The organism is Vibrio sp. A11, assembly GCF_013048705.1.
Taxonomy (GTDB): Bacteria; Pseudomonadota; Gammaproteobacteria; order Enterobacterales; family Vibrionaceae; genus Vibrio; species Vibrio metschnikovii.
In genome coordinates, this window is the sequence record NZ_VHSI01000013.1 from 1 (window position 1) to 99,404 (window position 99,404).

Below are 99,404 nucleotides of genomic sequence, written 5' to 3' on the forward strand. Positions count from 1 at the left end.
AGAAGGTTTCAATTAATTTGTCCATGCTCTTTCCTTGGAGGTATCTGTTCCTTTTGGTCGAATGATCAGATCGGGGAACGAGCAATTAGTTCCTCTGCCAGCTCAGTTTCTTATCCAGAGTTCAGGTAAACTAGATACCAAGACAAGTTTTATGGCAACAAAAAACCGAAGCTTTTGACTTCGGTTCTGCTTCAGATTATCCAATCGGCGCGCGAAAGTTAGATCTCTTCGAGCTCGTCGTCTTCAACGTCTAAATCGACGTTTAACGGCTCAGGTGATAAAATCACCCCTGTGTTATCGGCGTAGAGATAATCTTCAGGTAGGAAGGTTACCCCACCAAAGTTCACCGCAACATCAATTTCACCGATACCCAGTGACACCGCGCCAACAGGAATAGAAGCCAGCGCTTGAATACCCACGCTCATCTCTTCCAGTTCATCGACTTCTCGAACGCAGCCATAAACGACAATGCCTTCCCACTCGTTTTCTTCAGCAATCGCAGCGAGCTCGGCATCAATCAGCGCTCGACGTAACGAACCACCACCATCGATCAACAGCACTCGGCCGACACCGTCTTGTTCAAGAGTTTCGCGAATCAACCCATTGTCTTCAAAACATTTAATGGTCGTCACTTGACCAGCAAAGGATGCTCGGCCTCCAAAGTTACTGAACATCGGTTCTAGTACATCGACTTGCTCGAGATAGATATCGCACAGCGCAGAGGTGTTGTATTCCATAGCTTTACTCTCTTAACGAACCATTATCCCACGAGTATATAGTGTCAGTAAGTCAATGCAATGACAGAACGCAAATTAACGTAGGATTGTTTGAGCGATGACGACCGAAATAAACAATACATTGGTAACTAAAGCGCATTTAACTGCATTGGGTAACAAAGGCGCCATCTGTACCGGTTGCGAAGTTCGATACACGGCTCGCCCATGATTAATCAATACCATCAGGCTGAACAAAAAAGGAGCGCTAAGCCAAGCTGAGCGGTCTTGAATCAATAAGTAACTGGCAAAGGCACATAGGGCCCCGGCTAATAACAACAGATGATACACCTTGGCACGCTGCTGCCCTAAACGTACCACTACCGTACGTTTACCACATAAGGCATCGTTTTCAATATCTCGCATATTATTAATATTGAGCACCGATACCGCTAATAACCCACAACCAACAGAGGGCAATAACAACCGCCATTCGATCTGGCCTGTATGTAAAAAATAACTGCCAGAGACACCAAGTAAACCGAAAAAGATGAAGACGGATAAATCCCCCAACCCCACATAGCCATAGGGTTTATTGCCAACGGTATAGGCAATCGCAGCGAGAATGGCGACTACGCCCAGCGCCAAAAAGGCAGCAATACTTTGGGCACTGTCTAACGCATAAAAAACCAAGGCTAATCCAGAGACGATCGTTAATAGCACGTTAATGATCATCGCTTGTTTCATATCGGCTAATGAAACCGCGCCTGATTGAATCGCCCGCATCGGTCCAAGACGCTGTTCGTTATCCGTCCCTTTCAGCGCATCACCGTAGTCATTGGCTAAATTGGAAAGAATTTGCAATAAAGTTGCGGTCAGTAACGCTAAACCGGTGACTGGCCAAGACCACGAACCGACAGAAAACGCCAGTACACTCCCCGTAAGAATAGAGACCAAGGCAAGAGGGAGAGTTTTCGGTCGCGCCGCATCGACCCAAATACGTAAAGAGTTATTCATAATAAATAGCAATGACAAAACAGTGCGCTGAGTATACGCGCAAACGAGGGCGATAAAAAAGCCCACCAGTGCGGTGGGCTAGTAATTTATAAGATAAAGCGGCTAAGATCCTCGTCTTCCACCAATTCACTGAGACGGCCACGTACATAGTCGCCATCGATGACCATTTGACTACCCGGGCGCTCTGTCGCTTCATAAGAGATCTCATCCATCAAACGCTCCATCACCGTATGCAAACGTCGTGCACCAATATTTTCTGTGCTTTCATTGACTTGCCACGCGGCTTCGGCAATTTGTTTAATGCCATCTTCAGTAAAGCTGATATCGACCTGTTCGGTCTTCATCAACGCGATATATTGCTCAGTTAAAGACGCTTTCGGTTCGGTAAGAATACGTTTGAAATCATGACTCGATAACGCTTCTAACTCAACACGAATCGGTAAACGACCTTGCAGCTCTGGAATTAAATCCGAAGGTTTAGCCACTTGGAAGGCACCCGAAGCGATAAACAAAATATGATCGGTTCTTACCATACCGTGCTTAGTTGAAACGGTACTTCCTTCAATCAGTGGTAATAAATCACGCTGTACCCCTTCACGAGACACATCCGGACCAGAGCTTTCACCACGCTTACAAATTTTATCAATTTCATCGATAAACACGATGCCGTTGTTCTCAACGTTGTAAATAGCTTGCTCTTTCAACTCTTCTTGATTAACCAGTTTCGCCGCTTCTTCTTCAACCAAGGCTTTTAACGCTTCTTTGATTTTCAGTTTACGCTTTTTCTTGGTATCACCTGCGAGATTTTGAAACAACCCTTGCAGCTGATTGGTCATCTCTTCCATACCTGGAGGAGCCATAATCTCAACGCCCATTTGCGGTACGGCAACGTTAATTTCAATCTCTTTGTCGTCTAACTGGCCTTCACGAAGTTTTTTACGAAACACTTGGCGAGTGGTCGATGACTGCTCGGTTTTTTCTGACTCTCCCCACGCATCGCGCGCAGGAGGCAAAAGGGCGTCAAGTACCCTTTCTTCGGCCAATTCTTCAGCACGAAACTTAACCTTTTCCATCGCCTGTTGATGGGTTAATTTAACCGCCACATCGGTCAAATCACGGATAATACTTTCGACTTCTTTACCAACATAACCCACTTCGGTAAATTTCGTCGCTTCTACTTTGATAAACGGTGCATTGGCTAGCTTAGCTAAGCGGCGAGCAATTTCTGTTTTACCCACCCCTGTTGGGCCGATCATCAGAATGTTTTTCGGTGTCACTTCGACCCGTAAACTTTCTTCAAGTTGCATACGGCGCCAGCGGTTACGTAATGCAATCGCTACAGCACGTTTGGCTTTCTCTTGACCGATAATATGGCGGTTTAGTTCGTGAACAATTTCACGAGGCGTCATTTCAGACATCATCAATTCCTTACATTCAGTACAGAGTTCACACCAGATTATGCGTTCTTTTCAGGCAATAATGCGGCTGGTATTTCTAGTTCTTCAATGGTGTGATGGTGGTTGGTAAATACACAAATATTGCCAGCAATATTTAACGCTTTTTCAGCAATTTCACGCGCGTCTAATTGAGTGTTTTCCAACAACGCGAGTGCTGCGGCTTGAGCATAATTACCACCAGAACCAATCGCAATCAGATCGTGTTCTGGCTGCACCACATCGCCATTACCAGTAATGATCAACGATGTGGTTTCATCAGCAACCGCTAAAATCGCTTCCAAACGACGCAAAGCACGATCACTACGCCAATCTTTCGCAAGCTCAACCGCTGCTTTGGTCAAATGACCTTGGTGCATTTGCAACTTACTTTCAAAACGCTCGAATAGCGTGAAGGCATCTGCGGTACCACCAGCGAATCCGGCCAGAACTTTATTGTTGTATAAACGACGAACCTTGCGCGCATTACCCTTCATTACGGTATTGCCAAGCGAGACTTGGCCGTCTCCGGCAATCACAACTTTATTATCACGACGTACAGATACAATGGTAGTCACGTGAGGACCTCTTTATTATTTCACTAGGGTGTTTAAGGTATATGAGGATGCGGAAAAACGATTTCAAGGTAAGGAGAAACGGAATGCAGAAAAAAGGCCAACGCGGCCGTTTTCTCTCCTCTTACGAAGAAGAGCGAGAGAAAGTGACTCGTTAGCCATCTTGAAAGGTTGAATCGCCTAAATTCTGTTTATTGTGATTCTTTCCATATCGCACAAGGCTCAATTTTAGCGCGTTGTAAACGGTGGCGATCTCGCTCAGCATCTCGTTTTAATGGATATGGTCCTAACACCACTCGAAACCAACTGCTATTTTCAGTTTTGCGGATGTTGCTCTTCAGCCCTTGAAAAGCAATCTCGACCTTACGCGCTTCCGCTTGTTGCAAGGTTTTAAATGCCCCACACTGCATGATGTACGGGATCTCCGACAGTTGCTGCTCTTTAGCGGTGACTTCAATTTCACGCTGAGGCAGACTCTGCACATAGTCCCACTTTTCCGTCGGTGGTGGCGGGATCACTCGCGCAGGTGGCGTCGCAGGTTTAACCGGAGAAACGGTTTTGACTGGTGGTGCGGGCGGCTCAGGTTTCTGGTTTAGCCAATACAATCCATAAACAAACCCACTGAGGAGGATTAACGCGATCAATCCACTGCGCCAAGGTTTTCGGCGCGTTGTTGTTTTTGCGGTCGGCTTCTTTGGACTACGACCCCTTCTTACATAATCTTTATTAGCCACGATTCAATTCAAACGCTGACAATTGTAGCTCCATGGTAAAGGAGTTTGCCGTCGGATAACAGCGTCAATATGTAAGCAACGCTGGTTATCTTCTGCAAACCCGCTCAGTCAGGGCAATATTTACCTTGGCGGCGCGGCGCTGGATCTCACTACCAGATGAGTTTCTAACAACCGTGATCCAGCCTGAACATCTCGACCTCGCAGTAATTCAAGCATCATCAACATCGTTTGTCGGCCAATTTCATAGCGTGGCTGGCAAATCGTCGTTAACGGTGGATCGCAATACTGAGCAAACTGAATATCATCAAACCCCACAACGGATAAATCTTGCGGAACTCGTAAACCTAAGCGTTTCGCCTCTTGCATTGCCCCAATCGCCATCGCGTCATTATGACAAAAAATCGCACTTGGTGGCTCAGACAGTGCTAATAACTGTCGTACCGCTTTAGCACCGGATTCAAAAGAGAAGTCACCAACAACGGTATAGGTTGGATTTTTCACCAATCCAGCTCTACGCAGTGCTTGCTGGTAACCTTGCTGACGAAATTCACACAACACAGCACCTACTGGCCCGCTGATTTGAGCAATTTTTTTATGTCCCATCTGAGTGAGGTAGTTCACCGCCTCAAATGCTGAGGTAAGGTTATCAATATGTACCGTCGGCAGTTCTAACTCCGGGGCATATTCACAGGCCATCACCATCGGTGGCAGATTTTTCTGTTCCGCTTTACTGACATCAAACGGCAGATCAGCACCAAGCAATAACATACCGTCGGCTTGCTTGGTGAAGACTAGGTTCACAAACGAGCTTTCACGCTTCTTTTGTTGACCACTGTCACCCAGCAGCACCAAATACCCATGCTCCATCGCCACATCTTCGATACCACGAATGATCTCGGTGTAATAAGGGTCACAAATATCGGGCACGATCACCACAATGGTTTTTGATTCATTACGGCGCAGATTTCGCGCTAAAGAGTTGGGGGAGTAGCCAGCTTCAAGTACCGCTTCTTCCACTCGTTTACGAGTGGTGGTGGATACTTTCTCAGGATTCATCAACGCACGAGATACCGTCGCGGTAGAGACACCTGCCAACTGGGCAACGTCCTTCATTGTCGCCATAAATTTTTAACCCTCTCTATTTTCTCTCAATACCTAAGCCGAATAAACGTTGTCGGTAAAACGACTCCCTTCGTCGTAAAGTCATAACATGGTCGACGAAAACGATTCACTGAACGTATAGTGCCCCTAGTTTATTTCTTTCCATAGAGAAAGTTACGGCTTAAGTAACATTTTTTGCATTACAAATATGACATCGATCACAGCAAGTGATTTTAGTTGCGCAAATAAAACTCACTGCTATTTAGAACCCCTAAAAAACAGCGCTCAGTCAGCCCTACTTTCAATAAGCATCAAGCGAGTGAGGGGAGAGATTTAACTCAAATCTTGCGGCTCAATATCCAAAGACCAACGCACTTTATTGGCTAAAGGCAACAACTGAATAGCCGTTTTTGAACTGGTTAATATCGCCTGCATCGTGCTACGTGAAGGGGTTTGTAGTAACAGTTGCCAACGGTGCTTACCCGCTCGCTTAGCCAATGGTGCTGGCGTTGGCCCAAGTACCACGCAGGCTTGATCAAACAACGGATGCACTTGTAAGGTTTGCCGAACTTGCCTTAAGAAGGTTTCTACCACCGATGATTGATTCGCTTCAGCGCGAAACAGCGTTAAATAGGTGTAGGGCGGAAGTTGAGCGACGTGCCGCTCAGCCAGAGCGGTTCGAGCAAAATGATCGTATCCCTTATGCAGTAGCGCTTGTAATAAGCTGTGCTCAGGATGATGAGTTTGCAAAACCACTTCCCCAGGCTTACTTGCCCTTCCCGCGCGGCCAGCAACTTGAATGAATAACTGTGCCAAGCGCTCTGGGGCACGAAAATCACTGCTGTACAAAGAACCATCCACATCCAACAGCGCGACTAAGGTTACATTGGGAAAATGGTGCCCTTTGGCCAACATTTGCGTACCAATCAAAATTTGATACTGATTATTGTGGATAGCGGTCAACGCGGCTTCTAAACTGCCTTTACGCCTAGTGCTGTCTCGATCAATACGAATGGTGCGATAATCAGAAAATAACTGAGCAAGCTGCTGCTCAAGTTGCTCAGTCCCAACGCCAACGGTCACTAATTGATGTGAGCCACAACTTTGACAGTGCTGAATAACCGGACGTTGCGAGCCACAATGATGACAACGGACCTCGTTACTGTGTTGATGATAGGTGTAATAAGCATCACAGCGCTGACAATCGGCAATCCAACCACATTCATGGCACATCAAGGCGGGAGAAAAACCACGTCGATTAAGAAACAACAAGACTTGATTGCCTTGCTGTAAATGACGACGCATTTCGGCTATCAACGGCGCAGAGAGTCCGCTCTCTAAATACTCACCTTTAATATCCAGCACTCGATTTTTCGTGGGCACGGCGTGCCCCGCTCGCTCAGTCAGTTGCAGATGATAATATTTTCCACTCAACGCATTATGCAGCGTTTCTAAAGCCGGAGTTGCCGAGCCGAGGACAATCGCCACTTGCTCAAGATTGGCTCGCATGACCGCAACATCGCGCGCGTGATAACGCAAGCTATCTTGCTGCTTATAAGAAGTATCATGTTCTTCATCAACAATAATAATCCCGAGATCAGCAAAAGGGGTCAATAAGGCCGAACGAGTACCAATAATAATCCCCGCCGCTTTATCCCGTGCTGCTAACCAAGCATTAAGACGCTCCGTGTCATTTAATCCCGAGTGAATCACGACCACGGGCACGGTAAAACGTTGACGAAAACGTTGAATCGTTTGTGGCGTCAAGCCAATTTCTGGCACTAACACTAAGGCTTGTTTGCCTTGTTCCAAAACAGGCTTGATCAAATTTAAGTATACTTCGGTCTTACCTGACCCCGTGACGCCTTGCAACAAGTAGCATCCAAAGCCCGGCTGACTGTTCACCGTCGCAATCGCAATCGCCTGCTCTGGGTTTAATTTCGGTTTATCAACCCGAGCTTCAACATCAGAAGGCCAAGGTACGATCTGCGGAGCTTGCTCAAGCACTTCTATCCATTGCTTATCAAGCAGAGTATTTAGCGTGCTACTTGATACCGCTTCATCCAACATGGTCTGATGAGAAACGGGCCCCGCTTGCAATAACTGCATAACCTTGGCCTGCTTGATGGCACGACCAAAGCCTTGGAGTAGTTGATTGTGCCCTTGCTCAGTCAGTCGCCACTCCTTAGTCACCGCAAATTGCGCCACTTTGCCTTTACGCAACGCACTTGGCATCGCGTTAGCTAGGGTTTCTCCCAGAGGGTAATGGTAATATTGACTGCACCACTGCAATAACCCATAGAGTGTTTCTGGCCATAACGGCTGTGTATCTAATACCGCATGCAGCGATTTCAATTGATGCAAAGGAAAATCGGATTCAGACACGAGAGCAATGACAATCCCCACTAAGGTTTGGCGACCAAACGGAACCGAAACCCGTCCGCCAACCACAGGACACACACCGTCAGCAATCAAATAATCGAAGGATTTATCAAGAGGAACCGGTAAAGCAACACGAGCAATAGTGGGGCGCATAACCATCCGTTAGCAATAAAAAGGAGCAGAAAACACAGTCTACTGGATGACAACCAGAAATTCGACCAACAAAAGTGGTGAAAATAGCGCCGAAAGCAGTTGATCCCATGGCGTGGATTCATTAATATATCGCGCCTTAAAGATGCTTGGCAAATCGGTTTAGCATCTGCATATTATCATTAACATTACGTGTGGTGTCCGGCATTGATCCGGATAGCGACGCGGCCTACATTTGAGGTTATCCCATGAAAGCTGGTATCCACCCAGAATACAAAGAAGTCAGCGCAACTTGCTCTTGCGGCAATGCTTTCACATTTAAGTCAACGCTTGCTAAAGAAAGCATCTACCTTGACGTATGTGACAAATGCCACCCATTCTACACTGGTAAGCAACGTATCGTTGATACCGGTGGCCGCGTTGACCGCTTCAACAAGCGTTTCGGTGCTCTATCCAGCAAGAAGTAATCCTTACTTCACGCGAAGATTATTAAAAGAGAACGCTCCGGCGTTCTTTTTTTATGTGTTCATGTTATTGCTCTCTGCTTTGTCTTATTTGACGCTCAGCTGGTCTTATCAGTCTTCATCTTACCGATTTGATGGTTTGTGATCGCAATCCCACCTAGGCAGCTCAATCGACATCCTTTAGAATCATAGTTTCGTTGATAACATTATAAGAGAAGCCCCCCCTATGTCTGATGATCATCGCCAAGACCTCTCGCCACAAGAAGCATTTCGCCAACGCGCTCTTGATTACCATGCACTACCGACTCCAGGTAAAATTGGCATTGCCTTAACCAAGCCGGCTGATTCAGCCAGTGACCTTGCGCTTGCCTATAGCCCAGGCGTGGCAGAACCGGTACGTGAAATCGCCCAACAGCCTGATAACGTGTACAAGTACACCGCCAAAGGCAATACGGTTGCCGTCATTTCGAATGGCACCGCAATTCTTGGTTTAGGTAATCTTGGTCCGATGGCATCAAAGCCGGTAATGGAAGGTAAAGCGCTACTCTTTAAACGCTTTGCTGGTCTTGATTCGATCGACATCGAAGTCAAACATCGTACTATCGATGAGTTTGTCGATACCGTTGCCAACATCGCCGACACCTTTGGCGGGATCAATTTAGAAGATATTAAAGCGCCAGATTGCTTTGAAATTGAACGCCGCCTCATCGAGCGCTGTGATATCCCTGTCTTCCATGATGATCAACACGGCACCGCGATTGTAACGGCCGCAGGAATGCTCAACGCGATTGAGCTGCAAGGCAAACAACTCAATGAATGTATTATTGTTTGTCTGGGTGCGGGCGCCGCAGCGGTCGCTTGTATGGAACTGTTGATTAAATGCGGGGCGATGCGTGAAAAAATTTACATGCTGGATCGCCAAGGCGTCATTCATACCCGCCGTGACGATTTAAACGAATACAAACAATTGTTTGCCAACAATACCGATAAGCGCACTTTGGAAGATGTGATTGCCGGTGCCGATTTATTCCTTGGGGTTTCTGGCCCGAATTTATTACCACCAGAAGCCCTGGCATTAATGGCCGATAAACCCGTTGTTTTTGCTTGCTCCAACCCCGATCCGGAAATTAAACCTGAATTGGCTCATCAGGTGAGAAACGATTTAATCCTCGGTACTGGGCGCAGCGATTACCCTAACCAAGTGAATAATGTGCTGTGTTTCCCATTTATTTTCCGTGGTGCATTGGACGTTCGCGCCAGCGAAATTAATGATGCAATGAAACTTGCCGCTGTCGATGCAATTCGTCAATTAGCCAAAGAGCCGATCCCAAGTGAAGTACTCAAAGCGGCTGGGGTTGAAAAGCTTAGCTATGGTACTGATTATATTATTCCAAAACCAATGGACCCACGCTTACTACCACGAGTCGCCAAAGCGGTCGCTCAAGCCGCCGTCGAGTCAGGTGTTGCCCGTATCGACATGCCAGAAAATTATATGGCAGAAAATAGTCGTTAATGATGACCTTATAGCGACCCTTGATCTAAAAAAACCTAGCGTGGCTAGGTTTTTTTATGGGCATCATTCAGTCATCGTACGCTTCAAACTCAATACCCATTGCGGTCATCAAGGCTTTAGCTTCACTTGGAATATCATCCGGCCTGTCTTTACGTAAATCCTCATCGGTCGGTAACGGCTGTCCCGTATACGCATGCAGAAAAGCTTCACACAATAATTCACTGTTGGTAGCGTGACGTAAATTGTTGATTTGTCGGCGAGTTCTTTCATCAGTAAGCACTTTGAGCACCTTCAACGGAATGGATACCGTGATTTTTTTTACCTGCTCACTCTTTTTACCATGCTCCGCGTAGGGGCTAATATAATCGCCATTCCAGTCTGCCATTGCGCACCTTCGTTGTGTGAATTTGAGTCTACTAATCAAAGTCCCTAATTTTAGCGGGATTTACCGCCATAAGCAAAGACATATAGACATCTAGATGTGTTGACGTCTTCTTTTTTGATCAGTAAAGTGTGACTCTATTGACGATGAGATCCCCTCTGCCGTTAGCCCATTTATTGTAGATTCAGAAAGGAAGCCACTATGACCACTCGCCAACCCGCCACCATTGCGGTTCGCACAGGAATAGAATCGGACAGCCAATATCATGCGGTGGTACCACCGATCTATCTATCGACTAACTTTGGCTTTCCTGCCTTCGGTGAAGTGCCTACCTATGATTACACCCGCTCTGGTAACCCAAACCGTAGCTTACTTGAACAAACCCTAGCGGATCTCGAAGGGGGGCAAGCGGCGATTGTCACCAACTGTGGAACCTCGGCTATCAATCTGTGGATTTCGACCTTTTTGTCTCCTCAAGAGTGGATTGTCGCTCCTCATGACTGTTATGGCGGTACCTATCGACTGCTCAACTCACGAGCGAAAAAAGGCGATTTCAAAGTCTTGTTTATTGATCAATCGGATCCGACTGCGGTGAGTGAGGCGTTAGCGCTCAAGCCCAAACTGCTGCTGATTGAAACCCCTTCTAACCCTTTAGTACGAGTGGTCGATATTCAGCAGCTCTGCCAACAAGCCAAAGCAGCCAATACGTTAGTCGCCGTAGACAATACGTTTTTAACTCCTATTTATCAGCAACCTATCTCCTTAGGGGCGGATTTTGTCATTCACTCCACCACCAAGTACCTCAATGGGCATTCTGATGTGATTGGTGGCGTCATCATCAGCCGCATAGCCGAGCATGGCGAACTATTAGCGTGGTGGGGAAATTGCCTTGGTTCAACCGGCACACCGTTTGATAGTTATATGACCTTGCGTGGCTTACGAACTTTATCAGCCCGGATGCGCGTTCACGAAGAGAGCGCACAACAAGTACTCGCTTACCTACAAACTCAACCTCTGGTTGGGCAAATTTATCACCCTAGCTTGGTCAGCCATCCCGGCCATGAGATTGCGAAACAGCAACAAAGTGGCTTTGGTGCCATGCTCAGTTTTGAATTTGCAGGCACCTTTGAACAACTCAAACACTTTGTCGGTGCATTAGGTCTGTTTTCGCTAGCGGAATCGTTAGGTGGCGTCGAAAGCTTAATTTGCCATCCCGCCTCAATGACTCATCGGGCTATGGGGGAGATTGCCCTTGCCGAAGCTGGCGTCGGCCAACAACTGCTGCGCCTCTCTGTCGGATTGGAAGCGGCTTGCGATCTGATTGCTGACCTTGAACAAGCCTTTCATCAAGCACAGGAAAAAAATTAATGAAGCAGCAGTTACATAAATTTGGCGGTAGTAGCCTAGCCGATGGTGATTGCTACCGAAATGTGGTGGATATTTTACAGCAGTATTCGCAGCAGCACGATCTGGTGGTGGTCTCTGCCGCTGGCAAAACCACCAATCAATTGATTGATTTTGTCAGTCACATTGAAAAAGATAGTCTAACGGCACATCAACAACTGCAAGCTATCCGTCAGTATCAAACTCAACTGATTGAGGAATTACTGAACGGCGATATCGCCGACCATCTTATGAGTCAGCTCAATCAAGAGTGCTCACAACTGGCCGCACTCACCCCGCCACTAAACTACGCCCAACAATCCGCGGTGCTGGCGCATGGTGAGGTATGGTCGGCGCGCTTATTGGCAGCACTACTCAATCAGCAACAATTACCCGCTATTGCACAAGACGCACGTGCTTTCCTACGTGCCGAAACTGGGCCACAACCTGAGGTTGATCGCACTCGTTCCGCGCCTTTACTCAAAGAGATTCTTGCTCAGCACCCGCAGCAGCGCGTCATCATTACTGGCTTCATTGCACAAAATAGCGCAATGGAAACCGTTCTGCTTGGGCGTAATGGCTCCGATTATTCTGCAACCATGATTGGCGCTTTAGCGGACGTTGAACGAGTCACCATTTGGAGTGATGTCGCGGGTGTATATAGTGCGGATCCAAGAGTGGTGGATGACGCTTGTTTATTGCCACTGCTGCGCTTAGATGAAGCCAATGAACTGGCTCGATTGGCAGCTCCCGTGCTGCATAGCCGCACTTTACAGCCGGTCGTACACAGCACCATGGAACTGCATTTACGCTCCAGTCACCAGCCAGAATCGGGATCGACACGCATTGAGCGTATTCTCGCCTCTGGGCGAGGAGCAAAAATCATCACCTCTTTGGAGGATGTGCTGCTGATTGAATTGACGTTAGCCGCCGGACAAGATTTCCAACGCCTACAGCACACGGTATTAGCACACCTCAAACGGGCCCAACTGGAGCCATTGGCCTTTGAAGTGCAAGCCGATCAACATCAACTTCGTCTTGCCTATACCCGAGAGATGGCCAGTGATGTATTCAGTTATCTACAGGACTCAGCACTCGCCACAGAGAGTAAACTCAAAGAAGGTTATTCACTATTAGCCGCGGTAGGTGCAGGTGTAACACGTAACGCGCAGCACAATCACGGTTTTTACCAGCAACTGAAAACCTGCCCAGTTGAGTTTATCTGCACAGCGGAATCCGAGCTCAGCTTAGTGGCAGTGTTAAGACAAAATACGTTAACCGAAAGGGTGATTGGCTTACATAAGCAGCTGTTTCAAGCCCAAAAACGCGTGGCCTTAGCGCTCTGTGGTAAAGGTAACATTGGTAGCAGTTGGTTAAAGCTGTTTGCTGAGCAGCAAACCGAATTAGAAAAACGCTACGGCATGCAATTTTCATTAGTCGCGATTATCGATAGCCAAACCTTTTGGTTTGATGAGGCTGGCATCAATCCAAGCCAAGTTGCGGCTCGATATCAAGATGAAGCACAACCCAATGATGGTCAGCGCTGGCTGCAACAGCTCGGTGAACTGCGTAACTATGATGAGGCCATTGTCTTAGACGTAACGGCCAGCGAACATTTAGCGCAGCAATATTTAGCGATGGCGCAGCATGGTTTGCATTTGATCAGTGCCAATAAAGTCGCCGGATCGGCAGAGGGTGAGTACTATCATCAAGTCAAACACGCTTTCAGTAAAATTGGCCGTCATTGGTTATACAATGCTACGGTTGGAGCGGGCCTACCCATTAATCATACTGTACGTGATCTGCGTGAAAGTGGCGATGATATCACCGCTTTATCAGGAATTTTCTCGGGTACACTATCGTGGCTATTTCAACAATACGACGGCTCGACGCCATTTAGCGAACTAGTTGAGTTAGCTTGGCAACAAGGACTGACGGAACCGGATCCACGCCATGATCTCGATGGTTCCGATGTGATGCGTAAACTGGTTATTCTGGCAAGGGAATCTGGTCTGAACATTGAACCTCAACACGTCAAGGTCGAGTCTTTGGTGCCAGAGGCACTGCGTCACTTATCTTTGGATGATTTTCTTGATCAAAGCCATCTGCTCAATCAAAGTCTTGCTGAGCGCTTAGCTCGCGCCCAAAAAGAACATAAGGTGATCCGTTATGTCGCTCGCTTAGAGAAAAATGGCCAAGCCTCGGTTGGCGTAGAGGCCGTAGAACTCGACCACCCACTGGCTAACTTGCGCCCTTGCGATAATATTTTTGCCATTGAAAGCAAATGGTACCGAGATAACCCTCTGGTCATTCGCGGTCCAGGAGCTGGACGTGAAGTTACCGCTGGCGCCATTCAATCGGATCTGAACCGACTCGCCAGCCTGTTATGAGCGAGCATTAACACACCTTACCTCTGCTTGCCTGCTCCTCATTCAACACGTCTCTCCTTTACAACAGGGAGAGACGCTTCGGCCTCGCTCAATTTCTCTTCAGTTAAATCTGTGAATTTTACTCAGCATCAACATGAAAAACCTTCATACTAGTAATGTTGACATTAAAATCGATTCATTACATTCTGTAGACATATGGACGTCTATACGTAAGGAATGTTGTGTTTGCGTTGTGGTCGTTAGCACAGGGAGAGAAAAATGGGATACACGCACGCCACTCATATCGACGCTTTAAATCAAAGCATCGCTGAAGTTTCAGATATCAATGTCTCGTTTGAGTTTTTTCCACCGAGTACACCGCAAATGGAAGAAACCTTGTGGAACTCGGTGCATCGCTTAAAAGAACTCAAACCCAAATTCGTTTCCGTGACCTACGGAGCAAACTCTGGTGAGCGTGATAGAACCCATTCGATCATTAAAACCATCAAAGATCAAACCGGATTGATCGCGGCCCCGCATCTGACCTGTATTGATGCCAGCCGCGAAGAATTAATCACTATCGCCGATGACTACTGGCACAACGGCATTGAAAGTATTGTCGCCCTACGTGGTGATATTCCACCGGGTGGTGGCAAGCCGGAAATGTACGCCGCTGACTTAGTTGCTCTACTCAAATCTCGCCACGATTTTGATATTTCCGTGGCCGCGTTTCCCGAAGTGCATCCAGAAGCGAAAAGTGCCCAAGCCGATCTGCTCAATTTAAAACGTAAAGTCGAAGCGGGAGCCAACCGAGCCATCACTCAGTTCTTTTTTGATATTGAGAGCTATCTACGCTTTCGAGATCGCTGCGTTGCCGCCGGAATCGATGCCGAAATCATTCCCGGTATTTTACCCGTTTCAAACTTTAAACAAGCTGCACGCTTTGCCGCGCAAAACCACGTTAAAGTGCCGCAGTGGATGGCCAAGCAGTTTGCAGGATTAGATGATGATCCGGTCACTCGACAATTAGTTGGGGCGAGTCAGGCTATTGATATGATTAGAGTCCTGAGCCGCGAGGGGGTAAAAGATTTTCACTTCTACACCTTGAACCGCGCCGAAATGACCTACGCGCTTTGTCATACCCTTGGTGTACGCCCGATTGCAGTGGCTTAACCAACGTATATAACAATAACGCCGAACAAAGTTCGGCGTTATTGGCAATCAGCGTAGGTAGAGATTACTCAACCTCTTCCATCTTACCTAGCAGGCTACGGATACGCGTTTGCCATGCTGCATGCTCTTGTTCCATTTCTTGGGCTTTTTGCTCAAGCTCTGCACGGCTGGCTTTTAATTCATCCGCTTCTTGCATGAGCTGTTGTTTCTCTTCTTTCAGCTCTTCCACTTCCATTTGCAGTAAGGCGATGGTATCAACCGCAGTTTGAATTTTTGCTTCGAGTTGTTCTAGTACTTCAAAAGACATGTGACTTACCCTTGTTTATTCCGTGATATGAATTCAATTCACTCTATTTAACCATTCTACTCAGCCATGCGCAGAGAAACACTTACTATATTCGATCTTGTTCGCTATTCGGTCAAAAAAACAACGCAATTGACGCTATCTTTACTTCTCTCGCTTAAAGCGCCCTTAAAAGACAAAGTTTTGATCCACTACAAGGCTTGCAACGCTAAATAGCAAACGTTTACTTATGAATGTGCTAGAATCCGCGCAACTTTTTTATCCTCTTTAATTTGTGGTTGGAGTAAGCATGAAACGCGATTTAGCAATGGCTTTTTCTCGGGTAACCGAAGGTGCTGCACTGGCAGGTTACCAATGGCTTGGCCGAGGTGATAAAAACGCGGCTGACGGCGCAGCGGTAGAAGTAATGCGGATTTTATTGAATAAGACAGAAATCAATGGCGAAATTGTTATTGGTGAAGGAGAGATCGATCAAGCTCCGATGCTCTATATCGGGGAACAGGTCGGCTTAGGTGGTGACGATGTCGATATCGCTGTCGATCCCATTGAAGGGACACGAATGACCGCGATGGGTCAATCCAATGCATTGGCGGTATTGGCAGCGGGAGAAAAAGGCAGTTTTCTCAAAGCACCGGACATGTACATGGAAAAACTCGTCGTCGGTCCTGGAGCCAAAGGCTGCATCGATTTAAATAAGCCATTAGCCGATAACTTGCAGGCCATCGCCACCGCACTGGATAAAGCGTTACACCAACTGACGGTAGTGACTCTGGCGAAGCCGCGTCATGATGCCGTGATACGCGAGATGCAGCAACTGGGTGTACGGGTCTTTGCGGTGCCGGATGGCGATGTCGCCGCATCGATTCTTACTTGCATGCCAGATAGCGAAGTTGATGCTATGTACTGTATTGGTGGTGCTCCTGAAGGGGTGATTTCTGCCGCGGCGATTCGGGCCTTGGATGGCGATATGCAAGGTCGCTTATTAGCGCGCCATCAAGTCAAAGGCGATAGTGAGGATAATCGTATTTGGGGAGCCAAAGAGTTGGCTCGCTGTGCCCAAATGGGCGTACAAGCTAACCAAGTACTGGCACTCCATGATATGGCACGCAGTGATAATGTCATTTTCTCAGCCACGGGGATCACCAAAGGCGATTTATTGGAAGGCATTAGCCGACAAGGTAATATCGCGACGACCGAAACGCTGTTGATCCGTGGCCGCTGCCGAACCATCCGACGGATTAAATCCATCCATTACTTAGAGCGTAAAGATAGCGATGTGTTACCGATGATCCTTTAAGGCATGGTACTCGATTCAACGTTACGAAGAAAAAAGACCGCAATGCGGTCTTTTTTGATTGGTGATTATTTTCTTCACTCAGGTTGAATAACCCGCGTTCTTAAAATAACTCTTCAGCCACTTTGTACAAATCTTGGCGCACCGGACGCTTCATGGTTTCAATCGCTTCAATGATATCATGATGAACCAGTTCTTCTTTTTGGATACCAACGCAACGACCACCATGTCCTTCTAGCAACATATGCACCGCATAGTTACCCATGCGTGAAGCTAAAATACGGTCAAATGCGGTTGGTCGACCACCACGTTGAATATGCCCCAGTACTGTTGCACGAGTTTCACGACCGGTTGATTTCTCAATTTCTTTTGCCAACTGGTTGGCGTCGGTCATCAGTTCCGTTAACGCAATGATCGCGTGTTTTTTGCCTTTTTTGATCCCGTCTTGGATATTAGAAATCAGTTGCTGCATATCCAGACCCGTTTCCGGCGTAATGATGTACTCACAGCCACCAGCAATCGCTGACATCAGGGTTAAATCACCACAGTGACGGCCCATGATTTCCACAATGGAAATACGCTGATGTGAAGAAGACGTATCACGCAAACGGTCGATCGCATCGATAACGGTATTAATCGCCGATAAATAACCGATGGTGTAATCAGTACCCGCAATATCGTTATCGATCGTGCCTGGTAAACCAATGCAAGGGAAGCCCATTTCGGTGAGCTTTTTCGCACCCATGTAAGAACCATCACCACCGATCACAACTAAAGCATCAATATTGTGCTGCTTTAAATTCTCAATCGCTTTTAAACGCACTTCTTCATTACGAAACTCAGGGAAACGCGCTGAACCTAAAAAGGTACCGCCTTTGTTGATCACATCAGAGACGCTGTAGCGATCCAGTTGCTTAATGTTCCCTTCATAGAGTCCAAGATAACCATCATAGATACCATAGACACCTAAACCTTCACCTAATGCAGTACGAACAACGCCACGAATCGCTGCGTTCATGCCGGGCGCATCACCACCACTTGTCAAAACACCGATATTTTTAATCATGCTCACCCTCGATTTTTTGAGAATTCAAAACTCATTTTTAGTTGTGCTCATTCAGACAAAACAAGCAACAAAATTGTGCGTTATGTTACCTCGCCCTATAAGGAATACTACTGTTATTTGAGCGTTTTTTTGTAACTTTATTACTTATGTAGGAGTATTACAGCTTTATCCTATCGCTTCGTTGATTCATATCAGGATACTGTTTTTTAATTAAACTGACTGAAATATAGTCAAGTTGAGCGCACTTTGCCTTACCACGTCGATAATTTTTGTTTACGTTCCACATTAAACACTACGGAGTAAGGATCTTGGTGAATAATCACATCCGCACCGGGAAATAGGTGGCGTAGTTTTTCTTCAACTTGATCAGAAATGCGATGGGCTTCAATCAGCGGAATATGATCATCTAATTCGAGATGCAATTGAATGAATCTTACCGGCCCCGCCATGCGCGTTCGCAATTGATGAACCCCTAACACACCATTGACCGACAAACAGGCGACCCTAATCTGTGCTAGCTCGTCATCAGGGAGTTTTCTATCCAGCAGCGTTTGCACCGCCTGATAGGCCATGCCAATCGCACTGTATAAAATGTACAAGCCTATCCCAATAGCAAAAATCGCATCGGCTTGTTTAAAACCCAACCAACTAAAACCCAGAGCCAAAATAATCGCCGCATTCATGTATAAATCGGTTTGGTAATGTAAAGAATCAGCGGCAATTGCTTGGCTGTTGGTTTTTTTGACCACATAACGCTGAAACGAGACTAAGCCAAAGGTCACCAATAAGGCAAACACGCTGACATAAATCCCGTATTCTGGCGATTGAAGTTCGTGAGGACGGAAAAAACGCTCAACGCCATTGAGGAGTAAGAAACAGGCTGAACCGGAGATAAACATCGCTTGCGCTAAGGCTGCTAAAGATTCGGCCTTACCATGACCAAAGGTATGTTCTCGATCGGCAGGTTGCAGGGCATAACGTATGACAATTAAATTAACCACAGAGGCGGCAATGTCGAGTAAAGAATCCACTACTGAGGCAAGTAGGCTGACCGATCCGGTCACCCACCATGCGGCTATTTTAACGATTAATAGACCACTGGCGACAATGGTGGCGGTCCAGGCAGCCAGTGTTACTAAGCGAGCGTACTCTTGTTTCATTACTTTTAACCATAACGTAATAGACCCATACACAGGATATAGCGTGGTGCTGAGCGATAAAATGGCCTACCCTTGCTTCGTTATTTTGTAACACAAGGAGTGAAATTAACCACCCTACACCAGCATCTCAATTGCATCAAGTCAGTAAAGTAACACCCGCTGTTGACTTCAGTTATCCTCGGCCTTTGTCTTTACTTCCGTGTTTATGCCCACGTGGCTCACCACCCTCTCGATGATGCTTTTCCATACACTCTTGCTGTAAGGTTTGTAGCTGGGTCTTTTGCTCATCGGTTAAAATACTCATCATTTGATGACGTTTTTCGAGCATGTTTATTCGGCGTTCAACCTGTTTATCCACCATCTGTTTAGCCAGTTCGTTAGCCGCGGCGCGATCAAAATCAGCAGAGAGCACTAACGCTCGCTCTTGTTCACGCAAGGTGCTCATTTCATCACGCGAGCCACGACCACGCTGATCTTGCATGGCTTGGCGATGTTCTTCGCGCAAGGCTTTTAGCTGGCTCTGCTGTTCTGTGGTTAAGTTCAGTTGACTGACGATACCTCTTTCACCGTGTAAACCACATCGTTGCTGTTGATGCTCCGTGTGCTTACCCTTTCCATAAGCCAGTACACTGGCACTACCGATAGCCAAAGGTAAGGCGACTGCAGCGAGAATCATTGTCTTGGTCATATTCATCATTATTTCCTCTCTCAATAGTTATCGTTGATAAGCTTAGCCTTCCAAGCTTGTTACGATGGGAGAGCTGCACAAGCAGCGCTTAATCAAACAATACAAGTTGACGAGTAAAGTGGCGTGTAGAGAGCGTAAAGAATCGTAAATAGTCACTAATAGCCCATTATCCAAGCCGATTTCGCAGTAAACTATCCTCATTGACTAGGAAAGTAATATCGGTAACGAGGCACCAATGGCACATATTCTTCTGATTGACGATGACACCGAACTCACCAATCTACTTAAAGAAGTCCTCAGTTATGAGGGGTTTGATGTCTCTGAAGCCAATGATGGTCAATCGGGGTTAGCGGCGCTTAACGATGAGATTGATCTGATTCTATTGGATGTCATGATGCCAAAACTCAATGGCATGGAAACCTTGAAGAGACTACGTGAAAACTGGGCAACCCCAGTACTGATGTTAACTGCAAAAGGCGAAGAGATTGATCGCGTGATTGGTCTCGAATTAGGGGCCGATGATTACCTTCCCAAACCATTTAGTGATCGTGAATTGCTCGCCAGAATTCGAGCGATTTTACGCCGCACGCAGCATCAGCCCGTGCATAAATCCTCCGATGTGATTGAGTGTCAAGACATACAAGTTTACCCAGGAAAACAAGAGGCCTATTGTCAAGGCCAGCTACTCGACTTAACCACTACCGAGTTTGCTCTATTAGGCCATTTTGCCCAAAATCCTGGGGAAACCCTCACCAAAGAGATGCTCAGCTTGGATGTCTTAGGTAAACGACTGGCTGCTTTTGACCGAGCTATTGATATGCATGTTTCGAATTTACGCAAAAAATTACCCGAACGGGTCGATGGCAAACCTCGAATTAAAACCTTACGTGGCCGTGGCTACTTAATGGTGGCGGAAGAGTAATGCGCTTACCCAAATTCAATAGCCTGTATGGCCGTATCTTTGCCATTTTCTGGCTAACCATGCTACTGGTGGTGATTGCGGTGCTATCTTTACCACATCTCGATCCGCGAAAATCACGAGATCTTCCTTCTGAAAGCTTGCAAAGAATGCTCGACTATCAGCAACTTTTGGAAAAACGTTTCATCCAACAAAATAACCTTTCGCGGATCATCACCGAACTAGAATCAGGCAGCCACCATAGTTCGCGGCCGCGTTTTTTTGTCACCGATCAAGAGGGCAATATTCTCACCACGAAACGGCATGAAAATTTTCAATTAAAGGCATTAAAGAACTTTACCACCAGTATTGAGTCGGTTGATAAACCGCAACAACGTTTGTATGGTCGTTATATGATTTCGGGTCCAGTCTCTATTCAATTGGCTGATCAGGATCTATTACTATTCATGGGCATGCGTTGGGATCAGCCGCCGCCATTTCTACTGAGATTATTTGATAAACCGCTGCACCTACTGTTGTCTGTTATGTTGGTCAGCACCCCTTTATTGCTATGGCTCGCTTGGGCATTGAGCCAACCCGCTCAACGGCTCGCGCTCGCCGCTCAACGTGTTGCTCGAGGCGAGTTTATTGTCGATCCTGAACTGGAAAAAGGCACTACGGAATTTCGTCAAGCCGGACGTAGTTTTAATCGCATGGTACAGGCGGTTAACCAGATGATCTCCGGCCAACAGCGCTTATTATCAGACATCTCCCATGAATTACGCTCACCGCTGACTCGCCTAAGAATGGCCAATGCCTTAGCCAGCCGTAAGCAAGGAGAGAGTAAAGAATTAGAAAGAATCGATACCGAAGCGCAACGTTTAGAACGTATGATCAGTGAGCTGCTTGAGCTGTCTCGCATGCAGACCAATAGTCATTTAAGTCGAGAAATACAACCATTGTCTAGTTTATGGGAAGCGCTACTCGATGACGCACAGTTTGAGGCCGAGCAAATGCAAAAACAACTGCTCCTCGACCCGATTCCTGATCAATACATTTCTGGTAATCCACAATTATTGATGAGTGCGTTAGAAAATGTCGTCCGCAATGCAATTAACTATAGTCAAGATCGGATTCAAGTTAGCTTTCGTTGTGTGGCACAACAAATCATCGTCACCGTTGAAGACAATGGCCCAGGCGTACCCGACAATGAACTGAGTGAAATTTTTCGACCGTTTTACCGAGTATCAACCGCAAGAGACAGAGACAGCGGAGGAACGGGGCTCGGGTTAGCGATAACGGAAAGTGCCATTCGCCAGCACAGTGGTCAAGTTAGCGCAAGCCGAAGTGATCTTGGCGGCTTAAAAGTACAAATCACCTTACCGATTCAACGGGATCAATGAGCGATGACGGTAAACCCATTCGATAAGATAAACATCTAAGCTTCTGTGCAGTATACTGATGCGCTCTATTGATAAGGAACCGTTCGACCATGTTTGACATCGCCCTCTATGAACCTGAAATCGCCCCTAATACGGGGAATATTATTCGCTTATCCGCTAATTGCGGCGCGAACTTACATTTAATAGAACCTTTAGGGTTTGATTTTGAGGAGAAAAAACTGCGCAGAGCCGGTTTAGATTATCATGACCTCACCCGAGTCACTCGCCATAAAAATTATCAAGCCTTTCTCGACTACTTAACAGCTCGTGGTGAATTTCGACTCTTTGCCTGCACAACAAAAACCACCGGACATCATGTTGATGCACAGTTTCAAGTTGGGGACGTATTACTGTTTGGCCCAGAAACGCGCGGCTTACCCGCCGACCTGATTCATAGCTTACCGATGAATCAACGCATTCGTATTCCAATGATGCCCAATGCTCGCAGTCTAAACTTATCCAATGCGGTCGCTATCATTGCCTTTGAAGCTTGGCGTCAATTGGGTTTTTCGGGAGCTCAATAAGCTACCCACCGAGTATTTAAGGAGAGGCGATCAATATTAACGCGTTTTCCATGCGTAATCTGAGATGATCAATCCGCCTCAACCTTAAGTGATACTAAAGGTGAGGTATGCTCACGATTCCGACAGCCAGAAACTACAAACCGACACTTTTGCAAACAAGCGATACGAAGAGCAGAGTAGAGCAGATAGCTTTAGACATAGACTGGATCGACAATAGACATTAACGCAGGAGAGAGCAATCACGACCAAGCCATGAAAAGATCAATGACAGCCATTAAAAAAATGACAGACAGCAAAAAGGCCGCCTAGGCGACCTTTAAATATTCTGATGAGTATCAGTAAATTATAGAGTTACAACTTGAGCAGCTTGCAAACCTTTTTGGCCGTTTTCAACGACGAATGATACTTTTTGACCTTCGATAAGAGTTTTGAAACCCTCAGAAGCGATTGCGTTGAAGTGTACAAACACATCCGCGCCGCCGTTGTCTTGAGATAGGAAACCAAAACCTTTAGTTTCGTTGAACCACTTTACTGTACCAGTTGCTTTGTTAGACATAATTTGTCCCTTATATAGAATTCATTGGATTACTGCGCAAATGCGCAAGGTGCTGAAGCATGAATTATTTAATGTAGCTAATCATGTAAGGGAAATATTAGGATAACAACTTTTACGATGGGATTCTAAGAATTTACTTTTACTTTTGATTTTCATTAATAACTCTTAACTATAGAGCCAGATAACTATAAGGGTTTCCTTCTCATTAAGCAAACGTTTTATTCAAAAATAACCAAATAAAATCGAATCTCCAGACAGATCAATCAATTGAGTCGATTCGAGTCGTCCCGCGGCTGATCCTTTTGTTCTTTATACTCATACTCACCATCAAACGTCTCCCCCTCGGCGTTCGGTCGAGATTGTGATGATTGATGGGAAAACGAGTCAGGACCACTCATGGTATTCACAACCAGATAGCCCATTAAGTAATGAGCCAAACGCGCCCTTGGGATAGGCAGCAAAACGAGCATGCCTATTCCATCTGTAATAAATCCAGGCGTCAGTAATAAAACACCGGCGACAGCTAACAACATACCTTCGATGATTTGCTGTGCTGGCACTTCACCCCGTTGAAGGCGCTGCTGGACGGACAGAAACGTCAAGACACCTTGACTACGCACCACTATCGCCCCAACCAAAGCTGTAAATAGAATTAAAGCAAGCGTTGGCCATAAGCCTAACAAACCACCGAGCTGAATCAGCACCGCAATTTCAATGATTGGCAAAGCAATAAATAAACATAATAAAATAAGCAACCTAGCTTCTCCTTAACTGAGCCCGACTTTACCTGACTGCACTGCTCAGCCGTTTGTTGATGAGCCAATGGGAATCCTCGTTCACCACTGAACGTTTTTCAAATTAACGTGATGGCCACGGAACTGCAACCTTGTTAGGTCATCAGCCGGTCATTTCTCATCACCCATCAGACTATTCTAACCATCTATGATTGATGAATCATACGATTACGAGGTTCACCCAACACCACTCTCGATTAGGCCAACAAACATTCCATAAAATAATTCTTATTTTCAATATCTTAACTTTCTATTAAACCAATTCACTCAAACCGTGAGATCTTAGCTAAAGATCCTAAACCTCTCCGGAGTTATGCACCGGAAAGGTGATCCAGTTCCTATTTTTTATCTACTGGTCAAGTATGATTAGCGAAGAAGTCAGGACAGATTTTCCCAGCCAACCATTCTGGTGAACGGATTCTTAAGACAGAGATGGCTAAGTGTGACTAATCAGAACAATTATCTTAAGGATCCTGTGATGGCTACCCTATCTGAAACCCCTATTACCAACCAAGCAACCCGCATCGAAGAAGACCTGCTCGGCGAACGCCATGTTCCTGCTGATGCTTATTATGGTATCCATACCCTGCGGGCGATAGAAAACTTCAATATTTCTAATGTTACGATCTCAGATGTCCCTGAATTTGTTCGTGGCATGGTCATGACCAAAAAAGCGGCCACGCTCGCTAATAAAGAGCAAGGCGTGATCCCTAAAGATGTCGCTAACTATATTATTCAAGCGTGTGATCTGATTTTGGAAACCGGCAAGTGTATGGATCAATTCCCTTCCGACGTTTTCCAAGGTGGTGCAGGCACTTCAGTCAATATGAACACCAATGAAGTGATTGCTAACGTAGCCCTTGAACTGATGGGTAAAGAAAAAGGTCAATACCAATTTATTAACCCCAATGATCACGTTAATAAAAGTCAATCCACCAACTGTGCGTATCCAACCGGATTCCGAATCGCCGTTTACAACAGCATTCTCAAACTGATTGAATCGATTGAGTACATCAAAGGCGCTTTTGAACTTAAAGCCTTTGAGTTTAAACAGATTCTCAAAATGGGGCGTACTCAGCTCCAAGACGCCGTACCGATGACCGTTGGTCAAGAGTTCCATGCGTGGGCCGTGACGCTGAACGAAGAGATCCGTGCTCTGCAATACACCTCTAAGTTATTATTAGAAGTTAACCTTGGTGCGACGGCCATCGGCACCGGTTTAAACACCGCTCCAGGCTATCAAGCGTTAGCAATAAAATATTTAGGCGAAGTCACTGGTCTGGAAGTGGTACCTGCTGAAGACTTAATTGAAGCGACGTCCGACTGTGGCGCTTACGTAATGACTCATGGCGCGCTGAAACGTTTAGCAATGAAGCTTTCGAAAATCTGTAACGATTTACGCTTGCTCTCTTCTGGCCCTCGTGCGGGTTTTAATGAATTGAACTTGCCTGAATTACAAGCGGGTTCATCGATCATGCCGGCCAAAGTTAACCCGGTTATCCCTGAAGTGGTTAACCAAGTGTGCTTTAAAGTCTTCGGTAATGACAACACCATTACTTATGCCGCTGAAGCAGGCCAATTACAGCTTAACGTAATGGAGCCAGTGATTGCTCAAGCGATGTTTGAGTCTATCTCCTTGCTTTCTAACGCGTGCGTTAACCTGCGTGATAAGTGTGTCGATGGCATTACGGTCAACAAAGAGGTTTGTGAAGGCTATGTGTTTAACTCGATCGGTATCGTCACTTACCTTAACCCTTACATTGGCCACCATGAAGGTGACATCGTTGGTAAAATCTGTGCCGAAACGGGCAAAAGCGTCCGTGAGGTCGTACTGGAGCGTGGCTTGCTCACTGAAGAAGAGTTGGACGATATTTTCTCAGTCGACAACTTGATGTACCCTAAATACAAGGCAAAACGTTACGAGTAATTCGATTTACTCTACAAGAAGGCTCTGATTCAGAGCCTTCTTGGTTTTTGCCAGATGGAAAGTCGCCAAAACTTATTCTAAATCATGGTAATTAATTAAAAGCGTTGGCTACCTTCCATTGATACTAAAAAATAAGATAAACCTATGAATTCACAGCCTTGCGTTAGCTTAACACTGGGCGGTAAAGCGGATTTTCCCATAATCTTTTAGGAGTATAAGATGTTCATAATTGAGTTCCTTATCGTATTAGGATGTATCCTAATCGGGGCAAGGATTGGTGGTATCGGACTGGGTGTCATGGGGGGGATTGGTCTTGCCATTCTCAGTTTTGTGTTTGGTATGCGTCCAACCAGTCCACCGATTGATGTGATGCTGATGATCATGGCGGTGGTGGCAGCGGCGGCTTCCATGCAAGCCGCCGGCGGCTTAGATTACTTAATCAAAATCGCCAGTAACATCTTGCGCAAAAATCCTCGTCATATCACTTTCATCGCCCCATTAGTCACTTACTTTTTTACCATGATGGCTGGAACTGGACACGTAGCCTACTCGGTATTACCCGTGATCGCAGAAGTCAGTCGTCGTAGTGGTATTCGCCCAGAGCGTCCGCTTGGTATGGCAGTCATCGCATCACAGTTTGCGATTGTGGCTAGCCCTATCGCGGCCGCCGTCGTGGCATTAGTGGCCTTCTTAGAACCGCAAGGGATCACTTTGGGTAACGTATTGATCGTCACCATTCCAAGTACTTTCCTTGGCCTTGCCTGTGCTTGTATTTTTGTCAATAAAATCGGTAAAGAGCTGAAAGACGATCCAGAATATCAACGTCGTCTACAAGACCCTGAGTTCCGTGCAGAAATGGAACAAGAGATGAAAGTGGAAGATATTCAAATCACGCCACAGGCCAAAACATCGGTTTCTCTGTTCCTATTTGGTGCGATTATCGTGGTCTTTATGGGCGCGATTCCTAGCTTGCGTCCACACTTTGATGGCTCACCCATGGGCATGGCACATACGATTGAAATCGTTATGCTATCCATTGCCGCCCTGATCATCCTGATTTGTAAACCGGACGGCAATACCATTACTCAAGGCTCTGTATTCCATGCCGGGATGCGCGCAATCGTGGCCATTTTCGGTATCGCTTGGCTAGGTGACACCTTCATCGCGGGTCACGGCGATATGGTGAAAGAAGCGGTATCTGGCTTGGTTGAGGTTGCGCCATGGACCTTTGCTTTTGCCCTATTTGGACTATCAGTGATGGTCAATAGCCAAGGAGCCACCACAGCAGTATTGGTACCGGTTGCGATTACCTTAGGCTTACCACCTGCAATCATCATTGCGGTGTTTGTCGCAGTTAACGGATATTTCTTTATTCCGAACTACGGCCCGATCATTGCGTCGATTGACTTTGACCGTACAGGGACAACGCGGATCGGTAAGTACATCTTTAACCACAGCTTTATGCTGCCGGGTTTATTGAGCATGATCTTCAGTATCGGTTTTGGTTTAGTCTTAGCGAATATTTTCCTCTAATTTTCGTACCAATCGTCATCAAAGGGAGCTCAGGCTCCCTTATTATTTTTGATATAAATCAAACAAACCTCGATTAATTCAACTGATCATACCCACTATCAAAAGTGCATAATATTTCTTCCTGAACGTTCTAAACAATCAATCCTGTAGCGCAAGCTTACTGTTTAGGTACAACTGACCAAGATAAGTCAGGAAAGAGAATAGTCTTTAAGAATATTATTTCATTATTCATAAGCAAATACCCTAAAATAAATAATCAACATTCGCCCACCTTTTATATCTAAGAATATTCTGTGAAGCAAAGCCAAGATAATAAAGCTTACTATCTTTAAAATAAAGCCAATTAAAGCATCCGTCTAAAAACCTCACTCAACATTTTAATATCATATATTTCATTTAATTCACTGATTAATAAAAGCCATACTGTTTAATTAAAAAGTGAATATTAGCCACCAAGCACATTTAGGCCAGATTATCTAAATGTAAGGAGAACGCTATGACAAGCCAAACTTTACCAACGGACCATAAGAAAGGCTTTTTTGCTAACTTAAAGTTTCCTTCTGCCTATACCATTTTATTTTTACTGATTGCCTTTGTGGCATTACTCACGTGGATAGTCCCTGCTGGTCAATATGAACGAACCATGAATGCCGAGCTCGGTAAAGAAGTGCCGATTGCGGGTACTTATGCTCCAACTGAAGGTAATCCACAGGGTGTGATTGATGTACTTCTCGCTCCCATTGATGGTTTTTATGATCATACGACTTACGAAGCGGCGGCGATTGATGTTTCGCTATTTATCCTCATCATCGGCGGTTTTCTTGGCTTGGTGACTAAAACGGGAGCGATTGACGCGGGTATTGAACGAGTCACCTCGCGCTTACAAGGGCGAGAGGAATTAATGATCCCCATCCTGATGGCACTCTTTGCCGCGGGAGGCACCATCTACGGCATGGCAGAAGAGTCACTCCCCTTCTATACCCTATTAGTGCCAGTGATGATGGCCGCTCGTTTTGACCCAGTGGTCGCAGCGGCAACCGTATTACTAGGGGCTGGCATTGGTACCTTAGGTTCCACCATTAACCCCTTCGCTACCGTGATTGCCGCCAACGCAGCGGGGATTCCTTTTACTGATGGTATCTTTCTCCGTCTCGCCATTTTATTGGTTGGCTGGATCATCTGTGTCATGTACGTGATGCGCTATGCGAAAATGGTTCGCGCCGATCAAAGTAAGTCGATTGTTTACGATAAATATGAAGAAAACCAAGCACACTTTTTAGGTAACCGTAGCGGAGAAAGCTTAGTTTTTACTACCACTCGCAAAATTATTTTAGCCATTTTCGCCCTCTCCTTTGCCGTGATGATTTACGGTGTATCCGTTGCGGGCTGGTGGATGGCCGAAATATCGGCGATGTTCTTGGGAGCAACGATTCTGATTGGTCTTGTAGCCAGAATGAGCGAAGAAGAATTTACCACTAGCTTTATTGATGGTGCACGTGATTTGCTTGGCGTCGCGTTAATCATCGGGATTGCGCGTGGTATTGTCGTGGTGATGGACCGAGGCATGATCACCGATACGATACTGAATTCAGCTGAGCATATCGTCACGGGATTATCGTCAGTGATGTTTATTAATGTGATGTACTGGCTAGAGATTTTATTGTCGTTCTTAGTGCCATCGTCTTCTGGTTTAGCCGTGCTCACCATGCCAATCATGGCGCCACTGGCCGATTTTGCCGGCGTTAGTCGCGATCTAGTAGTGACGGCATACCAATCTGCATCTGGGATAGTTAACCTCGTCACACCAACGTCTGCAGTGGTGATGGGCGGCTTAGCCATTGCCCGCGTCCCTTATGTTCGCTGGATAAAATGGGTCGCGCCATTACTGGGAATTTTGTGTGTATTGATTATGATTATGCTCAGCATTGGTGTGTTACTTTAAAGGTTCACGTGAACGCCGCTTAATCAACGTCATCCTAGCCATAACAAAACAATAAAATCATTGCTTGATAATATTCTTACTCTTCAAAGCCGCACGCTATCTGGTGCGGCTTTTTGCTTTCCTACTATCCCCTATCGTCATGTTGCCAACAACGATCTAACTTGCGATTAATTATGCCCGTCCTATTTGAAGTTGCAGCGGTGTTGGTTACGTTCGTTCCCCTCAATCACATAGTTTGCCTATGCTCATGGGGATTCATTCACTCACTTGCCGCCTACCTTCAATTTCAAGTCGTTTGGGTATAGTTTTATTTATCAAACCATGAATTAAATTAATCCATTAATTCTAGACTCCCATAAATCACAAGCGATTTATAATTGTTCTAGATCAATATTTCCTCGCTTATTTTGTTAACATTAGGGAAAATAAAACCATAAAAACCGTTACCTAATCCCGAATAGTGAATAAATTCGCCACTCTAAGACAACCCAACGCTTTTATGGTTTGCATAATATTTCCAAATCAAATGCTATCAGACTGAAAACTGGCTGATGAACAATAATAAAAAGCATTTTATTCCATAAAAAACCATTAAAAAACCGCCGATTTAAACGTTATCAAATGAATAATATTTGTTAATAACTCATCCAAAGTGGCAAATTAATATAAAAAGTAAACTGTGAGCCATATCCAAGAAAGAACAGCCACACAAGGTAATATAAAACACAGAACAAAGAGATGAATTTAAATATAAATTTCAATCTCCCTCATACACCCTACAAAATAATTATACCTTTAGTTAATCAAGGTATACAAAATAAGAGAGATACGATTATGAGTAAGTTATACGTAGGTTCTGAAGTAGGTCAATTACGCCGCGTTTTAATTCATCGTCCACGACGTGCATTAACTCATTTAACCCCCTCTAACTGTCACGACTTATTATTTGATGATGTGTTAGATATTGAACGCGCAGGTAAAGAGCACGATATTTTTGCACAAACCCTCCGTGATCAAGGTGTTGAGGTTTTGCTGTTAACAAATTTGCTTGCCGAAACCCTCGATGTCAGTGAAGCAAAAGAATGGTTGTTACATACACAAATCTCAGATAATCGTTTTGGACCAACGTTTGCCAACGATGTTCGCTGCTTCCTTAATGATTTACCGCATATTGAATTAGCTAAAATCCTAACCGGCGGCTTGTCTTACGGCCAGTTCCCAATGCAATCATCGTCTATCTTACAATCCATGCATAAAGCCGATGATTTTATTATTAAACCACTACCTAACCATTTATTTACTCGCGATACCTCGTGCTGGGTATACGGTGGTGTTTCCATTAACCCAATGGCTAAAGTGGCTCGTCAGCGTGAAACCAACCATCTCAGAGCAATCTATCGCTGGCACCCAACCTTCGCTGGTCAAGACTTCATCAAATATTTCGGTGATGAACAACGCAATTACGATAAATCCACTATTGAAGGTGGTGACGTTTTAGTGATTGGACGCGGCGCGGTGTTAATCGGCATGTCAGAGCGCACCACGCCACAAGGGGTGGAACAACTAGCCTCGGCGCTCTTTAAACATGGTCAAGCCAAACAAGTAATAGCCCTTGAGCTGCCTCAAGAACGCTCTTGTATGCATCTCGATACCGTCATGACTCACATGCGCGAAGATACCTTCTCTGTCTATCCAAATGTGATTCCAGATGATGTGAAATGTTGGAGCTTAACTGGCGATGCTTCTGGCAAAGTTAAAGCTACTCAACAAGCCTCTTACATTCATACCATCGAGCGCGCACTGGGTGTTGATAAGTTACAAATGATCACCACCGGCGGCGATAGCTTCGAAGCAGAACGCGAGCAGTGGAACGACGCCAACAACGTACTCACGGTTCGCCCAGGCGTCGTCATTGGCTATGAACGCAATACTTATACCAATGAAAAATACGACAAAGCAGGCATCACCGTGCTCCCTATCCCAGGTGATGAACTAGGCCGTGGCCGTGGTGGTGCACGCTGCATGAGCTGCCCCATTGAACGTGATGACATCTAAGTTAGGGCGAGTGATATGGAAGGAGAGTTCTCCTTCCATAAATCAACGAGAGAAATGACCATGACAAAACAAACTGTTGTCGTCGCCTTAGGAGGCAATGCCTTACTTCGTCGCGGCGAGCCATTAGAAGCGGATATTCAACGCCACAATATTCAGATTGCCGCGCAAGCCATCGCGAAAGTGGCTGAGCACTACAATGTGGTACTGGTGCACGGTAATGGCCCACAAGTCGGATTATTAGCACTACAAGGGCTTGAATACAAAAAAGTCAATCCATACCCACTCGATGTATTGGGCAGCGAAACCCAAGGCATGATTGGTTATATGTTAATGCAAGAATTCAAAAACCTACTTCCAGAGCGCAACGTGACTTGTATGTTGACTCAAATGACCGTTGATGCCAATGACCCTGCGTTTGCCAATCCAACCAAACCCATTGGCCCTGTCTATCAAGCCGAAGAAGCGCGAGCTTTGGCAGAAAAATACCATTGGACCGTGAAACCTGATGGCCACTATTTCCGCCGTGTGGTGCCAAGTCCACTACCAACGGGGATTGTTGAACACCAAGCCATCAATACCTTGATTGCCGATGGCCATTTAGTGATTTGTACCGGCGGTGGCGGCATTCCAGTTAAGTACCAACAAGGCAAATTAGTGGGCGTTGAAGCGGTGATCGATAAAGACATGTCAGCCGCCTTTCTCGCCAAACAAATTGGTGCCGATGCATTGCTTATTTTGACCGATGCCGATGCGGTTTATCTCGACTGGGGCACGCCCACTCAACACGCTTTGCGTAGTACAACGCCTAGCGAACTGGCTAACTATCAATTTGATGAAGGTTCAATGGCACCAAAAATTCAAGCGTCTTGTGAATTTATTAAACAAGGTGGCCGTCTGGTAGGCATTGGAGCTCTGGAAGACGCGTTAGCCATTTTAGAAGGTCAAGCGGGTACCAATATCATTCGTGACCATTAAACACTAGGTTTCAGACTGGATGACAACCTCCCACCAATCTAGGTTGTCACCACGTCAATCAGCGAAATACTCAGCGCTCGCACAAATCATGCTCGCGCCCTTAACGAGGATAACATCATGGCTTTTAACTTACGTAACCGTAACTTCCTAAAATTACTCGATTTCACGCCAAGAGAGATCCAGCATCTATTAGATTTATCGATTGAGCTAAAAAAAGCCAAATACAATGGCTATGAACAACCTCGCCTGAAAGGCAAAAATATTGCCTTAATTTTCGAAAAAACCTCTACCCGCACTCGCTGCGCGTTTGAAGTCGCGGCTTTTGATCAAGGCGCTCAAGTCTCTTACCTTGGCCCTTCTGGCTCACAGATCGGCCACAAAGAATCGATGAAAGACACCGCTCGCGTATTAGGTCGTATGTATGATGGTATTGAGTACCGTGGTTTTGGCCAAGAGATTGTCGAAGAACTCGGCCAATACGCTGGCGTTCCGGTATGGAATGGACTAACCGATGAATTCCACCCAACGCAAATTCTCGCTGATTTTATGACTATGCTCGAACACGGCCGTGGTAAAGCACTGCATCAAATCAAATTTGCTTATTTAGGCGATGCGCGCAATAACATGGGTAACTCGTTAATGGTCGGCGCTGCGAAAATGGGCATGGACATTCGCCTCGTCGCGCCAAAAGCATTCTGGCCAACAGAATCACTGGTTGCCACTTGCCGCGCAATTGCTGAAGAAACGGGAGCAAAAATCACCCTAACTGAAGATGTGCAAGAAGGCGTCATGGGTTGTGATTTCCTCTACACCGATGTTTGGGTCTCGATGGGCGAAGCCAAAGAAGCGTGGGCCGAGCGCATCCAGTTAATGCTGCCTTATCAAGTCAATATGGACATGCTTAAAGCCACAGGTAATCCGCATGTCAAATTCATGCACTGTTTACCGGCATTCCACGGTGAAGATACCACCGTCGGCAAAGAGTTGGCTCAGACTTACCCAGAGCTAAAACAAGGGGTTGAAGTCACCAATGAAGTGATCGAATCTGAACATTCGATTGTGTTTGACGAAGCAGAAAACCGCATGCACACCATTAAAGCCGTGATGGTAGCCACCCTCGGTGACTGATCGATAACCCTTTATCTTCCTCTCACCACATCACGAGCCGAAGTCCGGCTCGTGATTTTCTCTACCTGATTGTTTATCCCTTTAAACAACTAACTATTCATCATAATGCAGTTTTTTATTTGGTGATCTGCCGCAATAAGCCGTAAATCAATAAGTGATATGCTCAACTCCAGAATGATATTTGCTTAATCGTTGAACGAGGGCACGACCGTGAACCGAACCATCCCTGACATTGATGCTGATGAACGCTCATTAACCGCGGCCTGCAAGAGGCTGCTACAACAGCAAAGCTTCGCCAATCAACATGAATTACGCGAGCGCTTAGTTGAACTGGGTTTTGAAGGCGTAAGCCAATCCACCGTGTCACGCTTACTTTCTCAGCTCGGCGTGGTCAAAATCCGTAATGCTTGCGGTAAAAAAGTTTATTGCATCACAGTAGAAACCGCGCCAGTGTGCGTTGAATCGTCCATTGCTTCGCAAATAGAGTTTATTACTCATAACCAATCGGTCGTGGTGGTCAAAACCCATCCGGGCAGCGCCCAATTAGTTGCTCGTCTGGTTGATATCGATCCACATAGTGAAATCATTGGTACGGTTGGCGGTAATGATACCGTGTTAGTGATCCCACGCGACGCCAATCATGTTGAAGCCTGTGAGCGAATTGTCAAAAGTCGGTTAGGGGTGGCTTAAGCCCAGCGCTGCACTGTATCTTCCAACCCGTTGTCTATATAGTAAAGCCAATCGTGTTTTGGATATTGTAGTGATGATGCGTCTATTTATTTCTCTTTTACTGCTGCTTAGTACGGCAATCAGTACGCCGGCATTGGCCACATTGACCGTTAATCCCTCATTTGAGTTAAACGGAGCATCGCGCTTTGCTCCGGTCGATCAAGCCTTTCCGCTGTCTTTTTTCCAACAAGCTGATCAACTATTTTTAGATTGGCAGATCAAGCCGGGGTACTATTTATATCAAAGTAGCCTAACCATTGAGGCTAAAAACGCCCAGTGGGCCGATTACGTGTTGCCGCAAGCACAGCCGTATCATGATGAATTTTTTGGCGATGTGATGATTTATGATACGCCACTGTCGATGAATGTATCACTGAACAATGCCCAATCCGGTGCCACATTGACTGTGCGTTACCAAGGCTGCGCCGCCGCAGGTTTTTGTTATCCACCTGAAACTCGGGTTGTTGATCTGGAACCCGTAATCGGCCAAGCATCCAGCGAACCTATCTCTAGCTCAACCGTTATACCCGCAACGTCGTCAGCAGTGCAGAACAGCACGGCGGTTAACGAAACCCATCTTCCAACTTCACAACAAGATTCTTTAGCGAATCGATTAGCCCACAGTGCTTGGACTCCGCTACTGTTTTTATTACTCGGTATTGGCTTGGCTTTTACCCCATGCGTATTACCCATGTACCCAATTTTAACCAGTATCGTACTTGGTGGCGGAGCTATCTCACAACGCCGCGCATTGCTGCTAAGTGTGGTCTATGTGCAAGGGATGGCGTTGACCTACACCTTATTGGGTTTAGTGGTAGCTTCTGCAGGTTTACAATTTCAAGCCGCTTTGCAGCACCCTTATGTCCTGATGACATTGAGTGTCTTATTTGTCGCCTTAGCGTTATCGATGTTTGGTTTATACAGTTTGCAACTGCCAAGTAGCGTGCAAACTTGGCTAAGTAGCTTAAGTCAGCGCCAACAAGGTGGACGGCTTGGCGGCGTGTTTATGATGGGCGCAATTTCGGGTTTAGTCTGCTCTCCTTGCACCACAGCTCCTTTATCGGGAGCCTTGCTCTACGTGGCACAAAGTGGTGATTTGGTCACGGGGGGCGTCGCGCTCTACGCATTGGCCTTAGGCATGGGAATTCCCTTAATCGCTGTCGCCGTATTCGGTAACCAGTTATTGCCTAAAGCAGGGGATTGGATGAATCGCATCAAGATCTTGTTTGGTTTTGTTCTGCTCGCCGCACCCATTTTCCTACTGGAGAGAATTATCCCTAGCTTATGGAGCACGGTCTTATGGTCGGCGTTAGGACTAAGCGCATTCGGTTGGCTCTATCATGCGAAAAACAGCTTACCTTTTGCAGGTTGGAAACAAAGCCTGATAGGGATCATCGCTATCCTCGGCTTATTATTCTCTGCTCAACCACTGCTGAGTTATTGGCTGAATCCTAATCATTACAACGCTCAGCAAGCTAACATTCAGTTTCAACCGATTAAAACCGTCGAGCAGCTTAATCAAGCTTTGCTCGACGCTAAAGCAGCCGGAAAACCGGTGATGCTCGATTTTTACGCTGACTGGTGTGTCGCGTGTAAAGAATTTGAGCGTTATACCTTTCACCAGCCCACCGTTGAAGCGCAGCTAAAAAACTTTGTATTACTGCAAGTGGATGTCACCCGTAGTGAGCCGGAAGATTTTGAACTCTTACAGCATCTGCAAGTACTTGGTTTGCCGACCATCGATTTTTGGGATGAACAAGGAAACCGACTACCTCAAGCGCGTATTACCGGCTTTATGGCCGAACATCCTTTTCTTGCTCACCTAGAAAAGTTTCAACGCTAATCGGCTTGGCAGATAAATCACCGTTGATTTATCTGCCATCTTTATTTCCCTAATTAAATATCTCTCCCTTTTTTGTGATACCACACGCCGTTTACGATAATCATAACCAGAGAGCAACTTTCAACAGCCAAGCATTTCCTTGGCCAATAAGACTATTGCTGTAAATTTTCTTCAGCTCATCCCCCTTGCTCATCCTGCAAAGTGTGCGCTTATCGAACGCCATTCAACCTACCAAACGTGATAATGGTTCGTAGACGGTGATTTTTATCGCTCTAAAAAATCTTTACCGCGGTAGCTCACATTTTGTAGAGGTTACTTATCCCTAGCATATCCAGTGAACTCATAACCTCACTAATTCTATGAAATTTTTAATTAATTTTTTATAGATTAGATAGAAAACTAGGGACTTAGAACGTGAACAAACCTAACTTTTCGACATTAAGTAAAGCCATACTGCCCATTTTGGCAGGCGGCTTACTGGTCGGTTGTAACTCGTCATCGGATGATAATATCGCCGCAGAAGCACAAACGGTCACCGTTTTTTATAAAGCTGACCCCACATTACGTAGTCAAACTAGCGATAACGAACTTTATCAAGGGCTCACTCTCCACGTATGGAACGATAACCATTGTCGTGCCTATGCAGGAAGCAATACCGAGTGGAACAATAGTCTCGTTCCAAATGGGATTGATGCCACCTTCGGAGCTTACTGGCACCTACCCTACACGCAAGATGCTTCACAGTGCATCAATATGATCCCTCACTTTGGTAACGATAAACCACTGGGTGAAATTGATACGAAAATTGACTTAACCCAACTAGGGGAAAATGCCAGCGTCTATACCCAACAAGGAGTAGCCGCCGTTTACCCTGAGTTAATTGCTAGAAGTGAGTTAAGACAAGATACATTACGTATTTACCTTAATAGCCAAGATGGTGACGAAAGCGATTTTAGACTGCATGTTTGGAACGATAAAGATGGTGAATGCAGCAGTTACGATGCCGGAGAAACAAGTTGGCCGGGGATCAGCCCGACTGGATTGAGTAAAACCTATGGTGCTTATTGGGACTTACCCATCAACGACGATAAGAACTGTATCAATCTCATTGCTAATAATGGCAATTATCAAACCGACAACTTGAAGTTTGAGTTTGCTCAACAAGGGGTCATTGGAGCGATTGGGATGCTATTTAAAGGTACCAATAAAGTCTTTTATCAACCATTAGCACGCTTGCCACAAGGCCAAGTGGATGTCATCGGTGCCAGTGCTATATTTGCTGACGCTAAGACTTTATTGGTCGGTAATAAAGAGGCGACCTCGGTGACACTCTATCATTCAGCGCAAGGTGAGCTTCGTTTTGATTCCGCCAGCAAATCGGTGACTGGTTTTGATAGCCAGTTTACCTCTAAGCTTAAAGCCGCCAATGATTGGACATCAGACAAACCACATCTCAAAGATGACTTTGTTGGTTTTAGTTTTGACTATAGCGAAGAGCAATTGAAACAATTACTCAAAGGCCAGCTCTGGTTAGTCGCCAGTGATAATCAAGGGGTAATTCAAGCAACAGAAGTCCAACCCGCCAGTGCCTTGGATGCTCTCTATGCCGATGAAGCTGTCAAGTTGCCATACGGCGCACTAACGAATGGTAATACAACAACTTTCCGTCTCTGGGCGCCAACCGCTCAATCCGTCAAGCTGATCCCTTATGGTGCTGATAAAAAAGTCCAAGCTCCTATAGCAATGAAATTTGATGCTAAATCAGGCAGTTGGTCAGTAGAAGGGACAGAGCTAAAACATGGCGATTTTTATCGCTATCAAGTAACGGTTTATCATCCAGCCACGGATAAAGTGGAACGCTATGAAGTCACGGACCCGTATTCACTTAGCTTGGCGATGAACTCAGAATATAGCCAAGTGGTGAATCTCTATCATCCTGACCTTAAACCTGCTGGTTGGGATGATTTAAAAGCGCCTCATTCGCAAACTAACCCTGCTCAGTTTGTGCTTTATGAAGCCCATGTGCGCGATTTCTCGGCTTTAGATGACAGCACACCGAAAGCCCACCGTGGTAAATTTACTGCTTTTGCTCAATCAGAGACAGTGCCCGTTAAGCATCTGCAAAAATTGGCAGAATCAGGTGTCACCCACCTACATCTACTGCCTGTATTTGATATTGCTACCATTAATGAAGACCCAACCAAAGTAGCCGATATTGATCAGCCATTTAGCAAACTGTGTCAATTACAGCCCGCGGTGCAAAACGACGATGATTTTGGTAGTTATTGTAGCGGTAACATGACCATTTCGGCAGTATTCCATCAGTTAAAAGGCGATGACAATAAACAAAACCCTGTGGTGCAACGCCTCAATGGCTTTGTGCGCGATGTCGATAGCTTTAACTGGGGTTATGATCCTTTCCACTTTACCGTTCCCGAAGGCTCATACTCAACCAACCCTGATGGCACAACGCGCATTAAAGAGTTCCGTCAGATGGTGATGGCGGTGAAGCAAGAGATTGGCATGAACATGGTGATCGATGTTGCCTATAACCACACCAATGAAGCTGGCGTCTCAGATAAATCGGTACTCGATAAAATTGTCCCTTGGTATTACCAACGTTTGAACGAGTTTTCTGGCCAAGTAGAAACCTCGACCTGCTGCTCGAATACCGCGCCAGAAAATCGGATGTTTGCGAAATTAATTGATGATTCGATTTATACTTGGACCAAAGCATACAAAATTGATGCCTTCCGTTGGGATCTAATGGGCCATCACCCACTTGAGCAAATTCTAGGCACTTTCAAAGTAGCGCAACAGGCCAATCCTGAGGTCTACTTCTATGGTGAAGGTTGGAACTTTGGTGAAGTGGCCAATGATCGCCAATTCAAGCAAGCGACACAGCTTAACTTAGCCGGTACGGGGATCGGTTCATTCTCGGATCGGCTACGGGATGCCGTGCGTGGCGGCGGTCCCTTTGATGGTCAAGAACTGCTACGTAGTAACCAAGGTTTTGGTAATGGCATCTATATTCTACCTAATGATCTAGCGGCAAGCGATAACCGCGCAACCGCACTAGATTTGGCTGATATTGTGCGAGTCGGTATGGCTGGAAACTTAAAAGCCTTTCCCTTTATTGACCGTAACGATAACTTGATTACGGGTCATGATCTTGATTACAACGGCCAGCCCACAGGCTATGCGCAAGATGCTTGGGAAATCCAGAACTACGTTTCCAAACATGATAATCAAACCTTATGGGACAATAACCAGTTCAAGATCGCCTATGGTGTTACAAGCGATGAGCGCGTGCGCATGCAAGCGGTGAGCTTATCGACGGCGATATTAGGTCAAGGGGTGCCGTTTATTCATATGGGCAGTGAGATTTTGCGTTCTAAATCGATGCAGCGAGACTCTTACGACTCTGGTGATTGGTATAACCGCGTCGATTTTACTATGGAAAGTCACAACTGGAATATCGGCTTACCACGTGAAGATAAAGATGGCGAGAACTGGTCAATGATTGAAGCGGTGATCAACGGAGCCGGTACTAACGCTCAGCCAGATAAAGCGCAGAAAGAAGCTATGTTGAATTACTTCCATGAGCTGATTCAATTGCGCGCTTCATCTGGTCTGTTCACTCTAGGTAAAGGGCAAACCATTATCGATAGAGTTCAATTCCACAACACAGGCAGCGAGCAAATTGCTGGTGTGATTGTCATGAGCATTGATAATAGCGGTGAGCGTTTTGATGGTGCGATTGATGCCAAGCGCCAAGGTCTGCTGGTAGTGATTAACGCCTCACCAGAACCTTTAGCAAACTTTGCCAACTTTGACGCTACTGGCTATCAGCAGCATAGCATTCAGCAAGATGCTGGCGCGAACTCGATTGGTGCAGGAGCCAATGTCAATAACGGTAAGTTATCGCTTCCGGCTTGGTCAGTCGCGGTGTTTGAGAAACCGGCCAGCTGATAAGCTAAAAATCGTTTCGTAAACGAAGCCTATTATTAAGCGTCAAGTGCTTACCCATTTGACGCTTTTTTCATTGAGCACAATAAAAAGGCGATACAGTTCAGACTTTTAGTTCATCGCCATTGTGACTATCAACAAACAAGACAATAATTTCTGTAACTAAATGTTCAAAAGTAATTAACGTCATGGATTCGACCTACACCATTATTATCGCTGATGATCACCCATTGTTTCGTAATGCGCTGTTTCAATCCGTGCATATGGCGATCAGCGGGGCTCATTTACTTGAAGCAGATTCATTAGACGCTTTATTGAGCTTATTAAGCCAGCAAGCGGATGTTGACCTACTGCTGCTCGACCTGAAAATGCCCGGAGCCAATGGCATGTCGGGCTTGATTCAATTGCGCGCGCTTTACCCTCAGTTGCCCATCGTGGTTATTTCTGCCAGTGAAGAATCAGCGATAGTCTCTCAAGTCAAACATCATGGTGCGTTTGGTTTTATTCCTAAATCGAGCGATATGCGCAGCTTGATCAGCGCCCTTAATCAGGTACTCAATGGCGAACCTTTTTTCCCCGCAGGATTAGCGGACATGCCTAATCAAGGCAATGATTTAGCCGAGAAAATCGCCACGCTCACGCCCCAACAATATAAAGTGTTGGGGATGCTCTCCGACGGCTTACTGAATAAACAAATCGCCTATGAACTCAACGTCTCAGAAGCGACCATTAAAGCACATATGACGGCAATTTTTCGCAAACTCAATGTCACCAACCGAACTCAAGCGGTGATTTTGCTCAAACAAATCGAATGGTAGTTGACTGGCAGTGTGCGTCATCACCCGCGCTCACTGCCAGTCCATTGAGTTAACTATAGGACTTATTCTGTCGACTCTTCCTCTTCGGCAGGTAAGCGTAAACCGACTTTGGTCACTTGCCAATCGATCACATCCGCTACCACCCACTGCAAGCCGTACCATTCAAAATAGTCCCCCAATACAGGGCTGTTACCTAACTGCTCAGCAACCAACTCTTTCAGCGTCATATTTGCCGATTGATCACCTAAATCTAAACCATATAACAGCGCAACATCGACCAACTTGGTATTAATGTCCAAGAAAAAATCACCAAAGAAGCGAGCCAACGAGGCTTTTTCTGGCGCTTCACTGAACAATTGGCTTAAAGCTGGAAGATCGTTCTCTTGACCTAAGACACAGAGAATATCCGCCTCTTGTAGCTGAGTGCTACCGGACGGATAAAGCAATTGTTGATCGCGAAACACCGCGACTATTCGAGTTCCTTCCGGCATAAACAAGTTGCGTAGCGGTTCACCGATACACCATTTATCTTCTTTGAGTCGATAGACAAACAGCTCCCACTGACTGGCAGGAAAAGCTTCGACACCAGTACGATAAATCGGCTCAGGTTTGGGCGGCAACTCAACTTTAGCCAAGCTCATCGCTTGAGTTAACGAGCCGCCCTGCACGATCAGCGACACCATGACCACGAAAAAGGCGAGGTTAAAATACAACTGTGCGTCAGGTAGCCCAGCCATCATCGGGAATACAGCAAGGATAATCGGCACCGCACCGCGCAAACCCACCCAAGAGACAAACCACTTTTCACGAGCGGTAAAGCTTTTAAACGGCAATAAGCTTATCCACACCGACAACGGACGCGCAAAGACAATCATCCCAAAGGCTAAAGCTAATCCTGGTAAAGCAATATCCAGTAAATTAGAAGGGGTGACTAATAACCCGAGTACCAAGAACATGCCAATTTGAGCCAACCACGTCATGCCATCCAGCACGTTTAAAATTGACTGACGACCACGAGTTGGGCGATTACCGAGCAGTAAACCGACTAAGTAAATCGACAAAATGCCGCTACCACCTAAGGTATTAGACAAGGAGAAAATGATTAAGCCGCCACTGACGGTTAAGATTGAGTAGAGCCCTTCTGGCAGTTGAGTGTGGTTAATCAACTTCCACAATAGCCAACCTCCGATCAAGCCCATCAACGCACCAACACCAAATTGCTGAACAAAACTCAGTGCTAAAAATCCAGCACTTAAATCCATCCCTTGATTACCCAAAACAGCAATCAGAGTAACCGTAAGAAATATCGCCATCGGATCGTTGGTACCCGATTCAATCTCCAGTGTCGCCCCTACCCGTTCATTTAGGCTGCGACCTTTCAGTAATGAGAATACCGCCGCCGCATCCGTCGAACCAACAATGGCACCGACTAAGATCCCTTGTAATAAGCTCAGATCAAAGAGCCACATGGCCATCAAGCCTGTCAGCGTGGTGGTAATCGCCACCCCAAAAGTGGCGAGGGAGATCGATGGCCATAAAGCGACACGGAAACTCGCCACCCGAGTGCGCATCCCGCCATCCAGCAAAATGATTGCTAACGCCAAATTACCAATCAAATAGGCCAAGGGATAATTATCAAAAACAATTCCCCCTAAGCCATCTTCTCCCGCCAGCATACCGACGGCGAGAAACACCAATAAAATCGGAATGCCTAATTTTGATGATACGGGACTGAGCAAAACGCTTAATGCGATCAGTAATGCTCCAATCAGAAAAAAACTATTAATGGTAACTGCGTCCACGTATCCTCCTATCATCGATTAATGATATCGCCCTAACCCATTGTCTCTGGTCTATATTGTGCACTACTTTATGACACAGTAACGAAAAGTTTATGTAAACAAATGACGATTTAGACAAAATAGATCCAGCAAAGACGCCTCATTGAGCGAATAGCGCTTATTATACCTTTGGCTAATCTCTTCGCTCTACTCACTAAAAAAACCGCTAAAAACAAAAATAAACCATTATAAATCAAGCAAATAAAACAGCCCCCATCACGACTAAAGTTGCACAGATCGCCAGCATAAAGCCTGCTAACCTTCAAGAGTAACAATAATTTAACATTACAGGGAAGAAGGGGACACCACTATGGCTGATCATGACAACAACGCCGCCGCTTACTGGAGCGCTAACCTGCGCTACATAACAATTAGCCTGATCGTTTGGGCCTTAGTATCTTATGGATTTGCAATCTTGCTGCGCCCGATGCTCGCTGGCATTCATATTGGCGGGACGGATCTGGGCTTCTGGTTTGCACAACAAGGTTCAATTATTACCTTTATCGCGATCATTTTTATCTATGCATGGAAAATGAACAAGTTAGATAAAAAATTTGGTGTAGAGGAGTAATTTTCATGAGTCAATTTGCCATTAACTTACTGTTTGTTGGTGCCTCTTTTGCACTCTACATCGGTATCGCTATTTGGGCCCGCGCTGGGTCAACCAAAGAATTTTACGTCGCCGGTGGTGGCGTTAATCCGATTACTAACGGTATGGCCACCGCCGCCGACTGGATGTCTGCTGCTTCATTTATCTCGATGGCGGGTTTGCTGGCTGCCGGTGGTTATGCCAACTCTTCTTTCTTAATGGGCTGGACGGGAGGGTATGTCCTTTTAGCCATGCTGTTAGCACCCTACCTACGTAAATTCGGTAAATTTACCGTGCCTGATTTTATCGGTGATCGCTTTTACAGCAAAGGCGCTCGTATCACGGCAGTTGTTTGTTTAATTATCATGTCCGTGACCTATGTTATCGGTCAAATGACCGGCGCAGGTGTCGCTTTCTCCCGCTTCCTAGAAGTCAGCTCTTCTACGGGGATCTGGATCGCTGCTGCTGTGGTATTTATTTACGCCGTATTCGGCGGTATGAAAGGCATTACTTACACCCAAGTTGCTCAATATGTAGTGTTAATTATTGCCTATACCATTCCTGCGGTTTTTATTTCATTACAGCTAACCAATAATCCGATTCCGATGTTCGGTATGTTTAGTACTCACACTGAATCAGGCCTACCACTGCTGGTGAAATTAAACGAAATTGTCAGTGAACTTGGCTTCCAAGATTACACCGCTGACGTCAGTAATAAACTGAATATGGTACTGTTTACCTTATCATTAATGATAGGTACGGCAGGCTTACCACACGTTATTATCCGTTTCTTCACGGTACCGAAAGTGGCGGATGCACGTTGGTCGGCTGGCTGGACCTTAGTGTTTATCGCCTTACTGTATTTAACTGCTCCAGCGGTTGCCTCTATGGCACGTTTAAACTTGTTAACCACCCTTTATCCTGATGGTCCTAGTGCGCCTGCGCTTAATTACGCAGAACGTCCTGACTGGATTCAAACTTGGGAGCAAACTGGCTTAATCCGCTGGGATGATAAAAACAATGATGGCCGAATCCAAATGTACAACGACACTCCTGCTTTTGCTGAAAAAGCGGCAGAGCGCGGCTGGGCTGGCAATGAGTTAACGGTAAATAATGATATCTTAGTATTAGCCAACCCTGAGATTGCCAATTTACCAAGTTGGGTTATCGGCTTAATCGCCGCCGGTGGTATTGCCGCTGCATTATCAACCGCCGCAGGCTTGTTACTAGCCATCTCATCAGCCATTAGTCATGACTTAATCAAAAATATTATTAATCCACGCATCAGTGAAAAAGGAGAAATGTTAGCCGCTCGGATCTCCATGGCCGGTGCTATCTTGCTGGCTACCTATCTAGGGCTCAATCCGCCCGGGTTTGCTGCGCAGGTGGTGGCCCTTGCCTTTGGTATCGCAGCAGCAACCTTATTCCCAGCATTGATGATGGGGATATTCTCTAAGCGTATTAACAGCGCTGGTGCCATTGCCGGTATGCTAACTGGTTTAATTGTGACTCTACTCTATATCTTTACTTATTTAGGTTGGTTCTTTATCCCGGGCACGAATATGCTGCCCAATACACCGGATAACTGGCTATTTGGCTCATTCGGTTATGGTATTTCACCGCTATCATTCGGTGCTGTGGGTGCCATGATTAACTTTGCTGTTGCCTTTGCGGTATCCGCGGTTACCGCGCCACCACCAAAAGAAATCCAGGACTTGGTAGAAAGTGTTCGTTATCCAAAAGGCGCTGGTGTTGCGATTGACCATTAATCAATCGCAACCAAGGTGACAAGATTAACATCAACTCACCACTGTACACTCGGGCTTTCAACTGAAAGCCCGAATTTTTAGCAAGACACTATGTTTGAGTAGGATGACCGTATGTTTTGGGAATTAATTGCCACCTTTTCCGCTGGTTTAGGCGCCGCAGGCATCGCCTTGTTATTGAGAGCGATCACCCTGAAAAAACTACCTAATTGGATTATTCCGGTATTTGCCGGAGCTGGCATGTTGGGTTTTCAGATTTACTCAGAATACACCTGGTTTAGCCATCAACGCAGTCTATTACCTGCTGGCGTTGAAGTGATACGCACAGCGCAAGAAAGTTCAGGCTGGCGACCTTGGAGTTATCTTTACCCACAAACACTGCGCTTTGTTGCCGCTGATATTAATAATGCCAGCGTTAATCAACGCTACTCTGCATTGGTTCTGGTTGACTTATATTTTTTTGAACGACGAATGCATGCCAGACGCGTACCTCAAGTCGTGGATTGTGAGGCCGGTGCCCGCGCAGATTTTAGCGAAGATTTACAGATCCCTGCGACAGAAGAAAACTTAACAGCCGGTTGGTACAAGCTAGCAGCCGATGATCGATTATTGCTTTTATTGTGTCAGCGAAACTAACCCAACGTTAAAAATAAGCTTAGTGATTATCAGCGTTTTGCTGTCTCGAGTAAGGCATGACTGGCTAACATTAAACGGTCCGTCGCTTTAAGTGCAATTCAGCCCAGCATTATGCTGGGCTGATTATTCATATCTTGATCGGCTTACCTGACGTTTCGGGTTTAACCAAGGTCAATTTATTAATTAAATAATTCAGTAGCACCCCATACATCGGAACAAATAGACCTAAGCTGATCAAGAGCTTCAAACCATAATCGACCAAAGCAATCTCAGTCCAATGCTCAGCCATGAACGGATCTGGACTTTGGTAAAAAGCAATTGCAAAAAAGGCTACTGTATCCAGTGCATTACCGAATAGGGTTGACGCGGTTGGCGCTACCCACCATTGTTTCATCTGTCTTAGGCGATTAAAGACATGCACATCTAAGATCTGCCCCAGCAAATAAGCCATAAAACTCGCTACCGCAATACGCGCAACAAACAAGTTAAATTCACTGAGTGGTGTGAAACCTTGGAACTGGCCTTCAAAGAAAATTACCGATAACAAATAGGAAACCGCAAGCGCAGGAAGCATCACCCAAAAGATGATTCTACGCGCTAAACCAGCACCAAAAATACGTACCGTTAAATCGGTGGCAAGGAAGATAAAAGGAAACGTAAACGCGCCCCACGTGGTGTGAAAACCGAAGAGTGTGAACGGTAGTTGAACAAGGTAATTACTTGACGCAATAATCACCAAATGAAATAACACTAAATACACCAGCGCTTTGCGCAACTGAGCAGGAGTAAACGGACTCATATTGGACCTTTTTAGTTTGGTTTGGGGGCGAGGGAACCCAAAGGAAAGCCGCAGCTTCAGTTAATAATGTTACTTAATCGAACAACAATTGCTGAATTAAGGGCGGCGATTATACGCAAACAGGATAAGCTCGCAAGGGTTACTTATTAAGCAATCGTTATCTTCAATAAGAAATTTTTCTGTACACAGATTAGCCTATCGAGATAGCCACAGCTTTTACTTGAGCCGATCCGCTGGATCATGCTACTCTTCGCGTCCATTTTTCTGACCTAAATTGCCACTTTCTAAACGGCATTACACTGGGTCAGTGCTAGTCTTAAGATAAAACTAGCGTTAATTTACAATGATAAAATAGCGTTTCTCTCATCTTCCAACTCAAACGTGGAACCGAATAAATGGGCAAAGGTACTCTGTATATTGTCTCTGCACCTAGTGGCGCAGGAAAATCTAGCCTAATTGCAGGACTATTGGAACGAAACCCAACCTATGCGATGAAGGTTTCCGTCTCACATACCACTCGTGGAATGCGGCCTGGAGAGCAAGATGGCGTGCATTATCACTTTGTGCAAAAAGAACAATTTGAAGCACTGATTGAGCAAGGTGAATTCCTTGAATACGCCGAAGTGTTCGGTAATTACTACGGAACCTCGCGAGTCTGGATCGAAGATACGCTAGAGAAAGGCATTGATGTTTTCCTAGATATCGATTGGCAAGGCGCGCAACAAATTCGCCAGCAAATGCCTCACGCAAAAAGCGTATTTATTCTACCGCCCTCCAAGGAAGAGCTGGAGCGCCGGTTGAATACACGTGGACAAGATAGCGTAGCCGTGATTGCTAAACGTATGAGCGAAGCTCGCTCTGAGATCTCTCACTATTGTGAATACGACTATGTGATCGTCAATGACGACTTCGATGTCGCTTTGATGGACTTTAAAGCCATCTTACGCGCAGAAAGATTAAAGCAAGATAAACAAGCCGCTAAATATCAATCGATGATCGCGGCTTTATTGGCGGAATAACCCCGCCTTGTCCACCAACGAAAGTCGCCATCACTAACACGGCTGACTTGCGTTGGATGACGATGTAATTTGGGCATCGCCTGTCGCTAGTATCTGTTAGCGTTAGGCTGTATACTTTACAATCAACCCTATTTTAGTTAACTATTTGGAGTTCTCATGGCACGCGTAACTGTTCAAGACGCTGTTGAAAAAGTTGGCAACCGTTTCGACTTAGTTCTGATTGCGGCTCGCCGCGCTCGTCAAATTCAAACGGGCGGTAAAGACGCTCTAGTGCCGGAAGAGAACGATAAGACCACGGTTATCGCTCTACGCGAAATCGAAGAAGGTCTGATCACGAAAGATGTACTTGATAATCGTGAGCGTCAAGAGCAACAAGAGCAAGAAGCAGCAGAGTTAGCCGCGGTAAGCAGCATCGTTCATAACCGCTAATTCTGTATCAGCAAGGATTCAACTGACGGGCCTGAAATTTGTATCTATTCGATAGCCTCAAAAGTGTTGTCCAAGAATATCTCACAGAGCCTCAAATAGAGGCTCTGCGCCAATCTTACCTAGTGGCAAGAGATGCTCATGAAGGGCAAACCCGCTCAAGCGGGGAACCGTATATTATCCACCCTGTTGCAGTGGCTCGAATCCTAGCAGAAATGCGTTTGGATTTAGAAACACTGCAAGCTGCCTTGCTGCACGATGTTATCGAAGATACCTCTGCCACTAAAGCACAACTAGAAGCCCAATTTGGTAGTGCTGTCGCCGAACTGGTCGATGGTGTATCTAAACTGGATAAACTCAAGTTTCGCGATCGTAAAGAAGCCCAAGCGGAAAATTTTCGCAAAATGGTGCTAGCGATGGTGCAAGACATTCGAGTTATCTTGATCAAACTCTCTGACCGTACGCACAACATGCGTACGCTCGGTGCGTTGCGTCCCGATAAAAAACGGCGAATTGCCCGCGAAACATTAGAGATCTACGCCCCTCTCGCTCACCGCTTAGGTATCCATAATATTAAAACTGAGCTCGAAGAGCTGGGTTTTGAAGCCTTATATCCGAATCGCTTTCGGGTCCTCAAAGAAGTGGTCAAAGCGGCTCGTGGTAATCGCAAAGAGATGATTCAACGCATCCATAGTGAAATTGAAGATCGCTTACGAGAAGTCAACCTCTCAGCGCGAGTCGTTGGCCGAGAGAAAAATCTTTATTCCATCTATAACAAGATGAAGACTAAAGAACAGCGTTTTCACACCATTATGGATATCTATGCTTTTCGAGTGATTGTCGACTCTGCCGATACCTGTTATCGCGTATTGGGCCAAGTCCATAGCCTTTACAAGCCTCGTCCAGGGCGAGTGAAAGATTACATCGCGGTCCCTAAAGCCAACGGCTATCAATCGTTACATACCTCAATGGTCGGTCCACATGGGGTCCCTGTCGAAGTGCAAATTCGCACCGAAGATATGGATCAAATGGCCGACAAAGGGGTTGCTGCTCATTGGTCTTATAAAGCCAATGGCGAACGAGGAGGCACCACCGCGCAAGTAAAAGCCCAGCGCTGGATGCAAAGTTTACTTGAGTTACAACAAAGTGCGGGTAACTCGTTTGAATTTATTGAAAACGTAAAATCGGATCTCTTCCCCGATGAAATCTACGTCTTTACTCCAAAAGGGCGCATCGTAGAACTGCCGATGGGCGCAACCGCGGTCGATTTTGCTTACGCGGTTCATACCGATGTGGGTAATACTTGCGTTGGCTCACGAGTCGATCGCAACCCTTACCCACTGAGTAAACCGCTTAAAAATGGTCAAACCGTCGAGATTATCAGTGCGCCCGGCGCAAGACCAAACGCCGCTTGGCTCAACTATGTGGTGACCTCACGGGCGCGGACTAAAATTCGTCAAGTGCTGAAAACCATGCGCCGCGAAGAGTCAATCACCTTAGGTCGACGATTGCTCAATCACGCCCTCGGTGAGCGCTCACTGGCCGATATCAGCCCAGAAAACTTTGCCCATGTATTAAGTGAACTTAAAATCGCTAACGAGCAAGATTTACTCGCCGCGATTGGTTTGGGTGAACTAATGAGTATCGTCATCGCACGCCGCTTACTGGGCAATGCCGATGAGCTCAACGAAACAGAAAACCCTGACGGTTCGGCGAAGAAAAAATTGCCTATCCGGGGCGCAGAAGGCATTTTATTAACCTTCGCTAATTGCTGCCATCCAATCCCTGATGATTCGATCATTGCTCATGTTTCTCCGGGACGCGGCTTGGTTGTACACCGTGAAACCTGTCCAAATGTACGCGGCTACCAACGAGAGCCCGATAAATACATGGCGGTGGAATGGACCAAAGATTACGACCAAGACTTTATCGCTGAACTGACGGTGGATATGCACAATCGTCAAGGTGCGCTGGCCGATTTAACCAATGTTATTTCCAATACTGGCTCGAATATTCACGGCCTCTCTACCGAAGAGCGCGATGGCCGTTTGTATACAGTGACGGTACTGTTAAGCACCAAAGACCGAGTCCACTTAGCGGGGATCATGCGAAAAATCCGCGTGATGCCAAACGCCTTAAAAGTGCGGCGTAGAAAGTACTAACCCATTAACGCACAGAAAGCCCTGAATCAGGGCTTTTTTATTAGCAATAGACTGACGAAGAAAAGGTGTGCAGCATAGCGCGAGCACATAAATAGATTTATGAATTTAGAACGTTATCAACGCATTCAAAATGTGCTTAAAGCCCGTCAAACCGATTTAACCGTCTGTTTGGAAGAAGTCCACAAACCGAATAATGTCTCTGCAGTGATCCGCACCGCCGATGCGGTTGGGTTACACCAAATTCATGCTGTATGGCCAAACGAACAAATGCGCACCTTAAGCCACACATCGGCAGGGGCGCGCAACTGGGTTGAAGTCCAGACCCACAACAGCACGCTAGAGGCCGTCAGTCACTTAAAAGAGACTGGCATGCAAATATTGGTGACCAATTTATCCGAGCACGCTATCGATTTTCGCGCGATTGATTACACCCAACCCACGGCCATCATTTTCGGCAGTGAAAAGTCAGGCATCTCGCCACAGGCCTTACAATTGGCCGATCATGATATTGTTATTCCCATGGTGGGTATGGTTCAATCCTTGAATGTTTCGGTGGCTAGTGCGCTGATCTTATATGAAGCGCAGCGCCAGCGTCAGCAAGCCGGGATGTATGACCGCGAGCAAAGCGCCCTATCCAAAGCAACGATTCAGCGTATTTTGTTTGAACGCGGTCATCCGGTTTTGGCTAAAGTCGCTAAACGTAAAGGACTGGCATACCCATTATTGGACGATCAAGGGCAGATTGTCGCTGATGAAAAATGGTGGGACGCGATGCAGCGCGCATAATTTAACTGTACAAATACACAGCTCAATGATTGAATAACACGTACCATTTCTGATTAACTGGTTGATATTATGTCGCAGCTTCTGTCCGCAATACCATTAACATCGCTATCGGGTGTCGGCGCTAAAGTCGCTGAAAAGCTTGTTAAAGTTGGCTTAAGCAATGTACAGGATCTGCTGTTTCATCTTCCACTGCGTTATGAAGACCGCTCACGCATCTATCCGATGGTCAAGCTACACCCAGGCTTATGGGCAGCAGTCCAAGGTAAAATCACCGCCACTGATACCCATTTTGGGCGGCGAAAAATGCTCACCGTAAAGATCAGTGATGGTAATGGATCTCTCACGCTGCGTTTTTTCAATTTTACTGCAGCGATGAAAAATAGCTTCGCGATTGGTAAGGTGATTTATGCGTTTGGCGAGATCAAACCCGGAAATCACGGACTGGAGATCATCCATCCCGATTATCAGCTTTATACTCAGCCACAAGATGCACAACCCGAAGAGGCAACACTGACCCCCGTTTATCCAACCACGGAAGGCCTAAGGCAAAGTACACTGCGCAGTTTAACCGAACAAGCTCTTGCGCTACTCGATAAAGCCGCGGTACAAGAACTGATGCCTGATGGATTGTACGATAAACAGATCAGCCTCGCTCAAGCGCTGCATATTTTGCATCGCCCGCCTACTGATATCGATCTGAGCCAATTTGATGAAGGGCGTCATCCCGCTCAAGTTCGCCTGATCATCGAGGAGTTATTGGCGCAAAACCTCTCCATGCTCGCGGTGCGTAGCAAAGGTCAACAAGACGCGGCGCTGCCTCTCATCACTCAAGGCCAACTCAAAAAACAATTTCTTGCCCAGCTGCCTTTTCAACCGACTCAAGCGCAAACGCGAGTCGTACAAGAGATTGAAACCGATCTCAGCCAAGCCCATCCAATGATGCGCCTAGTGCAAGGGGATGTCGGTTCCGGAAAAACGTTGGTCGCCGCTTTAGCCGCACTCAGAGCCATTGAACACGGTTATCAAGTGGCGCTGATGGCGCCAACCGAATTGCTTGCCGAACAACATGCGGCGAACTTCGCCAACTGGTTTGCTCCGTTAGGTATTCAAGTTGCTTGGCTTGCTGGCAAACTAAAAGGTAAAGCTCGACAAACTGAATTAACACAGATTGCCAGCGGCACCGCAAAAATGATCGTCGGCACCCATGCACTTTTTCAAGAGCAGGTTGAGTTTGATCATCTTGCGTTAGTCATTATCGATGAGCAGCACCGTTTCGGGGTCCATCAACGCTTAGAGCTACGTGAAAAAGGCGCAAAACAAGGCGCTTATCCACACCAGTTAATTATGACTGCGACCCCGATCCCACGTACTCTTGCCATGACCGCCTATGCGGATTTAGAAACTTCAATTATTGATGAACTGCCTCCCGGACGCACGCCAATCCAAACCGTGGCGATCCCGGATACCAAGCGCAGTGATATCATCGAACGGGTTCGTCACGCTTGCCTGCATGAGCATAAACAAGCTTATTGGGTCTGTACTTTAATTGATGAATCTGAAGTGCTTGAAGCTCAAGCAGCGGCTGATACCGCTGAAGAACTACAGCGCCAGTTGACTGAACTTAAGATTGGCTTGGTCCATGGACGCATGAAACCCGCAGAAAAACAGCAGGTGATGCAAGCCTTTAAAGACAATCAATTGCATCTTCTCGTAGCAACCACCGTCATTGAAGTCGGCGTCGATGTACCGAACGCTAGCTTGATGATCATTGAAAATCCAGAGCGATTAGGTTTAGCACAATTGCATCAATTGCGTGGCCGAGTCGGTCGAGGCTCTGTCGCCAGTCACTGTGTGCTGCTGTACCGTTCACCCTTATCGAAAACCGCACAAAAACGTTTAGCGGTATTACGAGAGAGCAACGATGGTTTTGTGATTGCTCAGCGCGATCTAGAAATTCGTGGTCCGGGTGAATTATTGGGCACGAAACAAACCGGATTAGCTGATTTCAAAATTGCCGATCTGGTTCGTGATCAACGCTTAATTCCAGAAGTACAAAGAATAGCGCGGCACATTCATGATCACTACCCCACTCATGCTGATGCGATTATTGAACGCTGGCTCGGTAAGCGCGAAGTCTACGCCAAAGCATAATATTCACCACATTCTCGTTTTCGTGTTACTTGAACGTACAATGATGTCTGTTACCCCTTATTGATACATTGAAAAGCAAACGTTTGCTTTTTCTGATTAAGGATCTATAATCCTCGCCCAAAATCACCAAGATGACGATTTCTCTACTAGCACTGGACTATAGCAAGCAGAGAATCCGGCTTGGTCAACTCAGAGTTGAGCCTGATTAACAGCAATCACAGGCGATAAAAACTCAACGATGACGGCCCATTCAGCGCACGTCATCGACTGTCATTTTAGGATACCATCATGAGTCACCAACACGATACGCGTCCCTCTGAATTGATCTATCAATTAAATGAGCGCCCGCCTTTGCCCCAAACTTTATTCGCCGCGATCCAGCATTTACTGGCGATGTTCGTTGCCGTCATCACACCGTCGCTGATCATTTGCCAAGCGTTAGGGGTTCCGGCCGATCAAACCAATACCATTATTAGTATGTCGCTGTTTGCCTCTGGTCTTTCATCTTTTATTCAGATCCGAACCTTCGGACCGATTGGCTCGGGACTGCTCTCGATTCAAGGCACCAGCTTTAACTTTCTTGGGCCAATCATTGGCGCAGGCCTCGCGCTGAAAGCGGGCGGAGCGGATATCGCCACTATGATGGCGGCGATTTTTGGTACCATTTTAGTCGCTTCTTTTGCTGAAATTTTACTATCACGTGTGCTGCAGTTTGCCCAGCGGATCATTACCCCTTTAGTTTCTGGTATCGTGGTCACATTAATCGGTTTGACCTTAGTCCAAGTCGGCTTAGTCTCTATCGGAGGCGGCTACAGCGCACTGAGTGATGGTAGCTTTGGTAGCCTTGATAAACTCGCCTTAGCGGGCACCGTATTAGCGCTTATCGTGATCCTTAACCGAGCTCGCAATCCGTATATTCGCGTTGCCTCTATCGTCATCGCTATGCTGGTCGGTTATATCATGGCTTACTTACTCGGCATGGTCGATACCACACAGCGCCCTCAAAGCAGTCTCATCGCCCTGCCTATCCCAATGCAATATGGGCTAAGCTTTGATTGGTCTTTATTCATTCCATTAGTGTTGATTTTTTTGATCACGGCGTTAGAAGCGATTGGCGATATCACTGCGACCTCGGAAGTCTCAGGAGAACCGGTCAAAGGCCCAGTCTATATGAAGCGTATCAAAGGAGGCGTACTGGCTGATGGCATTAACTCCGCTCTCGCCGCACTGCTGAATAGTTTCCCTAACTCAACCTTTAGCCAAAATAATGGGGTGATATTATTAACTGGCGTTGCCAGCCGTTATGTCGGTTATTTCATCGCGGCGATGCTGATGTTACTTGGGCTATTTCCCGGTGTAGCAAGCTTTGTGCAGTTAATTCCAGAGCCGGTACTGGGTGGCGCAACGATTGTCATGTTCGGTACGATTGCCGCCGCTGGGGTACGAATCATTTCACGAGTTGAGCTTGATCGCCGAGCGATTTTAATCATGGCACTGTCTTTCTCGATGGGATTAGGCATTGCGCAAAAACCTGAAATTCTGCAATTTATGCCAGAAATCATCAAAAGTATTTTCTCTTCTGGTGTTGCCGCAGGTGGCATTACCGCGATTCTACTCAATCTCTTATTGCCGGAGCACTCGACTCGCCAAGAGTCAGAAACCACAGTCACAGAGCAACCATAAGCGAGTTCAAATAATTAAGCCGGTTGGCGATACGCTAACCGGCTTAATCCCTAACTGACGACTACCACGCTTACTTGGTTGGAAAACTGAGCTGAATTTTCAAACCACCTTCGCTACGATTATTCAATACTACCGCTCCATGGTGCTGACCAACGATACGTTTTACGATCGCCAACCCGAGGCCAGTACCTTCACTGCCTCGCGCAGTATCGCCTCGAATGAAGGGCTCAAAGACTTTTTGCACTTGGCTCGGATCAATCCCTGGACCATTGTCTTCAACACAGACCCAAGCCATACGTTTATCCGCCGTTACCCCAGTACTGATTTTCACCCAGCCATTGCCATAACGTAACGCGTTTACCACTAAGTTACTCACCGCCCGTTTAATAGCAATCGGATTACCAAATACTGGTTCAATCGACGCTTGAAAATCCGTTTCAATGTGCAGCTCATAACCACCTTCGGAACTGGCAATGTCTCCGCCAATCTCATTGAGATCGACGGCTTGGAAGGTTTGTTTATCGACCGGTTTTAAGTAGTCCATAAACTGGCTGATGATCTCGTTACACTCCTCGGTGTCGCTAATGATCCCTTCAGCGAGATAACTGTCTTGAGGAGACATCATTTCGGTTGCTAAGCGGATTCGCGTTAGTGGCGTTCGCAGATCATGACTGATTCCCGCCATCAGTAAAGCGCGATCTTCTTCCAGCGCTTGAATGCCTTGTGACATTTGATTAAATGCGCGAGTTACCGCGCGAATTTCACTGGCCCCACTCTCTACAATTGGCGGCGGGATCTCCCCTCGTCCTACTGCCAACGCGGCTCTTTCTAACGCAATCAAAGGACGATTTTGCAAACGAATGAATAACCATCCTCCGACCAAGATCAGTACGGCGACAAAAATACTGTTACGAAACAGTGGAGCAAAATCATCTTCCCGTAATTCAGTCAGCGGAATACGCAAGATTTGCTCAGGTAACTGTTCGATTTTCATCCATAAAATATAACTTTCTGCTCCAACGCCCATGCGTACTTCCGTCGGAGAGCCCAGTTCTTCGCTCATTTTATCACTCATCAAATCGATACTGATCGCGCGTTGAAACTCATCCGCCGCTGGACCATCATCACTAAAAATCTCAACCCCAAGCTTTTCCAACACCCGCAAACGTAGCGATCGATCTAAATTAGGCTCAGCATCGGTAAAGCTATCATCCAACATCAAACTGATTTCATGGCTGAGAATTTTATTGAACTGCTGCAAGCTTGGGATCAGCGCATAATTAATCAGCGCAAAATAGGAATACGCTTGACTGGCAACCAAGAGGGTAAAAAACAGCAGAATCGTTTGGGTAAATGAACTACGGATTCGCATAGTGCACCTAAGGTGTGAGAATAATGGAGGGATAAAACGATAACAGCCAGTGAACCTATTGAACACTGGCTGCAGACAATAATCTTAACTGGCGGCTTTACCATCAGGCACAAAGACGTAACCTAGGCCCCACACCGTTTGAATATAACGTGGTTTGCTTGGGTCAACTTCCAACATACGGCGCAAGCGAGAAATTTGCACATCGATAGAACGCTCCATCGCTGAGTATTCTCGACCACGGGCCATATTCATTAATTTATCACGTGACAAAGGCTCACGAGCATTGGTGACTAAGGCTTTTAATACCGCAAACTCACCAGAAGTCAGTGGCATCGCTTCCTCACCACGAAACATTTCTCGCGTGCCCAGATTTAAACGAAACTCACCAAATTCGACAATCGTATCTTCAGCACTCGGCGCTCCGGGTGCTTCGATTACTTGGCGACGTAATACGGCTTTAATCCGCGCCAATAGCTCACGGGGGTTAAAGGGTTTCGGCAAATAATCATCGGCACCCACTTCTAAACCTACGATGCGATCAATCTCGTCGCCTTTTGCCGTCAGCATTAAAATCGGAATAAGATTATTGGCATTTCTTAAGCGACGACAAATCGATAAGCCATCTTCGCCCGGCAGCATCAGATCGAGCACCATCAAATGGAAAGTTTCACGGGTTAACAGCCGATCCATTTGCTCGCTATTGGCAACGCTACGAACTTGGAAACCTTGTTCAGATAAGTAACGCTCGAGCAATGCACGCAAACGCGCATCATCATCAACCACTAAAATTTTATAGTTTTCTTGCATGTCCACTGATCCCACTAAAAAGAGATGACACCCGCACAGATGAGGGCAAACAAAATGTAACACTGTTGCACGGTGAGCAATTTAAAGAATTGTTAGCATTTATTACCTATTTTCGTCCGACTACTCATCATAACGGATAATCGAAGCCAAAAAAGCCCCTTATTTCAAGCTTTAACGCTTACACATCGCTAGCGAAGATAAAATAAGGCATCGACTGATCAAAAAAGCCAACCATCACGGTTGGCTTAGACATTTATCTCTGCATGGTGCCAAGGACCGATAAAACGTTATAGCTCTCGTACCAACTTAGCAATCGCTGGCCAATCGCCTTTATCCATCAAATCCGTTGGTACCATCCACGTACCACCACAAGCCACTACCGATGGTAAATCCAAATAGTGCTGTACATTAGCCGCACTGATGCCACCCGTTGGCATAAATTTGACCGGATAGACCGCACTGAGCGCTTTGAGCATGGCGATGCCGCCAGAAGGCTCGGCAGGAAAAAACTTCAACGTGCGCAAACCAAGTTCCATCGCTTGCTCGACTAAGCTGGGGTTATTAACCCCAGGAACAATGGCGATACCACGTTGCTGACAATATTTCACTGTGGTGGGATTGAGTCCTGGACTCACAATGAAATCGGCTCCCGCTTGCTGAGCTTGATCGACTTGCGCTGTGGTCAGTACCGTCCCAGCGCCAATCAACATCTCTGGATACGCGTCGCGCATCAGACGAATAGCCTCTTGCGCCGCCTCTGTACGAAAAGTGATTTCCGCGCACGGCAGGCCATTTTCCATCAATACTTTGGCCAGCGGCAGCGCTTGCTGAGCATGGTTAATCGCAATCACAGGAACAATTTTTATCTGCGCCAAGCGCTGTTCAAGAGTCATCATACCTAAACCTTATAGAAGATAGCTGAGAGTGGCGACAATAATAAACGCAATACTACCCAGTAGTGTTTCCATTACCGTCCACGTTTTGAGCGTGGTTTTTTCATCCATTTCCAGCAAGCGAGAGACGAGCCAAAAACCAGAATCATTAAAGTGAGACAGCACCGTCGCTCCACCAGCAATAGCAATCACGATAAAGCATAAGTCTAACTCTGACAAACCTGTGGTTTGCGCAACAATCGGTGCCATCAGCGCCGCCGTGGTGGTTAAGGCCACCGTGGCTGAGCCTTGCGCAACCCGTAAGCACGTCGAAATCACAAAAGCAGCGACAATCACTGGCATGCCAGTATGGGCTAATACATCGGCTAGGGCTTGGCCAATACCACTAGAACGTAATACGCCACCAAACATACCGCCTGCACCAGTGACTAAAATAACGGCACAGATCGGGGCTAACGCATCGGTACACAATTTTTCTAGCTTACTCATGCCATATTTACCAGCAAAGGTGAATAAACACACCAATAGCGTGATAAGTAACGCAATCGGCGTTTTTCCTAGCATGCGTAAAAATTCAATCCAAGGCTGCTGACCGTCCAGCACACCAGCCACCGCTAACGTATTTAACCCGGTATCCAAGAAGATCAACAATACAGGTAGAACCAAAATAAACAGTACGGTAGAAAATTTCGGTAAATCCGCTTTGTCTTTAAACATTACTTCGGCATTTAAAAAGGCTTTAGAGAGCGGTAAGTTAAATTTTTCACCGCAATAAAGACCAAACAAATACGAGCCAAGATACCAAGTCGGGATCGCCACCAGCAAACCCACCACTAACAGCAGACCAATATCAGCACCCAATAACTCAGCGGCAGCAACTGGGCCAGGATGCGGAGGAACAAACGCATGCATCACCGCAAACGCACCCGCCGCTGGCAAAGCGTATTTGAGTGTTGAACCGCCAAAGCGTTTCGCGACGCTAAACAAAATCGGCATCATGACGATTAAGCCGGCATCAAAAAAGATCGGAAAACCAAACAATAATGAGGCAACACCGAGGGCCAGAGGCGCACGCTGCTCTCCGAACCGACCGATTAGGGTATCAGCTAAGACTTTTGCCCCGCCCGTCACTTCTAAAATCTTACCAATCATGGCTCCTAAACCAACCAGTAAAGCAACAGAAGCGAGCGTGCCGCCGAATCCAGACATCATGCTCGGCACCACTTGATTGGCTGGAATGCCAGCGGCCAGTGCGGTGCCGAAACTGACTAACGTTAATGAAGCAAAAGCATGGACTTTTAACTTCATGATCAAAAACAGTAGAGCAACGATCGCCGCAAGGGCGAGCAACAACAGATAGGTAGGGCTATGTGCTATTTGGTCCATTTCGTTCACCTTTATCAAGAATGGGATGTTTGTGTTTCGGTTCACAAATCTATAAGTTACGGGTAACATGTTACCGATAACAAGATTAAGATAAAGCCAATTCGTTAGGCAAAGTTAAAAATTGGGATCTCGCTCAGATCTCGGACTAAGGAGTCGATATGACTGGTAAAAGCATTATTGTGATGGGTGTCAGTGGCTGTGGAAAAAGCACCATTGGGGCACGCATTGCTGAACGTCTGCAAGCAAAATTTATCGATGGTGATGATTTGCATCCTCGCGCCAACATTGAAAAAATGCGCCAAGGTCAACCACTCAATGACCACGATCGCGCCCCTTGGTTAGAGCGGATTCGTGACGCGGCTTTTAGCTTAGAAAATAAGAGTGAGCAAGGCATCATCGTCTGTTCAGCTCTGAAAAAAAGCTATCGCGATCAAATTCGCGATGGCAATCAACAGGTGACGTTTCTGTTTCTGGACGGTGATAAAGCACTGATTATAGAGCGGATGCAAGCGCGGCAGGGCCACTTTATGAAAACCAGCATGCTCGATAGCCAATTTGCTACCTTAGAGCGCCCCAGCGCAACAGAACACGATGTTCTCACCATCAGTATTGACGGTGACATTGAGGAGGTGGTCAATCAAGCGATCCTCGCCCTACAAGCTCGGGAGAAGTAACCATGATTCAGCCGCTCATCTTGCAAGTCACCGAACGAATTGCACAGCGTAGCCGTGAACTTCGTCACGCATTCTTAACCAGAACCGCTCAGCAGCTCGCCGCAGGAAAAGGCAAAGCCAGTTTATCATGCGGTAACTTAGCTCATGCGATTGCGGCCTCTTGTCAGAGTGAAAAATCGCACATTCTTGACTTAACCAAATCTAACCTTGCGATCATCACCGCTTACAATGACATGCTCAGTGCCCATCAAGTGTATCTGGATTACCCTACTCGCATTAAAGCCGCATTACAGTCCAGTGGACACACAGCGCAAGTGGCCGGTGGCGTGCCAGCGATGTGCGATGGCGTTACTCAAGGTCAGCCAGGGATGGATATGTCACTATTTTCCCGAGACATGATAGCCCAAGCCACCGCGATGTCGCTTAGCCACAATATGTTTGATGGCACTTTACTGCTTGGTATCTGCGATAAAATTGCCCCGGGACAATTAATGGGCGCGCTCAGTTATGCTCATCTACCGACCGCTTTTATTCCCGCTGGCCCAATGGCCACAGGGATCAGCAATGAACAAAAAGTCGAGATTCGCCAACAATACAGCGCAGGGCAAGTCGGGCGTGAAGCACTGCTCGATATGGAGTGTCATTCTTATCACTCCCCCGGTACGTGTACCTTTTATGGCACCGCCAACACCAATCAATTGGTGTTTGAAGCCATGGGTTTGATGCTACCCGGATCCGCTTTTGTTGCACCGAATAGCCCATTGCGTCATGCCTTAACCGACTATGCGGCCAACGCCATTGCCGCTATGGCACCAGGTACGCCGCGTTATCGGCCACTGAGTAGCGTCATTAACGAGAAAAGTTTGGTCAATGGCGTTGTCGCCTTACTGGCTTCGGGTGGCAGTACCAATCACACCATTCACATGCTCGCGGTTGCACGAGCCGCTGGGCTGATCTTAACTTGGCAGGACATCAGCGATTTGTCGCAAATCGTGCCGTTATTAACCAATATTTATCCGAATGGTAGCGCTGATATTAATGCTTTTGAGGCGGCGGGAGGGGTACCGATGCTGCTCACCCGTCTCAATGAACGAAATCTGCTGCATACCGATGTCACGCCCGCTTTCGGTCAGTTTGCCGATCAATTAACTCGCCCGGTGTTAACCGAGGGGCAACTCAGTTGGCAACCTTGCCAAGAGACACTGGATGCCAGCGTGATCGCCACTCAGCATCAGCAATTTCAATCAACCGGAGGGATTAAGGTACTGAGCGGTAACCTTGGCCAAGCGGTGATCAAAGTCTCGGCAGTCAAACCCTCTCATCATATCGTTGAGGCTCCCGCTAAAGTGTTTAATTCACAACATGACGTGGAAGCGGCTTATCAACGCGGCGAGCTGAATCAAGATTGCATTGTGGTGGTTCGTTACAGCGGTCCAGCGGCCAATGGTATGCCTGAACTGCATAAATTGATGCCAATCCTCGGTAACGTACAAAAGGCTGGCTTTAAAATCGCATTAGTGACCGATGGTCGCTTATCCGGAGCTTCAGGCAAAATCCCCGCCGCGATCCACGTCTCTCCTGAAGCACTGCGCGGTGGCGCGATAGGATTACTGCACGATGGTGATTTACTGAGATTGGATGCCACCAAGGGTGAGCTAACCTGTTTAGCCGATTTAAGTCAACGCGTGGCGCAGCCACCGCTGACTGAACAGGATCAACAGAGTTGGGGGCGAGAGCTGTTCACCCTCGCCCGCCAACATGTGACTTCGGCGGATCAAGGCGCGAGCTTTTTATTCACTCGTTAATCGCTAGGCAGCGCAAACAATTACCAGCTTTCGCCATGGGTTAATCGATAGCCTAAATCATAAACCTTCGGCTCGACAGCTTGACCAGAGAGTGCCGCCAGCAATAGCTCGGCACTTTTTTTACCAATCGCCAAGCGGGGCGTTTCCACACTGGTTAAACGCGGCACCATTGCCTGCCCGATATCCAACGCATTGTACCCCACTACGGCAATCTGCTGCGGAACCGCAATACAATGATGATGACAATACATCATCGCCCCGACCGCTAAATCATCATTAGTACAAAAAATACCATCCAGCGCTGGGTACTGTTGCAACGCCTGTTGTAGCAAAATACCGCCCAAGGTAAAACTGGAATGCTCACCAGTGGACACCTGCATCGGCTGAAGACCCGCTTCACGCATTGCTCGCTCATAACCTTGCCGACGCAGTTGAGTTCGCGTGTCTAACCGAGCGCCAAGATAGATAACCTGCTGTCGGCCACGGGCAATCATCTGCTGCACCACCTGATACGAGATCTGTTCGTGATCCAGCCCCACTGCCATATCAATCGGCTGAGTCGGGATTTCCATCGTTTCAACCACCGGAATCCCGGCAGATTTGAGCATTTGCCGACTGCGCTCGGTATGGTTAGTTTCGGTTAAAATTAGGCCATCCACCCGATAAGAAAGAAACGCGGCGATTTTATCTTCTTCAACTTGAGGGTTATAACCGGTGTGGGCAATTAAGGTATCGTAGCCTGCGGCCTGAGTAACCTCTTCGATGCCTTGCACCAAATGAGCAAACACTTGGTTAGAGAGCGAAGGCAAAATGATGCCAATGGCCCGACTGGACGATTTAGACATGATCGCCGGTACACGGTTATGGATATAACCAAGCTGCTCAACCACCGCGGCGATTTTTTGTTGGGTAACTTGCGCCACAGAATTAGGATCGCGCATGTAACGCGAGACGGTCATTTTGGTAATGCCGACTTGATCAGCAATATCTTGCAGAGTCGGTCTGTTTTTTTTGTGCATATTTTTCCTAGCCCCAACTTGACGAACCAATGGGGTAACTATTTTTCGTAACGAATGGCATTAATAAACCAGAGTTTATCACCGGTTGGGGTTTTTACTGTCACTTCTTCATCCACTTGCTTTTTCAGCAAGGCGCGCGCCATCGGAGAGTCAATGGAAATGTAGTCTTTGGCATCACCATAAATCTCTTCTGGACCGACAATACGTAAGGTTTTCGTCTCGCCTGCTTCATTTTCAATTTCGACCCAAGCGCCAAAAAACACTTTGCCCTCTTGCTGTGGCGAGTAGTCGACGATTTTCAACTCAGGCAACAACTTGCGTAAGTAGCGCACGCGACGATCGATTTGGCGCAACAAGCGTTTGTTAAAGGTGTAATCGGCGTTTTCAGAGCGGTCACCTAAGCTGGCAGCCCAAGTGACAATCTTGGTAATTTCCGGGCGTTTTTCATGCCATAGATGATCATGCTCTTGCTTAAGCTTTTCATAACCAGCACGTGTAATCAGTTTCGTTTTCACTATCTACCTCAATGACAAGATAATTACAAAAATTAAAATAATTTATTTTCGTGATAAGAGTCACGTAAAAACTTAAAATTAAAAACAGTGTTCATATAATATATTAACCATTTCCCCCATAACTAGGATATCCCAATGAGACAGCTTACCGCTTGGCAGACGGTTCAACGACACATTCTCGAAGCTCTATTACTGACTTTCTTAACGTTACTGGCTCCCATCATGGTCTATGTGGATCTCAACATTTTCCAACACGGTGTACCAGAAATTGGAGCTACCGAAATTACCCAAGAACTGTTTGCTCTAATCAGTGCACTATTATTTGCAAAACTGGCCTACAAATTACCACAAGCCCGTGGTTTCTATACCCTTGTGGCAGGTTTTTTCTTATGCATTGTGATTCGTGAACTTGACCAGTTTTTTGATCTTCTTTGGCATGGCTTTTGGGTTATTCCCGCATTATTTTGTGCACTATTATCCATCGGTTATGCCAAATTTCGTTGCCAAGGTACAGTACTGAAACCGATGGCCGATTTTACTCAAACCAAAGCCTATCCCTTTTTGTTAATTGGCCTGTTAATTCTGCTTATCTTTAGCCGAGTGTTTGGCAGTGGCAATCTATTTTGGATCGGAATCATGGGGGATTCCTATGAGCACGGCTTCAAAAATGCCCTACAAGAAGGGTTAGAGCTTCTGGGTTACGGCTTTATTTTTTACTCCGCTTGTCTGAGTTTCGTTAAAAATCGTTCGTAATACTAAGCAATGGCATAAAAGACGTTGCAGCAGATAATTGGCTACGTACAATCCGTATATCATTGATAGACAGAGAGACCACGGATGAGCCACGCTATCTGCCAACAGATTGCCAACGAGCTGAATGTCAGCCCTACACAAGTTATCGCCGCCGTTAGCTTAATTGATGACGGCAACACAGTGCCATTTATTGCTCGCTACCGCAAAGAGGTAACGGGAGGATTAGATGATACGCAACTGCGTCACTTAGATACCCGTTTAAGTTATTTGCGAGAAATGGATGAGCGCCGTCAGACGATTCTTAAATCGATTCAAGAGCAAGGTAAGCTCACTCCAGAGCTCGAACAAGCGATTCTTGCCGCTGACAACAAAACTCGCTTAGAAGATCTCTACCTACCTTATAAGCCGAAACGACGCACCAAAGGTCAAATCGCCATTGAAGCCGGTCTTGAACCGTTAGCGGATCGCTTGTGGTTACAAGGGGATATCGAACCAGAGCAAGCCGCCTTAGCTTATATCGACGTCAATAAAGGCGTTGCCGATAGTAAAGCGGCATTGGATGGCGCACGAGCGATCATCATGGAGCGCATCGCTGAAGATGCCGACCTATTAGCCAAAATACGCCACTATTTAACCCGTCACGCGGAGATTGTTGCTCAAGTCGTGGCAGGTAAAGAGCAAGCGGGTGAAAAGTTTAAAGACTATTTTGATCACCGAGAGCTGATCAGTAAAACACCATCACATCGTGCTTTAGCCATGCTGCGTGGCCGTAACGAAGGCTTCTTAACTCTGAGCTTAAATGCCGACCCTCAGCAAGATGAGAGCCTACGCCACTCGTATTGCGAAACCTTAATCGCCGAACATTATCAGTTGCATCTCAGTCAAGCTCCCGCAGATCAATGGCGTCAGCAAGTGATCAGTTGGGCGTGGCGAATTAAAGTCTCGATGCACATGGAGACTGAGCTGATGGCCGCGATGAAAGAACGTGCGGAGATTGAGGCTATCGATGTGTTTGCTAATAACCTCAAAGATCTCCTGATGGCAGCACCAGCTGGCCCTCGTGCAACGCTGGGGCTCGATCCGGGGCTGCGGACTGGCTGTAAAGTCGCCGTCGTCGATGCGACCGGAAAAGTACTCGCCACCGACACCATCTATCCACATGTACCACAAAATCAATACGAGCGAGCGATGCAAACCGTCGCAGCATTGGTCAACAAACATCAGGTGGATCTGATTGCCATCGGTAACGGTACCGCCTCACGTGAAACCGATACTTTTGTTGCCGACTTAATTAAACGCGGCAATCTTAAGATACAAAAAATCATCGTCAGCGAAGCGGGGGCCTCGGTGTATTCTGCCTCTGAACTGGCCGCGAAAGAGTTTCCCAATATGGACGTCTCACTGCGCGGTGCCGTATCCATTGCTCGTCGTTTGCAAGATCCATTGGCAGAATTGGTCAAAATTGATCCTAAATCGATTGGTGTGGGTCAATACCAGCACGATGTCAGCCAAACGTTGCTCGCCAAGCGTCTTGATGCGGTAGTCGAAGACTGTGTGAACGCCGTTGGGGTCGATGTCAATACCGCCTCGGCTGCACTCCTGACTCGCGTTGCTGGCTTATCTGCAGCATTAGCACAAAATATTGTTCAATATCGTGATGAGCATGGCCGCTTTGAAGGACGAACCAGCTTGAAAAAAGTACCGCGTCTTGGCCCCAAAGCCTTTGAGCAATGTGCGGGGTTCTTGCGGATTATGGCGGGGAAAAATCCACTCGACGCCTCTGCGGTCCACCCTGAAGCTTATCCGGTGGTCAAAGCGATTGCTGAGAAAAACCAGCAAGACATTAAATCATTGATTGGTAACAGTACCTTTTTGCACTCGCTACGCGCGGTCGATTATACCGATGAGCATTTTGGCCTACCAACCATTACCGACATCATTAAAGAGCTGGATAAACCGGGACGCGATCCTCGCCCTGAATTCAAAACGGCGACCTTTGCTGATGGAGTCAATGAGATGAAAGATCTCGAAGTGGGGATGATTTTGGAGGGCGTGGTGTCTAACGTAGCGAATTTTGGCGCTTTCGTTGATATTGGTGTGCATCAAGATGGTTTAGTGCACATCTCCGCTCTAACCGACCGTTTCATCGCTGACCCACGCGACGTGGTGAAAGCGGGTGACATCGTCAAGGTCAAAGTCATGGAAGTCGACGTACAACGTAAGCGGATTGCACTATCTATGCGTTTAAACGACGAGCCGGGACAAGAGAGCCGCGGACAACGCCCGTCATCCACCACTCAAGCGCGTCAGCAAACTTCGCCGCCTCCTCGTCGCCGAGATGAACCAGCGCAAAATGGCGCGATGGGCGGTGCCTTTGCGGCCGCCTTTGCTAAAGCGAAAAAATAACGCCAACGCATACCCCAACAACTTGGCGTTACAGGTAGAAGGCAAGTGAGTGACCTATTTGAACAGCCGTAGGCTAGCTTTGAGGGAGAGTCAAGGACGGCTCTCATCATCCCGATGAGCATAAACAGGCGATGTGATTGGGGTGAACGAACGTAGCTAACACCCCTGCAACTTCAAGTAGGAAGGGGATATCAACACATCGTCAATACTCTACTTGGTAAAAACAAATCCCCGCAGCATTGGCTGTGGGGATTTTTTATTCACCTTATCATTCCAGCTTATGCTCAATGATAACTACAGGATCGCTATCACTTCTGATGGCGTATTAGGCGCTACAGAATGACCGTAATGAAATTGAATCACTGTCCGTCGTTTCGCCATTTTGCCTTCAGTTATTGCCGCATCAATGATCCGCTTTGGCAACCGAAAACGCATTGTATAGCCTTTACCTTGCTCCTCACTGTAAGAAGACAGTGCTAATAAATCAAACAACCGATCCAATTCACTGCGTAGTGCTTCACGCTGTCGTCGTTTAGACTCTTGATCACTCTCTTGCTCATAGTTAGGATGCTCAGCAGGATCCCAAGCGGATTGTTTACGCCGCTTGTCCTCTGCTTTGGTTTTACGCTCAGCTTGGCTTTTGGTGAGCTCTACCGGTGCCGTAACAGGCGCACGTATCCGATTATCTCGTGACGCTTGCTCTGTTTGCACATTCACTGACGGGGCGATAAGTGGCACGCTAACATTAGTCGGTGACACGATCATAACCGAGTCCTCCTCAGTGTCGCACCCCCTTCGATTAAGCTACCGTTAGGGATAACTTATGTATCGACCAATCGTGGCGGTTTTTTAGCGCTTATTCACTAATCGGCAACAAAATTTACTGTTATTTTGCAAAGCTGAGCAATTGCTGACAAAAGGCGTCTTGCTCGGTCATAAAAGGCGCATGCGAAGAGGCTTGGAAAATAGAGGTCTGACTATTGGTTTGCAGTTGATGCACAGCCTCTGCAACACGCAGTGGGACTAATCCATCCAATCGACCATACATACGCAGCACTGGCATGGTTAACTGAGTCAGTTGCTGACGCATATCGGTCTCGGAAAGCAGTTGTAATCCGGTTAATAACGCTTGGTGAGTCGGCATTGGCCGCGCTAATACCGCTTGCTTAAGCGCTTTGATTTCTTGACGCGCACTCGGGCTACCCATGGCTTGTAAAGCAATAAACCGCTCAATCATCAAGGGTAAATCGGTTAACAACTGGTCGGTAAAGGTATCCAATACCTGTGGTTTGATTCCCCGCCATACTGGCGTCTCTTGCTCGCTGGCGGTAAATTTAGGTGACGAAGCAACCGTGACTAACTGGGTAACTCGTTGCGGGTAATGCAGCGCGATATGGGTAGCAATTAATCCCCCTAAAGACCATCCTACCCAGATCGCCTGCGACGGTGCTTGGTCCAATACCACTTGAGCGATCTCGGCTAAACTCGCTGCTGACGATTGAGCGCTATAACCATAACCGGGCAAATCCAGGATATGGACACGAAACTGGGTTTGTAACCGTTGACTGGTTTGCTGCCACACAGCACCATTCATTCCCCATCCGTGAATCAGCACCAGATCAGGCCCTTCGCCTATCACTTGCCAGTACAGCTTTTCGGTCATGTTCACATTTTCTCCTACTAAAACCCGCCTCTTAAGGCGACTATCTTCGCCATACTTTACCTCAATCTCTATCGCATCATCCGAGGTTTATTATGTCAATGTGGCGAGATCGGATATCGACTATCACCCACGCTTGGCTCACGCCAACCTGCAGCTTATGCCATCTGCCTTTAGAGCCTCAAGCGCAGCATGGTACTTGCCACGCCTGCCAAGCTTGGTATGCTCCCAGCCTTCGTTGCCAGCGCTGTGGTTTACCTTGCCTAACCATCACTCCCCAATGTGGTCAATGCTTACGTTCCCCTCCCCCTTGGCAACGGCTGTTTTGCATCGGTGACTACCGATTCCCATTGAGTCACACCATTCATCAACTTAAATATCAGCGTCAGTTTTGGCAAGCGCGTCATTTAGCCGCTCGACTCGCTGAATGCATCACTGAGCCAGCTCCGCTGATCACTTGCGTCCCATTACACTGGCGCAGACAATGGCAAAGAGGGTTTAATCAAAGCGAGCGTCTTGCTCGCCCCCTTGCCAAGCACGTAGGTAGCCAGTTTGACCCGTATCTGTTTACCCGCACTCGCTCCACTCCCGCTCAACAACAATTAACCAAATCACAGCGTGAGAAAAATTTATCTGGTGCATTTCAACGTCTATCGATTCCACACGTTAACCATGTCGCTATCGTCGACGATGTGGTCACTACCGGTAGCACTATCCGACAATTATGTGATTTACTGCTTGAAGTTGGCATCGAAAGGATTGATATTTATTGCTTATGCCGCACTCCTGAGCCGAGCGATGCATTCCAGCCATAATCGAAGTAAAAAGGGCTGGATCCTCGGCGCGACTGGAGTAGAATGGCTAGCAAATAACCTACAAAATCACTCAGGTATTCGTCGTGTCAACAACTACTATCGTTATTACTGAATCCGCTCAGTCTCATTTTGCCAAACTCTTGGCACAGCAACCCGAAGGAACGAACATTCGTGTGTTTGTGGTTAATCCCGGAACACAAAATGCCGAGTGTGGCGTCTCTTATTGTCCACCAGAAGCGGTAGAAAAAACCGATACCGTGATCCCTTTCACTGATTTTTCTGCGTATGTCGATGAACTCAGCTTACCGTTCCTCGAAAACGCTGAAATTGATTTTGTGACCGATAAAATGGGCTCACAACTTACCCTTAAAGCGCCAAACGCTAAAATGCGCAAAGTAGACGATGATGCCCCATTAATGGCGCGCGTTGAGTATGCGATTCAAACTCAAGTTAACCCTCAACTTGCTGGGCATGGCGGTCACGTGAGCTTAGTGAACATTACCAATGAGGGTGTCGCTTTACTGCAATTTGGTGGTGGTTGTAATGGCTGCTCGATGGTCGATGTCACTCTAAAAGAAGGCATTGAGAAAGAACTATTGGCCCAATTTGCTGGCGAGCTAACCGCGGTACGTGATGCAACGGAACATGATCGCGGCGACCACTCTTACTACTAAATCAGAGACAAACAGCGCAGGCGTGACTTACGCTGTTTGTGTATTCCCCCTTCTCGCGGGTTGAACGTTCAGCACGATTGATGACGTCAATATGATCCGTACGGCCAATACAGCAAGTAAAAGGGAGATATTTCCACCTATCTCATTTTCTTATATAGTAAGAATAGTTTGCCTGCCAAGGAGTTAGTGGATGTCCTCGAAAACAGCACCAGAAATTTTAGCGCAACGCGCCGTCGCCCAATCTAAACTGTTTACGATTGAAGCTCTCGACCTCCGTTTCTCGAATGGCGAACAACGTACCTATGAGCGCATGAAACCCAGTGGGCGTCATGCCGTCATGATGGTACCGATCACCGCTCAAGGCGATTTGTTGCTGGTTCGGGAATACGCAGCAGGAACAGAGCGCTATGAACTCGGCTTTCCCAAAGGTTTGATCGATGCTGGAGAATCCGCAGAACAAGCTGCTGTTCGCGAATTAAAAGAAGAGATTGGTATGGGAGCCGATCGTTTAATACCGCTCAAAGAAGTGGTGCTTGCCCCCTCCTACTTCTCCAGTCGAATGACACTTTTTATTGCACAAGACCTATACTCAGATCAGTTAATTGGTGATGAACCGGAGCCACTCGAAGTCATACGCTGGCCTTTAGCACAAGCCGAAGAGTTATTAACCCATCTTGATTTTAGTGAAGCTCGCAGTATTACCGCTTTATTGCTGGCTCTTCGTCACTTGTCTATTGCCGCAAACGAATAGGAAGTATCATGCCCACAGCCAAAGATCTCTCTCATCTTTTACCTGATGTGATCAGCATTGCCCGCTCTGCAGGCCAACTGATTCTTGATATATACGAGAATAAATCTTACGAATCGTTTGTAAAAAGTGATGAAACGCCAGTCACCAGCGCCGATCTCGCCGCCCACAAATTAGTCACTGAACGGTTAATGGAACTCACTCCAGACATTCCGGTTCTTTCTGAAGAAGCCGCGAATATTGGTTTAGAAACCCGTGAAACGTGGCAGCGCTACTGGCTGGTTGATCCTCTCGATGGTACCCAAGAGTTTATTGCGCGCAGCGGAGACTTCGCGACTGTGATTGCCTTAGTTGAACATAACCGACCAGTGATGGGGGTGGTGTATGGACCAGTTTCTGGCGTCACTTATTATGCTTATCAGGGCAAAGGGGCATGGAAAATTCCCGATATGTCAGAAAGTCTGCGTATTTATAGTCATAAGCATGAGTTAGCCGGTCAATCAATCGCTATCGCCATCAGTCGCCGACAAGACATTAATCGCATCACTCAGCGTTTAAGCCATCAATGGAATTACGATTTAATCCCGCTTGGTTCAGCGGCGCTCAAAGCGTGTTTAGTCGCTGAAGGTGCGGTTGATTGTTATCTACGCCTAGGACCAACCGGAGAATGGGATACCGCCGCGACACAATGCATTGTCGAAGAGGCCGGTGGGCGGATCTTAAATACTCAACTCGATCCCCTGTCGTACAATGAACGAGATACCCTAGAGAATCCGAATTTCATCGTGTTAGGCGATGCCGATTTGCCTTGGGATGAAATATTAAAGATAAAAGATTAGCAACGTGCAGGGCATCCCCTGCACGTCCCTCTTAAACCTTCATGACCTGACCACTTTACAGACGTCCCTGTTGACTAAACGAGTAACGACCTTGGCTATCTGGGCTGGGTAAATAATCTAACTGCTGAGCCAGCGATGCTGGAAATTGTGCGCCCGGCTTAAACCAAGCTTGAGCTGCAAAGCTTCGATCTGCTTGAAGCCGTAACGAAAACTCACTGCTTACTTGCTCCGTCTGTTGACCGCCCGTTATTTCAAACACACTCTGCTGACAAGTAAAATCAGCAACCACCGCTCCTAACGCTAGCTCACCAAGTGGTGAACCAACTTGACCTTGATCCCAAGTCATCACGCCTTGCGCTGTGTCACACCAAGGAGCACGGTAGCGATAATCACGTAAAGTCAGCTCCACTTGTCCTTCAAGGGTCAGAGGAATAGGTAAGGTTAAATAAGGTTGTAGCTGCTTGGCCGGTAAGGAGATCACCAGATGTTCAGCAAAAGGGCCCGACCAACCATAACCAACCACACCACGTCCTTGCCACTGTACATCACTACCCCGTCCAAAACGCACCGCTAGCCGTGCTTGGGCTTTTAACAGCGCCGACCATTGCCACTGCCATTGAACCGCCCCCGAATTCTGTTGTTGCCAACGAACTTGACTCGCGCTGCCATTCCAAATAGTCCCTTTAACACCTTGCAGGACTAACCCTGAGGGTAATGGAAGGTGCTTAATCACGACATGAGCGGGAAGGTGAAGCAACGCACTAACGAAAGCGACCGAGATAAATAGACTCAAATAGCCAATAATACGCTTCATGTTATCCGACCCGCTTAAACTGTAGACGTCTGACTTCAACCATGCCCGAAACTTTACCGCGCTCAAGATCCATAAACTCAACCTCAATCCCTTGCCGCTCTTTTAAATGAGCCAACCAAGCAACCAACTGGGTAAATGGTACCGGTTGAATCCATACTTGCATACGGTCGCCACGCGGCTGCACTCTGACTAACTCAATATTGAATTGCCCAGTCGATGCGGCGATCACTTGGTTTAACGGTTGAGCAGAGCGCACCACACCGCCTTGCTGACGTAGAGCGCTAATTTGATCGGCCGTATTTTCTACCCATTGTAATAGTTGGCGTTCACTTTGGATGCGAGTTTTGGCTTCCTGACTGCGTTGATTGAGTGGTGCAATTGCCCCCCAATAGACGAACCCGAGCACCAAACAGAGCACCGCGACCGATAATAAGCGTTGCTCACGCTGACTAATACTTTGCCACCATAGATAAAGTGGAGTTAATTTGTCTTTCATTACTCACTCCCTTCCTTAGGTTTCAAAACAAACGATCCTGATACCCGTTGCTCATTACGGCTGAGCTGTCCTTGCTCGACCAAAAAGTACTCCGCTAACTTGACTCTCGCTTGTTCAAACGATTGAAAATCACTACTAGTGACATCAAGACGCACTTCACTGCGATTGCCGTCAAAACGTAAACTTTGCACTTGCATATCAGTCACACTGCCAATCGTCTCTGGTAATCGGCTGAACCAACTTAGGACATCTTCACCTTGCGCTGAACCAGAGAGCGCCGTTAACTCATCCGTCATCTGTCGTCTCAAATAACTGACGGTTGGAATACGCTGCTTATCAGGAAAAATCTCTCTAAAAATACGTTCACTTTCATCACGATAGCTTTGCGCGAGCTGCGTATCTTTATGAACTTGTAAACCATAACTGGTCATCAATACCACCAGCAAAAACAAACCGGCGATCACGGCCTTACGCCAAATCAACCAATATTTATTCCAAGAGGATTTGGGCTTAAAAGGCCCAGTCAGCAAATTTATTTTATGTGTGAGCACTTGCTCAGTGAGCAGCACCAACAACGACGGACAAGCCATCGGCTGCCACGATTGTTGCTCACTCAAGGGAAGTTCGGGTAAAGGAGTATAAGCCGTGAGAGGTAAATACTCGGTCTGATTCTTAACCCAGTCCGACGCACAAAACCACGTTAACCAGTCCTTATCAACCGATAATCCACTGTATTCACCTTTACGCACCAGCCATTGATCACCCATTTGACCGGCACTTAATCCCTCCTCATGCACCGGCAAAGCCAACACATCGGGGACCACTCGCTTAACGTCTAGTCCTAACGCTTGTAACTGCTCCAGCATGGCCTGTAACCAGGCACGATCAACGCCAGCAACAAAGGCTTGATCGCCTTGTTTACCTAATACACTAAAATGCAGTTCATCAACATCTTGCGCGATCTCTTCTTCTAAAAGATAGGGAAGCATGGCGGCAAACTGCCGACTGCCTCCTGCAGGGATCGTGACTTGAGTTAACAGTAAGTCGCTGGTTGATAGCAAAATTATCGTTGAACGCTGAACCGCGTGCGGGGTCAGTTGTTCGAGTTGTTGTCCATTGCTTAGCTCACCACTGGCGATCACTTGTTGCTGAGTCGATGACCAGACTAACCAAGGGATAATTGCATTTTGTTGACTACTCAGCCGAACGATCAAGCTTTCGCTCACTGACTCCTCCATAGCGACGGCTAACTACCGTAGCATCCTTTTTATTACTGCTATAAAACAGACTACGAACACGCACTCGGGACGTACCCACCATCACCTGAGCATCCAATTCAAAATAGTGACTATCGACACTTAAATACGCTCTTGCCTCTTCACGACGCGCATTATCGACGGCCGCGATCGCTGGCTCGGCGAGAAAACTCGCCACGCTATCCCAACCATCAAAGGGGCGAGATTCTAACACAGACTTAGCGTTGGCCTCATTTAAATACGGGCTAAACATGGCCACCAATAATGGCGCTTTTTCTGGTGGTAAGGTATTGATATTTAAACGCCAATCTTGAGTCGGTAGTGCACAGACATACGATGACAACTGATGCATTGCTTCGCCACTCACTTGATACACTGCCCGCAATTCACTGGCATCGGCCAATAAACCATTTGGCGGTAAATACGCTGGTGTCATCGATTCATACAAGCTATCTTCTGCACCATTGGAACGATTAACCCGATCATCGGCATCAATAAAATCCCATGCCGCATCAGCAATCGTTTCGGCTTGAAAATTATCAATCTCTACTTCATCCAACAACGCGCGCCATACTCGATAGAGATAAGGTGGCGTTGGTTCGTTGCTGGGCAGCAAACCAGCAAATGCATTAAGATTAAAACAAGCTTGGGCATCAACTAAACTACCCGTTACCACGCCATAATCTAGCGGATAAGTTTGATGTTGTTGAGACCAAGGCTGATTCAAACTGATCACATCACTGTCTTGATAACTCTGTTCAATCGCGGCTTTGGCTAACGCCTCCACCCCCAGCGTATACCAATACGCTTGCTGATAGCCCAGTTGGTGATTAGCACGTTGAAACTGACTAAACATACGCTGCGACATCGTCGCAGCAATCGAAACCATCACCGCCAGCAGTAATAACACGACGATTAACGCGACTCCGCGCTGGGCATTAGGATGCGCCATCGGCCTCTCCTAATGAAGCGCCAGTTAATAAATAGACTCGCTCAATCTCACCATAATCTTTCAGTGTTAAGCGCACGCTGACCGCTTCGGGCAATCGACGCTCCGATTCCCATTGTTCTGACCACTCTCCCCGTTGATAAAAGCGCATCGACCAGCTTTCAACCTCGCTCAGCACTGGCGCAATGACTGGCTCTTGTGCAACAGGAGTGTCAGGATAACGCCACCACACTCTTTCTAGGACATGATCTTTTAAACGATAACCGACTTTAAGTACTTCACCACGCGGAAACTGTTGCTGGGGGTTATGCCAACCTAAGCGGGTAAATAACACGCCTTTTTCATCTGAATCGAGCAAATAATCTCGCCACTGGACAAGGAGTCCGGTCGGAGCTTCACCATTAGTACGAAAAGCGCGTGCCGCCATTTGTCGAAAGTCGGCATCCATCATTACCATCGCGCGCTGTAGCTCACTCAATCGGGCTTCTCGTTGTGCAGAAACTTGATTACTCAGTTGTACCTGATAAAGCACCTGATAAGCTGCAATACTTAAACTGGCAAAAATCGCTATCGCCACTAGGACTTCGATTAAGGTAAATCCGCGTGTTTTATTTGCTGACATAGCTTCTAACCGTGACCAAAGGTTGGCCTTTTTCTGCGCTGGCAACACTGACATCAAAGGCAGATAACACTGGCGCAGTGGTCGCAATCGGCGCAACGCGCCAGTACCAAGTGCGACCAGCAAGTTCCTCTTTGCCTTCTTTTGCCGCGAGTGAAGCGGGGGTTAACATGACCTTGGCCATCTGATTATCGGCTACCATTGCCGCGAACATTTTATCTTCCAGATAACCAATCGTATTGACGTGCTGAGTCACCGCTCGAATCACACTGATCGCCGCGGTAGCAAAAATCGCTAACGCGACCAAAACTTCCAACAGCGTAAAACCGCGCTTCCTTTTACTCATCACTCTCTCCTGGTGCGAATAGGCGAATATGCCCATTATCTTCGACCACGACTTGCCAAGCTTGTTCGACGCTCTCCTGATGAGGGTAAAGCAATAAACGAAACGGGGTGATTTCACCACTAGAGAGAATAAATACTTGTGGCGCAGGTTCGCTTTGCTGTTCTTTGTACTCAGCAAACCTCTCCTCATCAAACAAAGATCCTGGGGTGAAGAGTCGGTTTTTATCCTGCCAAACGCCGCTACCGAGAACAAAATCGAGATTGAGTGAATCGGCTAAGCTAAGTTGAGCAGCAAAACCAATTTTATCGATCTTTTGCCAGCCTTTCTCGGTCAGCTGTACAAAGGTAAAACGTTTATTGGGCTCATCAATCCGTAAGCCAAAATCAAAACCACTGAGCAGTGCCTCTTCATTGAGTAACTGTAAACGCTGAAACAAGCTCTGCGCAGCCACATCAGCTTGATCATTTTGTCGAGCTGGCAACGTGGCGATCACCGCTACCGCACTGATCGAAATCAGTACCAATACGAGCATGATTTCAAGTAGCGTAAAGCCTCGGGTAAATTTCATTACTGATGACTGCTCAATGGGTTATCGGTAAGCAACAGGAATGTCACGGGATTTATTGAAAATCCTGCAAATTCCAGTTACCAATCACGGCGTTCGAACCTTCGCCACCTTCTTGACCATCCGCCCCTAAAGTAAAGACATCAATCCGACCATGATCGCCAGGGCTTAAATATTGATAATCATTGCCCCAAGGATCTTTCGGTAGACGACGAATGTATCCACCGTCACGATAATTACGCGGTTCAGGGTTTGATGGCTTGGTCACCAACGCCTCTAAGCCTTGATCCGTCGTTGGGTAAACATTGTTATCCAAGCGATACATATCCAAGGCATTTTCTAAGGCAACAATATCGGTAATGGCTTTTTGTTGATCAGCTTTCTCTTTGTTACCTAATAAGTTAGGCACAACGAAACTGGCTAAAATTCCTAAAATTACCACCACCACCATCACTTCCAGTAAGGTAAAACCTGACTGTTTACTTGCTCTTCTATTCATAGTTACTCCATTTCGATCCAAGCATCGTACACCGATTAACGGCTCATTAAATTATTCATTTCTAAAATCGGCATCAAGGTTGCCATGACAATAAACAGTACCAATCCAGCCATTAACGCAATTAACGCAGGGGTAAAAATCCCCAGTGCGATATTCACCGTCGATTCAAAGTTGGCATCCTGATTATCGGCAGCACGGGTCAACATACTCTCTAATTCACCACTTTGTTCACCACTGGCAATCATGTGCAACATCATGGGCGGGAACAACTTGGTTTGAGATAAGGCTTTACGCAAGCTAGAGCCTTCACGTACGTTATCGGCCGCCAGTAAGACTTGCTGCTTAACGTATTGATTGGTCATCACATCAACCGCTACTCGCATACCATCGAGGATCGGAATCGCACTGGAAGTACAAATCGATAGCGTGCGCGCAAAACGCGACGTGTTCAATCCTTTGGCAATTTTGCCGATCATCGGCATAAACAGCAGCTTTTTATGCCAGTACAAACGAACGTTAGGTTTACGCAGTAACCATTTGATAAAGTAAATACTCACTAACACACTTGCTAGCAAGGTTAATCCCCACTGCTGAACAAAATCACTTGAAGAGAGCAAAAATTGGGTCGATGCAGGCAGCGCCTGTCCCATCTGTACAAATTGACCGACAATTTTCGGCACCACCGCAGCAAGTAGAAAAGCCACGATTCCAACAGCAAACACTACTAAGACAATCGGATACAACAAGGCTTGCATCAATTTAGATCGCATCTTTTGCCGATTTTCAGCGTAATCCGCTAACCGCTCTAAAATCGCATCCAAATGCCCCGATTTTTCACCCGCAGCGACCATTGAGCGAAACAGATCATCAAAGATATGTGGGTAGTCGGCCAAGCTATCGGCTAACGTATAACCTTCGGTGACTTTAGCCCGCACTGCAGCCAGCATATTACGGATCCGTGGTTTTTCCGATTGTTCAGACACGGCGCGTAAGCACTCTTCTAACGGCATCCCTGACTGAACCAACGTCGACAGCTGACGAGTCAATAAAGCCAGATCGGGTGTACTAATGCCGCGAGGTTTGACCCAACTGCTTTGTTGAGCTTTAGCTGCTTTGGCTTGCGTCTCCACCACTTCAATCGGCAGCAAACCTTGCTCTTTTAAACGTTGACGGACTTGACGAGCATTATCACCTTCGAGAATGCCTTTTTTTTGCCGGCCTTTGGCATCCAGTGCTCGATATTCAAACGCTGCCATTTACGACTCCTTGGTCACGCGCAACACCTCTTCAAGTGAAGTGATCCCTTGGCGGACTTTATCCAATCCATCATCGCGAATGCTTGGCGTTTGTTCACGAATCGCTTGTTCTATCGCTTGCTCCCCCGCTTCGCGATGGATCAGCGCTTGAACCTTATCATCCACTAACATCAGTTCATGAATCCCCGTTCGCCCACGGTACCCCTTAAAATTACATTTCTCACAACCTGCGGCGCGATAAAGGGTTAATGGCTCTTTTTTACTGACCGAAAACAGCTTACGCTGCTCTTTATCCGCCTCGTATGGCTGCTTACAATCTGGGCATAAAGTACGTACCAAACGCTGTGCCAGCACGCCCAACAACGAAGAGGAAATTAAAAAAGGTTCGATACCCATGTCACGTAAACGAGTAATCGCACCAATTGCGGTATTGGTATGCAACGTCGACATCACTAAGTGACCGGTCAAAGAAGCTTGCACCGCTATTTGCGCCGTTTCCAAATCACGAATTTCTCCGACCATCACCACATCCGGATCTTGACGTAAAATCGCCCGCAGACCACGAGCAAAGGTCATATCGACTTTGGGGTTAACTTGCGTCTGGCCAATACCGTCAATATCAAACTCTATCGGGTCTTCTACCGTGAGGATATTCCGTTCACTGCTATTCAGTTCTTGCAGTCCGGCATATAACGTAGTCGATTTTCCCGACCCCGTCGGTCCAGTGACCAATAAAATACCGTGTGGCCGAGCAATTAACTGGCGGAAATTATCGTGGTTGGCTTTGGTCATGCCTAAACTGTATAAATCTAACCGTGTAGCATTTTTATCCAACAAACGCATCACGACTCGCTCACCATGAGAAGAAGGCATAGTAGAAACACGCACGTCGACTGCCCGCCCGCCGATACGCAGAGAAATACGCCCATCTTGAGGGACGCGTTTCTCGGCAATATCCAGTTTAGCCATCACCTTTACCCGTGAGATAAGCAGGGGCGATAATTTACGGCTCGGTGATAGCACTTCACGCAGGACACCATCGACACGAAAACGGATCGATAACACTTTCTCAAAGGTTTCAATATGAATATCCGATGCGCCTTCTTTGATTGCCTCACCTAACATGGCATTGATCAATTTAATGATCGGCGCATCATCTTCTGACTCTAATAAATCTTCACTTTGCGGCAGCTCTTCGGCGAGAGAAAAGAAATCATCGCTATCGGCACCAATGTCTTCCATTAACTGACGCGCTTCGGATGAGTCTCGTTGGTAAACCTGGGTGATTTTGGCTTCAAATGCCTCAGCGCTGATCTCACTCAACGCAAACGGCTGTTTGATTACGCGTTTAATTTCAACCAGAGCAGGGATCGACAATGGCACAACGCAATACACCGTGGCATGGTGTTGCGCTTCATCCCACTCTAAAACCAACTTATGGCGCTGAGCAAAACTGAACGGTAAGCGACGAATCCGCTGCCCCCCCTGCGTATCAATCACATCCACACTCATTATTTATTATCCATTTGATCAAGAAAAGCTTGCAATTCAGCAGGATGACGACGAGATTCACCATATTTCGGTAATACAGGAATATTGCTATTATCCATTAACTTGAGTCCCTGATCGGCTTTAAATAGCTGCTCAGCTCGAATATAGTTGTACTTGCGCTGAGTGATACCATCCGCGGTCATACCATCACGAATAATGGTTGGCTTAATAAACACCATTAGGTTTTTCTTTTCTACCGTGGTATTGGTCGAACGGAATAGATAACCTAATAATGGAATGTCACCAAGGATCGGCACCTTAGATTCGCTCTCTGCGGTACGCTCATCGATCAACCCGCCAAGCACCAGCATTTGTCCATCTTGCACCATCACCGTGGTATTCAACTGACGCTTAGCAAAACGCACATCGACCGCGCCCTGAGCACCAAGCACGTTGGAAACTTCTTGTTCAATCGAGAGCTGAACGGAATCACCTTCGTTAATTTGTGGCACGACTTTCAGTTTGATACCGACTTCTTTGCGCTCTACGGTTTGGAATGGATTATCGTTATTCGAACCAGCGGTTGAACCGGTTAATACTGGCACTTCTTCACCAACAATAAACGAGGCTTCACCGTTATCCATTACCGTAATGCTCGGTGATGATAAGATATTGGTGCTGGAGGTGCTCGATACCGCGCTGATCAGCGCCGTCCAGTCACCCATCATTACTCCAAGCGCGGCACCATTGACTCCTGATAAAGCCGAAGCAAGTGTTGAGTAGTCACCTTTTTTTGTGGTTGTCTCATTTCTTAAAAAATTACCATCTCGATCATAAACCGCTCTCGATTCAGTAGTATCTTTCGCTTGCTCTAATCCAACCATAACCTGGCCCACTTGCGCACCACTATTGCCGTATTGAATTACCGCACCGTCTTTTAATGAGCCCCATTGTACGCCGAGATTAATCCCATCACCTTCAGCCATTTCAACAATCAAAGCTTCGATCAGCACTTGAGCGCGGCGAATATCCAGTTGAGAAATCACGTCCAGCAAAGAGTTCATGATATCTTGCGGCGCAGTGATCACCAGCGAGTTGGTATCGGTATGCGCGGAAATCATCACGCTGCTACGTGATGAACTTGCACTACGCTGGCCACCTTGTTTTTCGGCCTGGAGATTTTCAGACACATCTTTCAAAACGGTAACTAAATCAGCGGCTTTAGCGTATTTCAGATAGACCACGCGGTTATTGCCTCGCGTAGCCATTTCAACATCCAACTGATTAATCAAGCGTCTCATTCGCTCGCGCACTTTCGGATCACCCGAAATCAAAATCGAATTGGTACGATCATCAGCAACGAATCTTGGTTGTAAAAACTCAGGCGCATTTTGTGCGTTATTGGCACGGCTCAGCGCTTCGACGATCCGCACCATTTCAGAAGCAGAAGCATTGCGCAGCTCGACCACTTCAATGTCAGTATCGCCAGCCTGATCAACGCGATGAATAATATTGGCTAAGCGATTGACCACCGCAGCATGGCCCGTAATCAAAATGATATTCGCCGGATCATAGTGCACTACGTTGCCCGCGCCAGCGTTATCAATCAACTGACGCAATAGCGGAGATAGCTCACGAACGGAAACATTCTTCACGGTCACCACTTGAGTGACGACACTGTCACCAAAAGCACGATCATCATTGCCCAGTACCGGAATAGCCGAGGTTTTAGCATCTTTAGAGCGAATCACCTTCAGTACACCGTTATCCATCTCCACCACGGCAAATCCATACACTTCAAGGACATTCAAAAAGAAGCTGTAGTACTGCTCTTCATTGAGGGTGTCGTAGCTGCGTACATCAATTTTTCCGCGTACCGAAGGATCGACGATGATGGTTTTTTCAAGATTTCGTCCAACGATAGTAATAAACTCTTGAATATCGGTGCCTTTGAAACTGACACTGAAGGTTTGATTCGCCTGTGCTAATGGCGCTGCAATTAGGCTTGCCACTAAAAGCCAGCTACTTTTCTTAAGCCAATGCTTCACACAATACTCCCTTAATGATTACCGCCAATTGGCTGTTAAAACTGAATATAAATATCATGCTGTTGTCCATCCCGCTCTACTGTCAGATTCAGCTCAGTCAGATCAGAAATGGACTCAAACACTTGCGTCATTGCACTCGGGTCGGTTAAATCGAGCCCATTCAGCTGCACCGCGATGTCCCCATTTTGTAAACCAACGGCTTCAAAAAGCGCAGGATCTCGCCCCGCACTAACGCGATAACCTACAATGCGATCATCTTGTTTGACTTGCGACAAGCTCACGTACTGAAACACCTCACGGGGATTTTGACTGATCGCCGAACGAATAGCTGCCAGCTTGTCTTCTACCACCGCTTGTGCGGCAGGCGCTGCGCGCTGAGCGACATTGTTGGCGCTCGGCTTACCATAATCGAGCCCTTCTAGCATTAGCGTTTCATCCCGACCAGCATTATCAATAATAACTCGGTCAGCCATTACCGCCTTTAACGTCACGCGGGTGCCTTCTATTTGTTCATTCAATCCGTAAGTGGCTTGCTGGCCTCGGTTAGCAATAACCGCCAAACTGCGCTCAAGCTCATTACTGGCAACGACACCAACTAAGGTTAAATTAAGACGCGTGGGCGGCGCATCGACTTGAACGGGAGCCACGACAACAGGAGCCGCTTGAGGATTATAAACGCCAAACAGATGACTATTTTGCAACGGACGAATATCCGTTCTCGCCGTCGCCACTTGGTTGCTGATTGGTTTCGCCACCCAAGGTACAATCGAGCTATCTTGCTTTGGTAACAACCACACCAGTTGGCCAAGGATCCAAGCGGAAAAGACAAGGCAAGTTAAAGTGAGAATGAGACTCAACGGATTCTGCCAACGAAGAACCTGCGCCATGCGCTCGCTAAAAGTCTGTTGATTAAATTCCATTGATTATTTCAATCCTTGCTGATTCATCATCCAAAGCGTTCACTAGTTATTGAGTCAGTTAATATACATCAGCTCGATAATCGGTGCGACTGACGACGTTATTTTATGATGATTATTTACCGCTTCGCTTGAAAATCTGGGAGCTTGTCTCCATAGTTTGTTGATAAATCCACTCCGAAAGCAGTGCTATCTTTACAAGATAAACACTAAAGACGTAGTGCGAAACCGCAGACAGCGTGACTACCTTAGAGGCCACCAATAATCATGAGTTCCCCTGAACAAGCAGTTCGCTTGGATAAATGGCTTTGGGCCGCTCGATTTTATAAAACACGCGCATTAGCCCGAGAGATGGTTGAAGGGGGCAAAGTTCACTATAATGGTCAGCGGAGTAAACCCAGTAAAGCGGTTGAAATCGGTGCGATGATTACCTTACGTCAAGGTAATGAAGAAAAAACCGTTGTCATTGAACAGATTGCTCAGCAACGACGTGGCGCGGCCGAAGCACAGGCTTTGTATAGCGAAACTGCAGAGAGTATCGTCAAACGAGAACGCCAAGCGTTGCTTCGTAAGCTGAATGCTCACAACCCAAGTCCAGAGCGGCGTCCAGATAAGAAACAGCGCCGTGATCTTCTCAAATTCAAACATCAATAAATTAGTCGGATCATTCACTATGACAACACAAGTAACCCCCAACAATCTATTACATCGCTATCTGTTTGAAGACTTATCGGTGCGTGGTGAATTGGTACAACTCAATGATGTTTACCAACGAATAATCACCAGTAAAGATTACCCCGTACCAATTCAACACTTACTCGGTGAGCTATTGGTCGCCACCAGCTTACTAACGGCGACGTTAAAGTTTGAAGGGTCGATCACCATGCAACTGCAAGGTGATGGTCCCGTTTCATTAGTCGTGATCAATGGCGATAATCAACAAAAGATGCGCGGTGTCGCTCGCTGGGATGGGCATATTGCCCCGGATGCCACTCTGCATCAATTGGTCGGTAACGGTTATTTAGTCATCACGATTGAACCTAAAAAAGGTGAGCGTTACCAAGGTGTCGTCGGGCTTGAAGGAGATAACCTAGCACAAGTACTCGAAGGTTATTTCTTGCGCTCAGAGCAATTAAAAACACGCTTATGGATCCGCACTGGTGAACACGATGGCAAACCTCATGCCGCAGGCATGTTGTTACAAGTGATGCCTGATGGTACCGGTTCTGAAGAGGACTTTGAGCATCTAGAACAGTTGACGAATACTGTTAAAGATAGTGAGTTATTTGGTCTAGAAGCGACGGAGCTTCTCTATCGCCTTTATAACCAAGAAAAGGTGCAACTCTTTACACCACAAATCGTTGAGTTTGTTTGTGGCTGCTCTCGAGAACGCAGTGCCGCCGCGATCATCACTATCGCCCAAGAAGAAGTAAACAGTATTCTCGCCGAAGAGGGTCAAGTCTCCTTGCACTGTGATTATTGTGGAACGACTTACTCTTTTGATAGCGCCCAAGTCAGTGAACTCTTTGCTCAGAGCGCCCCCAACAATCCAACGGTGCATTAATTTTCATCGCTCAACAAGCACGATAAAATCACCTTACAGCCAGCATTTTGCTGGCTTTTTTGTGCACAAACCGTCAATAAATCAAGCATAAACCATACCGTACAGCATACTTATTTTCTTTTGAATATTAATCATTTACGCTAGCGCAAAGGTTTGCGTACACGATAGAATAGGTAATGCCAGTATCTGTGACGGGTTGCTTATAATCTTCGAAAAGGCATGGGTAATATTTGAGCTAGCTCCCTGTTTTTTCGGTACCCCGTTGTTAGCATGGTAAACAGATAACAATTACAAAAAGTTACATAAAATCCCTACAAAATCCTTATAAGGAGCACCTAATGACCGTTATGGAACATACCAAGGCTGCACAATTAGATCTTACCCAATATGGAATTACCAACGCGACAGAAGTGATCCGTAACCCCAGTTACGAGCTGTTGTTCGCGGAAGAAACTCGCTCAGATTTGGCTGGCTATGAAAAAGGCATCGTGACAGAGCTGGGAGCCGTCGCTGTTGATACGGGTATTTTCACTGGCCGATCACCAAAAGATAAATTTATTGTCAATGACGATACTACCCGCGATACCTTATGGTGGACTTCAGAGCACGCCAAAAATGATAACAAGCCGATCAATCAAGCGGTTTGGAATGACCTAAAATCTCTTGTTACTAAACAGCTATCAGGCAAACGTCTATTCGTTATTGACGGCTATTGTGGTGCTAACCCAGATACTCGTCTCAATATTCGCGTGATTACTGAAGTTGCTTGGCAAGCTCACTTTGTGAAAAATATGTTTATTCGCCCCAGTGAAGAAGAGTTAGCGACTTTTAAAGCTGACTTTGTGGTGATGAACGGCGCGAAATGCACCAATGACAAATGGCAACAACAGGGATTAAATTCAGAAAACTTTACCGTATTTAATCTCACCGAGAAAATGCAGCTGATCGGCGGCACTTGGTACGGCGGTGAGATGAAGAAAGGTATGTTCGCGATGATGAACTACTTCCTTCCATTACAAGGTATCGCCTCAATGCACTGCTCAGCCAATATGGGTAAAGAGGGCGATGTGGCGATTTTCTTCGGTCTATCCGGAACTGGCAAAACCACGCTCTCTACCGATCCGAAACGTGCTTTGATCGGTGATGATGAACATGGCTGGGATGATGACGGCGTGTTTAACTTTGAAGGTGGCTGCTACGCTAAAACTATTAAACTGTCCAAAGAAGCCGAACCCGACATTTATAATGCGATTCGTCGTGATGCATTACTAGAAAACGTCACTGTGCGCGGTGATGGCTCCATCGATTTTGATGATGGGTCTAAGACTGAAAATACCCGTGTCTCTTACCCCATTTACCATATCGAAAACATTGTTAAGCCAGTCTCTAAAGGTGGTCATGCCAATAAAGTGATCTTCCTTTCCGCCGATGCTTTTGGCGTACTGCCTCCAGTATCGAAACTGACCCCTGAGCAGACCAAGTATCATTTCCTATCTGGGTTTACCGCTAAACTAGCGGGTACCGAACGTGGGATAACCGAACCAACCCCTACTTTCTCGGCGTGTTTTGGTGCAGCTTTCCTAACCTTACACCCAACTCAGTACGCCGAAGTACTCGTTAAACGTATGGAACAAGCTGGCGCAGAAGCCTATCTGGTCAATACTGGTTGGAACGGTTCTGGTAAACGTATCTCAATTAAAGATACTCGTGCAATCATTGATGCGATTCTGGATGGTTCGATTGAGCAAGCACAAACCAAATCGATTCCCATCTTTAATCTAGAAATCCCGACCGCTTTACCTGGGGTTGATCCTGCGATTTTGGACCCTCGTGACACTTACGTCGATCCATTACAGTGGGAAAGCAAAGCCAAAGATCTTGCGGCTCGCTTTATCAACAACTTTGCTAAGTATACAGACAACGCGGAAGGCAAAGCATTAGTGAGCGCAGGCCCACAGCTTGATTAAGCGATTATAACTAGACTAGCCCCTCGCAATGAGGGGCTATTTTTGGCTTGAACCGCTACGCAAGATACGCCAAGCTATGCATTCGCATAATGACAGTATGAGAGAATGATGAAAAAACTGCTGACCCTGGGTATCGCGAGTCTTCTTGTCATGACCAGTGGTGTATTATTGCTCTTCGCCCTAGTGCATACTCGCTACCTGACCCCTTGCGCACAATGGTTCGTTAATCAGCTATGGCCACAAACCGTCACTTTCCATCAACTCGAGTATACTTATCCACTGCACTTTCGTTTCATCAATCCAACGCTTTATCTCTCATCCAACCCTTTTCACGCCCAACAAGTAGATATTTGGCTCAACCCCCGTTTACGAAAACAGGGGCGGTGGCAAATTGATAGCCTATTAATCGATGGAGCAAATCTCTCTTCTGGACTACCGAGTTATCAATGGCCTAAGCAGTGGGCACTGCATCAGTTAGCGATACGCAATATTGATTATGTACATCATGATTGGATCATCCGCGGCCTAAGCGGTCAAATAGAGCAACCGCAATGGCCAGCAACGACCCACTCATTACCTTACGGTAAACTGCAGTTATCTGCGGAACAGGTTTATTGGCAAGGTGAAGCGTTAAGTCAATTATTGATTGATGCCGATCATCGAGCGCAACAGAGCACCATTTACGGCTTTTCCTTTGCTTGGCGACAGGCGCTTTTTTCTGGCCAAGCGGAGCAGTATCCACAAGGTTGGTCACTAGTGAATGCCACCATCAATCGCTTAAACATCACCCCAAACTCACCATTACCTCCGCTGGCTTGGCGACAACTTATTGAAAAGCATCTGTTTCATATTAATAGCTTAGATGTTCTTAATAGCGATATTCAGCAAGGTGACGTCACCTTGAATAACGTGAGTTTTTCTCTCGAGAATCTATTACTTACCCCATCTTGGTGGCAGCAAGAAAATGGCTATCTCTCCCTTAATGCCGATAGTCTGCTCTGGCAAAATCAGCAATGGAACGAACCCACGTTTAAACTGGAATTGACTCCCCAAAAAATCACAATCACTGAATTTACCGCCGACTGGCTTGATGGGCATGTTCAATTTAATGGTTTTGTTACCCCAGATGAGCTCTATCTACATCGACTGGCCATCAGCCGAAGTCGCTGGATTCAAGAGCAAATTGGTCAGTTTTCATTACCCAGTCATGCCCTCTCTGCCTTAAAAAACTTACACATTGAACAGTTGAACTTAAATAACTTACAACTGATTCAGTTAGCTGACTCCCCCCATTGGCAACTCTCTGGATTCAACGCTGCTGGGCAAGGGCTGGAATTGAAGCGTCATGGACGATGGGGATTATGGAACGGGCAACTGACTTTAAGTGCTAATAATGCCAGTATTGAACAAACACTAACCTCACAAGCGATTATCGAGGTCAGTAGCCACAATGGCCTTGGGCATATCACTCGAGCTTTTTTCCCTCTCGAACAAGGGTATCTTGATGCGACAGCAAATTGGGATGCCACGACAGCCAGTGCGCCTTGGCAACTCCAATTGCATGCCGATGGCCTACCACTGCAGCTTTTTAACCATTGGGTTCCACTGCCATTAAACGTCGATGCTTTAGCTGAGTTTACTGTTACCGCACAAGGGCTAGCTGGTGATTACCCGATGTTCAGCCACTCCTTAACTGGGCAACTTAATGGCTACTTGCGTCAAGGAACCTTTACTTATCAACATCATGATACGCTGGTGGTTCAACCTTTTGAATCAGATGCCATTCAGCTAACGGCTGACCGAGGACGACTACAACTCCCACCAATCACTCTATCTGGCCCTAAACTGAATGCCAAACTTGACGGAAATATGGATTTATTAACCCCCGATCAAGCAATGCTAGAACTGCATCTGTGGCAAGATTGCACTGAGCATCACTTCGATCTATTACGAGATCAACAGGCGACACAAGTTAACGCGCTATGCCGATCAACGGAGAATCCATCGACAAGATAACTGATCTCACTGATATGGATAGATCACCATGCTCAAGCGAGGAACGATTAAGCTCGAGCGTTATCAATGATCGTCAAATAATCGGGGATGAGCATATAGGTACCAATAAATTCTACCGCATCTTTAGTACCACTACTGATATCCACTTTGACCACAATACGTGCTTTTCTCCCTGAAGCCAGGCGATCAAGATCACCGCTGATCCCATCTAATGAGGTCGATGCAACGGGATTATGCACCACTGGATGCCGATAACGAATACGGCTATCAACCAGCACAATGTCCCCTTGCAGATTACGCTCACGCATTAATAACCAAGCCATTCCCCACCCCGTCAGAGTGGCCAAAGTGAACGCCGAACCAGCGAATAACGTATTGTGAGGATTTAAATTAGGGTTAAGCTGCGCACTGCATTGAAACTGATAACCGGTATACTGTTGGACTTTAATACCCATCTTGTCACTGATCGGAATATGCGTCGCCCAGCGTTCTTGTAACTCTGTACACCACTCTGGTTTACGCAATACATCGGCCATCGGGTCTAGCGGTTTAACCATTTGCTGATGACGCACCGGGCCTCGCTCATCCGTTAAAGGTCCTCGTCGCTCAAAGCCATTTTGTGCATAAAAAGCAATCGCATCTTCGCGAGCATTACACACTAAACGCTTCGCTCCTTCCTGACGAGCTAAAGACTCAAGTGCCACTAACAACAAGGATCCCATCCCTTTGTTACGCGCACTAGACTTCACCGCCATGTAGCGAATTTGCCCTTCACTGTCAGGAGTGATATAGACCCGACCAATCGCAATCGGTCGTCCTCGTCCATCGACAATCATTCGATGATGACTCATGGGATCGTATTCATCACGCTCCGAACCTAAGGGCATTCGCCACGGCTCACGTAGCATCTGCCAACGAAAATGGTAATACTTGTTGAGCTGGTTTTCCGTCTTGGGAGTGATAAGCTTAAACATTGATTCCCTTCCTAAAGCGCTATTTCGCTCAGATTAAACCTGTAACCAAAAAGTCACTGGACCATCGTTAATAAGTGAGACTTGCATATCCTTCGCAAAACGTCCTCGCTGCGTCGGTAAAATGGTCGCACATAGATCTGAAAAATAATCGTACAGGCGTTCCGCTTCTTGTGGTGCAGCCCCACGTGAGAAACCGGCTCGGGTGCCTTTTTTGGTATCAGCAGGCAGCGTAAACTGTGAAACGACCAAAACACTACCACCAACATCTTGCACGCTAAGGTTCATTTTACCGGCTTCATCTTCAAAAACGCGATACTGCGTGACCCGCTCGACCAAACGCTTCGCCTTAGCCTCATCATCATCACGCTCGACTCCCAGTAACACCAATAAACCGCGCTCAATTTGTCCGACGACGTCACCATCGACGCGAACCGCAGCTTCACTCACCCGTTGAATTAAAGCGATCACTTGGATCTCCTTGTGGTTTCTCTGCTAATTTATCTAATCGAGTGGTTGAGTCTACCACGTTAGGCTCGCGCTTCCATTGCTCACTTTCACCTAAAGCGGCAGTAAACTCAGCACCAATCAGTACAATCAACCAACATAAATATACCCAGACGAATAAAATCGGTATCGCTGCGAGTGCGCCATAAATCAATTGATAAGACGGAAATTGGGTAATATAAGCGGCAAAGGCTTTTTTGCTTAACTCAAACAACAAAGCGGCAACAAATGCTCCGGATAGAGCGTGAACGAGGCGAACTTTTTTATTGGGAACCAAAACATACAAACCCACAAAAGCAAAAAAGGACAATAAAAAAGGCAATCGGCTTAAAAACAATCGAAAAACACCGCTAAACGCTTCACTTTCCACCAATTTCAAAGACGTTACATAGGAGGTCACCGCAATGCTCGTGCCGACAAGAATCGGCCCTAAGGTCAAAATCATCCAATACATAGAAAATGAAAAGACGACCCGCCGCTTATTGCGTACTCGCCAAATAAAATTCATATTCTTATCGATATTTGAGATCAGCATTAACGCGGCAATAAATAAGAAGGCCCCACCAACAGCGGTCATTTTTCCCGTATTAGCAACAAACTGCAGTAAAGCGTTACTAACCGCATCGCCGGCCGCAGGAACAAAGTGAGTGATCACAAACTCTTGGATAATTTCCCCTACATTATCAAAAATGGCAAACGAGGAAAGAATGGATAACAGCACCGTTAACATCGGCACAAGGGACAATAAAGTAATATAAGCTAAATAGCCGGCATTAATATTGATTCGGTCATGATTCATTCGGTTGAATAAATAACGAACAAACCGCACGCTTTGCTTAAATAACATCTCTAGGGCCAAAATCTCACTCCTACGTTGTGCTGTCCACTATGCTAGTGTACTGAAAAATTGACGCTATTGCCTCTCCACCATCACAACATCTTATGTCAGGATATCCTTAAACGCATCATCCAACGCTTCATTTCCCCTTGATTAGACATCACTCTCACACCAAGCCAACTCGCGATATAAAAAAACCCTTAGCCTTTACAGGATAAGGGTTTTCACTGCCATTATGACCATTAATTAGCCACGAGAAGCACGTTTACGCTCGTTTTCGGTTAGGTGTTTCTTACGAATACGAATGCTCTTTGGCGTCACTTCAACCAATTCATCATCATCAATGAACTCAAGTGCCTGCTCAAGAGTAAATTTAATCGCAGGGGTTAGCACCTGAGCTTCGTCCGTACCAGAAGCACGTACGTTGGTCAGCTGCTTACCTTTTAGACAGTTTACGGTTAGATCGTTAGAACGATTATGAATGCCGATCACTTGACCTTCGTAGACTTCGTCAGCATGCTCAGTAAACAAGCGACCACGCTCTTGCAAGTTAAACAATGCGTAAGTTAATGCCTTACCCGTCGCATTAGAAATCAGTACGCCATTCACTCGCTGACCAATATCACCACCTTTGTGAGGACCATAATGATCAAACGTATGATAAAGCAAACCTGAACCTGACGTTAGTGTCATAAACTCTGTTTGAAAACCAATCAGTCCACGAGAAGGCATCACAAAGTCTAAACGAACTCGGCCTTTACCATCTGGCGACATATCTTTCATCTCGCCTTTGCGCAGACCAATTTTCTCCATGATCCCGCCTTGATGCTCTTCCATCACGTCGATAGTCACGGTCTCAAACGGTTCCATTAACTGGCCATTTTCTTCTTTAAGAATAACTTCTGGGCGTGAAACCGCTAATTCAAAGCCTTCGCGACGCATGTTTTCGATCAAGATAGAGAGGTGTAATTCACCACGACCAGAAACACGGAATTTATCGGGATCTTCGGTTTGCTCTACACGAAGTGCCACGTTATGCACTAACTCTTTCTCAAGACGTTCAAGAATATTACGTGAAGTAACGAACTTACCTTCTTTACCAGCAAAAGGAGAAGTATTTACTTGGAAAGTCATGGTCACAGTAGGCTCATCAACGCTCAATGGTGGTAACGCTTCAACGGCATTAACATCACAAATCGTATCCGATATCTTCAGCTCACCCAATCCAGTAACCGCGACGATATCACCAGCAGTGGCCAGTTCGGTTTCCGTACGTTGTAAACCAAGGTATCCGAGTACAGTACCGACTTTACCGTTGCGTTTTTTACCATCAGCAGAAATAACCGTTACTTGTTGGTTAGCCTTTACGCTACCACGAGTCACACGGCCTACACCGATAACGCCAACGTACGAGCTATAATCAAGTTGTGAAATTTGCATCTGTAATGGACCAGAAAGATCCACTTGTGGAGGCTCCACATTATCGACGATGGCTTGGAACAATGGTTCCATGTTTTCACCAATAACACCTTCTTCTAAGGTCGCCCAACCATTCAGTGCTGAAGCATAAACCACTTGGAAATCCAACTGTTCATCACTTGCCCCTAGATTATCAAACAAGTCAAACACTTGATCCATTACCCAGTCAGGGCGAGCACCTGGACGGTCAATTTTATTGATAACGACAATCGGCTTTAAGCCATGAGCAAAAGCTTTTTGAGTCACAAAGCGTGTTTGTGGCATAGGACCATCAACAGCATCGACAATCAAGCAAACACAATCAACCATCGACATAATACGCTCAACTTCACCACCGAAGTCAGCGTGTCCAGGGGTGTCTACGATGTTAATACGGTAATCGTGCCAATTGATCGCGGTATTTTTGGCAAGAATCGTAATACCACGTTCTTTTTCAATATCGTTCGAGTCCATGACTCGCTCTTCAGCGTCACCGCGAGACTCTAAGGTACCCGACTGCTGGAGTAGTTTATCCACCAAGGTCGTTTTGCCGTGGTCAACGTGCGCGATGATCGCGATGTTTCTTAGTTTTTCAATTTGTGGAGTAGCCATGGAGTTTTGCTTCACTTATTTTACACAGATAGCTCGTTTCTACGGGAGTGCACAAACGTAGCCAAAATTTTCGTTAAAAAAATGGTCAATAATGTACCAGATTTTGGCGAAAAACCTAGAAAAATGTGATCTATCACGCTCAATATTGTCCCATTACATCCTAGTCGTCGTTCCCGCTTAATTCAAACCCGATCCCCACACAGAAATGAAGATTGACAAAGCCATGAATAATCGGCTGAATGAACAAGCTTTGTTAGCCGTAGTGAGCAACGCTACCGTATTGCACCAAAAAAGTGCAATACGTGATCTTTTTGGTGCAACAATACGCACCAAACTCACCCATCAAAACACAAGCAATTGATTTTATGGACAATAAAAACTGGCACGATTATCGCTTAGATAAATACAGTACGGATTAAGCTTGATGAAAAAACATTAATCTGTGCTGATTTCATTTTGATTCGAGCCCAAACCGCTTTATTTAACACTGGAGGTTATCCAAGATGTCAGTAGAAAACGTACTATCGCTGATCCAAGAAAACGAAGTTAAGTTTGTTGACTTACGCTTTACCGATACAAAAGGTAAAGAGCAACATATCTCTATTCCTGCTCACCAAATCGACGCAGACTTCTTCGAAGAAGGTAAGATGTTCGATGGTTCATCAGTTGCTGGCTGGAAAGGAATCAATGAATCTGACATGGTGATGATGCCTGACGCATCCAGTGCCGTGCTTGACCCATTTACCGATGATGTCACTCTCAATATTCGTTGTGACATTCTTGAACCAGCCACGATGCAAGGCTACGACCGTGACCCACGCTCTATTGCTAAGCGTGCCGAAGATTATATGCGTTCAACCGGTATCGCGGATACCGTTCTTGTCGGCCCAGAGCCAGAATTTTTCCTCTTTGATGACGTAAAATATACCAACAACATGTCTGGTGCGTCATTCAAGATTGACGATATCGAAGCGGCTTGGAATACAGGTGCAGAAATTGAAGGTGGTAACAAAGGTCACCGTCCAGGCGTAAAAGGCGGTTACTTCCCTGTTGCTCCAGTCGATTCATCACAAAACATCCGCTCTGCGATGTGCTTGATCATGGAAGAAATGGGCTTAGTCGTTGAAGCACATCACCATGAAGTGGCCACCGCAGGTCAAAACGAAATCGCGACTCGATTTAACACGTTGACCACAAAAGCAGACGAGATCCAAATTTACAAATACGTTGTACATAACGTTGCTCATGCGTTTGGCAAAACCGCGACCTTTATGCCTAAACCTCTCGTTGGTGATAATGGGTCAGGTATGCACGTACACCAATCACTAGCAAAAGATGGCGTCAATTTATTTGCGGGTGACAAATACGGCGGTCTCTCTGATCTTGCCCTGTATTATATTGGCGGTATTATCAAACACGCCCGTGCTATTAACGCTTTCGCTAACCCATCAACTAACTCGTACAAACGTCTTGTTCCAGGGTTTGAAGCACCAGTTATGCTTGCTTATTCAGCGCGTAACCGCTCTGCATCGATCCGTATCCCTGTCGTGCCAAGCCCGAAAGCGCGTCGTATCGAAGCTCGCTTCCCAGACCCAGCAGCAAACCCATACCTTGCGTTCGCTGCACTGCTAATGGCAGGCCTTGATGGTATCAAAAATAAAATCCATCCTGGTGAAGCCATGGATAAAGATTTGTACGACTTACCAGCAGAAGAAGCCGCTGAGATTCCAAAAGTCGCCGAATCTTTAGAAGTCGCGCTAAAAGCACTTGACGAAGATCGTGAGTTCCTGACCGTAGGTGGCGTGTTCTCTGATGATTTCATTAACTCTTATATTGCTCTGAAATCAAAAGATGTTGAGCGTGTCAATATGGCCGTTCATCCACTTGAGTTTGAACTTTATTATTCGGTGTAATCAGCACCTAATGTAAATCTCAGCTTATTTTGCAACGTAATTCTAGGCTCGCCTCGCAGGCGGGCCTTTTGTTTATTTGGCTTTCTTTCCATTCACTTTAACATCGTCATCGTCTAACCAAACAGGAGCATAACCGTCAAACCTAATACCTAATTCGGTGCTCACTAGCTCCATTGCACCATTTCTGAGCAAATAAGCCGTAAAATATGAGGTAAAAAATGAATCCGATATTTATCGTGTGTTTACTGATCTACAGCGTGCTGTTGCCAATCACCTGTCATGCACAAACGGTGTACGTTTGGGAAGATGAACACGGGATAGTTCATTTTAGTGATTTTGCTCAGAGCCCACATGCTCAATTAATTACCTTATCAGTCGACGATCATCTTGCTCCCGAGCCTCAATTTAGTGAAGCAATACCAATCGATGAACCCCTACCAAGTAAAACCTCTCAACCTAGCCGCTCCGAGTTGCCAGCCTTAGCACTACAGATAATCTCGCCACTTGATCAACAAACGATTCGTGATAACCAAGGACGAATTAAAGTTGTCGTTGAGTTAAGTCGCCCTTTGACAACCCATCAGCACCTACAACTGATGCTTAATAACCAAGCCTATGGTGCGCCTAATACGCAAAATTATTGGGAGTTAAAAAATATCGATCGAGGTGAACATCGTTTGATGATTCAAGCAATTGAAAACGGCAAGGTTATTGCATCAACTAAGTCAGTAACGGTTTATTTACATCGAGCTGCGCGGCATTAATCGGTCATTGTATGATCTCATACTGAGTGAACAAACCATAGCAAGCTGATATCTCATGCTTTATCAATGCAAAAGGGTGACAACACCTCGTCAGCCAATGCCGCGATAACTGACAGCCATGAGAAATGAAGACTCTCGCTCTTATTTAAGCTTTTGCTTTTTATTCCGTTGCGCCATACTGAACTATCGACCGCACCAAACTGGTGCAATGTATCAATGGGTAATAGGATGCCGCTGTGAATCTAGACCGAAGTGAAGCGATATTAAATAATCTCGTCACCGCAACGTTGTTACTCGATGAGAACTTATCTGTTCGTTATGCTAACCCTGCGGCGGAGCAACTCTTCTCGCAAAGTGCTAAACGTATTCTTCATCAATCATTGTCTGCACTCGTACAACATGCCTCGCTTGATCTCGCTTTATTAACTCAACCATTACAAAGCGGACAAAGTATTACCGACAGTGACGTCACGTTTGTAGTGGATGGCAAACCACTGATGCTAGAAGTCACGGTAAGCCCTTTTTCATGGCAAAAAGAGCTCATGCTATTGGTTGAAATGAGGAAGATTGGTCAACAGCGACGTTTAACACAAGAACTCAACCAACATGCTCAGCAACAAGCAGCAAAGTTATTGGTGCGAAGTTTGGCCCATGAAATTAAAAATCCGTTAGGAGGATTACGCGGCGCAGCGCAACTACTCGAGAGAATGCTTCCTAATCGTGAACTAACTGAATATACGCAAATCATTATTGAACAAGCCGATCGTTTAAGAACGCTAGTCGACAGGCTACTTGGCCCCCAAAAACCTGGAAAAAAAACGCATGAGAATTTACATGTTATTCTAGAAAAAGTAAGGCAATTGATTGAATTGGAAACAACCCACTCAATCACCATTGAAAGAGATTATGATCCGAGTCTACCTGAGCTATTGATGGATACCGATCAAATTGAACAAGCACTATTAAATATTGTTAGTAACGCTGCGCAAATTCTCGCTCACCAACCTTATGGAATGATTACGCTGCGTACCAGAACCGTGCATCAAGCCAATATTCACGGTCATCGTCATAAATTGGCCGCTAAAATTGAAATCATCGACAATGGCCCTGGCATCCCTCTTGAGCTGCAAGATACCTTATTTTATCCCATGGTGAGTGGCCGAGAAGGAGGAACAGGACTAGGACTGTCCATCTCACAAAACCTCATTGATCAACACAATGGAAAAATTGACGTTGAAAGCTGGCCAGGGCGTACCGCATTTACCATTTATTTACCCATTTAACCTGACCAGGATCCGGTCGAATAAAAAGGAGAACAAACATGAGCAAAGGATACGTCTGGGTGGTTGATGATGATAGCTCAATCCGCTGGGTTCTCGAAAAAACCTTAGCCGCAGCCAATATAAAATGTGAAACCTTTTCTGATGCAGAAAGTGTCCTAATGGCGTTAGAAAGAGAGACACCAGATGCACTGATCTCTGATATTCGAATGCCTGGCATGGATGGTATTGAGCTACTTAACCAAGTCCATTCTCGTACGCCTGAATTACCGATCATTATTATGACGGCTCATTCTGATTTAGATGCAGCCGTGAATGCGTATCAGAAAGGCGCTTTTGAATATCTCGCCAAACCTTTTGACGTCGATGAAGCCGTTACCTTAGTCGAACGAGCGATGGCACACGGACAAGAGCAGCGCACGACTCAAGTACAGCACACAATCTCAACCTATAGATCACCTGAAATTATTGGCGAAGCACCGGCGATGCAAGAGGTGTTTCGAGCGATTGGCCGACTTTCCCGTTCCTCCATCTCGGTACTGATTAATGGAGAGTCAGGAACAGGTAAAGAATTGGTCGCTCATGCTTTACATCGTCATAGTCCTAGAGCACAAAAACCATTTATCGCCCTTAATATGGCTGCCATTCCGAAGGACTTAATTGAATCCGAACTGTTTGGACACGAAAAAGGGGCTTTCACTGGAGCAAATAGTGTTCGTCAAGGGCGCTTTGAACAGGCCAACGGGGGAACTCTCTTCCTTGACGAAATTGGTGATATGCCACTTGATATACAAACACGATTATTGCGAGTCCTTTCTGACGGACAATTTTATCGCGTTGGTGGGCACCTAGCTTTAAAAGTTGATGTTCGCATTGTGGCTGCAACCCATCAACACTTAGAAAAATTAGTTCAACAAGGAAAATTTCGTGAAGACTTATTTCATCGCCTTAATGTGATCCGAATTCACATTCCGGCTTTACGTGAGCGGCGACAAGATATTGAAAAACTGACTAAACATTTTTTAGCATTAGCAGCAAAAGAGCTCAGTGTAGAAATGAAAACATTGCATCCTAAGAGTGTTGAAATTCTTAATCGCTTGGATTGGCCAGGTAATGTAAGGCAACTAGAAAATATGTGCCGATGGCTAACAGTAATGGCCAGCGGCAGTGAAGTTTTGCCAAGCGACTTTCCGCCAGAGCTACTCCAACAACGTAAAGCAGTAGAAACAACAACGGATATACATTGGCAAGCTCAGCTTGAGGTCTGGGCAAGATCTGCATTAGCGGCTGGTGAAACCGATCTTTTAACCCATGCTCAACCAGAATTTGAACGTATCCTATTAGAGGTAGCGCTCGATCATACTCACGGCCATAAACAAGAGGCAGCTAAAGTATTAGGCTGGGGACGCAACACCTTAACGCGTAAATTAAAAGAGCTTTACTCGTAAGCTATCAACACTTTCAGTAAACAATAACAAAATAAAGATGAATTGTGCAGATTCCCAAGCTCGTCTTACTGACAGACATGCGTTTGGTTTTTATACTTGATTGACAATATGACTTGGAAAAATGCCATGATAACCAAAAACTTCCCTCTTACCGATTTACATCGCCATTTAGATGGCAACATACGCACTCAAACCATTCTCGACCTAGGTCGTAAGTTTAATGTCGCACTGCCTGCCAATACGGTAGAAGGCTTAACACCTTATGTACAAATCGTTGAAGCAGAGCCTTCGTTAGTCGCTTTCCTATCTAAATTGGACTGGGGAGTTGCGGTACTAGGTGATTTAGAGGCATGCCGTAGAGTCGCCTATGAGAATGTAGAAGATGCTTTACGTGCTCAGATTGATTATACCGAATTACGATTTTCACCTTACTACATGGCCATGAAACATAATCTCCCTATTGCTGGTGTCGTTGAAGCCGTCGTGGATGGTGTACAAGCTGGGGTTCGCGACTTCGGGATTCAAGCTAATCTGATTGGTATTATGAGCCGAACTTTCGGAACCGATGCATGCCAGAAAGAATTAGAGGCGATTCTTAGCCAAAAAGATCATATTGTCGCAGTCGATCTTGCTGGTGATGAATTAGGACAACCTGGAGAGCGCTTTGTCCAACATTTTAAACAAGTTAAAGATGCAGGGTTACATGTCACAGTACACGCTGGAGAAGCCGCTGGTCCTGAAAGTATGTGGCAGGCGATTAAAGAATTAGGGGCTACACGTATTGGCCATGGCGTCAAAGCGATTAACGATCCCAAGCTGATGGATTATCTGGCAAAACATCATATTGGTATTGAATCTTGTCTAACATCTAATATTCAAACCAGTACGGTTGAAAGCTTAGAGAAACACCCAATTAAACTCTTTTTAAATCACGGTATCTTGGCTTGCCTTAACACAGATGACCCTGCTGTAGAAGGCATAGAACTTCCTCACGAATATCTGATCGCGGCGCCTAAAGCGGGCCTTAGTGGCGAACAGATTTATCAGGCACAGAAGAATGGTGTAACACTTGCCTTCTTATCTGAAAGTGAAAAACAGACGTTAATAAACAAAGTCGCCGCACGCCACTAGGCCAATATAAAAAAGGCCAATATAAAAAAGGCCAATAATATAAAAAATAAAAAAGATCGAAACATTCGATCTTTTTTATTGAGATTTAATCAGGTGCGTAACGCAAAAAAGCCGCTAATAAATTAGCGGCTTTTTAAATAGTGGCGGAGAGATAGGGATTTGAACCCTAGGATAGCTATTAACCATCGCCGGTTTTCAAGACCGGTGCTTTCAACCACTCAGCCATCTCTCCACAATTTTTAATCCACAAGAAAATAATATTTGCTCATGGTCGGCCGCTTATTAAGCGGAAAAATTAAAGCCTGGCGATGTTCTACTCTCACATGGGGAGACCCCACACTACCATCGACGCTGTTTCGTTTCACTTCTGAGTTCGGCATGGAGTCAGGTGGGTCCAAAACGCTATGGTCGCCAAGCAAAT

At 46.3% G+C, this 99,404-nt stretch carries 85 protein-coding genes, 1 tRNA gene and 1 rRNA gene; 45 read left to right on the forward strand and 42 right to left on the reverse strand.

Going from position 1 to position 99,404, the window contains the following annotated elements:
- Positions 1–218 precede the first annotated feature (218 nt).
- The 7 genes from rraA to priA all read right to left on the reverse strand — a co-directional run bounded on the left by rraA (position 219) and on the right by priA (position 8,108).
- Positions 219–737, reverse strand: coding sequence for a ribonuclease E activity regulator RraA (rraA, locus tag FKQ60_RS13150; RefSeq protein WP_154169966.1), 519 nt, complete (start codon positions 735–737; stop codon positions 219–221).
- A 75-nt stretch (positions 738–812) separates the two neighbouring features.
- A complete protein-coding gene (locus FKQ60_RS13155) occupies positions 813–1,730 on the reverse strand; it encodes a 1,4-dihydroxy-2-naphthoate polyprenyltransferase (protein ID WP_158138979.1) in 918 nt (305 codons plus the stop codon).
- 86 nt (positions 1,731–1,816) lie between these two features.
- Positions 1,817–3,148 (reverse strand): HslU--HslV peptidase ATPase subunit, encoded by a 1,332-nt coding sequence (hslU, locus tag FKQ60_RS13160; RefSeq protein ID WP_154170728.1) that lies wholly within the window; start codon positions 3,146–3,148, stop codon positions 1,817–1,819.
- A 38-nt stretch (positions 3,149–3,186) separates the two neighbouring features.
- Complete coding sequence (gene hslV, locus FKQ60_RS13165; protein WP_004394445.1) at positions 3,187–3,741, reverse strand: ATP-dependent protease subunit HslV; 555 nt, start codon at positions 3,739–3,741, stop codon at positions 3,187–3,189.
- A 188-nt stretch (positions 3,742–3,929) separates the two neighbouring features.
- Positions 3,930–4,472, reverse strand: a complete 543-nt coding sequence (locus FKQ60_RS13170; RefSeq protein ID WP_040903920.1) for an SPOR domain-containing protein — start codon at positions 4,470–4,472, stop codon at positions 3,930–3,932.
- A gap of 120 nt (positions 4,473–4,592) precedes the next feature.
- Positions 4,593–5,594: a DNA-binding transcriptional regulator CytR gene (gene cytR, locus FKQ60_RS13175; RefSeq protein WP_004394443.1), complete on the reverse strand. Its 1,002-nt coding sequence runs from the start codon at positions 5,592–5,594 to the stop codon at positions 4,593–4,595.
- Positions 5,595–5,906: 312 nt separating this feature from the next.
- Positions 5,907–8,108: a primosomal protein N' gene (priA, locus tag FKQ60_RS13180; protein ID WP_170906629.1), complete on the reverse strand. Its 2,202-nt coding sequence runs from the start codon at positions 8,106–8,108 to the stop codon at positions 5,907–5,909.
- Between the two features lie 245 nt (positions 8,109–8,353).
- On the opposite strand from priA, the gene rpmE reads away from it, so the two are divergent.
- Together rpmE and FKQ60_RS13190 are read left to right on the forward strand one after the other, a co-directional pair.
- The gene (rpmE, locus tag FKQ60_RS13185) at positions 8,354–8,572 is read left to right on the forward strand and encodes a 50S ribosomal protein L31 (RefSeq protein ID WP_004394441.1); all 219 of its coding nucleotides are present in this window, start codon (positions 8,354–8,356) and stop codon (positions 8,570–8,572) included.
- 223 nt (positions 8,573–8,795) lie between these two features.
- On the forward strand, positions 8,796–10,082 hold the full coding sequence (locus FKQ60_RS13190) for a malic enzyme-like NAD(P)-binding protein (protein WP_004394440.1): 1,287 nt from the start codon (positions 8,796–8,798) through the stop codon (positions 10,080–10,082).
- Between the two features lie 67 nt (positions 10,083–10,149).
- Here the strand turns inward: FKQ60_RS13190 and metJ are convergent, their stop codons facing one another.
- Complete coding sequence (gene metJ / locus FKQ60_RS13195) at positions 10,150–10,467, reverse strand: met regulon transcriptional regulator MetJ (RefSeq protein WP_040903918.1); 318 nt, start codon at positions 10,465–10,467, stop codon at positions 10,150–10,152.
- Positions 10,468–10,665: 198 nt separating this feature from the next.
- Here metJ and FKQ60_RS13200 point away from each other — a divergent pair, with 198 nt between their 5' ends.
- The 3 genes from FKQ60_RS13200 to metF all read left to right on the forward strand — a co-directional run bounded on the left by FKQ60_RS13200 (position 10,666) and on the right by metF (position 15,389).
- Positions 10,666–11,832, forward strand: coding sequence for an O-succinylhomoserine (thiol)-lyase (locus FKQ60_RS13200; protein WP_161438960.1), 1,167 nt, complete (start codon positions 10,666–10,668; stop codon positions 11,830–11,832).
- Positions 11,832–14,237, forward strand: coding sequence for a bifunctional aspartate kinase/homoserine dehydrogenase II (locus FKQ60_RS13205; protein ID WP_170906630.1), 2,406 nt, complete (start codon positions 11,832–11,834; stop codon positions 14,235–14,237). The genes FKQ60_RS13200 and FKQ60_RS13205 overlap by 1 nt, the downstream gene beginning before the upstream one ends.
- A gap of 258 nt (positions 14,238–14,495) precedes the next feature.
- The gene (metF, locus tag FKQ60_RS13210) at positions 14,496–15,389 is read left to right on the forward strand and encodes a methylenetetrahydrofolate reductase (protein WP_170906631.1); all 894 of its coding nucleotides are present in this window, start codon (positions 14,496–14,498) and stop codon (positions 15,387–15,389) included.
- Between the two features lie 64 nt (positions 15,390–15,453).
- Here the strand turns inward: metF and zapB are convergent, their stop codons facing one another.
- Complete coding sequence (zapB, locus tag FKQ60_RS13215) at positions 15,454–15,696, reverse strand: cell division protein ZapB (RefSeq protein ID WP_154169956.1); 243 nt, start codon at positions 15,694–15,696, stop codon at positions 15,454–15,456.
- 286 nt (positions 15,697–15,982) lie between these two features.
- Here zapB and glpX point away from each other — a divergent pair, with 286 nt between their 5' ends.
- Positions 15,983–16,990 (forward strand): class II fructose-bisphosphatase, encoded by a 1,008-nt coding sequence (gene glpX / locus FKQ60_RS13220; RefSeq protein ID WP_158138984.1) that lies wholly within the window; start codon positions 15,983–15,985, stop codon positions 16,988–16,990.
- Positions 16,991–17,090: 100 nt separating this feature from the next.
- On the opposite strand, the gene pfkA is transcribed toward glpX, so the two are convergent.
- The 3 genes from pfkA to FKQ60_RS13235 all read right to left on the reverse strand — a co-directional run bounded on the left by pfkA (position 17,091) and on the right by FKQ60_RS13235 (position 19,907).
- Positions 17,091–18,053, reverse strand: a complete 963-nt coding sequence (gene pfkA, locus FKQ60_RS13225) for a 6-phosphofructokinase (RefSeq protein ID WP_004394430.1) — start codon at positions 18,051–18,053, stop codon at positions 17,091–17,093.
- Between the two features lie 251 nt (positions 18,054–18,304).
- Entirely contained in the window at positions 18,305–19,213 is a 909-nt protein-coding gene (fieF, locus tag FKQ60_RS13230) for a CDF family cation-efflux transporter FieF (protein ID WP_170906632.1), read from the reverse strand.
- A gap of 172 nt (positions 19,214–19,385) precedes the next feature.
- Entirely contained in the window at positions 19,386–19,907 is a 522-nt protein-coding gene (locus FKQ60_RS13235; RefSeq protein WP_158139083.1) for a CpxP family protein, read from the reverse strand.
- Between the two features lie 229 nt (positions 19,908–20,136).
- Between FKQ60_RS13235 and FKQ60_RS13240 the strand changes: the two genes are divergently transcribed.
- From FKQ60_RS13240 to FKQ60_RS13250, 3 genes are all read left to right on the forward strand, one after another.
- The gene (locus FKQ60_RS13240; protein ID WP_170906633.1) at positions 20,137–20,823 is read left to right on the forward strand and encodes a response regulator; all 687 of its coding nucleotides are present in this window, start codon (positions 20,137–20,139) and stop codon (positions 20,821–20,823) included.
- Entirely contained in the window at positions 20,823–22,202 is a 1,380-nt protein-coding gene (gene cpxA / locus FKQ60_RS13245) for an envelope stress sensor histidine kinase CpxA (protein ID WP_170906634.1), read from the forward strand. Before FKQ60_RS13240 ends, cpxA begins: the two co-directional genes overlap by 1 nt.
- A gap of 89 nt (positions 22,203–22,291) precedes the next feature.
- Positions 22,292–22,765 (forward strand): tRNA (cytidine(34)-2'-O)-methyltransferase, encoded by a 474-nt coding sequence (locus FKQ60_RS13250; RefSeq protein WP_170906635.1) that lies wholly within the window; start codon positions 22,292–22,294, stop codon positions 22,763–22,765.
- A gap of 343 nt (positions 22,766–23,108) precedes the next feature.
- On the opposite strand, the gene FKQ60_RS13255 is transcribed toward FKQ60_RS13250, so the two are convergent.
- Positions 23,109–23,321, reverse strand: coding sequence for a cold-shock protein (locus FKQ60_RS13255; RefSeq protein WP_004394424.1), 213 nt, complete (start codon positions 23,319–23,321; stop codon positions 23,109–23,111).
- A 263-nt stretch (positions 23,322–23,584) separates the two neighbouring features.
- Positions 23,585–24,076: an FxsA family protein gene (locus FKQ60_RS13260; protein WP_170906636.1), complete on the reverse strand. Its 492-nt coding sequence runs from the start codon at positions 24,074–24,076 to the stop codon at positions 23,585–23,587.
- A 517-nt stretch (positions 24,077–24,593) separates the two neighbouring features.
- Between FKQ60_RS13260 and aspA the strand changes: the two genes are divergently transcribed.
- The 10 genes from aspA to FKQ60_RS13310 all read left to right on the forward strand — a co-directional run bounded on the left by aspA (position 24,594) and on the right by FKQ60_RS13310 (position 41,034).
- Positions 24,594–26,042, forward strand: a complete 1,449-nt coding sequence (gene aspA, locus FKQ60_RS13265) for an aspartate ammonia-lyase (RefSeq protein ID WP_170906637.1) — start codon at positions 24,594–24,596, stop codon at positions 26,040–26,042.
- A 219-nt stretch (positions 26,043–26,261) separates the two neighbouring features.
- A complete protein-coding gene (locus tag FKQ60_RS13270) occupies positions 26,262–27,575 on the forward strand; it encodes an anaerobic C4-dicarboxylate transporter (RefSeq protein ID WP_154169948.1) in 1,314 nt (437 codons plus the stop codon).
- Between the two features lie 496 nt (positions 27,576–28,071).
- Positions 28,072–29,517: a YfcC family protein gene (locus tag FKQ60_RS13275; protein WP_170906638.1), complete on the forward strand. Its 1,446-nt coding sequence runs from the start codon at positions 28,072–28,074 to the stop codon at positions 29,515–29,517.
- Positions 29,518–30,351: 834 nt separating this feature from the next.
- The gene (arcA, locus tag FKQ60_RS13280; protein WP_004394419.1) at positions 30,352–31,572 is read left to right on the forward strand and encodes an arginine deiminase; all 1,221 of its coding nucleotides are present in this window, start codon (positions 30,352–30,354) and stop codon (positions 31,570–31,572) included.
- Between the two features lie 60 nt (positions 31,573–31,632).
- Positions 31,633–32,547, forward strand: a complete 915-nt coding sequence (gene arcC / locus FKQ60_RS13285; protein WP_170906639.1) for a carbamate kinase — start codon at positions 31,633–31,635, stop codon at positions 32,545–32,547.
- A 117-nt stretch (positions 32,548–32,664) separates the two neighbouring features.
- The gene (locus FKQ60_RS13290) at positions 32,665–33,675 is read left to right on the forward strand and encodes an ornithine carbamoyltransferase (protein WP_170904278.1); all 1,011 of its coding nucleotides are present in this window, start codon (positions 32,665–32,667) and stop codon (positions 33,673–33,675) included.
- A gap of 210 nt (positions 33,676–33,885) precedes the next feature.
- Positions 33,886–34,365: an arginine repressor gene (locus tag FKQ60_RS13295; protein ID WP_170906640.1), complete on the forward strand. Its 480-nt coding sequence runs from the start codon at positions 33,886–33,888 to the stop codon at positions 34,363–34,365.
- A 73-nt stretch (positions 34,366–34,438) separates the two neighbouring features.
- Complete coding sequence (locus tag FKQ60_RS13300) at positions 34,439–36,247, forward strand: protein-disulfide reductase DsbD (protein ID WP_170906641.1); 1,809 nt, start codon at positions 34,439–34,441, stop codon at positions 36,245–36,247.
- Positions 36,248–36,661: 414 nt separating this feature from the next.
- Positions 36,662–40,219, forward strand: coding sequence for a pullulanase-type alpha-1,6-glucosidase (gene pulA, locus FKQ60_RS13305; protein ID WP_170906642.1), 3,558 nt, complete (start codon positions 36,662–36,664; stop codon positions 40,217–40,219).
- 185 nt (positions 40,220–40,404) lie between these two features.
- The gene (locus FKQ60_RS13310) at positions 40,405–41,034 is read left to right on the forward strand and encodes a response regulator transcription factor (protein WP_170906643.1); all 630 of its coding nucleotides are present in this window, start codon (positions 40,405–40,407) and stop codon (positions 41,032–41,034) included.
- 62 nt (positions 41,035–41,096) lie between these two features.
- Here FKQ60_RS13310 and FKQ60_RS13315 read toward each other — a convergent pair whose 3' ends face one another.
- The gene (locus FKQ60_RS13315) at positions 41,097–42,836 is read right to left on the reverse strand and encodes a potassium/proton antiporter (protein WP_170906644.1); all 1,740 of its coding nucleotides are present in this window, start codon (positions 42,834–42,836) and stop codon (positions 41,097–41,099) included.
- Positions 42,837–43,185: 349 nt separating this feature from the next.
- Between FKQ60_RS13315 and FKQ60_RS13320 the strand changes: the two genes are divergently transcribed.
- From FKQ60_RS13320 to FKQ60_RS13330, 3 genes are all read left to right on the forward strand, one after another.
- Positions 43,186–43,446 carry a DUF4212 domain-containing protein gene (locus FKQ60_RS13320; RefSeq protein WP_154169935.1) on the forward strand — a complete coding sequence of 87 codons (261 nt, stop codon included), beginning with the start codon at positions 43,186–43,188 and terminating at the stop codon, positions 43,444–43,446.
- 5 nt (positions 43,447–43,451) lie between these two features.
- Positions 43,452–45,233 carry a sodium:solute symporter family protein gene (locus tag FKQ60_RS13325; RefSeq protein WP_004394410.1) on the forward strand — a complete coding sequence of 594 codons (1,782 nt, stop codon included), beginning with the start codon at positions 43,452–43,454 and terminating at the stop codon, positions 45,231–45,233.
- 111 nt (positions 45,234–45,344) lie between these two features.
- Positions 45,345–45,866, forward strand: coding sequence for a hypothetical protein (locus FKQ60_RS13330; protein WP_040903910.1), 522 nt, complete (start codon positions 45,345–45,347; stop codon positions 45,864–45,866).
- A 127-nt stretch (positions 45,867–45,993) separates the two neighbouring features.
- Here FKQ60_RS13330 and FKQ60_RS13335 read toward each other — a convergent pair whose 3' ends face one another.
- A complete protein-coding gene (locus FKQ60_RS13335; RefSeq protein ID WP_004394408.1) occupies positions 45,994–46,665 on the reverse strand; it encodes a 7-cyano-7-deazaguanine/7-aminomethyl-7-deazaguanine transporter in 672 nt (223 codons plus the stop codon).
- A gap of 395 nt (positions 46,666–47,060) precedes the next feature.
- On the opposite strand from FKQ60_RS13335, the gene gmk reads away from it, so the two are divergent.
- The 6 genes from gmk (at position 47,061) to FKQ60_RS13365 (ending at position 54,892) form a co-directional block, all read left to right on the forward strand.
- Entirely contained in the window at positions 47,061–47,684 is a 624-nt protein-coding gene (gene gmk / locus FKQ60_RS13340) for a guanylate kinase (protein WP_040903908.1), read from the forward strand.
- A 156-nt stretch (positions 47,685–47,840) separates the two neighbouring features.
- Positions 47,841–48,113 carry a DNA-directed RNA polymerase subunit omega gene (gene rpoZ / locus FKQ60_RS13345; RefSeq protein WP_004394406.1) on the forward strand — a complete coding sequence of 91 codons (273 nt, stop codon included), beginning with the start codon at positions 47,841–47,843 and terminating at the stop codon, positions 48,111–48,113.
- A gap of 38 nt (positions 48,114–48,151) precedes the next feature.
- Positions 48,152–50,272: a bifunctional GTP diphosphokinase/guanosine-3',5'-bis pyrophosphate 3'-pyrophosphohydrolase gene (gene spoT, locus FKQ60_RS13350; protein ID WP_115152787.1), complete on the forward strand. Its 2,121-nt coding sequence runs from the start codon at positions 48,152–48,154 to the stop codon at positions 50,270–50,272.
- 99 nt (positions 50,273–50,371) lie between these two features.
- Entirely contained in the window at positions 50,372–51,058 is a 687-nt protein-coding gene (gene trmH, locus FKQ60_RS13355) for a tRNA (guanosine(18)-2'-O)-methyltransferase TrmH (protein WP_170906645.1), read from the forward strand.
- Between the two features lie 69 nt (positions 51,059–51,127).
- Positions 51,128–53,209, forward strand: a complete 2,082-nt coding sequence (gene recG / locus FKQ60_RS13360; protein ID WP_170906646.1) for an ATP-dependent DNA helicase RecG — start codon at positions 51,128–51,130, stop codon at positions 53,207–53,209.
- A gap of 288 nt (positions 53,210–53,497) precedes the next feature.
- Positions 53,498–54,892: a uracil-xanthine permease family protein gene (locus tag FKQ60_RS13365; RefSeq protein WP_004394402.1), complete on the forward strand. Its 1,395-nt coding sequence runs from the start codon at positions 53,498–53,500 to the stop codon at positions 54,890–54,892.
- A gap of 70 nt (positions 54,893–54,962) precedes the next feature.
- On the opposite strand, the gene envZ is transcribed toward FKQ60_RS13365, so the two are convergent.
- The 4 genes from envZ to FKQ60_RS13385 all read right to left on the reverse strand — a co-directional run bounded on the left by envZ (position 54,963) and on the right by FKQ60_RS13385 (position 59,350).
- Entirely contained in the window at positions 54,963–56,264 is a 1,302-nt protein-coding gene (gene envZ / locus FKQ60_RS13370; protein WP_154169925.1) for a two-component system sensor histidine kinase EnvZ, read from the reverse strand.
- A gap of 84 nt (positions 56,265–56,348) precedes the next feature.
- The gene (gene ompR, locus FKQ60_RS13375; RefSeq protein ID WP_004394398.1) at positions 56,349–57,071 is read right to left on the reverse strand and encodes a two-component system response regulator OmpR; all 723 of its coding nucleotides are present in this window, start codon (positions 57,069–57,071) and stop codon (positions 56,349–56,351) included.
- 287 nt (positions 57,072–57,358) lie between these two features.
- Entirely contained in the window at positions 57,359–57,964 is a 606-nt protein-coding gene (locus FKQ60_RS13380) for a bifunctional 4-hydroxy-2-oxoglutarate aldolase/2-dehydro-3-deoxy-phosphogluconate aldolase (protein WP_170906660.1), read from the reverse strand.
- A gap of 12 nt (positions 57,965–57,976) precedes the next feature.
- Positions 57,977–59,350, reverse strand: a complete 1,374-nt coding sequence (locus tag FKQ60_RS13385; RefSeq protein ID WP_004394396.1) for a GntP family permease — start codon at positions 59,348–59,350, stop codon at positions 57,977–57,979.
- Positions 59,351–59,508: 158 nt separating this feature from the next.
- On the opposite strand from FKQ60_RS13385, the gene FKQ60_RS13390 reads away from it, so the two are divergent.
- Together FKQ60_RS13390 and edd are read left to right on the forward strand one after the other, a co-directional pair.
- Complete coding sequence (locus FKQ60_RS13390; RefSeq protein WP_170906647.1) at positions 59,509–60,024, forward strand: gluconokinase; 516 nt, start codon at positions 59,509–59,511, stop codon at positions 60,022–60,024.
- 2 nt (positions 60,025–60,026) lie between these two features.
- The gene (gene edd, locus FKQ60_RS13395) at positions 60,027–61,829 is read left to right on the forward strand and encodes a phosphogluconate dehydratase (protein ID WP_170906648.1); all 1,803 of its coding nucleotides are present in this window, start codon (positions 60,027–60,029) and stop codon (positions 61,827–61,829) included.
- Between the two features lie 20 nt (positions 61,830–61,849).
- Here the strand turns inward: edd and FKQ60_RS13400 are convergent, their stop codons facing one another.
- Together FKQ60_RS13400 and greB are read right to left on the reverse strand one after the other, a co-directional pair.
- Entirely contained in the window at positions 61,850–62,848 is a 999-nt protein-coding gene (locus FKQ60_RS13400) for a LacI family DNA-binding transcriptional regulator (protein ID WP_170906649.1), read from the reverse strand.
- 38 nt (positions 62,849–62,886) lie between these two features.
- Positions 62,887–63,363 carry a transcription elongation factor GreB gene (greB, locus tag FKQ60_RS13405; protein WP_170906650.1) on the reverse strand — a complete coding sequence of 159 codons (477 nt, stop codon included), beginning with the start codon at positions 63,361–63,363 and terminating at the stop codon, positions 62,887–62,889.
- A 135-nt stretch (positions 63,364–63,498) separates the two neighbouring features.
- Here greB and FKQ60_RS13410 point away from each other — a divergent pair, with 135 nt between their 5' ends.
- Both FKQ60_RS13410 and FKQ60_RS13415 read left to right on the forward strand, forming a co-directional pair.
- The gene (locus FKQ60_RS13410; protein WP_170906651.1) at positions 63,499–64,116 is read left to right on the forward strand and encodes a hypothetical protein; all 618 of its coding nucleotides are present in this window, start codon (positions 63,499–63,501) and stop codon (positions 64,114–64,116) included.
- Positions 64,117–64,200: 84 nt separating this feature from the next.
- Positions 64,201–66,522, forward strand: a complete 2,322-nt coding sequence (locus FKQ60_RS13415; RefSeq protein ID WP_170905306.1) for a Tex family protein — start codon at positions 64,201–64,203, stop codon at positions 66,520–66,522.
- Between the two features lie 294 nt (positions 66,523–66,816).
- Here the strand turns inward: FKQ60_RS13415 and FKQ60_RS13420 are convergent, their stop codons facing one another.
- Both FKQ60_RS13420 and bioH read right to left on the reverse strand, forming a co-directional pair.
- Complete coding sequence (locus tag FKQ60_RS13420) at positions 66,817–67,287, reverse strand: ATP-dependent Lon protease (protein WP_158137473.1); 471 nt, start codon at positions 67,285–67,287, stop codon at positions 66,817–66,819.
- 121 nt (positions 67,288–67,408) lie between these two features.
- Complete coding sequence (gene bioH, locus FKQ60_RS13425; RefSeq protein ID WP_154169911.1) at positions 67,409–68,185, reverse strand: pimeloyl-ACP methyl ester esterase BioH; 777 nt, start codon at positions 68,183–68,185, stop codon at positions 67,409–67,411.
- A gap of 92 nt (positions 68,186–68,277) precedes the next feature.
- On the opposite strand from bioH, the gene FKQ60_RS13430 reads away from it, so the two are divergent.
- From FKQ60_RS13430 to cysQ, 4 genes are all read left to right on the forward strand, one after another.
- Positions 68,278–68,997 (forward strand): ComF family protein, encoded by a 720-nt coding sequence (locus FKQ60_RS13430; RefSeq protein ID WP_170906652.1) that lies wholly within the window; start codon positions 68,278–68,280, stop codon positions 68,995–68,997.
- A gap of 83 nt (positions 68,998–69,080) precedes the next feature.
- Positions 69,081–69,671, forward strand: coding sequence for a Fe-S biogenesis protein NfuA (gene nfuA, locus FKQ60_RS13435; protein WP_170906653.1), 591 nt, complete (start codon positions 69,081–69,083; stop codon positions 69,669–69,671).
- A 190-nt stretch (positions 69,672–69,861) separates the two neighbouring features.
- Positions 69,862–70,422, forward strand: coding sequence for an ADP compounds hydrolase NudE (gene nudE, locus FKQ60_RS13440; RefSeq protein WP_154169909.1), 561 nt, complete (start codon positions 69,862–69,864; stop codon positions 70,420–70,422).
- An 8-nt stretch (positions 70,423–70,430) separates the two neighbouring features.
- Positions 70,431–71,258, forward strand: a complete 828-nt coding sequence (cysQ, locus tag FKQ60_RS13445) for a 3'(2'),5'-bisphosphate nucleotidase CysQ (protein WP_004394385.1) — start codon at positions 70,431–70,433, stop codon at positions 71,256–71,258.
- A gap of 55 nt (positions 71,259–71,313) precedes the next feature.
- Here cysQ and FKQ60_RS13450 read toward each other — a convergent pair whose 3' ends face one another.
- Genes FKQ60_RS13450 through gspC form a run of 12 tightly spaced genes read right to left on the reverse strand, consistent with a single transcriptional unit; the run spans position 71,314 to position 82,517 of the window.
- The gene (locus FKQ60_RS13450) at positions 71,314–72,072 is read right to left on the reverse strand and encodes a type II secretion system protein N (RefSeq protein WP_170905303.1); all 759 of its coding nucleotides are present in this window, start codon (positions 72,070–72,072) and stop codon (positions 71,314–71,316) included.
- A gap of 1 nt (position 72,073) precedes the next feature.
- Positions 72,074–72,568: a type II secretion system protein M gene (locus FKQ60_RS13455; protein ID WP_040903895.1), complete on the reverse strand. Its 495-nt coding sequence runs from the start codon at positions 72,566–72,568 to the stop codon at positions 72,074–72,076.
- The gene (gene gspL / locus FKQ60_RS13460) at positions 72,568–73,794 is read right to left on the reverse strand and encodes a type II secretion system protein GspL (RefSeq protein ID WP_170906654.1); all 1,227 of its coding nucleotides are present in this window, start codon (positions 73,792–73,794) and stop codon (positions 72,568–72,570) included. The genes FKQ60_RS13455 and gspL overlap by 1 nt, the downstream gene beginning before the upstream one ends.
- Positions 73,763–74,776, reverse strand: coding sequence for a type II secretion system minor pseudopilin GspK (gene gspK, locus FKQ60_RS13465; RefSeq protein WP_170906655.1), 1,014 nt, complete (start codon positions 74,774–74,776; stop codon positions 73,763–73,765). Before gspK ends, gspL begins: the two co-directional genes overlap by 32 nt.
- Positions 74,763–75,395, reverse strand: coding sequence for a type II secretion system minor pseudopilin GspJ (gene gspJ / locus FKQ60_RS13470; RefSeq protein ID WP_040903891.1), 633 nt, complete (start codon positions 75,393–75,395; stop codon positions 74,763–74,765). The genes gspK and gspJ overlap by 14 nt, the downstream gene beginning before the upstream one ends.
- Positions 75,382–75,738 (reverse strand): type II secretion system minor pseudopilin GspI, encoded by a 357-nt coding sequence (gspI, locus tag FKQ60_RS13475; RefSeq protein ID WP_040903889.1) that lies wholly within the window; start codon positions 75,736–75,738, stop codon positions 75,382–75,384. Before gspI ends, gspJ begins: the two co-directional genes overlap by 14 nt.
- Positions 75,731–76,306 carry a type II secretion system minor pseudopilin GspH gene (gspH, locus tag FKQ60_RS13480; protein WP_161425426.1) on the reverse strand — a complete coding sequence of 192 codons (576 nt, stop codon included), beginning with the start codon at positions 76,304–76,306 and terminating at the stop codon, positions 75,731–75,733. The genes gspI and gspH overlap by 8 nt, the downstream gene beginning before the upstream one ends.
- A gap of 52 nt (positions 76,307–76,358) precedes the next feature.
- On the reverse strand, positions 76,359–76,802 hold the full coding sequence (gspG, locus tag FKQ60_RS13485; protein ID WP_040903885.1) for a type II secretion system major pseudopilin GspG: 444 nt from the start codon (positions 76,800–76,802) through the stop codon (positions 76,359–76,361).
- A gap of 35 nt (positions 76,803–76,837) precedes the next feature.
- Positions 76,838–78,058: a type II secretion system inner membrane protein GspF gene (gene gspF / locus FKQ60_RS13490; protein ID WP_004394379.1), complete on the reverse strand. Its 1,221-nt coding sequence runs from the start codon at positions 78,056–78,058 to the stop codon at positions 76,838–76,840.
- Positions 78,059–79,570 (reverse strand): type II secretion system ATPase GspE, encoded by a 1,512-nt coding sequence (gene gspE, locus FKQ60_RS13495; RefSeq protein ID WP_170906656.1) that lies wholly within the window; start codon positions 79,568–79,570, stop codon positions 78,059–78,061.
- Positions 79,570–81,597, reverse strand: a complete 2,028-nt coding sequence (gspD, locus tag FKQ60_RS13500) for a type II secretion system secretin GspD (RefSeq protein WP_170906657.1) — start codon at positions 81,595–81,597, stop codon at positions 79,570–79,572. The genes gspE and gspD overlap by 1 nt, the downstream gene beginning before the upstream one ends.
- A 35-nt stretch (positions 81,598–81,632) precedes the next feature.
- A complete protein-coding gene (gene gspC, locus FKQ60_RS13505; protein WP_161439205.1) occupies positions 81,633–82,517 on the reverse strand; it encodes a type II secretion system protein GspC in 885 nt (294 codons plus the stop codon).
- Between the two features lie 264 nt (positions 82,518–82,781).
- Between gspC and hslR the strand changes: the two genes are divergently transcribed.
- From hslR to FKQ60_RS13525, 4 genes are all read left to right on the forward strand, one after another.
- Positions 82,782–83,168, forward strand: a complete 387-nt coding sequence (gene hslR, locus FKQ60_RS13510; RefSeq protein WP_154169891.1) for a ribosome-associated heat shock protein Hsp15 — start codon at positions 82,782–82,784, stop codon at positions 83,166–83,168.
- A gap of 19 nt (positions 83,169–83,187) precedes the next feature.
- Positions 83,188–84,078 carry an Hsp33 family molecular chaperone HslO gene (gene hslO, locus FKQ60_RS13515; protein WP_170906658.1) on the forward strand — a complete coding sequence of 297 codons (891 nt, stop codon included), beginning with the start codon at positions 83,188–83,190 and terminating at the stop codon, positions 84,076–84,078.
- A gap of 338 nt (positions 84,079–84,416) precedes the next feature.
- Positions 84,417–86,045: a phosphoenolpyruvate carboxykinase (ATP) gene (gene pckA / locus FKQ60_RS13520; protein ID WP_158144597.1), complete on the forward strand. Its 1,629-nt coding sequence runs from the start codon at positions 84,417–84,419 to the stop codon at positions 86,043–86,045.
- 108 nt (positions 86,046–86,153) lie between these two features.
- Positions 86,154–88,061 (forward strand): AsmA family protein, encoded by a 1,908-nt coding sequence (locus FKQ60_RS13525; protein ID WP_170905294.1) that lies wholly within the window; start codon positions 86,154–86,156, stop codon positions 88,059–88,061.
- Positions 88,062–88,108: 47 nt separating this feature from the next.
- Here the strand turns inward: FKQ60_RS13525 and FKQ60_RS13530 are convergent, their stop codons facing one another.
- The 4 genes from FKQ60_RS13530 to typA all read right to left on the reverse strand — a co-directional run bounded on the left by FKQ60_RS13530 (position 88,109) and on the right by typA (position 92,447).
- Positions 88,109–89,035 (reverse strand): bifunctional GNAT family N-acetyltransferase/hotdog fold thioesterase, encoded by a 927-nt coding sequence (locus FKQ60_RS13530; RefSeq protein ID WP_004394369.1) that lies wholly within the window; start codon positions 89,033–89,035, stop codon positions 88,109–88,111.
- Between the two features lie 33 nt (positions 89,036–89,068).
- Positions 89,069–89,503 (reverse strand): D-aminoacyl-tRNA deacylase, encoded by a 435-nt coding sequence (dtd, locus tag FKQ60_RS13535; protein WP_170905293.1) that lies wholly within the window; start codon positions 89,501–89,503, stop codon positions 89,069–89,071.
- Positions 89,475–90,398, reverse strand: a complete 924-nt coding sequence (locus tag FKQ60_RS13540) for a virulence factor BrkB family protein (RefSeq protein WP_004394367.1) — start codon at positions 90,396–90,398, stop codon at positions 89,475–89,477. The genes dtd and FKQ60_RS13540 overlap by 29 nt, the downstream gene beginning before the upstream one ends.
- A 225-nt stretch (positions 90,399–90,623) precedes the next feature.
- The gene (gene typA, locus FKQ60_RS13545) at positions 90,624–92,447 is read right to left on the reverse strand and encodes a translational GTPase TypA (protein WP_004394366.1); all 1,824 of its coding nucleotides are present in this window, start codon (positions 92,445–92,447) and stop codon (positions 90,624–90,626) included.
- Between the two features lie 503 nt (positions 92,448–92,950).
- Here typA and glnA point away from each other — a divergent pair.
- From glnA to add, 5 genes are all read left to right on the forward strand, one after another.
- Complete coding sequence (gene glnA, locus FKQ60_RS13550) at positions 92,951–94,360, forward strand: glutamate--ammonia ligase (RefSeq protein WP_154169882.1); 1,410 nt, start codon at positions 92,951–92,953, stop codon at positions 94,358–94,360.
- 218 nt (positions 94,361–94,578) lie between these two features.
- Positions 94,579–95,124 carry a DUF4124 domain-containing protein gene (locus tag FKQ60_RS13555; protein WP_158144593.1) on the forward strand — a complete coding sequence of 182 codons (546 nt, stop codon included), beginning with the start codon at positions 94,579–94,581 and terminating at the stop codon, positions 95,122–95,124.
- A 236-nt stretch (positions 95,125–95,360) separates the two neighbouring features.
- Positions 95,361–96,407 (forward strand): nitrogen regulation protein NR(II), encoded by a 1,047-nt coding sequence (glnL, locus tag FKQ60_RS13560; protein WP_004394361.1) that lies wholly within the window; start codon positions 95,361–95,363, stop codon positions 96,405–96,407.
- Positions 96,408–96,445: 38 nt separating this feature from the next.
- The gene (gene glnG / locus FKQ60_RS13565) at positions 96,446–97,852 is read left to right on the forward strand and encodes a nitrogen regulation protein NR(I) (RefSeq protein WP_004394360.1); all 1,407 of its coding nucleotides are present in this window, start codon (positions 96,446–96,448) and stop codon (positions 97,850–97,852) included.
- A 126-nt stretch (positions 97,853–97,978) separates the two neighbouring features.
- Positions 97,979–98,983, forward strand: a complete 1,005-nt coding sequence (gene add, locus FKQ60_RS13570) for an adenosine deaminase (protein ID WP_170906659.1) — start codon at positions 97,979–97,981, stop codon at positions 98,981–98,983.
- A 141-nt stretch (positions 98,984–99,124) separates the two neighbouring features.
- On the opposite strand, the gene FKQ60_RS13575 is transcribed toward add, so the two are convergent.
- Together FKQ60_RS13575 and rrf are read right to left on the reverse strand one after the other, a co-directional pair.
- Positions 99,125–99,215, reverse strand: a tRNA-Ser gene (locus FKQ60_RS13575).
- Positions 99,216–99,283: 68 nt separating this feature from the next.
- A 5S ribosomal RNA gene (gene rrf, locus FKQ60_RS13580) occupies positions 99,284–99,399 on the reverse strand.
- Positions 99,400–99,404 lie beyond the last annotated feature (5 nt).

What these genes read in the sequence shown, in the direction of transcription:
- rraA (WP_154169966.1), bottom strand. Translation starts at nt 737, where the DNA reads ATGGAATACAACACCTCTGCGCTGTGCGATATCTATCTCGAGCAAGTC.
- FKQ60_RS13155 (WP_158138979.1), bottom strand. Translation starts at nt 1,730, where the DNA reads ATGAATAACTCTTTACGTATTTGGGTCGATGCGGCGCGACCGAAAACT.
- hslU (WP_154170728.1), bottom strand. Translation starts at nt 3,148, where the DNA reads ATGTCTGAAATGACGCCTCGTGAAATTGTTCACGAACTAAACCGCCAT.
- cytR (WP_004394443.1), bottom strand. Translation starts at nt 5,594, where the DNA reads ATGGCGACAATGAAGGACGTTGCCCAGTTGGCAGGTGTCTCTACCGCG.
- priA (WP_170906629.1), bottom strand. Translation starts at nt 8,108, where the DNA reads ATGCGCCCCACTATTGCTCGTGTTGCTTTACCGGTTCCTCTTGATAAA.
- rpmE (WP_004394441.1), top strand. Translation starts at nt 8,354, where the DNA reads ATGAAAGCTGGTATCCACCCAGAATACAAAGAAGTCAGCGCAACTTGC.
- FKQ60_RS13190 (WP_004394440.1), top strand. Translation starts at nt 8,796, where the DNA reads ATGTCTGATGATCATCGCCAAGACCTCTCGCCACAAGAAGCATTTCGC.
- metJ (WP_040903918.1), bottom strand. Translation starts at nt 10,467, where the DNA reads ATGGCAGACTGGAATGGCGATTATATTAGCCCCTACGCGGAGCATGGT.
- FKQ60_RS13200 (WP_161438960.1), top strand. Translation starts at nt 10,666, where the DNA reads ATGACCACTCGCCAACCCGCCACCATTGCGGTTCGCACAGGAATAGAA.
- FKQ60_RS13205 (WP_170906630.1), top strand. Translation starts at nt 11,832, where the DNA reads ATGAAGCAGCAGTTACATAAATTTGGCGGTAGTAGCCTAGCCGATGGT.
- metF (WP_170906631.1), top strand. Translation starts at nt 14,496, where the DNA reads ATGGGATACACGCACGCCACTCATATCGACGCTTTAAATCAAAGCATC.
- zapB (WP_154169956.1), bottom strand. Translation starts at nt 15,696, where the DNA reads ATGTCTTTTGAAGTACTAGAACAACTCGAAGCAAAAATTCAAACTGCG.
- glpX (WP_158138984.1), top strand. Translation starts at nt 15,983, where the DNA reads ATGAAACGCGATTTAGCAATGGCTTTTTCTCGGGTAACCGAAGGTGCT.
- pfkA (WP_004394430.1), bottom strand. Translation starts at nt 18,053, where the DNA reads ATGATTAAAAATATCGGTGTTTTGACAAGTGGTGGTGATGCGCCCGGC.
- fieF (WP_170906632.1), bottom strand. Translation starts at nt 19,213, where the DNA reads ATGAAACAAGAGTACGCTCGCTTAGTAACACTGGCTGCCTGGACCGCC.
- FKQ60_RS13235 (WP_158139083.1), bottom strand. Translation starts at nt 19,907, where the DNA reads ATGAATATGACCAAGACAATGATTCTCGCTGCAGTCGCCTTACCTTTG.
- FKQ60_RS13240 (WP_170906633.1), top strand. Translation starts at nt 20,137, where the DNA reads ATGGCACATATTCTTCTGATTGACGATGACACCGAACTCACCAATCTA.
- cpxA (WP_170906634.1), top strand. Translation starts at nt 20,823, where the DNA reads ATGCGCTTACCCAAATTCAATAGCCTGTATGGCCGTATCTTTGCCATT.
- FKQ60_RS13250 (WP_170906635.1), top strand. Translation starts at nt 22,292, where the DNA reads ATGTTTGACATCGCCCTCTATGAACCTGAAATCGCCCCTAATACGGGG.
- FKQ60_RS13255 (WP_004394424.1), bottom strand. Translation starts at nt 23,321, where the DNA reads ATGTCTAACAAAGCAACTGGTACAGTAAAGTGGTTCAACGAAACTAAA.
- aspA (WP_170906637.1), top strand. Translation starts at nt 24,594, where the DNA reads ATGGCTACCCTATCTGAAACCCCTATTACCAACCAAGCAACCCGCATC.
- FKQ60_RS13270 (WP_154169948.1), top strand. Translation starts at nt 26,262, where the DNA reads ATGTTCATAATTGAGTTCCTTATCGTATTAGGATGTATCCTAATCGGG.
- FKQ60_RS13275 (WP_170906638.1), top strand. Translation starts at nt 28,072, where the DNA reads ATGACAAGCCAAACTTTACCAACGGACCATAAGAAAGGCTTTTTTGCT.
- arcA (WP_004394419.1), top strand. Translation starts at nt 30,352, where the DNA reads ATGAGTAAGTTATACGTAGGTTCTGAAGTAGGTCAATTACGCCGCGTT.
- arcC (WP_170906639.1), top strand. Translation starts at nt 31,633, where the DNA reads ATGACAAAACAAACTGTTGTCGTCGCCTTAGGAGGCAATGCCTTACTT.
- FKQ60_RS13290 (WP_170904278.1), top strand. Translation starts at nt 32,665, where the DNA reads ATGGCTTTTAACTTACGTAACCGTAACTTCCTAAAATTACTCGATTTC.
- FKQ60_RS13300 (WP_170906641.1), top strand. Translation starts at nt 34,439, where the DNA reads ATGATGCGTCTATTTATTTCTCTTTTACTGCTGCTTAGTACGGCAATC.
- FKQ60_RS13310 (WP_170906643.1), top strand. Translation starts at nt 40,405, where the DNA reads ATGGATTCGACCTACACCATTATTATCGCTGATGATCACCCATTGTTT.
- FKQ60_RS13320 (WP_154169935.1), top strand. Translation starts at nt 43,186, where the DNA reads ATGGCTGATCATGACAACAACGCCGCCGCTTACTGGAGCGCTAACCTG.
- FKQ60_RS13325 (WP_004394410.1), top strand. Translation starts at nt 43,452, where the DNA reads ATGAGTCAATTTGCCATTAACTTACTGTTTGTTGGTGCCTCTTTTGCA.
- FKQ60_RS13330 (WP_040903910.1), top strand. Translation starts at nt 45,345, where the DNA reads ATGTTTTGGGAATTAATTGCCACCTTTTCCGCTGGTTTAGGCGCCGCA.
- FKQ60_RS13335 (WP_004394408.1), bottom strand. Translation starts at nt 46,665, where the DNA reads ATGAGTCCGTTTACTCCTGCTCAGTTGCGCAAAGCGCTGGTGTATTTA.
- gmk (WP_040903908.1), top strand. Translation starts at nt 47,061, where the DNA reads ATGGGCAAAGGTACTCTGTATATTGTCTCTGCACCTAGTGGCGCAGGA.
- rpoZ (WP_004394406.1), top strand. Translation starts at nt 47,841, where the DNA reads ATGGCACGCGTAACTGTTCAAGACGCTGTTGAAAAAGTTGGCAACCGT.
- trmH (WP_170906645.1), top strand. Translation starts at nt 50,372, where the DNA reads ATGAATTTAGAACGTTATCAACGCATTCAAAATGTGCTTAAAGCCCGT.
- recG (WP_170906646.1), top strand. Translation starts at nt 51,128, where the DNA reads ATGTCGCAGCTTCTGTCCGCAATACCATTAACATCGCTATCGGGTGTC.
- FKQ60_RS13365 (WP_004394402.1), top strand. Translation starts at nt 53,498, where the DNA reads ATGAGTCACCAACACGATACGCGTCCCTCTGAATTGATCTATCAATTA.
- envZ (WP_154169925.1), bottom strand. Translation starts at nt 56,264, where the DNA reads ATGCGAATCCGTAGTTCATTTACCCAAACGATTCTGCTGTTTTTTACC.
- ompR (WP_004394398.1), bottom strand. Translation starts at nt 57,071, where the DNA reads ATGCAAGAAAACTATAAAATTTTAGTGGTTGATGATGATGCGCGTTTG.
- FKQ60_RS13380 (WP_170906660.1), bottom strand. Translation starts at nt 57,964, where the DNA reads ATGACTCTTGAACAGCGCTTGGCGCAGATAAAAATTGTTCCTGTGATT.
- FKQ60_RS13385 (WP_004394396.1), bottom strand. Translation starts at nt 59,350, where the DNA reads ATGGACCAAATAGCACATAGCCCTACCTATCTGTTGTTGCTCGCCCTT.
- FKQ60_RS13390 (WP_170906647.1), top strand. Translation starts at nt 59,509, where the DNA reads ATGACTGGTAAAAGCATTATTGTGATGGGTGTCAGTGGCTGTGGAAAA.
- edd (WP_170906648.1), top strand. Translation starts at nt 60,027, where the DNA reads ATGATTCAGCCGCTCATCTTGCAAGTCACCGAACGAATTGCACAGCGT.
- FKQ60_RS13400 (WP_170906649.1), bottom strand. Translation starts at nt 62,848, where the DNA reads ATGCACAAAAAAAACAGACCGACTCTGCAAGATATTGCTGATCAAGTC.
- FKQ60_RS13410 (WP_170906651.1), top strand. Translation starts at nt 63,499, where the DNA reads ATGAGACAGCTTACCGCTTGGCAGACGGTTCAACGACACATTCTCGAA.
- FKQ60_RS13415 (WP_170905306.1), top strand. Translation starts at nt 64,201, where the DNA reads ATGAGCCACGCTATCTGCCAACAGATTGCCAACGAGCTGAATGTCAGC.
- FKQ60_RS13420 (WP_158137473.1), bottom strand. Translation starts at nt 67,287, where the DNA reads ATGATCGTGTCACCGACTAATGTTAGCGTGCCACTTATCGCCCCGTCA.
- bioH (WP_154169911.1), bottom strand. Translation starts at nt 68,185, where the DNA reads ATGACCGAAAAGCTGTACTGGCAAGTGATAGGCGAAGGGCCTGATCTG.
- FKQ60_RS13430 (WP_170906652.1), top strand. Translation starts at nt 68,278, where the DNA reads ATGTCAATGTGGCGAGATCGGATATCGACTATCACCCACGCTTGGCTC.
- nudE (WP_154169909.1), top strand. Translation starts at nt 69,862, where the DNA reads ATGTCCTCGAAAACAGCACCAGAAATTTTAGCGCAACGCGCCGTCGCC.
- cysQ (WP_004394385.1), top strand. Translation starts at nt 70,431, where the DNA reads ATGCCCACAGCCAAAGATCTCTCTCATCTTTTACCTGATGTGATCAGC.
- FKQ60_RS13450 (WP_170905303.1), bottom strand. Translation starts at nt 72,072, where the DNA reads ATGAAGCGTATTATTGGCTATTTGAGTCTATTTATCTCGGTCGCTTTC.
- FKQ60_RS13455 (WP_040903895.1), bottom strand. Translation starts at nt 72,568, where the DNA reads ATGAAAGACAAATTAACTCCACTTTATCTATGGTGGCAAAGTATTAGT.
- gspK (WP_170906655.1), bottom strand. Translation starts at nt 74,776, where the DNA reads ATGGCGCATCCTAATGCCCAGCGCGGAGTCGCGTTAATCGTCGTGTTA.
- gspJ (WP_040903891.1), bottom strand. Translation starts at nt 75,395, where the DNA reads ATGTCAGCAAATAAAACACGCGGATTTACCTTAATCGAAGTCCTAGTG.
- gspI (WP_040903889.1), bottom strand. Translation starts at nt 75,738, where the DNA reads ATGAGTAAAAGGAAGCGCGGTTTTACGCTGTTGGAAGTTTTGGTCGCG.
- gspH (WP_161425426.1), bottom strand. Translation starts at nt 76,306, where the DNA reads ATGAAATTTACCCGAGGCTTTACGCTACTTGAAATCATGCTCGTATTG.
- gspG (WP_040903885.1), bottom strand. Translation starts at nt 76,802, where the DNA reads ATGAATAGAAGAGCAAGTAAACAGTCAGGTTTTACCTTACTGGAAGTG.
- gspF (WP_004394379.1), bottom strand. Translation starts at nt 78,058, where the DNA reads ATGGCAGCGTTTGAATATCGAGCACTGGATGCCAAAGGCCGGCAAAAA.
- gspE (WP_170906656.1), bottom strand. Translation starts at nt 79,570, where the DNA reads ATGAGTGTGGATGTGATTGATACGCAGGGGGGGCAGCGGATTCGTCGC.
- gspC (WP_161439205.1), bottom strand. Translation starts at nt 82,517, where the DNA reads ATGGAATTTAATCAACAGACTTTTAGCGAGCGCATGGCGCAGGTTCTT.
- hslR (WP_154169891.1), top strand. Translation starts at nt 82,782, where the DNA reads ATGAGTTCCCCTGAACAAGCAGTTCGCTTGGATAAATGGCTTTGGGCC.
- hslO (WP_170906658.1), top strand. Translation starts at nt 83,188, where the DNA reads ATGACAACACAAGTAACCCCCAACAATCTATTACATCGCTATCTGTTT.
- pckA (WP_158144597.1), top strand. Translation starts at nt 84,417, where the DNA reads ATGACCGTTATGGAACATACCAAGGCTGCACAATTAGATCTTACCCAA.
- FKQ60_RS13525 (WP_170905294.1), top strand. Translation starts at nt 86,154, where the DNA reads ATGAAAAAACTGCTGACCCTGGGTATCGCGAGTCTTCTTGTCATGACC.
- FKQ60_RS13530 (WP_004394369.1), bottom strand. Translation starts at nt 89,035, where the DNA reads ATGTTTAAGCTTATCACTCCCAAGACGGAAAACCAGCTCAACAAGTAT.
- typA (WP_004394366.1), bottom strand. Translation starts at nt 92,447, where the DNA reads ATGGCTACTCCACAAATTGAAAAACTAAGAAACATCGCGATCATCGCG.
- glnA (WP_154169882.1), top strand. Translation starts at nt 92,951, where the DNA reads ATGTCAGTAGAAAACGTACTATCGCTGATCCAAGAAAACGAAGTTAAG.
- FKQ60_RS13555 (WP_158144593.1), top strand. Translation starts at nt 94,579, where the DNA reads ATGAATCCGATATTTATCGTGTGTTTACTGATCTACAGCGTGCTGTTG.
- glnG (WP_004394360.1), top strand. Translation starts at nt 96,446, where the DNA reads ATGAGCAAAGGATACGTCTGGGTGGTTGATGATGATAGCTCAATCCGC.
- add (WP_170906659.1), top strand. Translation starts at nt 97,979, where the DNA reads ATGATAACCAAAAACTTCCCTCTTACCGATTTACATCGCCATTTAGAT.